76 protein-coding genes, 1 pseudogene and 1 other annotated feature are annotated in these 92,866 nt (G+C 43.7%); of the genes and pseudogenes, 47 read left to right on the top strand and 30 right to left on the bottom strand.

The genetic code is table 11. The features are described from left to right. Positions 1-255: 255 nt before the first annotated feature. The 8 genes from ACI2JM_RS13600 to carA form a co-directional block, all read right to left on the bottom strand. Positions 256-1,605 carry a glycosyltransferase gene (locus ACI2JM_RS13600; RefSeq protein ID WP_404644887.1) on the bottom strand — a complete coding sequence of 450 codons (1,350 nt, stop codon included), beginning with the start codon at positions 1,603-1,605 and terminating at the stop codon, positions 256-258. 149 nt (positions 1,606-1,754) lie between these two features. Beyond that, positions 1,755-2,627, bottom strand: coding sequence for a TIGR03915 family putative DNA repair protein (locus ACI2JM_RS13595; protein ID WP_404644885.1), 873 nt, complete (start codon positions 2,625-2,627; stop codon positions 1,755-1,757). 57 nt (positions 2,628-2,684) lie between these two features. After that, entirely contained in the window at positions 2,685-3,953 is a 1,269-nt protein-coding gene (locus ACI2JM_RS13590) for a putative DNA modification/repair radical SAM protein (protein ID WP_404644883.1), read from the bottom strand. Positions 3,954-4,077: 124 nt separating this feature from the next. Then, complete coding sequence (locus ACI2JM_RS13585) at positions 4,078-4,692, bottom strand: hypothetical protein (RefSeq protein ID WP_404644881.1); 615 nt, start codon at positions 4,690-4,692, stop codon at positions 4,078-4,080. 184 nt (positions 4,693-4,876) lie between these two features. Then, a complete protein-coding gene (locus tag ACI2JM_RS13580) occupies positions 4,877-5,845 on the bottom strand; it encodes a hypothetical protein (RefSeq protein WP_404644879.1) in 969 nt (322 codons plus the stop codon). Positions 5,846-6,344: 499 nt separating this feature from the next. Further along, positions 6,345-6,821 (bottom strand): transcription elongation factor GreA, encoded by a 477-nt coding sequence (gene greA / locus ACI2JM_RS13575; protein WP_045445504.1) that lies wholly within the window; start codon positions 6,819-6,821, stop codon positions 6,345-6,347. A gap of 395 nt (positions 6,822-7,216) precedes the next feature. After that, a complete protein-coding gene (carB, locus tag ACI2JM_RS13570; protein ID WP_404644876.1) occupies positions 7,217-10,471 on the bottom strand; it encodes a carbamoyl-phosphate synthase large subunit in 3,255 nt (1,084 codons plus the stop codon). Positions 10,472-10,677: 206 nt separating this feature from the next. Next, the gene (gene carA / locus ACI2JM_RS13565; protein ID WP_404644874.1) at positions 10,678-11,910 is read right to left on the bottom strand and encodes a glutamine-hydrolyzing carbamoyl-phosphate synthase small subunit; all 1,233 of its coding nucleotides are present in this window, start codon (positions 11,908-11,910) and stop codon (positions 10,678-10,680) included. Between the two features lie 437 nt (positions 11,911-12,347). Between carA and ACI2JM_RS13560 the strand changes: the two genes are divergently transcribed. Further along, positions 12,348-12,884 carry a gamma carbonic anhydrase family protein gene (locus ACI2JM_RS13560; RefSeq protein WP_045451421.1) on the top strand — a complete coding sequence of 179 codons (537 nt, stop codon included), beginning with the start codon at positions 12,348-12,350 and terminating at the stop codon, positions 12,882-12,884. Positions 12,885-12,972: 88 nt separating this feature from the next. Here the strand turns inward: ACI2JM_RS13560 and ACI2JM_RS13555 are convergent, their stop codons facing one another. Continuing rightward, a complete protein-coding gene (locus ACI2JM_RS13555) occupies positions 12,973-13,479 on the bottom strand; it encodes a hypothetical protein (protein WP_404644872.1) in 507 nt (168 codons plus the stop codon). A 212-nt stretch (positions 13,480-13,691) separates the two neighbouring features. Here ACI2JM_RS13555 and ACI2JM_RS13550 point away from each other — a divergent pair, with 212 nt between their 5' ends. From ACI2JM_RS13550 to ACI2JM_RS13540, 3 genes are all read left to right on the top strand, one after another. Continuing rightward, the gene (locus ACI2JM_RS13550; protein ID WP_404644870.1) at positions 13,692-14,393 is read left to right on the top strand and encodes an HAD family hydrolase; all 702 of its coding nucleotides are present in this window, start codon (positions 13,692-13,694) and stop codon (positions 14,391-14,393) included. A 116-nt stretch (positions 14,394-14,509) separates the two neighbouring features. Next, positions 14,510-15,605, top strand: a protein-coding gene (gene prfB, locus ACI2JM_RS13545; protein WP_157292386.1) for a peptide chain release factor 2 whose coding sequence is annotated in 2 segments (ribosomal slippage) — positions 14,510-14,581 and positions 14,583-15,605 — 1,095 coding nt in all. Because the reading frame shifts where the segments join, the coding sequence is not laid out codon by codon here. A 61-nt stretch (positions 15,606-15,666) separates the two neighbouring features. Beyond that, positions 15,667-15,951, top strand: coding sequence for a pyrimidine/purine nucleoside phosphorylase (locus ACI2JM_RS13540; protein WP_397477213.1), 285 nt, complete (start codon positions 15,667-15,669; stop codon positions 15,949-15,951). A gap of 83 nt (positions 15,952-16,034) precedes the next feature. Here the strand turns inward: ACI2JM_RS13540 and ACI2JM_RS13535 are convergent, their stop codons facing one another. Continuing rightward, a complete protein-coding gene (locus ACI2JM_RS13535; RefSeq protein ID WP_404644868.1) occupies positions 16,035-16,487 on the bottom strand; it encodes a GNAT family N-acetyltransferase in 453 nt (150 codons plus the stop codon). Positions 16,488-16,667: 180 nt separating this feature from the next. On the opposite strand from ACI2JM_RS13535, the gene ACI2JM_RS13530 reads away from it, so the two are divergent. The 8 genes from ACI2JM_RS13530 to ACI2JM_RS13495 all read left to right on the top strand — a co-directional run bounded on the left by ACI2JM_RS13530 (position 16,668) and on the right by ACI2JM_RS13495 (position 29,444). Continuing rightward, positions 16,668-17,798, top strand: a complete 1,131-nt coding sequence (locus tag ACI2JM_RS13530) for a DNA topoisomerase IB (protein WP_404644866.1) — start codon at positions 16,668-16,670, stop codon at positions 17,796-17,798. Between the two features lie 308 nt (positions 17,799-18,106). Further along, entirely contained in the window at positions 18,107-19,825 is a 1,719-nt protein-coding gene (locus ACI2JM_RS13525; RefSeq protein WP_404644864.1) for an AMP-binding protein, read from the top strand. A gap of 72 nt (positions 19,826-19,897) precedes the next feature. Continuing rightward, on the top strand, positions 19,898-20,689 hold the full coding sequence (locus ACI2JM_RS13520) for an SDR family NAD(P)-dependent oxidoreductase (protein WP_404644862.1): 792 nt from the start codon (positions 19,898-19,900) through the stop codon (positions 20,687-20,689). Positions 20,690-20,800: 111 nt separating this feature from the next. Then, positions 20,801-21,376 carry a murein L,D-transpeptidase family protein gene (locus tag ACI2JM_RS13515; RefSeq protein WP_404644860.1) on the top strand — a complete coding sequence of 192 codons (576 nt, stop codon included), beginning with the start codon at positions 20,801-20,803 and terminating at the stop codon, positions 21,374-21,376. Positions 21,377-21,685: 309 nt separating this feature from the next. Further along, complete coding sequence (gene clpB / locus ACI2JM_RS13510; protein ID WP_045445524.1) at positions 21,686-24,283, top strand: ATP-dependent chaperone ClpB; 2,598 nt, start codon at positions 21,686-21,688, stop codon at positions 24,281-24,283. Between the two features lie 189 nt (positions 24,284-24,472). Beyond that, positions 24,473-25,726, top strand: coding sequence for a PQQ-dependent sugar dehydrogenase (locus ACI2JM_RS13505; RefSeq protein WP_404644857.1), 1,254 nt, complete (start codon positions 24,473-24,475; stop codon positions 25,724-25,726). A gap of 176 nt (positions 25,727-25,902) precedes the next feature. Continuing rightward, complete coding sequence (locus ACI2JM_RS13500; protein WP_201604600.1) at positions 25,903-27,552, top strand: BCCT family transporter; 1,650 nt, start codon at positions 25,903-25,905, stop codon at positions 27,550-27,552. Between the two features lie 236 nt (positions 27,553-27,788). Then, positions 27,789-29,444: a BCCT family transporter gene (locus tag ACI2JM_RS13495; protein ID WP_060491392.1), complete on the top strand. Its 1,656-nt coding sequence runs from the start codon at positions 27,789-27,791 to the stop codon at positions 29,442-29,444. Between the two features lie 123 nt (positions 29,445-29,567). Here the strand turns inward: ACI2JM_RS13495 and ACI2JM_RS13490 are convergent, their stop codons facing one another. The 9 genes from ACI2JM_RS13490 to dnaQ form a co-directional block, all read right to left on the bottom strand. Continuing rightward, entirely contained in the window at positions 29,568-29,900 is a 333-nt protein-coding gene (locus ACI2JM_RS13490) for a hypothetical protein (protein WP_060491391.1), read from the bottom strand. 319 nt (positions 29,901-30,219) lie between these two features. Next, a complete protein-coding gene (locus ACI2JM_RS13485; protein ID WP_404644854.1) occupies positions 30,220-30,591 on the bottom strand; it encodes a DUF3144 domain-containing protein in 372 nt (123 codons plus the stop codon). A 72-nt stretch (positions 30,592-30,663) separates the two neighbouring features. Beyond that, a complete protein-coding gene (gene metK, locus ACI2JM_RS13480) occupies positions 30,664-31,830 on the bottom strand; it encodes a methionine adenosyltransferase (RefSeq protein WP_045451444.1) in 1,167 nt (388 codons plus the stop codon). Between the two features lie 162 nt (positions 31,831-31,992). After that, entirely contained in the window at positions 31,993-32,589 is a 597-nt protein-coding gene (locus tag ACI2JM_RS13475) for a DJ-1/PfpI family protein (RefSeq protein WP_404644852.1), read from the bottom strand. 168 nt (positions 32,590-32,757) lie between these two features. Further along, positions 32,758-33,453, bottom strand: a complete 696-nt coding sequence (gene nth, locus ACI2JM_RS13470; RefSeq protein WP_404644850.1) for an endonuclease III — start codon at positions 33,451-33,453, stop codon at positions 32,758-32,760. 111 nt (positions 33,454-33,564) lie between these two features. Continuing rightward, a complete protein-coding gene (locus ACI2JM_RS13465) occupies positions 33,565-34,413 on the bottom strand; it encodes an RnfABCDGE type electron transport complex subunit B (RefSeq protein ID WP_404644848.1) in 849 nt (282 codons plus the stop codon). A gap of 109 nt (positions 34,414-34,522) precedes the next feature. Continuing rightward, entirely contained in the window at positions 34,523-35,530 is a 1,008-nt protein-coding gene (gene nudC / locus ACI2JM_RS13460; protein WP_404644846.1) for an NAD(+) diphosphatase, read from the bottom strand. 245 nt (positions 35,531-35,775) lie between these two features. After that, entirely contained in the window at positions 35,776-37,458 is a 1,683-nt protein-coding gene (locus ACI2JM_RS13455) for a hypothetical protein (RefSeq protein WP_404644844.1), read from the bottom strand. A 160-nt stretch (positions 37,459-37,618) separates the two neighbouring features. Then, positions 37,619-39,235, bottom strand: a complete 1,617-nt coding sequence (gene dnaQ / locus ACI2JM_RS13450; RefSeq protein ID WP_404644842.1) for a DNA polymerase III subunit epsilon — start codon at positions 39,233-39,235, stop codon at positions 37,619-37,621. Between the two features lie 324 nt (positions 39,236-39,559). Here dnaQ and ACI2JM_RS13445 point away from each other — a divergent pair, with 324 nt between their 5' ends. Next, positions 39,560-40,114 (top strand): hypothetical protein, encoded by a 555-nt coding sequence (locus ACI2JM_RS13445; RefSeq protein WP_404644840.1) that lies wholly within the window; start codon positions 39,560-39,562, stop codon positions 40,112-40,114. A gap of 92 nt (positions 40,115-40,206) precedes the next feature. After that, positions 40,207-40,512, top strand: coding sequence for a hypothetical protein (locus ACI2JM_RS13440; protein WP_198331294.1), 306 nt, complete (start codon positions 40,207-40,209; stop codon positions 40,510-40,512). 107 nt (positions 40,513-40,619) lie between these two features. Here ACI2JM_RS13440 and ACI2JM_RS13435 read toward each other — a convergent pair whose 3' ends face one another. Continuing rightward, positions 40,620-41,030 carry a YkvA family protein gene (locus ACI2JM_RS13435; protein ID WP_198331295.1) on the bottom strand — a complete coding sequence of 137 codons (411 nt, stop codon included), beginning with the start codon at positions 41,028-41,030 and terminating at the stop codon, positions 40,620-40,622. Between the two features lie 245 nt (positions 41,031-41,275). On the opposite strand from ACI2JM_RS13435, the gene ACI2JM_RS13430 reads away from it, so the two are divergent. Then, positions 41,276-42,553, top strand: coding sequence for an LD-carboxypeptidase (locus ACI2JM_RS13430; protein WP_404644837.1), 1,278 nt, complete (start codon positions 41,276-41,278; stop codon positions 42,551-42,553). Between the two features lie 33 nt (positions 42,554-42,586). Here ACI2JM_RS13430 and ACI2JM_RS13425 read toward each other — a convergent pair whose 3' ends face one another. After that, a complete protein-coding gene (locus ACI2JM_RS13425) occupies positions 42,587-43,609 on the bottom strand; it encodes a GlxA family transcriptional regulator (RefSeq protein WP_404644835.1) in 1,023 nt (340 codons plus the stop codon). A 201-nt stretch (positions 43,610-43,810) separates the two neighbouring features. Between ACI2JM_RS13425 and ACI2JM_RS13420 the strand changes: the two genes are divergently transcribed. The 6 genes from ACI2JM_RS13420 to arfB all read left to right on the top strand — a co-directional run bounded on the left by ACI2JM_RS13420 (position 43,811) and on the right by arfB (position 49,917). Beyond that, complete coding sequence (locus ACI2JM_RS13420; protein ID WP_404644833.1) at positions 43,811-45,616, top strand: acyl-CoA dehydrogenase; 1,806 nt, start codon at positions 43,811-43,813, stop codon at positions 45,614-45,616. A gap of 22 nt (positions 45,617-45,638) precedes the next feature. Beyond that, positions 45,639-46,646, top strand: a complete 1,008-nt coding sequence (locus ACI2JM_RS13415) for an NADP-dependent oxidoreductase (protein WP_404644831.1) — start codon at positions 45,639-45,641, stop codon at positions 46,644-46,646. Positions 46,647-46,649: 3 nt separating this feature from the next. Further along, complete coding sequence (locus ACI2JM_RS13410; RefSeq protein ID WP_404644829.1) at positions 46,650-47,432, top strand: SDR family NAD(P)-dependent oxidoreductase; 783 nt, start codon at positions 46,650-46,652, stop codon at positions 47,430-47,432. Between the two features lie 172 nt (positions 47,433-47,604). Further along, on the top strand, positions 47,605-48,366 hold the full coding sequence (locus ACI2JM_RS13405; RefSeq protein WP_025650849.1) for an SDR family oxidoreductase: 762 nt from the start codon (positions 47,605-47,607) through the stop codon (positions 48,364-48,366). A 222-nt stretch (positions 48,367-48,588) separates the two neighbouring features. Then, on the top strand, positions 48,589-49,428 hold the full coding sequence (locus tag ACI2JM_RS13400; protein ID WP_404644827.1) for an HpcH/HpaI aldolase/citrate lyase family protein: 840 nt from the start codon (positions 48,589-48,591) through the stop codon (positions 49,426-49,428). A gap of 75 nt (positions 49,429-49,503) precedes the next feature. Beyond that, positions 49,504-49,917, top strand: coding sequence for an alternative ribosome rescue aminoacyl-tRNA hydrolase ArfB (gene arfB / locus ACI2JM_RS13395; RefSeq protein WP_238034764.1), 414 nt, complete (start codon positions 49,504-49,506; stop codon positions 49,915-49,917). Between the two features lie 101 nt (positions 49,918-50,018). On the opposite strand, the gene ACI2JM_RS13390 is transcribed toward arfB, so the two are convergent. Beyond that, a complete protein-coding gene (locus ACI2JM_RS13390; RefSeq protein WP_201565330.1) occupies positions 50,019-51,218 on the bottom strand; it encodes a sugar transporter in 1,200 nt (399 codons plus the stop codon). Between the two features lie 428 nt (positions 51,219-51,646). Here ACI2JM_RS13390 and ACI2JM_RS13385 point away from each other — a divergent pair, with 428 nt between their 5' ends. The 7 genes from ACI2JM_RS13385 to ACI2JM_RS13355 all read left to right on the top strand — a co-directional run bounded on the left by ACI2JM_RS13385 (position 51,647) and on the right by ACI2JM_RS13355 (position 61,208). Further along, complete coding sequence (locus tag ACI2JM_RS13385) at positions 51,647-52,594, top strand: LysR substrate-binding domain-containing protein (protein ID WP_404644824.1); 948 nt, start codon at positions 51,647-51,649, stop codon at positions 52,592-52,594. 227 nt (positions 52,595-52,821) lie between these two features. After that, the gene (locus ACI2JM_RS13380; RefSeq protein ID WP_404644822.1) at positions 52,822-54,093 is read left to right on the top strand and encodes an aspartate aminotransferase family protein; all 1,272 of its coding nucleotides are present in this window, start codon (positions 52,822-52,824) and stop codon (positions 54,091-54,093) included. A 179-nt stretch (positions 54,094-54,272) separates the two neighbouring features. Further along, positions 54,273-55,673: a VOC family protein gene (locus ACI2JM_RS13375; RefSeq protein WP_404644891.1), complete on the top strand. Its 1,401-nt coding sequence runs from the start codon at positions 54,273-54,275 to the stop codon at positions 55,671-55,673. A gap of 170 nt (positions 55,674-55,843) precedes the next feature. Beyond that, entirely contained in the window at positions 55,844-57,334 is a 1,491-nt protein-coding gene (locus ACI2JM_RS13370; RefSeq protein ID WP_404644820.1) for an aldehyde dehydrogenase family protein, read from the top strand. A 289-nt stretch (positions 57,335-57,623) separates the two neighbouring features. Further along, positions 57,624-59,084, top strand: coding sequence for a Na+/H+ antiporter NhaC (gene nhaC, locus ACI2JM_RS13365; protein ID WP_404644818.1), 1,461 nt, complete (start codon positions 57,624-57,626; stop codon positions 59,082-59,084). Between the two features lie 17 nt (positions 59,085-59,101). Then, positions 59,102-60,388 (top strand): NAD(P)/FAD-dependent oxidoreductase, encoded by a 1,287-nt coding sequence (locus ACI2JM_RS13360; RefSeq protein ID WP_404644816.1) that lies wholly within the window; start codon positions 59,102-59,104, stop codon positions 60,386-60,388. 373 nt (positions 60,389-60,761) lie between these two features. Beyond that, positions 60,762-61,208: a hypothetical protein gene (locus tag ACI2JM_RS13355; RefSeq protein ID WP_404644814.1), complete on the top strand. Its 447-nt coding sequence runs from the start codon at positions 60,762-60,764 to the stop codon at positions 61,206-61,208. Positions 61,209-61,358: 150 nt separating this feature from the next. Here the strand turns inward: ACI2JM_RS13355 and ACI2JM_RS13350 are convergent, their stop codons facing one another. Continuing rightward, on the bottom strand, positions 61,359-61,970 hold the full coding sequence (locus ACI2JM_RS13350) for a TetR/AcrR family transcriptional regulator (protein WP_227678854.1): 612 nt from the start codon (positions 61,968-61,970) through the stop codon (positions 61,359-61,361). Positions 61,971-62,314: 344 nt separating this feature from the next. Between ACI2JM_RS13350 and ACI2JM_RS13345 the strand changes: the two genes are divergently transcribed. The 10 genes from ACI2JM_RS13345 to ACI2JM_RS13300 all read left to right on the top strand — a co-directional run bounded on the left by ACI2JM_RS13345 (position 62,315) and on the right by ACI2JM_RS13300 (position 76,182). Continuing rightward, entirely contained in the window at positions 62,315-63,466 is a 1,152-nt protein-coding gene (locus tag ACI2JM_RS13345; protein WP_404644812.1) for an acyl-CoA dehydrogenase family protein, read from the top strand. A gap of 110 nt (positions 63,467-63,576) precedes the next feature. Next, positions 63,577-64,785 (top strand): acetyl-CoA C-acetyltransferase, encoded by a 1,209-nt coding sequence (locus tag ACI2JM_RS13340; RefSeq protein WP_404644810.1) that lies wholly within the window; start codon positions 63,577-63,579, stop codon positions 64,783-64,785. An 85-nt stretch (positions 64,786-64,870) separates the two neighbouring features. Beyond that, a complete protein-coding gene (locus ACI2JM_RS13335; RefSeq protein WP_404644808.1) occupies positions 64,871-67,042 on the top strand; it encodes a 3-hydroxyacyl-CoA dehydrogenase NAD-binding domain-containing protein in 2,172 nt (723 codons plus the stop codon). A gap of 52 nt (positions 67,043-67,094) precedes the next feature. After that, entirely contained in the window at positions 67,095-68,162 is a 1,068-nt protein-coding gene (locus ACI2JM_RS13330; RefSeq protein WP_404644889.1) for a CaiB/BaiF CoA transferase family protein, read from the top strand. Between the two features lie 71 nt (positions 68,163-68,233). After that, complete coding sequence (locus ACI2JM_RS13325) at positions 68,234-69,919, top strand: AMP-binding protein (protein ID WP_404644806.1); 1,686 nt, start codon at positions 68,234-68,236, stop codon at positions 69,917-69,919. A gap of 443 nt (positions 69,920-70,362) precedes the next feature. Continuing rightward, positions 70,363-71,286: an ABC transporter ATP-binding protein gene (locus ACI2JM_RS13320; RefSeq protein WP_404644804.1), complete on the top strand. Its 924-nt coding sequence runs from the start codon at positions 70,363-70,365 to the stop codon at positions 71,284-71,286. Positions 71,287-71,350: 64 nt separating this feature from the next. After that, positions 71,351-73,045 carry an iron ABC transporter permease gene (locus tag ACI2JM_RS13315; protein WP_404644802.1) on the top strand — a complete coding sequence of 565 codons (1,695 nt, stop codon included), beginning with the start codon at positions 71,351-71,353 and terminating at the stop codon, positions 73,043-73,045. Positions 73,046-73,147: 102 nt separating this feature from the next. Further along, entirely contained in the window at positions 73,148-74,152 is a 1,005-nt protein-coding gene (locus ACI2JM_RS13310; protein WP_404644800.1) for an ABC transporter substrate-binding protein, read from the top strand. Between the two features lie 141 nt (positions 74,153-74,293). Next, a complete protein-coding gene (locus ACI2JM_RS13305; protein ID WP_296242542.1) occupies positions 74,294-75,436 on the top strand; it encodes a TIGR03364 family FAD-dependent oxidoreductase in 1,143 nt (380 codons plus the stop codon). Further along, positions 75,436-76,182 carry an HAD family hydrolase gene (locus ACI2JM_RS13300; protein ID WP_404644798.1) on the top strand — a complete coding sequence of 249 codons (747 nt, stop codon included), beginning with the start codon at positions 75,436-75,438 and terminating at the stop codon, positions 76,180-76,182. The genes ACI2JM_RS13305 and ACI2JM_RS13300 overlap by 1 nt, the downstream gene beginning before the upstream one ends. A gap of 191 nt (positions 76,183-76,373) precedes the next feature. Here the strand turns inward: ACI2JM_RS13300 and ACI2JM_RS13295 are convergent, their stop codons facing one another. From ACI2JM_RS13295 to ACI2JM_RS13280, 4 genes are all read right to left on the bottom strand, one after another. Further along, positions 76,374-76,934 (bottom strand): heme-binding protein, encoded by a 561-nt coding sequence (locus tag ACI2JM_RS13295; RefSeq protein WP_404644796.1) that lies wholly within the window; start codon positions 76,932-76,934, stop codon positions 76,374-76,376. A gap of 55 nt (positions 76,935-76,989) precedes the next feature. Beyond that, positions 76,990-78,201 (bottom strand): CynX/NimT family MFS transporter, encoded by a 1,212-nt coding sequence (locus tag ACI2JM_RS13290; RefSeq protein ID WP_404644794.1) that lies wholly within the window; start codon positions 78,199-78,201, stop codon positions 76,990-76,992. A 152-nt stretch (positions 78,202-78,353) separates the two neighbouring features. After that, positions 78,354-78,824: a cyanase gene (cynS, locus tag ACI2JM_RS13285; RefSeq protein WP_404644792.1), complete on the bottom strand. Its 471-nt coding sequence runs from the start codon at positions 78,822-78,824 to the stop codon at positions 78,354-78,356. Positions 78,825-78,937: 113 nt separating this feature from the next. Continuing rightward, a complete protein-coding gene (locus tag ACI2JM_RS13280) occupies positions 78,938-79,600 on the bottom strand; it encodes a carbonic anhydrase (RefSeq protein WP_060491358.1) in 663 nt (220 codons plus the stop codon). A 138-nt stretch (positions 79,601-79,738) separates the two neighbouring features. On the opposite strand from ACI2JM_RS13280, the gene cynR reads away from it, so the two are divergent. Together cynR and ACI2JM_RS13270 are read left to right on the top strand one after the other, a co-directional pair. Beyond that, positions 79,739-80,647: a transcriptional regulator CynR gene (gene cynR / locus ACI2JM_RS13275; RefSeq protein WP_404644789.1), complete on the top strand. Its 909-nt coding sequence runs from the start codon at positions 79,739-79,741 to the stop codon at positions 80,645-80,647. Positions 80,648-80,694: 47 nt separating this feature from the next. Continuing rightward, positions 80,695-81,081: a DUF6122 family protein gene (locus tag ACI2JM_RS13270; protein WP_404644787.1), complete on the top strand. Its 387-nt coding sequence runs from the start codon at positions 80,695-80,697 to the stop codon at positions 81,079-81,081. A gap of 211 nt (positions 81,082-81,292) precedes the next feature. On the opposite strand, the gene ACI2JM_RS13265 is transcribed toward ACI2JM_RS13270, so the two are convergent. Continuing rightward, positions 81,293-81,781, bottom strand: coding sequence for an META domain-containing protein (locus ACI2JM_RS13265; RefSeq protein ID WP_404644785.1), 489 nt, complete (start codon positions 81,779-81,781; stop codon positions 81,293-81,295). Positions 81,782-82,085: 304 nt separating this feature from the next. Beyond that, a complete protein-coding gene (locus ACI2JM_RS13260) occupies positions 82,086-82,535 on the bottom strand; it encodes a PACE efflux transporter (protein WP_404644783.1) in 450 nt (149 codons plus the stop codon). A gap of 90 nt (positions 82,536-82,625) precedes the next feature. On the opposite strand from ACI2JM_RS13260, the gene ACI2JM_RS13255 reads away from it, so the two are divergent. The 6 genes from ACI2JM_RS13255 (at position 82,626) to ACI2JM_RS13230 (ending at position 88,192) form a co-directional block, all read left to right on the top strand. Then, the gene (locus ACI2JM_RS13255; protein WP_087816195.1) at positions 82,626-83,504 is read left to right on the top strand and encodes a LysR family transcriptional regulator; all 879 of its coding nucleotides are present in this window, start codon (positions 82,626-82,628) and stop codon (positions 83,502-83,504) included. A 662-nt stretch (positions 83,505-84,166) separates the two neighbouring features. Then, the gene (locus ACI2JM_RS13250; RefSeq protein WP_404644781.1) at positions 84,167-85,054 is read left to right on the top strand and encodes a hypothetical protein; all 888 of its coding nucleotides are present in this window, start codon (positions 84,167-84,169) and stop codon (positions 85,052-85,054) included. Positions 85,055-85,081: 27 nt separating this feature from the next. After that, entirely contained in the window at positions 85,082-85,666 is a 585-nt protein-coding gene (locus ACI2JM_RS13245; RefSeq protein ID WP_404644779.1) for a YqiA/YcfP family alpha/beta fold hydrolase, read from the top strand. Between the two features lie 238 nt (positions 85,667-85,904). After that, complete coding sequence (locus tag ACI2JM_RS13240) at positions 85,905-86,546, top strand: hypothetical protein (RefSeq protein ID WP_404644777.1); 642 nt, start codon at positions 85,905-85,907, stop codon at positions 86,544-86,546. A 74-nt stretch (positions 86,547-86,620) separates the two neighbouring features. Then, positions 86,621-87,334, top strand: coding sequence for a hypothetical protein (locus ACI2JM_RS13235; RefSeq protein WP_404644775.1), 714 nt, complete (start codon positions 86,621-86,623; stop codon positions 87,332-87,334). Positions 87,335-87,478: 144 nt separating this feature from the next. Then, positions 87,479-88,192 carry a DUF6977 family protein gene (locus tag ACI2JM_RS13230; protein ID WP_045445699.1) on the top strand — a complete coding sequence of 238 codons (714 nt, stop codon included), beginning with the start codon at positions 87,479-87,481 and terminating at the stop codon, positions 88,190-88,192. A 280-nt stretch (positions 88,193-88,472) separates the two neighbouring features. Here the strand turns inward: ACI2JM_RS13230 and ACI2JM_RS13225 are convergent. Continuing rightward, positions 88,473-89,623, bottom strand: a pseudogene (locus tag ACI2JM_RS13225) (IS3 family transposase). Continuing rightward, positions 89,301-89,417 (bottom strand) — a sequence feature (AL1L pseudoknot). It overlaps the preceding pseudogene by 117 nt. A gap of 546 nt (positions 89,624-90,169) precedes the next feature. Here ACI2JM_RS13225 and ACI2JM_RS13220 point away from each other — a divergent pair. Next, positions 90,170-92,506: a FepA family TonB-dependent siderophore receptor gene (locus tag ACI2JM_RS13220; RefSeq protein WP_404644773.1), complete on the top strand. Its 2,337-nt coding sequence runs from the start codon at positions 90,170-90,172 to the stop codon at positions 92,504-92,506. Positions 92,507-92,866 lie beyond the last annotated feature (360 nt).

Below are 92,866 nucleotides of genomic sequence, written 5' to 3'. Positions count from 1 at the left end.
AGTGGCGTTTTAACTACAGTGATCCAAAACGTCAATTACACCAGCTAAAACAATGGGTTAAACAGGAACTGAACTAGTTATCTAGGACAGCCCCTAACGTTTTAATAACCACTTAAGTTGATGTTTAAATAATCATAGTGATTTCCCGCGCGGCTTCTAAAAATAGAAGCCGCGTTTTTTTGCATGAAATAATTCATTGTGAAAACACGCCCCAGCAAGCTGTTAGATATTAGCCTAAGTAATAAAGTGATAGGTTTACAGGTCTTTATGATCTTGAAGCGTTTCTGAGTCAGTAGGCGAATTTGAGGGACTCATCGCTTTAGGTTTTTCTTTGATAAGCTTTACTTTAGTTTGTTTATCGGCTGGTGCAAGCGCGATATAAGCAGACTCAGGCTTCTTACTAGTGGGTTTAGAGGATTTTTTTAGCGTCTTGTTAATTCTTTTGACAGCAGCGGCATCGCTTGCAGCTTGTTCCTCTGCGAGTGAGTCGTCGTATAAACCTTGATAGACAGCGAGGGTTTCTTCAATCATCTCACGCATGGTGAATTTATTGGTCATTTCAGGCCGTGTGATGCTTTCTAATTGATTTCTCACGGCTTTACATAGCGCATTGGCATTGTATTTTTTGACCAGCCCTTGAGGATATAGCGGTTGTAAAATTTCACTAAATGCGGCCTGATCCCAACCAATAACGGGTGTGCCTAAATGAATCGCTTGTAAGGCGTTGATGCCGATTGATTCAGGCTCATTCGCAAGCGCCATGACGATATTGGCGGCTGAGAGCCATTCACGCATGTCATTACGTTTGCTGCCTACATAAGTAATGCGATCAGCCAACCCTAATGTATTAGTGCGTTGGCGGAAATCTTCATGCGCGACGTCACCATCTCTATAATCATCATCCATGATAATGACGTGGATGTTAGGGAACTGCTCTTGCAAGTTGCCCAAAATATCAATCAGCCATTCCTGACCATATTCGTTACCAATAATAGTTGGAAATACCAGCCATTTTTTATGCTCAAGCTCAGGATATTCAGCAAAAGTATGCCGTAGCCAATAAACAGACGGATTATGACGATAAGGATAGCGGCGCGTATCGATACCACGGTAGATGCGTTTGATGACTTTGGGGTCGGCATCTTCTCGGCGCAGGCCTTTTTTTAGATAATTGGTCACACTATCGGAGACAGTAATGATGGTATCGACATCGAGTAAGGCTTGAGAGTATTTATTGATCGGATAAAAACCATACATGGTTGACACTAGCTTTGGTATCCGCTTGACACGGGCGCGGCGCAATGCCAAATGCAGTATCCATGCAGGTGTGCGTGAGTGCACATGGATCACGTCAGGATCGTACTCTTCAATTAAACGCCGCAGCGCCGTGACTTGTAGTAACGACAGCCAAGACTTTTTATTCATGTGTATCTGATGATAGTTATTGCCATCACGCTTTAGGCGTTTGACCAGATCATTATCTTCATCGGCGCTAGAGACGATGATAGATGTATGGCCATTTTTGACCAATGCGCGCCCAAGATGAAAAATACCGCGCTCGGATTCATCATGCTTTAAAGACGATAATAAGCGCATAACTTTCATAATGGCATTGGTGACCAGTTCATAATAACAAGTGGCTATTGTCAGTTAAAAGCCGCCAAAACTCAACCATCAAGATAAAAAGATAAGGTTATATGGTCGAGTTTCTAAGAGAGAGACGCATAAAGGCTTGAATCGAAGGATAAAAGTCACTAGCGACGTTTCTGTAAATGCTCAGCATTGGGCAGTACTTGTTTTTCGCTTAAGTATTTCCAATAGCGCTGCGGCAAGTATTGCTTATGCAAACGTGGGTTTTTACGCTCTTTGATGTTGACGTTGGTAAAGTAACCTTGCCAAAATTTTTGATAGCGCTGCTCGTCCTCGCTATGAATACTGGCAGGATTGCGCAGCACGGCATTATCTAAATCAGTGATGGTTTGCAGGGCAGCGGGGCGTTTAGGCGTGCTTTGGTTCTTATCATAATAAATGCCATAGCCACGGGATAAATCATAAATCGCCCAGTGTTGGTCTTGGTAGCGCTGACGAAAATGCTCACCAATTAGCGGTAAGACATTAAAATCAGGCTCTACTCGCGCAAAATAGATATCGTCAGTGGTATGCTCAAAACGTACAAAGGCTTCCATACGATGCTTCTCACGACCAACAGACTTGACCGTTTGCACCAGCTCTAAAACATTAAGATTACCCAAATCCTCCATAATATGGCGGCTAGGGTAGTCAATAGCATATTTGACCACTTGAAATAGAGTCGTACCGATATTGTCTTTTTCGGATAAAAATCCCCAGAGAATATTACGCATGCCTGAACGACCTAAGAGCTTATTCAGCTTTATCAGTACGCGTTCAGCATTGTCTTCATCAGTAGTAACGCTATTCGCCTGTGCGATTAATGAAGGTACATAGCAATCTTGAGCGATTAACTGTAGAGAATCATCGTTTTGCAGTTTATTGGCATAGACATAAAATACCGCACTTAGCCAACCCTCAAAACTTGGCTCATAAAGCACGATGCTGGGTGTTAAGTGACCGACAGTATAGTCGTGGCTTTGCAGCAGTTGTGACATCTATATTCCTATTTAAAATAGTAATTATTGAAACAATGCTAATTACAACAGTGCTATTTAAAACAAAGCCAGTTGCCCATTACGCTGGTCTTTATACTTGGTCTGCGTCTGTGCCAATACATATTGCCGGAAGTTATCACGCGTTAAATGCGCTAAATGTTCGTTCTTGCCAGTCGTTGCGATGAAGTATTTGGCGCGATTGACCGCCGCGCCCATTTTTTTGAGATGATAAAGTGTCAACTGATTAAACTTGCGCGCCTTTACTATTTTTTTAGCCGTTTTGGTGCCGATACCGGGAATGCGCACAATCATCTCATAGCTTGCGGTTTGAATATTAACCGGAAAATGCTCACGATGGCGGATTGCCCAAGCAAGCTTTGGATCACAGTCCAAATCTAAGAACGGCGAGTCAGGTTCAACGATTTCATGCGCACCAAAGCCATAAAAACGCATCAGCCAATCCGCTTGATACAGACGGTTTTCACGTATCATTGGCACAGGCGTTCCAATCGCTGGCAAGCGGCTGTCGGACAACATAGGTACATAGCCAGAATAGTAAACGCGTTTTAAATCATACTGTTTATAGAAATGACTCGATAACTGAATTACTTGCAAGTCAGTCTCGTTACTCGCGCCAACAATCATTTGACTGGTTTGACCTGCTGGCACAAATTTCGGTGCTTTTTTATGGGTTTTACGGCTCTCTTTGATCGTAATAATTTCAGTTTGAACCGTTTCCATCGGTGCTTTTAATTCATCATGTGACTTCTCTGGTGCGAGCAGTGCTAGACCTGATTTGGTCGGAATCTCGATATTAACGCTTAAGCGGTCAGCATACAGACCAGCTTCTAATAGCAACTCTTTTGATGCACCCGGAATGGTTTTTAGGTGGATATAGCCATTAAAACGCTCACGGGTACGTAATATCTTGGCGACCTCGACCAAGCGTTCCATCGTATAATCGCCACTTTTAAAAATACCTGAGCTCAGAAATAACCCTTCGATATAGTTACCGCGATAAAACTGCATGGTTAAATCAACGACTTCCTCGACGCTAAAAGCAGCGCGTGGGGTGTCATTACTTTTGCGTGAGGTGCAATAAGCGCAATCGTATATACAGTGATTGGTTAAGAGGATTTTTAACAAGCTGACGCAGCGACCATCTTCAGTGTAGCTGTGACAAATACCAGTTGCAGAAGCATCGCCCAGACCACCGCCTTGGTTTTTGCGCGTACCAGCGGAGGATGAGCAAGAAACATCATATTTAGCAGCATCCGCTAAAATATTGAGCTTGCCTTGTAGTCGTTCATAATTGATGGTGGCCATAATTGCGATTTACCAATTCATTCATAGGTTGTTATTTTAGCAAATAGGCTTGTAAGTCACTGGAATTATTGAAGAAATATTGATTTCATGCGACAACTATTGTCGTGCTATTTATGAGATTTTTTTAATTATGAGAGCAGGGATTAGGCAACGTTTGAACCACTTTTTCTGAGAAGTATTCTTTGACAATGAGACGTCCTTTTTTATCAAACTCGACGTTGTACTTGGGGTAAGCTGCAAAAGCGTCTGGGTCATAGGTCGAAGGAAAATCGATTTCTTTATCTGAAAAAAATCGGCTAGCCGTCCATAATTGTTTATCATTATTATATCTAACGCTACACCGACTGTTTAGGTCAAAGGTGAAATAACGGTCAAAGTATTGCTCCTTGCCGCCACGACCAAATAGCATGTTAGCACCGCACGGATTGCCACAGCCGATATAGACATGATAAGTATCTTTATCGATTTTTTTAAGCGAAGTATGGTTCCAGCCGTAATGACCTATTCCATCCATAAGCACAGTTTCTATTACTTCGCCATTATTTAACGTTTCGCTTTTAAGGATATAACCATCATCGCAAAATTCATTATCGTTCTTAGTTATATATGCAGTACAAATTTTCGACATATAAAAGCTAGCGTCAAATTTTGGTTCGGCAGCTTCAGCCCAAGATATAGAACTAAAAATACAGCCATAAATAATAAAAACCAATGAATAGAGAGGAGTAAATTTATACATGGAAATAATGACCAGATATTTGTTTTGAGTTAATAGCACTATAGCAAAAGGTTGGTTGTTAAGGAATAAGGTACACTCATCAAAAAGGTCTTGCTGACTAGGAAATTAGCCGGCAAGACCTTTTATTAATTTTAAGATTTATTAAATAACAATATTTTCAAATCTAAACTTTAAAATCTAATTTTCACTGAACTTTCGCACGTATAACAACCGTTTGCGGTGCATTAGCAGGAAGGTCAACCAAGTTCCATTTTAGTCCAGAATAGTTTTCTGTGATGACTACAGTATTGCCAACTTGTTGGATAGTCTGATAACTGTCGCCGCCTGTTGTCGCAAGCGTTGGTAGTGGGCTATTCAATGATACCAATTGCACGCCATTTGGCAGTGACACCATGGCATTGATGTCAGTGACGGGTTGTGCCGTGGTATTGGTATACGTGGTGTGGTATTCGATGATGTCGCCAGGTGCGATATGGTTCGCAGGTACAGCCACTTCGCGACCATCTTTATTTTTTAATATTTTCATCACTTTGGTTTGTGCATTCACCACGTCAGGCGTACTAAAGGTCGGGGTCAGTTGCAGAGCATCTAAAGACGTAGATACTATTTGCGTCGTTGCAGGTTGGTTCGTCACTACGGTTGTCGTTGGTGTATTGATGACTGGCAATTGGGTAGCCGTCGTCACAGGCAATACTTGCGTCACGCTAGTCGTCGGCACAGCTATGACATCAACCTTGCTGGTTTGATTAGTGACTTGGTTGGTCACAGGTACGCTCGTAACCGTGGTGCTGCCTTGGGTGACGACCGTATTGTTCGCACCATTACTGGCGACTTGGCGAACCGTATAGCGTGGAACGTTAGTTACTTGAGTCACCGCATAAGGCATGCCGTCTTGCATAGTGATGCCGTGTGGTGTCGCTGTAATGGTCGCGGTTTTACCGTCAGAATACTGCTCAACGACGGTAGTGCTACTACCAGCAGACGAAGTGATGGCGATTTCAGGCACAGCATGTGCGGTAGATACCGTCAATAAAGCACCTGCTAAAATTGTTGGAATAGCAGTGCTTATCATGCTTTTTTTGACGAGGCTGTGCTGGGTAAATGCCTTCTTATTTATAGTCAGTAACGCTGGCATATCGATGTGTATGGTCATAATAGATTCCTTTAAAATAACAGTAAATAAAGCCGCTAATGTAGTAGCAGAAAGCAAAGCGTAAAAAATAACGCTTAGAAAACAACACCTAGAAAAGAAAAACCCCCGTCAAATGAGCATGTAAACCATGTCAAATAACGAGGGTAAAGATACTAATGATAGCCAACGTTCGCTATCTCCCCATCATTATTTTAGTCAGTTGCTAAGCACCTATGTCTAATGCTTAGAATAAGACACTTGTAATAGGCACAAGGCTCAGCATCTATACTCGAGCAATTATGCGCTAAAACAAACAGACTAAAAAAGCAGCGTTGTGTAACTTCTGCTCTATTCATAATGAGGTTGTGTACTGCTTTCTACGCTCATTTGCTAGGCAAATTGCCAGCTGATTCGCGTTAAAATACTGCTGTCATCAAAAGCTTTTTATTTATCAAAGAATTACCTATCAAAGAATTACTATTAAAGGCTTTCTATCCAGATATTTCTCAAATCAGGAAAATTAATCGTAAATCACTTTCATGATTTCGTATTCGACCACGCCTTTTGGCGTTTCAATACGTGCTTCATCGCCTTCAGACTTACCAATCAAACCACGTGCGATCGGTGAATTGACTGAGATTTTACCCGCTTTAAAGTCTGCTTCATCATCACCAACGATTTTGTATTGTTTTTCTTCTCCGGTGTCCATGTTTTCGATAACGACGCTCACGCCGAATATCACACGACCATCTTTTGGCAATGTTGCAGGATCAATCACTTGCGCGCCGCCAAGTTTGGCTTCGATATCACGGATACGCGCTTCACAAAAACCTTGCTGTTCGCGAGCAGCATGATATTCAGCATTTTCTTTTAAATCGCCGTGTTCACGAGCTTCAGCGATAGAAGCAGTGATGCGTGGACGGTCGATACTTTTTAACTGTTTTAATTCGGCTTCTAGAGCCGCATGTCCTTGCGGAGTCATGGGATAACGTTGCATGTTTTTTCCTTAAACCAATAACACCACACCATCTCCTACTCTTAGTGAATAGTGAGATGGTGTCAGTGTTATTGCAATGAATATGTGAAGATATAAAAAGAATGAGGTTTAGACTGCGTAACAACTAAACACGCGCTTATCTGTGAGCATGGATACACTGACAAACAAGACACTTTAACCTTACGTAATAAAAAGCATAGTCGCAGTTTAGCCACTATGCTTTTTAGGTCTATCTTTTTAAAACTTTATTTTTTTAAAGTACTGCTTTTTTAAGCCGTACGTTTTTTTAAAGCCCTATTGTTATATGAAAATCGATAACAAGTTTTGCATCCGCTGTTAAACAAGCGTTGCCGTTATGCTTAATCTACTGAAATTATGCTGCTAAGTCAATAGAGCTAAGCAATAGTCTTTGCTTGTTCGTGCAAATCTTGTAGCTTATAGACCTCAAACGGTAGGTCAATGGCATAAGATTTACAAACCGCGTCTGCCGCCCCTAAAGTCGTCACATAAAACACTTTACCTTGCAGGGCGCTACGGCGGATAGAGAATGAATCCTCTTGTGCCTGTTTGCCTTCAGTGGTATTGATAATAAGGTCGATTTTACCATTTTTCAAGGCATCGACGATGTGCGGGCGACCTTCGGTAACTTTATTAATTTGCTTGCATTCAATACCAGCATCGGCCAATATTTTTTGAGTACCAGTGGTTGATACAATGTTAAAACCAAATTCGACAAGCTGGCGAGCGATAGGGGCGATTTGTGCTTTGTCACTATCACGTACTGAGATAAAGACAGTTTTGGTTTCGCCTTCGGTCGGTAGACCTGGCAGACGCTCATTACTACCGATAATGGCTTTATAAAATGCTTCGCCAAAGGTTTTACCGACGCCCATTACTTCACCTGTTGATTTCATCTCAGGGCTCAAGATTGGGTCAACGCCAGGGAATTTAGCAAACGGGAATACTGCTTCTTTGACCGCATAAAATGAGGGAACGATTTCAGTGGTAAAACCTTGGTCTTTCAATGAGGTGCCAGCCATACAGCGCGCCGCGATTTGCGCTAAAGAAGTACCGATACATTTAGAGACAAACGGCACGGTACGGGCAGCGCGAGGGTTCACTTCTAAGATATAAATCGTTTCACCTTTTACGGCAAACTGGACGTTCATTAAGCCGACAACACCAAGCTCTTTTGCCATGGCGACCGTTTGCGCGCGCATCACATCGCACAGCTCATCAGATAGCGAGTAAGGCGGCAATGAACAGGCTGAGTCGCCAGAGTGTACGCCTGCTTGTTCGATATGCTGCATGATACCGCCAATCACGACGTCTGTACCGTCGCTAACGCAGTCAACATCGACTTCGATCGCATCATCTAAGAAGCGGTCTAATAATACTGGCGCTTCGTTTGACGCTTGTACTGCAGTACGCAAGTAGTGTCTTAGCTCGTCTTCGTTATAGACAATTTCCATCGCGCGACCACCAAGTACATAAGATGGGCGTACAACTAGAGGATAACCAACGTCTTTTGCCTTGACCAAACCATCTTCTAAGCTCGTCGCTAAAGCATTGGTTGGTTGAATAAGGTTCAATTGCTGAATCATATGTTGGAAGCGTTCGCGGTCTTCTGCGCGGTCAATCGCATCTGGGCTAGTACCAATGATTTTTACGCCAGCAGCTTCAAGAGCACGGGCTAGTTTCAATGGCGTTTGACCACCAAACTGTACAATCACACCATCAGGATTTTCGATACGGACTATTTCTAACACGTCCTCTAACGTGATTGGTTCGAAATACAGACGGTCAGAAGTGTCATAATCGGTTGAAACCGTTTCAGGGTTACAGTTCACCATGATGGTCTCATAGCCGTCTTCGCGCATGGCAAGGGCGGCGTGTACACAGCAATAGTCAAACTCGATACCTTGACCGATACGGTTAGGACCGCCACCGATCACCATGATTTTCTTGTTATTTGTTGGATTGGCTTCACATTCGCTGTCGTAGGTTGAGTACATATAAGCGGTGCTGGTGGCAAATTCTGCCGCGCAGGTATCAACGCGCTTATAGACTGGATAGACGTTTAAGTCCCAACGCTTGGTGCGTAGCTGCTTTTGTGAGACGCCAAGGAGTTTTGCTAAACGCAAATCTGATAAACCTTTACGCTTAAAGTTGCGCAAATTCTTTTCGGTTAAACCGCCAAAGCTCAGTGCTTTAACTTGTGCTTCAGTTTTCACGATATCTTCGATTTGTACCAAGAACCATGGATCGATTTTGGTTAAGTTGAATACTTCATCGACGCTCATACCGATACGGAAAGCATCGGCAATATAATAAATGCGTTCAGGCGTTGGAATGGTTAAGCGATTGGTGATTTCGCTACGTGCCTTTTCAATGCTAACTTTCGATAAGTCAATTTGCTCATCAAAACCATCATTGCCAGTTTCCATACCACGTAATGCTTTTTGCATCGACTCTTGGAAGTTACGACCAATCGCCATCACTTCACCAACCGATTTCATTTGGGTTGATAGAACATTATCGGCTTGTGGGAACTTTTCAAAGTTAAAACGTGGAATTTTTGTGACCACATAATCAAGCGCAGGCTCAAAGCTGGCTGGCGTTTTGCCACCTGTAATGTCATTTTGCAATTCATCTAGCGTGTAACCAATGGCTAATTTCGCCGCGATTTTAGCAATCGGGAAACCAGTGGCTTTTGACGCCAATGCTGATGAGCGTGACACACGTGGGTTCATCTCGATGACGACCATACGACCCGTATCAGGGTTAATACCGAACTGAACGTTTGAGCCGCCTGTTTCAACGCCGATTTCACGCAGTACTGCCAATGAGGCATTACGCATGATTTGGTATTCTTTGTCGGTCAAAGTTTGTGCTGGCGCAACCGTGATTGAGTCGCCCGTATGCACACCCATTGGATCAAAGTTCTCAATCGCACAAATGATAATGCAGTTGTCGTTTTTGTCACGAACCACTTCCATCTCATACTCTTTCCAACCGATTAATGATTCATCGATGAGCAATTGATGATTTGGTGATAAATCAAAGCCACGCTCACAAATCTCGATAAATTCATCGCGGTTATACGCGATACCGCCGCCTGAGCCGCCCATGGTGAACGACGGACGAATGATACACGGATAGCCCATTTTTTCTTGGGTCACAAATGCTTCTTCCATGGTCTCAGCGGTTTCAGCGCGCGGGCATTCAAGGCCGATACGCTTCATGGCTTTATCAAATAAGTTGCGATCTTCTGCCATCTCGATTGAGTCTTTGGTCGCGCCAATCAATTCGCAGTTGTACTTGGTCAATACGCCATGCTTGTCTAATTCTAAGGCACAGTTTAGCGCCGTCTGACCACCCATGGTTGGCAAGATGGCGTCAGGGCGTTCTTTAGCAATGATTTGCTCAACGGTCTGCCAAGTGATTGGCTCAATATAAGTCGCGTCCGCCATGGTAGGGTCAGTCATGATGGTCGCAGGGTTTGAGTTGACCAAGATGACGCGATAGCCTTCTTCTTTTAGCGCTTTACAGGCCTGTGCACCCGAATAATCAAACTCACATGCTTGACCGATGACGATAGGACCTGCGCCTATGATAAGAATGCTTTTTATGTCGATACGTTTTGGCATAGTTAGGGCTACCTTCGTTAGTATGATATTTTAATTGATTTATATTCGGCTAAACTCGTATTTGAACAGTGCTATATTTTAATAAAACACCACTTTAATAAAACGATATTTTGCGTGGCTCAGCTTAAACCATCATGCGTGATCTAAGCTGTATAACGAATACTTACTGCTTGCTAATGACTGATACTTAAAAGCTGATTAACTGCTTAAGCTTTAGCCGCTGCCATCATATCTGCAAACTTATCAAACAGTGGCGCACAATCATGCGGACCTGGGCTGGCTTCTGGATGACCTTGGAAGCTAAAGACAGGCTTATTGGTCAGCTCGATACCTTGGTTGGTACCATCGAATAATGAGCGATGGGTAGATTTAACGTTATCAGGCAGCGTGTCTTCATCAACCGCAAAACCATGGTTCTGACTGGTAATCATAACCGTGCCAGCTGCTAAGTCTTGAACTGGATGGTTGGCGCCGTGATGACCGGTTTTCATTTTAATGGTGTTTGCGCCGCTAGCTAGACCAATCAACTGATGACCTAAGCAGATGCCAAAGGTTGGCACATCAGTTTTTTCAATAATATGACGTACGGCATCGATAGCATAGTCGCAGGCTGCAGGGTCGCCAGGACCGTTTGATAAAAAGATACCATCTGGGTTCATCGCCAGCACATCTGCGATAGGTGTTTGTGCAGGAACGACGGTTACATGACAGCCGCGGTCGACTAGCATACGCAGGATATTGGTTTTGCTACCAAAGTCATAAGCGACGACATTGTATTTTGCTTCGATATGCGTGCCTAGTTGCTTGAAAAATCCGCCTGTACCGCTATCATGACTGCCAATGGCATCACGGTTAAGTAGGGTATCTGATAAATCCCACGTACCTGCTGTCCATTCGAAGCGCTCTTTCGTGCAGCATTCTTTTGCCAAGTCCATGCCTTCGATACCAGCAAACTCTTGTGCCAATTTGATGGCTTGTTGCTCGTCAGCAGCGCTGATGGTCTCGCCGTTGGATGCGGTCATAATACAGCCATTTTGTGCGCCTTTATCACGTAATAGACGGGTCAATTGGCGCGTATCAATTTCAGCGATTGCAATGGTATCGTTACGTGATAAATAGTCGCTTAATGATTCTGAATTACGGAAGTTTGAGGTGACCATCGTTGCATCACGGATGATAAGACCGTCGGCCCATACTTGATGACCATTGCCAGACTCAGTGTCCTCGCTATTGGTACCAGTATTGCCGATGTGCGGATAGGTTAGCGTGACCAGCTGGCGCGCATAACTTGGGTCGGTTAGGATTTCTTGGTACCCTGTCATGGCTGTATTAAACACCACCTCACCGACACGATGACCGAGACTGCCGATACTCACACCGCGAAAAATCGTACCGTCTGCTAATGCCAAAATTGCTTGTATTTCTGCCGATGAATTCAAGGTTTGCCTCCGCTGTTATTAGTGAGTGCCATGATTTTCATGATGAAATTTTGGATTGAACGCGGCTTTTTGTATCGCAAAAATTGCTATTAATGGATACTAAAAAACACCTAAACCCAAAATTTTCCCACAAAAAAGCGAGAAGACATTATTGATGGAAACTACAAAACCCACTAGATAGTGAATAGGTAACTTGCATCATGTCCGCTCGCTTAGGCACAGATTTTGCGCATTATATACAATATGCCCGCAGATAGCCAGCCGATTTTTAGATTGAAAAGTATGCCTTTAATTATTGGCCGTTAATAGCGCTGGATTTTCCCTTTTGGCTTTGCCACAATGGACAGCAAATCGAGATATCTGGTCTTTATGATTCGCTTTCATGACTAATTTTCATGACTGACCTATTTCATTACTATATATAACAAGGAGCCGTTATGATTTATCAATATTTAAACAAGGTGCCCGAATTCGCGGTACCTTTTAATGGTTGGGTCGCAGACTCAGCACGAGTGATAGGTGATGTCTATTTGGGTCATCAAGCTAACGTGTGGTTTGGGGCAGTGATTCGCGGTGATAATGAGCGCATTCATATCGGCGATTATAGTAATGTGCAAGAAAACAGCGTCATTCATACTGATGCAGGTATTGAGGTCAAAATCGGCAACTATGTCACCATTGGTCATTTAGCGATGCTGCACGGCTGCGAAGTCGGTGACAATAGCTTAATTGGTATTGGGGCAGTGGTATTGAATAATGCCAAAATTGGTAAAAATTGCATTATTGGTGCTAAGGCATTGGTCACTGAAGGCAAAGTTATTCCGGACAATTCACTCGTCATGGGTGCCCCTGCAAAGGTGGTCAAAACCTTAACGGACGAGCAAGCAGCGATGTTGAAATTATCAGCGATGCATTATGCGGAGCGTTGTCAAAAATTTAAAACGGGCTTAACAGAAGTGGCCATGCCTGATTAAGCAGAAATTTATAAAGAATCCTTGAATTGTTTGATATTGATCTATTTTTTTATATAAATCAGGCAAACGTTTTTTACATAGAGAAGCTTTATACCATCAGCATCATGACCAGCCAAATGATGGCAAAAATGATAATACCAATAATCAGTCCGCGAAAAATATCGTGGCGTATAGAGTAGTCATTAAGGTAAGCGTTATGATTGGTTGTTTCGTTGATGTTGAGCGCATTGACGCTTTCAGCGCCAGCATTTTTACCAACGATAAAACCCATGATTGCGCCTACGACCAACATAAATGGGGTGAATAACCAAAAAACGTCGCCATTACCTATACCAGCTATTGAGCGAATGACAACAATGGCAAGATCGATCAGTAAACCGCCAACGCCGTACATCACACCATTTAAGAGCGCATACAGTATACGGTCGAAAGGTGATTGATAGCTTTTACCCAACTGACGTTGTCTGATTTCTTTGATCGAACGGGCAGGGCGACGCGTTTTACTTGGCAAAACATTTTTGACATCAGGCGTTTCCATGCGATTCTCTATTTTTATGATGAAGTAAGCAAAACAGATACTAGGGCGTATCACCATTTTTAGCACCATTTAGGCACTTTCGTTCAGATTGAGGACACAGCCTAACCACAAGTTATATAAATAAATTTACCATAATTTTGTTTGGTAAACAGTAGCATTCACTAAAAATTATTGAGAAATTTTTTCATATCATTATCTATCTCCAAAGCGGAAGTTATTAAAAACCAGTTGTATTTCTGTCCTTCAACAAACAATAATAAGGTCTCATTATGCAGGCAACACAAGCACAACTTTCTCCAAAAGAGCTGGCACTTTTTGATTTAGACCATACTTTGCTCGACGTCGATAGCGACTATTTATGGGGCGAGTATATCGTCAAACACGACCTCGTCGATGAAGCGCAATACCGCACGGCCAATCAAAAGTTTTACCAAGACTATATCAAAGGTACGCTTGATGCGACGGAATATAATGAATTTGTGGCGCAGTTTTTAAGTAGCTTGCCGATGGATAGATTGCATGAGCTACGAGAAGACTATATTAAAAGTGAAATTGAGCCGCACATACGCCCAAAAGCGATGGAAGTACTTTGTCAGCATGTTGAAAAAGGTCATGAGGTGGTGATTATTTCTGCCACCAATGATTTTGTGGTATCCGCCATTGCCAAGCGTTTTGGTATCGAAGGTGCCAATGTGCTATCAACGCCGCTTGAGATAAAAAATGAGCGCTATACGGGCAAACTTACTGATAAACCAAACTTTAAAGAGGGTAAGATTTACCATCTGAATAAATGGCTAGAGAAGCAGCAATCAGCAGGCACGACTTTTGATAAAACTTATGCTTATTCAGATTCCAAAAATGACATTCCATTGCTTGAGTGGGCGGATGTGGCTATTTGTGTGTCACCCGACGATGCGCTACATGCTCATGCATTGTCGCATCGCTGGGCAGTAGAGGATTGGTCGATTTAGGCGGTTTAACGTTATTTAATATAAAGCCAGTCATAATTAGCCAACTATTTATCGTCAATCTCATTTAAAATAGCGCCATATCAGTGAGATATTTATTTAAAAAGACAGGAAACTTTATGGAAATCAATCCGTATCAAGAACGAATCAAAGATTTATCAGAGCGTGGGCAGGACTTGCGGAGGTATCTTTGACTTCGATGGTAAGCAAGAACGCTTAGAAGAAGTCAATTTAGAGTTAGAAAACCCCGAGCTATGGAATGATCCAGAGCGTGCGACTAAGATTAATAAAGAAAAAAGCCAGCTTGATGGCGTCATCGATGTTGTGGTGTCGCTTGAGAGTACATTGGAAGATGCGTCTGCCATGCTGGAGCTGGCGGTAGAAGCAGAGGATGAATCCTTGCTGGCGGATGTGCAAGCAGAGCTCGACAATGCGGAGAAACGCGTTGCGGATTTAGAATTCCGTCGCATGTTTAGTGGCGAGATGGATCCTAATAACTGCTACTTAGATATCCAGTCGGGTAGTGGCGGCACCGAAGCGCAAGATTGGGCGGAGATGCTGTTGCGTATGTATACCCGCTGGGCGGAATCGCATGGCTTCAAAGTTGAGGTCATTGAGGTATCTTCTGGTAGCGTGGCTGGTATTAAATCAGCAACGATTGAGATTAAAGGGGATTACGCTTTTGGTTGGTTACGTACCGAAATCGGCGTGCATCGCTTAGTCCGTAAATCGCCATTTGATAGCAATAACGGTCGTCATACCTCGTTTGCTGCCGTTTTTGTGTCGCCTGAAATTGATGATAATATCGAGATTGATATCAATCCAGCAGATTTGCGTATTGATACTTATCGTTCATCTGGCGCAGGTGGTCAGCATGTGAACACGACCGATTCTGCGGTACGTATCACCCACGAGCCAAGTGGCGTGGTGGTCACTTGTCAGAACGAGCGTAGCCAGCATGGGAACAAAGCGACGGCGATGAAGTTGCTGCGTGCTAAGCTTTATGAGCTTGAAATGCAAAAACGGATGGAATCACAGCAAGCGGTTGAAGACGGTAAGTCTGATGTCGGCTGGGGCAGTCAAATTCGCTCGTACGTGCTCGATGACTCACGTATTAAAGACTTGCGTACGGGTGTTGAAACCTTTAACACTGGTGCGGTGCTAGATGGTGACCTCGATCAGTTTATCGAGGCGAGTCTAAAAGCAGGACTGTAAAAGGATGTTTTAAACAAGCAGCCGTTTTAAAATAGTAACCAATATTTAATTAAGGAAAATTATGCCAAGCGTTAATAATTATTTTGATGATAAAGTGACTTCTATTGCCTTTCAAACGGCTACCAAGCCTGCGACTGTCGGTGTCATGGAAATTGGTGAGTATGAGTTTGGCACTAGTGAATTCGAAACCATGAGTGTGGTGAGCGGTGCATTGACTGTTAAGCTGCCAGAGAGTGATGAGTGGCAAACGTTTAACGCTAGCGAGCAATTCACGGTTGAAGCCAATCAAAAGTTCCAAGTAAAAGTAGACGTCGAAACCGCTTATCTATGTGTATATGGTAAATAACGACTTCTAAGTTATGGCAGTATCAAAACGAAAAACGCCAAGTATTTTATGCTTGGCGTTTTTTATTTCTGAACTATAAAAAACTATAAGTTTTTACGGTACTGCACCATGTCCGTTAAGCTTGCGACTTTGTCATACAGTTGGCGTGCATCAGCATTACTTTCTTGAGTTTTCCAATAAACGTGATTACAGCCTTTTTCATCAGCAAAGTTGTATACCGCTTCAATTAATACCCGTCCGATACCCTTTCCACGTACAGACTCATTGACATAGAGATCTTGTAGATAACAACATGCCGTACTACTCCAAGTCGTTAAATGTATTACTACATGAGTAAAACCTACCAAAATATCATCCTTCCACGCCCCAAATCCATAAATAGCTACATTGCTATCTAGCAAGTTGCGCCATGTTGTATCAATCGTGCTCATTGGCAAACTGGTCTCATAAAATGTTAGATAGTCTTGCCACAATATCAACCAAAAGTCATAGTCGGCTTTAGAGAGTGGTGCTATTGTGATAGAAGTGTTTTTCATTGTGCTTTACTCAACTTAAGTTTTGATAGCCATTAAATTATGACCTAAAATTCAATGGTTGAGAACCCTGCCATTCGCTTACTTTTACACAGCATTACACTTTGTCTGTGCCAAATAAACAGCAAAAACTACCGTCATTAATTATGCTAAAACCATGAATTCTCAAAGGTATACAGGTTTATGACAAAGGCAAAATTACAGACTAGCCAGCAGACAATGACCAAAGATGTGCGTCATGATTACGAGCATCTCGCACGCCGCGCTAATTTGCGTTATGTGAGTGACAATGAACCAGGCTACGAGCGTAGACGTTGGGGTCGCGGCTTTACTTATCGTGATGCAACAGGCAACACGGTCAAAGACAAAGCATTGCGTCAGCGTTTTGATGCATTGGTGATACCGCCCATGTGGTCAGAGGTGTGGATATGCCAAGACGAACGAGGCCATCTGCAATCAACAGGGCGAGACGAAAAATCGCGCAAACAGTATCTGTATCATCCGTCATGGAACAACATCCGTGACCAAGCAAAGTTTGATGCGATGATAGGATTTGCAGAGGCGCTGCCCAATCTACGCGCGCAGGTGGAGATAGATTTGGAAGCAGAGTCATTATCGCGCACCAACGTACTCGCTGCCGTCGTTAAATTGCTAGAGACCACTTTGATTCGTATTGGTAATAGCCGCTACGCCAAGCAAAATAAAAGCTATGGTCTGAGTACGCTACGCAGCAAGCATGTTAGTGAAACCGACAATGGACTGGCGTTTGATTTCGTCGGAAAAAGCGCAAAAGAACACCACATTGAGCTGCAAGATGAGCGATTGATTGACATCGTGCAGGCCTGTTCTGAGCTGCCAGGCTATCAGATATTCAAATATCTAGATGATAATGGGCATAAGCAAGTCGTTGATAGTAGTGATATCAATGACTACTTACGGATGCATACGTGCGGCATGGACTGCGAAAGCAAGCTGTACAGTGCAAAGGATTTTCGTACATGGATGGCAAGCGTGCTCGCAGCAAGCTACCTTTATGACGAACTACAAACGACTGCAGGCGCTAACATATTAGCCAGTGCGCCAGAAAGCGCTGAGCGACAGCAATTAGTCACTGATATGGTAAAAAGCGTGGCAGCAGAGCTAGGCAACACACCAACCGTATGCCGTGCCTCTTATATTCATCCCATTATCATTGAGCATTTTTTGGCAGGGCAGTTTTTTGAAACTTACAAACGAGCACGCCGCGGACGAACCAAAAAATACCAAAGCTGTGAAGAAAAAGCATTGTTAGGGTTTTTAAGAGCTGATGTTTAGGTGTGAGGTCTTAGATAATAATATTGAGGTATTAATTCTCTAATAGAAAATTGAAAATATGTGGCAGTACTTTGGCTATTGATTGTAGGTGTCTTCGCGGACTTATAGCGAATTAATGATAATTAGTTATAGATTACCTCTATTTCTATAAAATAAAAATGATACGTTATGTATTGAAATAAACGTAAAAATGCGTTACTAATAGAGCATAATAAATACGAACCTATGAAACGGTCTATAGGATGTGACCGTTTTGCAATCATAAATACCATTTTACCAGTGACCTGCTATTGCTAAAGGATTAGCTTATGAACACCGCCTCTCAAACTCTGACGAATACAGATACAGACACTACCGTCGCACCAAAAAATTATACCGATTACTATAATAATTTTGATATGGATACATTGCTGTCAGAAATCTTTGGCAAGCAGGTGGATGATCGACTAAATGCTTATATGGCTTGCTGTGGTCGCCATGTACGCGATGGCCGCGCTGAAAATGCTGCGTTAGTACATGAAGACACGGCAGGCAATATAACGCGCATGACTTTTGGTGAGCTTGACAAAGCGAGTGCTCAAATCGCTAACTTGCTACAGTCGTATGGTGTAAAAGCGGGCGATAAGGTAGCGACCATGCTACCACGCACGCCTGAGCTGCTAACCGTTGTATTGGCAACATGGCGTATCGGAGCCGTATATCAGCCGCTATTTACCGCTTTTGGCTATGATTCAATCAAGTATCGGATGGATAAAGCCGATACCAAAGTCATTTTTACTAACTTAGAAAATCGCAGCAAGTTTGAAGACTTGGCTGAGCAAACCAAAATGGTGTTGGTCGGCAGTGTGGAAGATGCCCAGATATGGGGTGACGATCATTATAGCCAGTCTATGGCAGCACAGTCGCAAACGATCGAACCCGTGATCCTCGATACGGATGCGCCATTTTTGCAAATGTTTACCTCTGGTACGGTTGGTAAATCAAAAGGCGTCAGCGTTCCATTGGCCGCATTACCTGCTTTTTACCTATATATGCGTTATGCCATCGATCTACGCGAAGATGATCAATATTGGAACATGGCAGATCCAGGCTGGGCATATGGCTTGTACTATGCCATTACAGGGCCTCTGCTACTGGGCATCACCACTTATTTTAATGAAGCAGGATTTGACGCGACTAATACCCGTGAGTTTATGGTGCGTCACAAAATTACCAACTTGGCCTCTTCACCAACTGCATTTCGAATGATGAAATCTAGCGGCGTATTTGATAATAAAGACAACAATGACGTTGACCTTGATACCAATGCCAAGCTGTCTTTACGCTGTGCCAACTCGGCAGGGGAGACGCTAAACACCGAAGTCGTTAATTGGGTTGAGACCTATCTAAACTGCCAAGTAAAAGATCAGTACGGTCAAACAGAAACCGGCATGACTTGCTGTGCGCACCATGCGCTGAAACACGAATCTCCAGTTGGCTCAATGGGTATGGCGCTACCAGGTCATACGCTAGTGGTACTAGATGATGATATGAATGTACTGCCAGATGGTGAACAGGGTCAGCTAGCAGTCGTCGTCAGTCAGTCACCTGCGTTTTATTTCCGTGGTTATAGCTGGAAAGAAAAACAAGCCTTTGTAGATGACTACTATCTGACAGGTGATGTGGTGGAGCGTCATAGTGATGGCAGTTATTGGTTCTCAGGGCGTGATGATGACATTATCATTACGGCAGGTTACCGCGTGGGGCCTACTGATGTCGAAAACACCGTCTTAGAGCATGACGCAGTGGCAGAGTCTGCGGCTGTGGGCGTGCCAGACGAAGTGCGTGGACATACGATCAAATCTTACGTGGTGTTAAAAGAAGGTATCGAAGGTAGCGAGCAAATCGCCAAAGAAATCCAAGAGCTGGTGCGCAAACGTCTATCCACTCATGCCTATCCACGTGAGGTCGAGTTTGTGACCGAATTACCAAAAACACCAAGTGGCAAGATTCAACGCTTTTTGCTACGTAGTTTATCTGCCGCGTAACTACCCAATAGAGCGTTTATAGATAATTCATAGAAAACAGCTAATAAGAAATGAAGATTTAAAGGAATAAACATGCAAATTAAACAGAATAGCTTTTTGGTCACAGGCGGCGCATCAGGTTTGGGCGAGTCAGTGGTTCGGGCGATTGTCGGTCAAGGCGGTAACGTCGTCATTGCTGATCTAAACGAATCAGCAGGGCAAGCACTGGTCGCTGAGCTAGGTGATAGTGCGCGCTTTGTACGCTGTGATATCACTAACGGTCATGAAGTACAATCAGCGGTTGAGATGGCAGAGTCAGCTTTCGGCGGCCTACAAGGTTCAATCAACTGTGCTGGTATCGTAGTGGTACAAAAGTTACTGGATCGTGATAACAATCCGGCAGACCTTGAGTCATTTAGCCGCGGGGTCAATGTCAATCTGGTTGGTTCATTCAATGTCGCCCGTTTGGTCGCTGCTAGCATTGCAAAGCGCATAGCTAGTGATAGCAATGCAGGCGACCATATAGAAAAGAATGTAGATCAAGGTATTATTATTAATACAGCCTCTATTGCAGCCTTTGATGGTCAAGTAGGTCAAGCCAGCTATTCATCGTCCAAGGCAGGCGTAGTTGGTCTAACCTTGCCGCTTGCTCGCGAGCTGGCACGTCATGGTATACGCGTTATGACTATCGCACCAGGGGTTTTTGCTACGCCGATGATGGAGTCTATTCCAGAAAAAGCCCGCGAGCAGCTAGAAGCAGGCGTGCCTTATCCCAAGCGTTTGGGCGCACCCAATGAGTTTGCCAAATTGGTGACTCATATCATTGACAATGCCTATCTAAATGGCGAGGTGATCCGCTTAGATGGTGCGATTCGCATGGTGTAACAGCATAGCGATTGATTCATTACTTTTGCATAAAACGTATCTACAGAATCTGGCATAGTGTTTTGATACATATGATTAATGACGAAAAATTAATTATGAGGATCAAAGCCTATGTCATTTTTTTATAATAAATTTCACCACTCAAATGAGCAGCGCACGTATTGGTTGCTTATGGGCATTAGTTTTGCTGCTATTGTAAGCACCAGTGCTATTGCTTATGCCAAAAACTCCTCAACATCCAAAAACCCCATTCCTGCGTCGGCAGTCATTGATCGAGTCTTCGTCGACAAATCAGATCGTATCTTAACATTGATGAGCGGTGGTAAAGCCGTTAGGTCGTATCGTATTGCGCTAGGGGGTAGTCCATCGGGACATAAGCAACAAGAAGGCGATCAGCGTACGCCCGTTGGAATTTATACCTTAGATTATAAAAATGAGAAATCTATTGCGCATCGTTCTATCCATATTAGCTATCCAAATGATAAAGACAAGGCACGAGCGAATTCATTAGGGGTCAATCCGGGTGGCGATATCATGATTCATGGGCAAATGAATGGCTTTGGACATTTGGGCTGGTTGAATCAAAGGCGAGATTGGACCGATGGTTGTATCGCGGTTACCAATGATGAGATGGATGAGATTATGGCATCGGTGATACTTGGTACTCCTATCGAAATTGTGGAGTAGCATAGTCGGATTATGATTGGGTCTATGCTCAATAAGTGCATTGCTTATTACCGTATTCAACGTAAATTTCTCTTTAATTTACATCAATAAAATGGCGTTTCCTGCCTACTAACTATATTTAACTGGTATTAATAACCCGTTTAAATATTATTAATAATCAATATCATTGCTTTAAGTAAGGTTTTATTTGGTAATTGTCTTGAAATAGGTGTATATATACCTTATATAAGTGACAGATAACAGTGGGCACTAGACTAAGATAATCCTTAGAAGGCTCACTGAAAATACTAATTATAAAAGGATATAAACATGAGATTTGAGAAGTTTACGCAAAAACTGCAATCCGCCATTCAAGAAGCACAGAGCCTAGCGTTAGGTCGCGACCACACGGGCATTGATCCTGTGCATCTGCTTGCAGTATTGCTACAGGATGAGTCTAATTTATCTATCTGCCAACAAGCAGGCGCGTCTATCCCTGCGCTAAAGAATGGTGTGGCAAAGGCGCTCGACAATCAAGCAACGATTAGTGAGCCAACAGGTGATGTGAATTTAAACCCAAATTCGGTTAAAATTTTGAACTTGGCAGACCGCCAAGCACAAAAAGAAGGCGATGATTTTATCGCCACTGAATGGGTGATGTTGGCGCTCGCTGAGCAAGGTGAAACCAAAAAGATATTTGAGAGTGCGGGCGTAACAGCGAGTAAATTAAAAACAGTCATTGAGCAATTGCGAGGTGATGATACGGTGAATAACCAAAACGCTGAAGATCAGCGTGATGCGCTGAATAAATATACGATTAACTTAACTGAGCAGGCGGAACTTGGTAAGCTTGACCCTGTGATTGGTCGCGATGAAGAGATTCGTCGTACCATTCAAGTACTGTCACGTCGTACCAAAAATAACCCAGTACTGATTGGTGAGCCAGGTGTTGGTAAAACGGCTATCATTGAAGGTTTGGCACAAAAAATCATCAATGGTGACGTGCCAGAAGGACTACGCCGCAAAGAGGTGTTGTCGTTAGATTTGGGCTCATTGATTGCGGGTGCAAAATTCCGTGGTGAGTTTGAAGAGCGACTCAAAGCGGTACTCAGCGATTTATCAAAGCAAGAAGGCAATGTCATCTTATTTATCGATGAGTTGCATACTTTAGTAGGTGCTGGTAAAGCCGATGGCGCGATGGATGCCGGTAATATGCTAAAACCTGCGCTTGCGCGTGGTGAGCTACACTGTGTCGGTGCGACAACTCTCGATGAGTATCGCCAGTACATCGAAAAAGATGCGGCGCTTGAGCGTCGTTTTCAAAAGGTACTGGTCGATGAGCCAACGGTCGAAGACACCATTGCGATTTTACGTGGTCTAAAAGAGCGTTATGAGCTGCACCACGGTGTTGATATCCAAGACAGCGCGATTATTGCTGCTGCGCGGATGAGCCATCGTTATATTACCGATCGCAAGCTGCCAGATAAAGCGATTGACTTAATTGATGAAGCGGCAAGTCGTTTACGTATGGAGATGGACAGCAAGCCTGAAGCCTTAGGTAAGCTTGATAGTCGCTTGATTCAGTTGAAAATGCAGCGCGAAGTGCTCAAAAATGAAGAAGACGCTGGTGCGCAAGCAGAGCGTAAAGTGCTTGATGCACAAATTGAAGAGCTAGAAAAAGAGTACGCTGACCTTAATGAGATTTGGCAAGCAGAAAAAGCCTTGGTCAAAGGCAGTCAGCAGCTAAAAGACGAGCTGGATAAAGCGCGTATCGCCTATGACAAAGCCAGTCGTGAAGGGGATTACGAGACCATGAGTAAGCTGCAGTATGAAACGATTCCGCAGCTAGAGCGTCGCATTACTGAGTCTGACTTGGCAGAACAAAAAGAGCAGACAGGCGAAGGTAGTGGTGTAAAACTACTACGTAATAAAGTCACGGATAATGAAATTGCCGAAGTCGTAGCGGCAGCAACAGGTATTCCTGTGAGTAAAATGATGCAAGGCGAGCGTGACAAGATGATAGCGATGGAAGAAAAGCTCCATGAACGCGTCATCGGTCAAGATGAAGCCGTCGAAGCGGTCGCCAATGCGGTACGCCGTAGCCGTGCTGGTTTGTCTGATCCGAATCGCCCTTCAGGTTCGTTCTTATTCTTAGGACCAACGGGTGTCGGTAAGACTGAGTTGACCAAGTCACTAGCGAACTTCTTATTCGATAGTGAGGATGCGATTGTTCGTATCGACATGAGTGAGTATATGGAGAAGCACAGTGTCAGTCGTTTGGTGGGTGCGCCTCCAGGTTATGTGGGCTATGAAGAAGGTGGTGCATTAACCGAAGCGGTACGCCGTAAGCCTTATAGTGTAATTTTGTTTGATGAAGTTGAAAAAGCGCACCCTGATGTGTTCAATATCTTGCTACAAGTATTGGACGATGGTCGCTTAACGGACTCACAGGGTCGTGTGGTGGACTTCAAAAACACGGTCATCATTATGACCAGTAACTTGGGTTCGCACAAAATCCAAGAGATGGTCGGTGAAAGTTACGAAGACATCAAAGCTGAGGTGATGGAATCAGTTGGGCAGCATTTCCGCCCAGAGTTTGTCAACCGTATCGACGAGATTGTGGTATTCCATCCGCTCGGCATGTCGCAGATGTCAGGTATTGCTGCGATTCAGTTGGATCGCTTGCGCCAGCGTTTGCATGAGCGTGAGATGGATATTGAGTTATCAGCTGATGCGATGAACAAACTGGTTGCGATTGGTTATGATCCTGTCTATGGCGCACGCCCACTAAAACGTGCGATCCAGCAGGAAATTGAAAACCCATTGTCATTGAAGCTATTGGCTGGTGATTTTGGCGCAGGAGATATCATCAAAGTCGATGTCGGCGCAGATGATAAGTTGGTGTTTGAGAAACGTAGCATGAATTAATATCTAACCCTAACTGACCGTGGTTTAAAACCAACCTCTTACTTGCCTATTTTTTCTACAGGCAGGTAAGGGGTTTTTTTGTGCGCTATTATTATTTACGGTTTGAGTGCTTTGACTATGTTATAAATAAACTAAGCACTAAAAACTAAGCAATAGGAATAAGACATCAACAGTTACGGAGATGACAAAATGACGATCATCAGTATGCAGCACCTAAGCACGCCATTAATGTTACCGATAATGATCAGCGCACTGCTGTTTAGTGCTCCTGCTTGCTCCAACCAAACTGCCGTCAATACCCATGAAGACCTGACAGACCATAAGGAAGAACAAGCCTCTGCTAGTGAATCGCTAGCAAGTACCGAAAAACCCGCCTTTATCACCAAGAAAATTGCCACGTTTGATGAGCCTTGGGCAATGACAGCATTACCTACCGTTAATAATGAACCCCCTGAATTACTTGTCACTCAAAAGACAGGCGAGTTATTCATTGTTGATACGGCAACAGGTGCCAAGACAACCATCAGTGGTATACCGAAAGTGGCTTATGGTGGGCAAGGTGGTCTTGGCGATATCGTTTTTGCACCAGATTTTGCTACTTCTAATCATGTCTATATGAGCTACGTTGAAGCAGGGAATGACACTGATAATAATAAATTTGGTGCCAAAGTTATCAAAGCGACATTGATAGGATTGGATACAGCCACGCCACGTTTGCAGGATATTACGCCCATTTGGGAGCAAACACCGAAAGTAAAAGGGCAGGGGCATTATAGTCATCGCTTGCTTTTTTTACCTGACGGAAAATATTTATATATCAGTTCAGGCGAGCGCCAAGAAAAAACGCCAGCACAGGATATGAGCGTCAATTTGGGCAAAATTATTAGGTTAAATCTTGATGGCTCAGTGCCAGCAGATAACCCTTTTGTAGATAATAGCAATGACATTGCCGCGCAGTTTTGGACAATCGGTCATCGTAATGTATTGGGTATGGCGTTCGATGAAAAAGGTAGGCTTTGGGCGCATGAGATGGGACCACGGGGCGGTGATGAGTTCAATCTCATTGAAAAAGGTCATAACTACGGCTGGCCAATCGTCTCAAATGGGCGTAACTATACAGGCACGGATATTCCTGACCATGAGACGCGCCCTGAGTTTACGCCGCCTAAAATTAGTTGGACGCCAGTGATATCACCGTCATCGATGAGTATTTATAACGCTAGACAATATAATGATTTCCCAGCGTGGCAAGGTAATGCGCTCATTAGTGGCTTATCATCTAAAGCGCTGATAGTCGTCGATTTTGATGAAAATAGCCACGTGACTGAGCGCTATCGCTATGATATGGGCGAGCGTATTCGTAGTGTGTTAAATGTAGATGGACAAGTTTGGGTATTAGAAGATGGCGATAATAGTGGATTATTACAATTGATTCCACAGTAGCCATAAGTAGCCATTGTTCTTCAACTTTCCAAGTGTTTGCACTATTGTAGGTTAGGCTGCTAAATGGTTTTGCTCTATTTCTGTCAATAAGAAAAACGTAAATAGTTAATTAGATTTGATAGTTGAGAGGTATCTTGTTAAGGTGTTCTTCCTAAAAAACTAAGGCTAACAAACAAATGGATCATGTAAAAGTTGGCAGGTTAGGCCCTTTTCCACGGGTAAGTAAACCTGTGTTTATTACTTCAGCGCTACTTATCGTTGGATTTATTATCTTTGGTGCTTTCTTTACTGAAACCGCTGGTGCACTATTTAGCTTTTTGCAGAATTTTATTACGGATAAGTTCGGCTGGATGTTTGTTATATTAATGAACGTTGCGCTGGTATTCTGTATTTATCTAGCAGCGAGTCGTTATGGTGACATCCGTTTAGGTCAACAAACAGAAAAACCGCAGTACAGTTTGTTTTCTTGGATAGGGATGTTGTTCTCTGCTGGTATCGGTATTGGACTGGTATATTGGGGGACGGCTGAGCCCTTGTACCACTTTATGGCACCACCACTCGGTGAGGCGGAAACAATAGAAGCCGCCAAGCAAGCCATGAGTATCTCATTTTTACATTGGGGACTACATGCTTGGGCGATTTATACCATTGTGGCATTGGCGCTGGCTTACTTTCACTTTCGCCGTGGACTGCCATTGTCGATTCGCTCGACGCTATACCCGTTATTAGGCGAGAAAATATATGGTCGCTGGGGTCATACGGTAGATATTCTAGCCGTGTTCGGCACGATGTTTGGTGTGGTAACGTCGCTAGGTCTAGGGGTGATGCAGATCAATTCGGGTCTTGAAAACTTATTCGGCATACCCAATTCTTTAACCGTACAGTTTATTATTATTGCCTTTGTGACTGCGTTGGCATGTGGCTCATTGATGCTTGGTCTTGATAAAGGTATCAAGCGCTTAAGTGATATCAATATGGGTTTTACGGGTGTGCTCTTGGCCTTTATGGTCATCTTAGGACCAACCTTATTTATTTTTGATAGTTTTATAGAAAACATTGGTAATTATGTTGTTGCCATGATTCCGTTATCAACATGGGGCGAGGCTTATAGTAATACGGATTGGCAGAGTGGTTGGACGATATTCTATTGGGCGTGGTGGGTAAGTTGGGCACCGTTTGTCGGCGTATTTATCGCTCGCATCAGTCGCGGTCGTACCATTCGTGAGTTCGTATTGGGTGTCTTATTGATTCCAATGCTGATTTTGTTTTTCTGGTTCACCACTTTCGGTGGTGTCGCTATTCATATGGAGCTTTTGGCTGCGCTTGATCCTGCTATGGCCAGTCCAGGATTGGTGGAAGCGGTGCAAGCAGATACGGGTAGCGCTATTTTCAAGCTGGTTGAGTATTATCCATTCGCGAAACCAATTACCTTGCTCATCGTTGTTATGATTGTTTTATGGTTCGTGACTTCATCGGATTCAGCAAGTTTCGTCATTGATATGTTGACGGCGGGCGGCGATACCAACCCACCTAAGATTCAACGTTTATTTTGGGCGATTATGGAAGGTTTGATTGCCGCTATATTGTTAGCAGCAGGCGGATTAGGCGCATTGCAAGCCGCCGCTATTGTGGCTGGACTGCCATTTGCTTTAGTGATATTTGTCATGATGTATGCCTTACTTCGTGGCTTAAGCCGAGATCGATTGATACTGTATCGCGCTCAGCAGCACTTTATCACCGAAGAATCTGCAGATCATAATTCAGCCAATGAGTTTGCTGATGAGCACTTGTTGAAAGGACCGCCTAAAATCGTGAAAGGTGATTAGCAGATTATATATATCAGCTTTAATACTGTTTTTATTAAATGAATCAGGCAGTTAGCTTCTTCTTTTTTTACGTAAAAACACAATATAACAATTGTGATTTGAAATCCTAAGATGCATCGTTATCTTAGGATTTTTTTATTTGTTGACCAATAGCAAGGTTATAAAGTGTCTGATTCGATTTGATAGTTGTGCAGTATCTTGTTAAGGTGAGCCCCTTCAAAAATTGAGATGACTAAATGGATCATGTAAAAGTTGGCCGCTTAGGCCCTTTTCCGCGGGTAAGTAAACCTGTGTTTTTAACTTCAGCGTTATTAATTCTTGTGTTCATTATTTTTGGTGCTCTTTTTAATGAGCAAGCAGAACTGTTGTTTGGTCATGCAAAAGCATTCGTGTCTTTGCGTTTTGGCTGGTTCTTTATTGTAGTGGTCAACTTAACGTTGGTGATGAGTATTTACATGATATTTAGTCGTTATGGCGATATCAGGCTTGGTCATCAAAATGAGAAACCAGAATACAATCTAGTATCTTGGATTGGCATGCTATTTTCCGCGGGTATCGGTATTGGCCTGCTCTATTGGGGTACGGCTGAACCCTTGTATCATTTTATGGCGCCGCCGTTAGGAGAAGCTGAAACAGTAGCTGCCGCCAAGCAAGCGATGAATATCTCGTTCTTGCACTATGGTTTGCATGTGTGGGCGCTCTATGGCATGGTCGCGTTGTCATTGGCTTATTTCCATTACCGAGTGGGCTTACCGCTGGCTATTCGGTCGACACTATATCCTATATTGGGCAAAAAAATCTATGGTGGCTGGGGTCATACGGTCGATACACTAGCGGTATTCGGTACGATGTTTGGAGTAGTGACCACTTTAGGTCTTGGGGTATTGCAAATTAACTCAGGTCTTGAGACGTTATTTGGCATACCCAATAATATTACAGTGCAAATTATTTTGATTGCCTTAATCACTATGTTGGCAGGTCTGTCTCTATTTATGGGGCTAGATAAAGGGATTAAGCGCTTAAGTGATACCAATATATTATTTACTGTGATATTGCTCAGTTTTGTGATTATTTTAGGCCCGACCCAGTTTATCTTTAATAGTTTTGTAGAAAATATTGGCAATTATTTACATCAAATTGTGCCGTTAGGTCTTTGGACAGAATCGTATGATGGTCAAGAAAACTGGCAGGCATCATGGACGATTTTCTATTGGGCATGGTGGATAAGCTGGTCGCCTTTCGTTGGTGTGTTCGTGGCTCGTATCTCTCGTGGTCGAACCATTCGTGAGTTTATCTTAGGAGTGTTATTAATTCCTATCACCATCTTGTTCTTATGGTTCACCGCTTTCGGTGGTTCAGCCGTTAATATGGAATTAATGGCAGCCGCTGATCCCAACCTCATTAGTCCTGGCTTAATAGAAGCTGTCCAAGCAGATACTGGCAGTGCCATCTTTAAGCTGATGGAATCTTATCCATTTACGTCAGCTTTGAACTTGCTTATCGTAGTGATGATTGTGCTTTGGTTTGTCACGTCATCGGATTCGGCCAGTTTTGTCATTGATATGTTGACCTCAGGTGGCGATGCCAATCCACCTAAAATACAGCGCCTATTTTGGGCGGGTACAGAGGGTGTCATCGCTGCCGTACTATTAGCAGCAGGTGGCTTGAGTGCACTACAAGCGGCTTCAATTGTGTCAGGTTTCCCTTTTGCGATTGTGATAGTCGTTATGATGTACTCATTATTACGCGGCTTGAGTCGAGATCGTTTGATACTGTATCGCAACCAGCAATGGTTTGTCACTGAAGAGTCAGCAGAGCATAATTCAGCCAATGAGTTTCGTGATGAAGATTTGCTGACAGGTCCACCTGATATTGAAAAACCTGAAGGTTAGATTTTATCGATCTAAAAGATCATAAAAAAGCACCCGCCTATGATTAAGCGGGTGCTTTTTTATATGATTTAATTGTCTTTTTTAGTTTGATATAAAGTATTTACACAAAGTTATGAAGCAAAGTTATGAGCACTGTCCTTTAACATAACCTACTGCTGCCGTTGTGCCACATGCCGAACATGAGTTGCCCGCAGTGCGATAACTAAATCCTGAGCTGGTTTTTACTTTGACACACACAGGATCATATTGCGCGGTACACATCGTTTGCTCAGGGTTGTAAGGTGGGCATTTGATGAAAGGGTTGTCGCTGTTCTGTTGGCTGTGCCCAGTGCTATGAATAGGGGCGGTGTCAGGCGTATCGATGCTTTGGATGTTATTACAGCCAGCTAAGGCAATAGTGACTGATAACCCTAATAATGACAGGCATAATCGCCATGATTTGAATAAGTGGTTCATAATCATATGTCCTTATAAATAGTGTTCGGTAAGTCCCTGTTATCGATAGCTGGTTACAACCATGTGATGAACAAGGTGGTTTTAATTGATAGTAGCCTATTTATCAGCAGTCATCTACCAAATCATGATTAATAAAAAACCCAAGCCTATGATTAAGCTTGGGTTTGAGCACCACTATAGTCATTCCACTATAAAAATATTACTGCGTTAACCTCGCTTGAAGTATTAAATATACATCTACACTCGGTTGCCTTGTACTACTTTTAAATTGGACCGACTATACCAGCCGTTTTATAAATGCCAGCTAAAGGCGATAGAGCTATTTGGCTGCTTTGTCATCTTGATTAAGCTGAACATATTTATCAAAGTTCTGCGCATAATCAGTCAGGTTGTCGCTCAGCATTTGGCGATACTGTTTGACATAAAATTCAACGATATCATCTTTTTCTTTGGCAAAGTCATCGCCTTTGACAAAGCCGATAGAAGCGACAGATGCGCTATAACGTGCGGCTGCATAAAGTAGTGATGCGCCTACTTGTCCTGAATGCGCTTCAGAACCCAACTGACTGTTTGCGATACCAATGATGGCATCAGCACGTTGGTAAAATGCTTGCATTTCAGGGGTAATCTCAATGTTAGCGTCAACATTGCTGTCTTGAATGTTGCTGTCTTGCATATTGTCTTGAGACATAAGCGACTCCTAATAAGTGTCGGTAATTTTAAATTTATAAAGAGGGTTTGTAGGTGGTGCAAAGTTATATTTTTACAAACCAGCGTCTGCTTTTAAGATCTCAGCTTTGTCTGTTTTTTCCCACGTAAATGCAGTTTCAGAGCCAGGACGACCAAAATGACCAAAAGTCGCCGTTTGCTGATACATTGGCTGCAATAAGTTTAGCATACGGGTAATGCCATAAGGGCGCAGGTCAAAATGGGTGCGAATCAGACGGATGATTTCATCATTGCTGATTTTATTCGTACCAAAGGTATTGACAGAGATAGAGGTTGGTTCAGCGACACCAATGGCATAACTAACCTGTATTTCACAGCGCTCAGCAAGTCCTGCCGCAACGATGTTCTTAGCCACATAACGCACGGCGTACGCAGCACTGCGATCTACTTTTGATGGATCTTTACCACTGAATGCACCGCCGCCATGACGCGCCATACCGCCATAAGTATCAACAATAATTTTACGACCTGTCAATCCAGCATCACCAACAGGACCGCCAATCACAAACTTACCCGTTGGGTTGATATGATAGCGCGTGCCAGCATGCAATAATTCAGCAGGCAATACTTGTTTAATGATAGATTCCATTATGGCTTCTTGCAGATCCTTTTGCGAGATACTTGGATCGTGTTGCGTTGATAGCACTACGGCATCAATGGCAACAGGCTTGCTACCATCATATCTTAAGGTCACTTGTGCTTTGGCATCTGGACGTAACCAAGGCAACTCGCCTGCGCGGCGCAGCTCAGATTGGCGTTCCATCAAGCGGTGAGCAAATTCGATAGGGGCTGGCATCAAGACATCAGTTTCATTGCTGGCATAGCCAAACATAAGACCTTGGTCACCTGCGCCTTGCTCTTCAGGGTCGCTACGATCGACACCTTGAGCGATTTCAGGAGATTGTTTGCCGAGCATATTGATGACCGCGCATGTTTCGCCATCAAAGCCTAAGTCTGAGTGGTGGTAACCAATACCGTTTACGGTATCACGCACGATACGCTCAACATCGATATTTGCCGTCGTGGTGACTTCACCCGCTAGTATCACAGCACCTGTCTTAACTAAGGTTTCGCATGCCACGCGTGCATGCAAATCTTCACGTAAGATGGCGTCAAGGATGGCATCTGATATTTGGTCAGCCATTTTATCAGGATGACCTTCGCTCACAGATTCTGAGGTAAATAAGTTGTATTCACGCATAATGGGATCGCTTAATTGCAGGGACTGTATTCTACGAACTCAGTCATTATTAAATGTATATAAAAATAAAAGGCGAAAACGAATAAAAAAATTAGCACATTTTACCGTGTATCGAGATAAAACTCTAGCGATGGATAATACTAAGAAGTGACTAGGCATGGATTAACCATGGTAAAAGTCATCAATCTTGCTATTTTCTTGCCAGCGATATTCAGTATAGTGAGCGATCTGGCGCGCCGTATCGATGTCATGTCTATCGGCGATAAAACCAAGCGCCATGTCCATACCTGCACTGACACCTGAGGACGTATAAAATTTGCCATCAACAACCCAGCGTGCTTGCTCGGCCCAATGGACTTTGTCAGATTGCGCTATTACCCATTGCCATGACAGTTTATTAGACGTTGCGCGCTTGTCATCTAAGACGCCAGCCTTAGCCAACAATGCACTACCCGTACAAACGCTAAGTACCCAATCAGCATGGTCAACCAAGGTTATTAACGTCTGCAAAAATGGTCGGTGATTGATTTGCTGGCGAGTACCCATGCCGCCAACCATCAATAAAATATCAGTCTGATGCGCTAACTTGCTGACAGCGATGGTCTGCATCGCAACGCCATGCTTACTGCAAATAATGCCGCCGTTTAATGAGGCAAATTGTAGATGATAATGCTCAGGTAAGCAGCCAAACATCTCGATAGGTCCAAATAGATCCAAAGTCTCAAAATCATCGAATAATAGCGCGGTCAATGTCTGCATCTGGCTTCCTGAATTTTAAATAATATTTACAAAGGTAAGTGGGCATCTACTGCTTTTTTAACCACGCTATTCATGTTTTATTCATATAAAGTAGATCAATTAAACCTTTTATAACTAGAGCAGTTATCGTTCTAAAAGCGATCGTTCTAAAAGCGATCGTTCTAAAAATTATAGCTCCAAAAACTTGGCTTTGTCTTTAAACATACATTCGTCATAAACAGGACACGCCCCGCATTTGGGTGTACGGGCTTGGCAGGTATAGCGCCCGTGTAAGATAAGATAATGATGCGCATCCACGATGAAGTCATCTGGGATACGCTCGACCAACTTATTTTCAACGATCAAGACATTCTTGCCCGTGGCAAGTCCTGTACGATTACCTACCCGAAAGATATGAGTATCAACCGCCATGGTTGGCTGACCAAAGGCGGTATTTAAGACCACATTGGCGGTTTTGCGTCCAACGCCAGCAAGAGATTCTAAGTCTTTGCGGTTATCAGGGACGGTGCTATTAAATTTCTCAATTAAGTCTCGGCAAGTTTTGATGACGTTTTTGGCTTTGGCATTGTATAGGCCAATATTTTTGATATAAGATTTTAGACCGTCTTCACCTAATGCCAATATTGCTTCAGGTGTATTTGCTACGGGATATAATTGCTTGGTGGCAATATTGACGCTCACATCCGTCGCCTGCGCAGACAAGATGACCGCGATCAGCAGCTCAAAATTACTCTTATAATTCAATTCCGTAACCGGCTCATCAATCGCCGCTGCCAGCTTTTCAAAAAATGGACGCACGTCACGATTGGGCATTCGTCTCGATGGCGGGGTATCGGCAGTTTTATGTTTGACGGTTTTACTCATAGTATTCTTACTATTTTTTGGCTATTGATAGTTAATAACTGATACAAGATATCGGGATAAATTCATTTTAGCGATGTTGGGTAGACTGTCTAACAAATGATAATTACGCTGTTAAAGCTGACTTAACTCCACTTGCAACGCGTCAAGCTCTACTTGTTTGCTCTTATTTGGACGGACACTTAGCTGCTTTTCTAGCTTTTTAATTTTACTACGAAGCTTCGCTGCGGCAATGGTGTTTTTTGCCTGTGCTTCGCTGATATTCAACGATTGACTAGCGGCATTGTTCAGTTTTGCTTCAACCATGCTGACCACAGGTCTACTATTGCTACTATCAGCCAGCTGCTCGGTGACGCGTCTTAAATGAGTATGATAGCGCTGTCTTAAATCTTCTTGCTCTGTGGTACGTTCAGAGCTAGATAGCTCCCGTTCAACAGTGACCAAGTCGATACAGTCGACTGGACAAGGAGCGATGCAAAGCTCGCAGCCGGTGCATAAATCCGTAAAGATAGTATGCATGTGCTTACCAGTACCGACAATAGCATCGACTGGGCAGGCAGGTATACATTTGGTGCAGCCGATACAATCATCTTCACGGATCACCGCACGTACCTCAGTCGGACGTTCAGAGTTCGCATCTATTGACCACTGAGAAGGCGCAGCGCTAAGTATCGCTTCATGACTGTCTATATGAATGATTTGAGCGATGGCATTGGTAACGGGTTGACCACCGGGTACACATTTATTGTATGGCTCATTGTCTAGCACGATAGCGGCGGCATAGGGCAAGCAGCCGTCTGGATGCTCGCAAAGTCCACATTGTGTTTGCGGTAAACAAGCATCAATATATGAGATTTTCGCTTGTATGTCCGCAGGTAAGCGCTCTATATCCAAAGTGTCGAACAAGATTGGCAAATTGGTGAGACGGATATGGGTGCTATTTTTACTAGTGCTGCTTTGCATATGCTTTAAAACCTTAATATCAGTGCTAAGTGCTAAGTGTGCTCTGAGCGCTGACATTAGAATAATAGGATAATAACGATATTGATAAATGATGCATTGATATTATAGATTAAAGCAAAATACCTTGCTCATTGGCAATTTGTGCAATCAGCGCGTAAGCAATGCTACCTTTTGAGGGTATTTTTGGCAAATTTGATAGATCAAAAAAATCGGCGTGCGACAGCTCATCTTCTTGGATAACAATTTCGCCAGCTGCATAAGAAGCGCGAAAGCCTAGCATTAAATTAGACGGAAATGGCCATGGCTGACTGCTGACGTAACGAATATCTGATAAACTGATATTTACCTCTTCTGCCACTTCACGCACCACCGCGTGTTCTAGGCTTTCACCCACTTCTACAAAGCCTGCAATCAAACCGTATAGTAACGGTTGTGGCGACTGTAATAAATGAGGCGCTGTTTTTTGCTGTCCATAACGATGATGATGGGCTAGCAAAATCTGCATTTCACCAGTTTGCGGATTCGGGCGAGTAATAGCCGTGATGACACAGGGTTGTACACGTGGGTATTGGCGCAATCGGCACACTGGACAGACCATCGCACGCTCATCTCGTTTGGCATGAATGGTTGGGGCAGCACAGCGACTACAAAACTGTGTATCTGTTTGCCAGCGCAATAACTGTATCGCTTGGCTAAGCTGATCGGACAAAGCCACGGGCAACTGAGTAATCAGCTGGCGGTAAGGAACAAACGCATTGCCACTGCCCTCAGCGATGATGGGCAATACAATGTGATGTGCAATTGCATAGTCATAAGTAATGGCGCTAGCCGCTTGCGCAGTAAAGGTGTGGGGAGTATCAATCGAACTGTCGGAACTTTCTAGAATATCGGCATACTTCAGAGTATCTACACTCGCGCTAGTAGGATTGACATCAGGCGACCAGTGACGCGGTGCTAGGCTTTCGAGTAGCGTGACATGACCAACTTGATAAGCAAGCTGGGTCTCCTCGTCTGAATGTGTAGCGGATGGGGGTAGTTCAAGCTGCACCGGCCACCATCCATTAGGTCGCTGGTGGCATAAAACAGTATCATCACTAAATACAAAAGCGCTGGTCATAGGTAAAATTCCAAACCGGTTACGGTCAGTACGCATCAGTGTTGATACAGACTTTTTTTTAATTGAATTAAAGTCAATCCTATATCATTCGGATACGGTGTCAGGCTCGCTTAGCACTACTATTTGTAGTGCTAAGCGCATCTTGCTTGTATCCAGATTATATGGGATCGACTATATATAAATGAAGGGCTATGGCAGAAAATCCGCCATTTAAATATCATTTTAGTGCTTAAGCATGATAGAAATTAGGCTGCCAGTAGATGACTCAAGCTCTGCTGTCCCACATCTAATGCTTGTTTGCTGACCGGACGATTATGCTCAAAACCATCTAGATGATGATCGACGGCCATAATGACATCAGCGATACAAGCGAGCGTACTGTCTTCAATACGTTGTCCACCTTCGATACGTTGCTGAAGATAATTGGCCAATTGACTGAGCATGCTGGCAGGTGTTGGTAGCTGTAAGAAGCGCACAGCCCCTGCCACTTGGCGCATCATCTCAGGTATGTTCTGGATATTGAGCATATCGCGCTCTGGCTCAGCCAAATAATCGTTAATGGCTTGTTCTGCACTGGCAATAGCGGAACGACTTTCTTGTATCAAAGTATCATTAGCCGTATTGAGCTGATGTAAAGAGATATGCGGGTTATTCAGTGGCAAATAGATGGCCCCTGGTGTGTGCATTTCTGCCATTGCAATGGTGGCGTTTTCCGCATGCATTAATGCCAACAGCAAGTGATCGAAATCATCAGGCGAGGGCGTTTGCCAATGACTAACAGCTTCTGCTGCTACGCTGAGACTATTGGCTGCATTTGATAAACCAAGCAAGCGTAACGCTGAGCTCAATTCTGTTAGCTCTTCGATAATCTGTGCGGTTTGCATATCGACAGGGTTCAATGAATCACCGCGTGCGTAGCTATCCACATTTTCTTTGATGGTATTAATTTGGGTCTGAATGATAGTGTTCAGCGTATCGGTCAGGGCGCGATTAGGACCGAATAAGAAACGCTTCATTTGCTCAAGTTGAGCGCTCTCTAAGTGGTTGCTGGCGTATTGCTCACGCAGTCGTTGCGCCGCATCACTGTCACGCTGGCAAGCAAAACTGACCAAATCAGCAAAACGTTTGTCCATCACAGGCAAATAGCTTTGGAATTGCTGCTCTAAATAAATCAGTGTATGTTTTTGACTCAGATTTAGCGGTAATATCGTGGCAATGTCAGTGACAGCTGCGGTGGCCGCTTGCCAAAATAGACTGCTGGTGTTTGATGCTATCAAAGCACACGCTGCACTCATGGCGTCAAGTTTCTGCTGATCGTCTGGGCTAACGTTGCCATCTTGATTGAGCAGAGCGACTCCAAGACCACTACGATAAGCATAAGTTAGTAGTTCAGTGTCTAGGTTAAGCTCGTCAAGTGGTTGGAAGTTCTGTTCAGGGTTGGCAATGATGACACTACTGCTACCAAAAGCTGCAAAATCGTCTGCTGTGATAGGGGTTTCTTGCCCGTGAGCGTTGAGTTTATTGATGACAGGCAGTAACAATGTTGGCTCTACAGACTCTGTCAAAAGCACAAACTCGATATAGCGATCCAGTGTCATAATGGCTTCTGATAAGTCCATAATTAAGCTGGTATCGTTATTATCACCATTATCATAGAGGCGCTGTAAACCATTGACAATAGCGGTATTCAAAGCCTCTGCACCAACCAAAGATATCAGCTCAAAGATGCAAGACAGCTGCTTTAGCACAGTGATAGAATCTAATAATAGAGGGGCTTGACTATTATCATCATTAAATTCACTCAGATGAATCTCAGTATCTTTTAAGGTTACGATGATCTCATCATGCAACAAATGTAGCGATGGTAGATTGAAATCAGTAACACTAAGCGTTGGGGCCGTTAACTTCATTTGCGCAGACTGGTTCATAGGTGTTTTTCCATAATGTACTGATGAGAATGGCGATGGTTTAAATGATGATCGAAAAAGCACTTGCTGGTAACGTTTTAACGCTTAATATAACAATAATCAAGCCTATATTATACAAATGTTATTGCTCAAAGATTGATATCATCAGCTTATACGGCGACTACATATTGGCTTTTAGCTCAGGATACGCTTCTGCGAGCGCGGCATACCACTCTTTATTGCTATTTTCATCCATAGATGACTCTAGCAATAAAGACGCTAAATTGGCAAAACTGGCGTGGGCTGTCTGCCCGCCATCTGTTTGCGTGTCTTCTTCGATGGCGAGTGTAACCTGCCCACCTGTCATCGCTAGATAAACTTCTGCTAAAATCTCTGAATCAAGTAAGGCGCCATGAAAAGTACGATCTTGCTTTCCCACATTTAGGCGACGCACTAAAGCATCTAGGGTGTTTTTTTGCCCAGGATATTGCTGCTTTGCCATGACCAGCGAGTCAGTCACTTGTACGCGCTCGGCAAAGTCGTTCATACCAACTTTGGCAAACTCCATGTTTAAGAAGTTCATATCAAAGGTGGCGTTATGAGCGATAATTTCTGCGCCGTCCATAAAATCATAGAGCGACTGAGCAACTTGATCAAAGGTAGGCTTGTCGGTCAAAAATGCCTCAGAAATACCATGGATACGAATGACTTCATCATCCATGCCGCGCTGTGGATTGATATAAACGTGGAGCTTTTCACCCGTAAATTTACGCCCGATCATCTCCACGATACCGACTTCGATAATACGGTCGCCTTTTAACGGATCAAGACCTGTGGTTTCAGTATCCATAATGAGCTGGCGATCAGACTCATGACGATGGATAGGTTTGGGGAGCAGCGGTATGAAATACGGATTGGCACGGCTGGTGTCGCCGTCAAATTTTGGTGTATTAGCTTCTTCTATGCCAGTAACGGTAGCAGGCACATGATCATTTATCGTTGCATCAGTCATAGACGTTTGGGTTTCCGGCATCTCTATTTTACTCATTGGTTTGCTAGCATTATGCTGATAGCGATCGGCTTCTATTACAGCATCTTTACTCATCATATCATCGGCAGGGTTTGTATCGTTATCAGTGTCTATGACATCTTCGTCAAGCTCATCATCTGTCACATCCAGACCCAGTGGGTCGAAACTTAGCCAATCATCGTGAGAAGCATTTTGAGCTGTATTAGGCATTATTTGCCCTTTTTTTTTAGCCGTGTCTTGCGATTCTATGGTCGATAATTCTTCACTGCTGGACGTCACGCCCAAGTTTGCCAGCTCGTCCGCTTTTTCATTGCCTGCATGTCCTGCGTGACCTTTTACCCAATGCCAGTCAACATCGCGCTGCTGGCATAGCTTATCTAATTGCTGCCAAAGGTCTTGATTGGCGACGGGTTTCTTACTTGCCGTTTTCCAGCCTCTTTTTTTCCAACCCTCTATCCATTCGGCAATGCCTTTTTTGACATAGCTTGAGTCTGTCCAAATTTCAAGTTTTTGCTCATGCGGACTATGAGTAAGTGCTTGTATCGCACCCATCAATTCCATGCGATTATTGGTCGTCTCTTTATCACCGCCGTACAAATCTTGTGTACGGCCATCGCTAAAAATGAGATGTGCGCCCCAGCCACCAGCGCCCGGATTGCCTTTACAGGCACCATCTGTATAGGCCACGGTGGTTTCTGATTTGGCGGCCAACGGATTCATCGCGTTATTGGTGGTGAGTTGCTGCGCTGAGGTGCGATTGTCTGACATAAAAAATTATTGACCTGAAAATTGATAAACTTAAGGAGAGTTAGAGAGATTTTGCTAGCATTGTTTTTTACACTGGCTCTCCCTTTATATTTTGAGAATGAGTATAACAAATCTATCGTTGATGTGGGCAATCGTAATGCACAAAGTCGCAAAAGCACAGATCATAATAGTAACCCTGCCATTTTCTGTTAAAATAAGCTAGATTGTGATAAAGCGTCTATTTATATAGCGAAAATCTTTGTTCGCTTACTCAATCATCAGTGCCTATTTGTGAATAATCAACTTGTGAGTATTCAATACGCTCGAATGCAGGATAACCCTATTATGTCCTTACGCTCAAACGTTTTTTATAAAAAATTGACTTCTTTTATGGTTGCTATAACGGCGAGTAGTGCGCTGTTTTTGAGTGCTTGTAATGATAGCAATACTCAAGCCGATACCAACAAGGTTGAGACGGCAGCAGATTTATCAATATTTGAAGGTTGCTATACTGTCAGCCATGATGAGCCTGCCCAAATAAAAGTCAGTCAAAAAGATGGTGCATGGGTCATGCAAATGAAAGAGCCAGCAAGTGCAAAGCGTGTTTGGGATGACCCTGAGCCGCTAGAAGTGATTGAAAATAGCGAGATACCGCAGTTTTTCTCTATTGACCCTGACAATGTTGATGCAGTTATCGGTCGTCCGGATAGAGTATTGGTACTGGCGCATGTTAAGCCTGTCTATGCCAATATCGATCCATTATTAGACAGTGAATATTTATCTTATATTTATCGCGGTGCCAATACCATCTATCGTGTTGAGTGTGATGATGTTAATACCGATATTTTAGCCAATCCACATGCCAATATTGTGATTGATAATGTTAATGAGAGCATCTAAATAAGCATGGGTCATAAATATCATTTATGACCGATAGTATTTTTCTAGACAGTATTTTGCCATAAACAGACATGCCATTAGAGTTAAGCAATATGAATTTTTTTAGTTATGTGGTATTGGGCGGATTTTCTTATGCAGCAGGCTGGGCCGTCAGAACCTATGTACTGGATAAGAAGCCTGAACCGGAGCAGCCTTATAATCTTAAGCATCCCGCCATCTTAGCTTACTTGGGTGGTTTCTTTATTATCATGCTGATTGTCTCGTGGCTGATTGGGCGTTATTTACTCGGACATGCTGCTATCGATTTGCCTTTTATTATCATCAATAGCATCGTTGCAACCTTTGTTTATTCGTTCGGTCTCAATCCAGAAAAAGCGCGTTATGATGTTCCAGATTAACGCACGTAGATAGTTGCTATTAGTGAATAAAAAAGCCACGGCTGATACATTGATTATCAGTCGTGGCTTTTTAGAATGATCATTTCAGTATGATAGCTTGCACAAGATTACGTGTTTTTCTTCAAGTTAGTAGCAGTTTTAGCAGATGCTTGTCTTTTCTTCCAAGTTTGATATTTTTGTAAATCCTTTTCGACCAACTTCAAGCAAAAGGTTAGTACTAGTGCATCGTCAATATGACCGATAAAGGGAATGAAGTCGGGAATGATATCAATCGGGTTGAGAGTATAAAGCAGTCCAACCACGCCCGCTGAAATGGTCTTGTAGGGAATATCGCGATAGTTTCCTTGATAATAATCTTTAATCAAGCTCATGAATAGCATCAAATCTTTGGCAAAACGCTCAAGATGGCTGCTATCTTTTAGCTTTTCTTGCAGTTTTTCTTCTTCGTTGATGAGGTACTCTAAATCGGTGTCCAATATGTCATCTTTTTTCTGTTTATCAGTCGTTTTCTCAGCCATTATTATTATCCTTATTTAACCGAAATCGGTATTCTCATACTACAACAAAGTCGTGGGATGTGCCAATACGGCTAGGTTTTTGCTATGTACCATAGCGAAAAATTAAATATAGGCAAGGGTTGGGCAACTATCATAGCCAAAAAAACGTCTACAATATGCTGCTGTGTGGTTTAAGCAAGTAGACTGCAAAAATAAAGATGATGCAAAAGTATATTAAAATAAAAATGATAAGGTGGCAGAGAGAGATGGTTTTTAAGAGTCAGTTATTAACAGATGATAGAAACAAAAATGAGCATACAGCGATTGAAACAACATCTGGGCTAAACCGTCGGCAGTTTTTGCGTCGAGTGGGTATCAGTGCGGGTACTGCTGCATTGGCGACGCAAGGTGTTTCTCAGGTATTTGCCGCCAGCCCTATCGACCCTAATAATAGTCCGCAGCTCACCAAGGATGATTTGCCGACCGCGTTATTGGGTGAGCGTTCATCCTCACAGCCGTCACTCACGCAAACACGCTGTATTACGCCAACGATTGAGACCAGACTGTTTGCCAGCTCCAACGTTGGTGGTAGTGGTGACCGCACCCAATTGGCATTAGATCGTGTGGCCTGTGCAGGTTTTAAAGTCAATAATCCTACAATTACCAATCGGCAGTATCTGCGTTTTGCTGGTACGGATTCGCAGCGCGCAAGTGACCTGCAAAACATCGCGACGGGTGCTATCGTAGCGCCCAAGTTACTGCTTGGTGTGCGTGGTGGCTATGGCGCCATGCGTTTGTTACCGATGGTTGACTGGTCGACGCTAGGACGGATTATGAAGGAGCGCGGCACGATCCTCGCAGGCTTTAGCGATGTGACAGCTATCCAATGTGCGCTATTGGCAAAAGGGTCAATGAGCTCGCTTGCCGCGCCAATGCTCTATAGTGAGTTTGGTAAAACTGCACCTGATAAAGTTAGCTGTCAGCAGTTTGTTGAAGTGTTAACCAACCCTAATCTAACTATCAGCATACAAGATGCTTCATTAACCAGTCAGCAGCTACCTGCCATACTGACAAAAGGTGAGCCGAAACCGTTAACTGGTACGATTTGGGGTGGCAACCTAAGTGTCGTATCGGCGCTGGCAGGTAGTGAGTATTTACCGCATATCGATGGCGGCATTGTGTTTTTAGAAGATGTCGGCGAGCAGGCGTATCGTATTGAGCGCATGTTATATGACTTATATCTCGCAGGCGTCTTTAAAAATCAGCAAGCGATTGTGTTTGGGGCATTGTCTGGTACGGGCGAGGACAGTTATGATCAACGTTATGATGTCGCCACAGTCATTCGCCAACTACATGAACTAACGGGATTGCCGATATATAGTGGTATGCCTTTTGGTCATATCGGCAAAAAATACAGCTTTCCGCTAGGAGCAACTTGCCAGCTTATACCTAATACAAATGGCGGCTATCAGTTAGCATTTACCGATTACCCAACTATTAAGGTTAATGCTATCCAAGTAGAAGGTTTGTGGCAAAATGCTTAAGTACTAATCTCTAACTGCTATTCACTGCCATGACTAAATTGCTAACCGCGAAAACTTATCCTGATATTCTTTGGGGGTTAGCGCTGTCGCACGTTTGAATAGGCGTGTGAACGAAGAGATATCATCATAGCCAACTTGCTCGGCAAGCGATTTTATGGTCACATCGCCTAATTCTAGCAGGCGTTTTGCCTGTTCAATTCTGACGGCTTGAATATACTCAATCGGACGCATGGCAACAGCAGACTGAAAGCGTCTGTTCAGCGTCCGCGGGGTGATATTGACCATGGCAGCCAATCCGCTCACCTGAATAATCTGATAAAAATTTTCCTCAATAAACTCTTGTACCTGCTTGATCAGTTGGTCTGAATGCGGCTTATGCAAGGTCACATTAGTATAGCTGTTCTGACTGCCTCTTTTGCTATCGATAATTTGGGTTTTGGCTACTTGTGTAGAAATTTCATGTCCACAATAGCGCTCTATCAATAACAGTCCTAAGTCAAAAAATGCACTACCACCCGCCGCACAAAATATATTACCCGACTGGCTATCTGACTTGCTCTTTGAATGAGTGACAAACTGGTTTTCCTGTAAATCAACGAGTGGAAAGTCTGCTTTGAATTTACTGGCGTAACCCCAGTGCGTAGTGGCGATTCTATTATCCAGTAGTCCTGCCTTTGCCAAAAAGAAAGCACCGCTACAATTGCTGGCTATGTCTGATTTGGTGTCTGCCAATCGTGTTAGATGGGGTATCAAATCTGCATTTCGGCTCAGTACCTTATCGATTGAATCACCAATCGTGGGAATCAATAGCAAGTCGCACTCGGCCACGTCCTGAATATCGCAATGCGCTTGCATGATTAAGCGGTTGCTACATCTGATATCTACGCCACCAACGCTTGCTATTTGCACATTGAACCGCGGCTCTACTGGCTCATCTAAAAATCGTTGCCAACTGACACCTGTGAATGAGAATAAATCTAACGCACCTGTCAATGCACTGCCGAGCACACCATCGAATCCAATGATGATGACTTTAAAAGGTTTGAAATAAGGCATAGATATCGATTTTCCTTTCGCGGTGCTGACCAAAATTTAATTTTCTAACCAAAAATATCAATTTTTTATCTGAATTCTCGAAATATAAACGTTATTTTTGTCGTATTTGACCATAATTATGTCATAAATGACAATACGGTAAGGCGCTAAATTAGATTAATATCGATTGATAACCAAATTTAATCAGTTAACGAGAATATTATGGCAGCAGATACGCTAATCAATGACTTTGAGTTACCGTTCCAATTGTATGATGTATTGGGCACTGAAAATTTAACCAAGCATGCTAAGTTTGCAGAGCATAGCCGCGAAACATTTGATGCCGTACTGGATACGGCCAATAAAATTGCGACTCAGCTGTTTTTGCCGCATAACCATGTAGCAGACAAGAACGAGCCACAGTTTGATGGCAAAAAAGTCAGCATGATAAGTGATGTAAAAGTCGCTTTTGATGCATTCCGCGAGTCAGGGTTCATCGCAGGTCGCTATAGTTTTGAAGACGGCGGTATGCAGCTGCCTGAAACAGTGATGACAGCCGTGACAGGTTATTTTATGGCCGCCAACCCATCAACCACTGCTTATCCGTTTTTGACCACTGCTGCAATTAATGTCATCTCGCATTTTGCTAGTGATGAAATTAAAACTGCCTTTATGCCGCGCATGCTGACAGGTGAGTTCACCGGAACCATGGCATTAACAGAGCCACATGCAGGTTCTTCACTTGCAGATATCAAAACCACTGCGGTAAAACAAGACGATGGCTCATACCGTGTCAAAGGCAGCAAAATTTATATCTCAGGCGGCGATCACGAACTGTCTGATAATATCGTCCATTTAGTGTTGGCCAAAGTGCCAGGTGGTCCAGGTGGCGTGAAGGGTATCTCTTTATTTGCTGTCCCCAAGTATCGTTTAAACGATGATGCATCGGTCGGCGAGCGCAACGACGTACATTTAACAGGACTCATTCATAAACTGGGCTATAGAGGCACGACGTCGACGGCATTGAGCTTCGGTGATGATGGCGAGTGTTATGGTTATCTGATCGGTGAAGAGCATTTCGGCCTGCGCTATATGTTCAAAATGATGAACGAGGCACGCATCGCTGTTGGTTTTGGCGCATCGATGGTGGGATATCGTGGTTATCAGTACTCACTTGATTATGCCAAAGATAGAACGCAAGGCAGAATCGCCCCGAACAACAAGCCTGAAGATGCGGCAACTGCCATCATCAATCATGGTGACGTAAAGCGCATGCTACTGGCGCAAAAGGCCTATTCTGAAGGTGGCATTTCATTGTGCCTATACGGTTCAAACCTAATTGACCGTATCAATACTTGCGATGACGAAACGCTAAAGAACGAGCTAACAGAGCTGTTAGATTTGCTGACCCCAGTATTAAAAGCATGGCCGTCTGAGTATGGGCCAAAAGCCAATGATTTGGGTATTCAAGTATTGGGCGGGGCAGGCTATACGCGTGAGTATCAAGCCGAGCAGTTTTGGCGTGACAATCGTCTAAATCCTATTCATGAAGGCACAAATGGTGTGCAGGCGCTAGATTTGTCATTCCGTAAATTATGGCAAAAAGGTGGTCTGGGTATTCAAATCCTAAAACGTGAAATCACACAAGATTTGGAAAGCATCACTACACCTGAGAGCGCTCAATTGGCGGGTAAACTGGTGCCTTATATGGGTCAGCTACATGAAGTATTGGTTCATTTAAGCAAAGTGCTGCAGACAGAAGAGGCGTTAACGCTCACAGGTAATGCGCAGGCACTGATGAATATTTTTGCCTCAATTGTACTGAGCTGGATTTGGATTCGCCAAGCCAGTAAAGCCGAGCAGCTACTGAGTACTACCCAAGATATTGAGCAGCAGAATTTCTACAAAGGCAAGATACAAGCGGCCAAATACTTCATTGATTGGGAACTGCCATTAATCAAACGTGATATCGAATTATTAACCAATACCAACTCGGTTTGCACGGATATGCAAGCGGACTGGTTCTAAAAACAACTCTAAGGAAAGAGACATGACAACGATAAACAAACAATGGCGCCTAAAGGCAAGACCTATTGGCGAACCAAGTGCTGATACTTGGGATTATACTGAGACAGAATTACCGACTATCACCGACGGTCAGTTACTGATTAGAATTGATTATATCTCTATCGATCCTGCCATGCGCGGCTGGCTAAACGACGCCAAATCTTATATCGAACCGGTACAGATTGGTGATGTGATGCGTGGCGGTACGGTCGGTGAAGTGATTGAAAGTAAGCATGAAAAGTTTGCGGTTGGTGACTATGTCGCAGGTCACAATGGCGTACAGTCCTATGCGGTCAGTGATGGTACAGGTCTGCATAAAGTCGATCCAAATCTAGCACCGCTGTCTTATTACTTGGGCGTCTTGGGTATGCCTGGTATGACAGGGTATTTCGGTCTCCTAAAAACAGGTGAGCCAAAAGCAGGCGAGACTGTGGTTGTGTCAGGTGCCGCTGGTGCAGTTGGTAGCTTAGTCGGTCAGATTGCCAAAATTAAAGGCTGCCGCGTCGTTGGTATTGCAGGCGGTCCTGAAAAATGCAAATTCTTAGTCGATGAGCTGGGCTTTGATGCCGCTGTAGATTATAAAAACGAAGATGTCAAAAAAGGCTTAAAGCAAGCTTGTCCAAACGGGGTCGATGTATTCTTTGACAACGTGGGCGGCGATATTTTAAATGACGTGCTGACTCAGATTAATCTGCGGGCTCGTATCGTTATTTGCGGTGCGATCAGTCAATATAACAACACCACAGCAGTCAAAGGCCCATCGAACTATTTATCACTATTGGTCAATCGTGCTCGTATGGAAGGCATCGTGGTGTTCGATAACATCAAAGAATATCCAATCGCCATGAAAGAGATCGCAGGCTGGATTCAATCAGGTGATATGAAAGTAAAAGATCATATCGTTGAGGGTATCGAGACGTTCCCAGATACTTTGATGATGCTCTTTAAAGGTGAAAACTTCGGCAAACTGGTACTTAAGGTAGAGGGATAGATCATGACACTGAATACAAATGGAATTGCATCAGACGTAACGGGCAAACGAATTTTAATCACGGGCGGTGCATCAGGCATCGGCGCAGCAAGTGCGTTATTGCTAGCCAGTCGCGGCGCCAAAGTCGTGATCGGTGATATGGCAGAAGAGATGGGCGCTGCGGTCGCCAAGCAAGCTCAAGATGCTGGTAACAGTGTCGTCTTCAAAAAAGTAGACGTGACCAGTGGTGACGAAGTACGTGCGTTGTTCGACTTTGCAGTAGAAACGCTTGGTGGTCTGGATGTGGTGGTAAACAATGCTGGTATCGACCATAAGCCTTCGCCAATGCATGAGCTAAGCGATGATGATTTTGATCGTAATATTGCAGTAAATTTAAAAGGTGTATGGCACTGTATGCGTGCCGCCATCAATTGTATGCTGCCTAATGGTGGTGGTCATGTGATCAACGTGGCATCTATCGCAGGTCTACGTTCAGCGCCGATGATCTCAGCCTATAGCGCGGCTAAACATGGCGTGATGGGTCTGACCAAGTCTGCTGCTCATGAGTACGCGCGCGCCAATATTCGTTTTAACGCGGTATGTCCAAGTTTTATCGATACCCCTATGGTACGCAATACGATGGCAAAAATGGACGAGCGTACGCAGCAAGCAACCATTAAAGCCAGCCCAATGCGGCGTTTGGGTGAAGTTGATGAAGTGTCAGGCGCGATTGCTTGGCTGGCTAGTGATGAAAGCAGTTTTATGAACGGTCATGCCTTTACCTTAGATGGTGGTATGTTGGCTTAATAGTCAAATAACTGCTAAATCATTACGGTGTTAGCCTCGCTCGATGTACTATGCGTACTATCTACGCTCAGCTGCCTTGTAATGGATTTGCAGTTTTTCGACTATAATTTATTAAGTGGTTACGATAAAAAATTGAAAACTGAATAGCTAATTCAAAATATAAGGGATAACGATGAAAGATTTATTCGATTTAACCGGCAAGATTGCTTTAGTCACTGGTGCTAGCCGCGGTATTGGCGAATCTATTGCTCGTTTATTGGCATCAAGAGGCGCGCACGTTATCGTCTCTAGCCGTAAGATTGATGCCTGCCAAGCAGTCGCGGATAGCATCATCGCAGATGGTCACAAAGCCAGTGCTTTTGCTTGTCACGTGGGCGAGATGGCACAGATTGATGCGATTTTTGAGCATATTAAAAGCGAGTTTGGCCAAATTGATATCTTAGTGAATAATGCCGCAGCCAACCCTTACTATGGTCATATTTTAGATACGGATTTAGCCGCCTTTGATAAAACCGTGGAAGTAAACATTCGCGGTTACTTCTTTATGTCGACGGCAGCTGGCAAAATGATGAAAGAACAAGGTGGCGGCGTCATCTTGAATACTGCATCGGTCAACGGTTTAGTAGCGGGCGATAAGCAAGGTATTTATTCAATCACCAAAGCTGCGGTTATTAGTATGACCAAAGCCTTCGCTAAAGAGTGTGGCCCATTGAATATTCGTGTCAATGCGCTATTGCCAGGCTTGACTGATACCAAGTTTGCCTCAGCCTTGACGACCAATGACAAAGTCTTAAAAATGGCACTACATGCTATTCCACTAGGACGTGTTGCGAATCCTGACGAGATGGCTGGCACAGTGTTGTATCTAGTATCGGACGCTTCGAGCTATACCACAGGCGCGACTATCGTTGTCGATGGTGGTATGTTGGCTTAGTTAGCCGGTCAGAAGACTTAGAATACAAGTTAAAAAACAATTTACTATTAAGAACTGCATGAGATTTATTTCCATGCAGTTTTTTTTGATTTTATATTTGAGCGAGTGTCTAAATACGCTTAGTGTCATTGCATCGATAGATTATTAATTTAAAGTAAAAATAGGCTGTGTAATGGCATAATAAAGGTACTAACAGCTACTTGAATAATATAGGAATCAAGCATGGATTCAGTGACCAATCATAAAATAAATATAATCTCTCAAAATAAAACATGGCTATTCGTGCCAGCGACTCGCATCTATAGAATAGCCAAAGCTTTTGCCAGTGGTGCAGATGCGGTTATTGTTGACTTAGAAGATGCCGTTGCGTCAGAAGATAAAGCAGACGCCCGCAAAGCATTGCAACAATATCACAACAGTACAGGTTATCAGCCGATTTGGGTGCGTATCAATAAGGCAGGTAGCGAAGAATTTTTCAAAGATATAGTGCTCTGTCAAAAAATGCCAAATTTAGCTGGCGTGTTACTAGCTAAAGCTGAGCAAGTCGCCGACATAGAGAGTGTACATCAGCTTATCAATTTACCTGTGATTGCACTGATTGAGAGTGCTGTTGGATTATATCAAGTCGATAATATGGCAAAAGCAGTCGGATTGGCCGCGTTTAGTTATGGTTTTTTAGATCTGTGTAATGATTTGCACGTGCAAGTAGGTACGCCTGCTGCTGATATCGTCGCCAACCAAATTCGTTATCAATTAATCCTGACGTCAAAAGTGCACCAACTGTCGCCACCGATTGATACTGTTTATCCTGACTTTAATGATGAGATAGGGCTAAACGCACGAGTGCAATTATGGTCACAGATGGGTATGTCAGGAATGCTATGTATTCATCCCAAACAAGTAGCTGTCGTCCAGCAGGCATTACGCCCGACAGACGCAGCATTGTCGTTTGCTCAGCGTGTGGTCGAAGAGTATGAGCGCAGTGGACAGGCAGTGTTTGAGATAGATGGTCAAATGGTAGATGCGCCAGTGATTGCGCGCTGTCGCCAGCTATTAGATTAGTTATTGACGAAGTAGCAGGGAAGCAAATAATGGTTTATTATTCATCATACTTATTTATGATTTAAAAAGAGCTCTATGATTTTTATTAGTAATACCATTAGCCTGAATGACAGTGAAGTAGATATTAGCGCCATACGCGCGCAAGGGGCAGGCGGGCAAAACGTCAATAAAGTCTCGTCTGCGATTCATTTGCGTTTTGATATCCATGCCTCAAGCCTGAGTGATGTGCATAAGCAGCGTTTATTAGACAGTAAAGACAGCCGAATCACCAAAGAAGGCGTGTTTGTGCTTAAAGCGCAGCAGTTTCGTACGCAAGAGCGCAATAAGATAGATGCCTTGGAGCGGCTGCAAAGCTTTATTATAAAAGCCACTCATGTCAATCAAACCAGAAAGCCGACTAAACCTAGCAGAAATGCCAAGCGTAAACGCGTGGATCAAAAGACCCAGCGCGGTAAAACCAAAGCCTTGCGCGGTAAAGTGAATTTTTAAATGGGTGGCTTATTTCTTATTTTTAAATGAATGAGAAAGCAAAATGCCAGCCCATTTAAGTGGCTGGCATTTTTTATGCTTATTTATTATCAAGTTTTTAGCTAACCAAGTCTTCTGCTTAATTCAGGAAAGCGCTTTATCATAAATAACATCAAGAGCAGCGACACACTGGCGATAGCGGCGCCGACATAGCCCACACTTGATATGGAAATATGGGTCACTGCATAACCACCAAACAGCGCACCGGCGCCAATTCCTAAATTAATAATCCCTGAGAACATCGACATCAGCATATCTTGCGCTGTGACATCAACCATGATGACTTTGGCTTGCATGGAGATAATCAGCAGCATTAGCGCCGCGCCCCACAGTAACGCAATGAAACTCAGCGCCCAGATAGAAGTCACGGCAAATAAGAGCACCAGCATAGATATCAGCATTAATATGATCGATATCAGCATCAATCTGGTATTAAAACGATCACCCCAACGACTGAATATCACACTGCCGGCAATCCCTGCCACCCCAAATAATAGCAAGACAACCGTCGCGGCGTTTTCACTAATAGCGCCAACCTGCCGCATAAAGGGTTCGATATAAGAATAAGCGGTATAGTGCGCGGTAAAGACCAGTAAAATGAGTAGATACAAACAGACCAATAAGGGGTTTTTGAGCAATTCTGGAATCTTTCTAAACGAGCCTTCAAACATACTGGGTAGCGTTGGCAATAGCCTGGCTTGCAAGATAAAGACGATAAAAGCAATCACGCCAATACCGCCAAAGGTTGCCCGCCAACCAAACCATTGACCGACTAAGCGCCCTAGTGGCACGCCAAGCACCATCGCCAATGAAGTACCGGTCGCAAGTACGCTAAGCGCCAGTGCTTTTTTGCCTTCTGGTGCTACGCGAATCGCAATCGCTGCGGTGATGGACCAAAATATCGCGTGTGATAGCGCAATACCCACGCGGCTAATCAGCAATACATCAAAGCTCCATGCGAATACGGACAATACATGACTGGCAATAAATACCACAAACAAGCCCAACAGTAAGCTTTTACGCTCAAAGCGGCTGGTGAGTAGCATCAATGGCAATGACATGGCCGCGACAATCCACGCATACAGCGTCAACATCCAGCCGGTCTCAGCCGTAGTGATGGAAAAATCTTGGGCGATGTCACTTAATAGGGCAACGGGGACAAATTCGGTAGTATTCATAATAAAGGCGCTGACGCCCATTAAGAATACTTGGAAATACTGAGTTCGGCGAGCATTTGCGCTCACCTCAAGGTTATGTTTCATATGATCCAATACAAATAAAGAAGGCGCTAATAGTGCAAATTAGCTGAAAAATAATTCGTGAGTTTAAGAATAACGGCGGCATAGGTCGTAATGATGAAAAAGAGGAGGGCAAGATAGCAAATCAGTTGCGGTATGTCAGAGCCTATCATCAGACCCTATTATTTTATCAGGAATCGACGGTGTTTTTTGTAGGAGAGTCTTTAAAATTAACGACCGAATAATTGGTTGAATAATTAAGTGGACTGTTAAATTCATGGTTAAGTAAATCCGATGATGACATCAGTGTCAGTTACATAGTGCTTATAGTGAGGTATCGCTATTTACGCTTGAATATAGGTATGATGACGCCATAGGCTAGGAATGCCTGATAACGTGATTTTAAATAATCATTGATATTTTACTAAGATGGAATAAAAGAAAAGCAATCTATGAAAACAGACACCAATAAACCATTAGCCTTTAGACGATACCCTTCAACGACGGCGCTGCAATGTTTTGAGACCGCTGCTCGTCATTTGAGTTTTACCAATGCCGCGCAAGAGATGCACATGACCCAAAGCGCCATCAGTAAGCAAGTGGCACAGTTAGAGGAGATGCTAAACCTGTCTTTGTTTTATCGGACGCCGCACCGGATTTCATTGACCCCTGCTGGCAAGTCATATTATCTTGAAGTGTTAGAGATTTTAAAACATATCGAGGTGGCGACCACCAATTTGATGTCGCATAGCAGTAATACCGAGCTGCTAAAAACCGTCTCACATCCCACATTTTGCGCCCGTTGGTTGCTTCCAGCGCTCAGTGGTTTTAGTCAAGAATATCCGCTCATTAATTTAGATATCAAAGAGCTGGCAGGGCCGTTCTTTTCTGAAGACCAAAATGCCGATATTGCTTTTTTATATGGTGATGGCATGTGGAGCAATATGGAAGCTATAAAATTGTTTGATGAATACTGCGTTGCAGTCTGTCAGCCGCAGTATTTGCGAGATAAAACACTGAGTACTGATTGTTTGGATGACTATGTGTTATTGCAAATAAGCTCGCGTTTAAGTGCGTGGTATGAGTACTTTAAGCAACAAGATATCAGCGTCGATGGCACTTTTGTAGGTCCACGTTTTGAGACTTTTCATGCTTGCATCTCTGCCGCCTTACTTGGCTATGGTATAGCCTTGGTGCCGTTGCGTTTGGTTGAGCCTGAGCTACAGTCAGGCGCTTTAGTCATGGCGTGGGATTATGCGGCAAAGGGTCGCGGCAGCTATTATGTGACGTATACTGTTTCTTCAGGACAATCGCATAAGGTCAAAGCAGTTTTAGAATGGATTACGGCTTATTTAACAATCTCAGATCAGCGTGAAAAGGCGTTAGGGCTGGTTTTATAATTTATATCTTATTATTGTATTCTACAAAGTTATCTGCTGTGAGAATTTAACAAGCTGAACAAAAAAACTGCCTTGATACGCAGTTTTTTTGTTTTTAAAGGATTCGTTTAGGAAGTTGATTCACTGGTAATGACAAAAAGGAATGCCACCACAACTATTATTCGTTTGCTGCCGGAATGATGTTTTGTTGAAATGAGTCTAACTCAAGGAAGAGATAGAGATTCATCATGGACAAGCTGTATAACGTGACCGATGCCTTTACGATGGTGCATCCGCTCACGCTCGTCAAAGGCAAAAACGCCAGAGTTTGGGACAACAATGACCGCAGCTATATCGATTTTGTCGGTGGAATTGGTGTTTTAAACTTTGGTCATTGCCACCCCCACATCGTTAACGCCATCATTCATCAAGCCCAGTCGTTGATTCACTATGCCTACAATGCGGCAGCGCATCAGCCGTATCAAACCTTTATGCCGCGATTGTGTGAGCTTGTGCCTATCAGCGGTGAGCTGGCAGGAATGCTCACTAACTGCGGTGCAGAAGCGACTGAAAACGCCATAAAGATAGCCCGCATGAAAACGGGTCGCACAGGCGTCATTGCATTTGATGGTGGTTTTCATGGGCGTACGCTGGCTGCCGTCAATCTCAATGGTAAGGTCGCGCCGTATAAGCGCGGGCTCGGTGCGTTGGCCAGCGGCGTTTATCATATTCCTTTCCCCAGCCCCGATAACAATATCAGCGACGAGCAAGCGATTGACGCGCTCCAGCGTTTATTTATGGTAGAAACTGATATCGACAATATCGGTGCCATCATCGTCGAACCTGTACAAGGGGAAGGCGGTTTTCAATTGTTGTCGCCCACCTTTGCGCAGTATCTGCGCCAGTTTTGTGATGAGCATGGCATGTTACTTATCATGGACGAAATCCAATCTGGCTACGGCCGTACTGGTACACCGTTTGCTTTTACCCATTTAGAAGTTGAGCCTGATCTTATTTTACTTGGCAAGAGTATCGCGGGCGGCTTGCCATTAGGTGCAGTCATCGGCAAGGCTAGTGTGGTCAATGGTTTGCCTAAAGGCAGTTTGGGCGGTACTTATTCTGGTAACCCAGTTGCTTGCGCCGCTGCCAATGCCACGCTTGATATCATGCAAGCCAATGACGTTTGGCAGTCAGCCAACCATTATGCCCAGACAATTGAGACGACCATCAGGCAATGGCAGCAAGAAGGTGTCTCGCCTTGGTTGTTTGGTCTTACCGGTATCGGTGCGATGCGCGGTATCGAGCTGCGCCATCCTGAGCATGATGTGCATCCAAGTGTCATGGCGCAGGTATTAACCAAAGCGCGTGAGCGTGGTCTACTGCTGATACCAAGTGGGCAACATCGCCATATCATTCGCTTATTACCGCCACTCACCATAGAGCCTGACACCCTAAAAGAAGGGCTAGATATTCTAAAAGAGGTGCTTATCGCGATTCCTGATGGATTGCCTGCCGCTTAATGTTTAGGAGTGCTTAGGATAGGTAGCGCATCGCCATAACCAAAGGCTCGAAATCAAATACTTATTATTAAGCTAAAAATTTATTAACTCTATTACAAGGATGTTTATTTGTGAAAAATAGTAGCGTCAGTCCAGATAAGGATTTTATCTGCAGCGATGATATCCGCCATCATTTTTCTATGGCCATGTCAGCCATGTACCAAAACGAGGTGCCGCTGTACGGCGATTTGGTCGATTTAGTCAGTGATGTCAATGCCGAGGTATTGACATCACACCCTGATGTCAAATCACAGCTGCTACATACGGGCGAGATTGAGCGTCTGAGCATGGAGCGCCACGGGGCGATTCGACTGGGTACCGCATCAGAACTAAACATGATGCGTCGTCTCTTTGCGGTGATGGGTATGCACCCTGTTGGCTACTATGATTTAGCGCCTGCTGGCGTGCCGGTACATTCAACAGCTTTTCGTGCGCTTGACTCGCATTCTTTGCATAAAAGTCCCTTTCGCGTCTTTACCTCGTTATTGCGTTTAGATTTGATTGCCGATGACACCTTACAACAAGAAGCCACGGCCACATTGGCGCAGCGTCAGATTTTTACTGCCGGTGTCATTGAGCTTATCGAGATTTTTGAGGAGCAAGGTGGTTTAACTTCTGAGCAAGCACAGCAGTTTGTCCAAGAAGCGCTAGAGACATTTCGCTGGCATGATAAAACGCCGGTGGCAAAAGCGCTCTATCAGCGCCTATTAAATCAGCATCCGCTCGTCGCTGATGTGGTCGGCTTTAAGGGTCCACATATCAATCATTTAACGCCTAGAACCTTGGATATTGATGCAGTGCAACAAGGCATGCAAGCAAGAGGCATACCCTCAAAAGCCATTATCGAAGGGCCACCGCGTAGAGCGTGTCCAATCTTATTAAGGCAAACCAGTTTTAAAGCGCTACAAGAAGCGGTTGGCTTTAAAGTTGCTAATAACTCAGACGCTAGCCATGAGGAGTATGAGCAAGGTTATCATACCGCGCGCTTTGGCGAGATTGAGCAACGCGGTGTTGCACTAACGCAAAAGGGCCGTGCGCTTTATGATGAACTACTGAGCGAAACTCGTCGCCAGCTTGGTGCTACCCCAAATGAGGATAATGCGGCTCAATACAATCAAATTTTAGCCGAAGTATTTACCGCTTTTCCTGATAATTATCAAACTCTACACGATGAGGGGCTGGCGTACTTTTATTACCAGCTGACGGATAGCACCCTTGATTCTGAGGACGGTCAAGCATTATTGGCCGCGACCTTAACCAATGATGATTTGAATAAAGTGCCTAATGCTAAGCTGAGCGCTCTGATTAATGATGAGGTCCTTCGCATTGAACCTATCGTTTATGAAGACTTTTTGCCTGTCAGTGCCGCCGGTATCTTTCAATCAAATCTGCAAGAGGCGCAGCCAAGCCAATATGACGGTTACTCAAGCCAACAAGAGTTTGAAAGTGATTTGGGCGCAGCCATTTATGATGAGATGGCATTGTATGAAGCGATGCAAGCGCAAAGTCTTGAGCAGTGCCTGTCTAGTGTCAGTGTTTAGTAAAATTTAGCCTAGAAATATCTAGCGTATAGCCGACTTATTAGCACATCATTCCAAAAAGGAATGACTGCAAGAAATTTATTATTTTGCAACTTAGTAGGTAGCAGGGTAATTTTATAAGTCAGTCAAGGACGTAGTAAACCATTATACCAATATGCAAGGGATTGATTATGATTAAGCAATATATGTCTGCAATGGGCGTAGAAGAAGCACACTATCAAAATGGCGACTTTGAAGTCACCACCCCAATTGATGGCTCAGTCATCGGTAAAGTCACGTTAGATACAGTGGCCGACGTCGATACTAAAATCCAAAATGCCAAACAAGCCTTCCAAGAATGGCGTGTCGTTCCTGCCCCTAAACGTGGTGAGCTGATTCGTCTATTGGGTGAAGTCCTGCGTGAGCATAAAGAAGACTTGGGTATCTTAGTATCGCTAGAAGCCGGAAAAATCAAAGAAGAAGGCCTTGGCGAAGTCCAAGAAATGATTGATATCTGTGACTTTGCCGTGGGCGTATCGCGTCAGCTTTATGGTCTAACTATCGCCTCAGAACGCCCAGGTCACCACATGCGTGAGACATGGCATCCACTGGGTATCATCGGCGTCATCTCTGCCTTTAACTTCCCCGTTGCCGTTTGGTCTTGGAACACGGCGCTGGCCATTGTCTGTGGCAACCCTGTCATCTGGAAACCTTCAGAAAAAACACCCCTTGTCGCCTTAGCGTGCCAAGCATTATTTGAAAAAGCCTTGGCAAAATTTGGTGAAGCACCAGCACATTTGTCACAAATCATATTGGGTAAAACCGATATCGGTAATGCGCTGGTTGAAAACAAAGACATCGCCTTGGTCAGTGCAACTGGCAGTACACGTATGGGCCGAGAAGTAGGACCAAAAGTCGCTGAGCGTTTTGGTAAATGCTTGCTAGAGCTTGGTGGTAATAACGCCATGATTTTGGCACCCACTGCCGATTTAGATTTGGCGCTACGTGGCATTCTATTCTCAGCAGTAGGAACGGCAGGGCAGCGCTGCACCACCTTACGCCGTCTGTTCGTTCATGAGTCGGTCAAAGACGATATCTTACCGCGCGTTAAGTCTGCTTATGAGACGGTGAGCATCGGTCATCCGCTCGAAGGCAGTTTGGTCGGTCCACTGATTGATGAAGACAGCTTTAATAACATGCAAGCGGCATTAGAAAAGGCTCGAAATACTGGCGGTAAAGTCACAGGCGGCGACCGAGTTCTGATGGATAAATACCCAGATGCTTATTATGTGACTCCTGCGATTGTTGAGCTTGATGAGCAAAATGACGTGGCACGTAGTGAGACGTTTGCGCCGATTTTATATGTCATGCCTTATAAGGAGTTCGACGATGCGCTAGCGATGCAAAACGATGTGCCACAAGGTCTGTCTTCTTGTATCTTTACCAATGACTTACGTGAAGCTGAAACTTTCCTCAGCGACCGCGGTAGTGATTGCGGTATCGCCAACGTCAACATCGGCACCAGTGGCGCTGAGATTGGCGGCGCATTTGGCGGCGAAAAAGAAACCGGCGGTGGTCGTGAATCAGGTTCAGATGCATGGAAGGCTTATATGCGCCGTCAGACCAATACGGTCAACTATTCAACCGAACTACCACTGGCACAAGGTATCAACTTTGGTTAATAACAATGTGATGTGATGTGACATGATGTTTGTTAAGTAGGCTCAGCGCCTATTTAGCAAGCTAAGTATCAGTTGTTTTGGTCGTCAATTATTAAGTATTTATTGTTTTGGTCTGAAAGCCTACGGAAGTGATGAATAACCATTCATGATTTCAAAACAGGCTTTTTACTCCCTTTGCAGTAACTTTTTCAGCGTTTTTTTTAGCATTATCAGCAGCCATGGATTGGTTGTTTCCACTACTGTTATATCTATGACAGCAGTATCCACTACTAAGGAAGGTAGGTGTCTTATGATGGATGATAAACCTTATGACGAAGCTAAAGATGGCTACGGTCCGTCTTCTAGTTTTTTATTAGATATTGCACCTCTGGTGTTGACTGCCATTATTCTGATGGTGCAGTTTTTCGTATTCAAAGATTTTACCCCTCACATTCCCTTAGCTTGCGGTATTTTAATCACTGGCTTGTTTATGAAGCTGCGTGGCCGTGACTGGGATGGCATGGAACAACGCTTTTTAAAGGTTGTCAAAATTGGTCTACCAGCGATGATTATCTTGATGGGCGTTGGTATGCTCATCGGTGCTTGGATTATCGCTGGTACCGTTCCCACGATTTTATACTATGGTTTTAGCGTTTTTTCTCCTTCATCATTCCTAGTCTCTGTCTGTATCATCTGTGCCATTATTTCTGTAGCAACCGGTACCTCTTGGGGCACGGTTGGGACGGTTGGTCTTGCCATGATGGGTATTGGGCTAGGCTTGGGCATCCCGCCGTCACTAACGGGCGGCGCTATCGTTTCTGGTGCTTTTTTTGGTGACAAAATGTCTCCTTTATCAGACACCACCAACTTAACGCCAGCCGCTGCTGGTGTTGACCTTTGGGATCATATTCGCGGCATGTTGCCAACCACGGTACCTGCCATGGTAACTGCATTGATTATCTATGCGTGGATTGGTATGGGTTACGGCGCAGAAAATGTCGATTTAACCTCAATTAAAGAAATTCAAACTTCGCTAGCGGCCAATTATAACCTCAGTATTATTACGTTATTACCGGCTGTTGTCGTTGTCATCGCAGCGGTGATGAAAATGCCTGCTATTCCAACGGTATTATCAGGTGTGGTGGTTGCAGGATTGGTTGCGTTTTTTATGCAAGGCGTGGGTGTGCATGACATTTTTACGGTCTTACAAAATGGCTTTGTCAGTGAAACCGGCTTTACTGTCGTGGATCAACTGCTGTCTAAAGGCGGCATTATGTCGATGACGTGGGTCGTGACCTTAACCATCTTTGCTTTAGCATTCGTCGGCTCAATTGAGCACTACGGTACGCTAAAAGCTATCATGGCAAAAATTAATAAGATGGTGAAATCGAGATTTGGCTTAGTAATGACCACGTATGCAAGCACGCTTGGTGTCGGTACGCTCATCGGTGACGTCTATACCACACTGGTGTTGCCAGGTCGTTTATTAAAAGACAAATATCAAGAAATGGGCTACAAGCGTACCACGCTTACTCGCTCTATTGAAGATACCGGAACCCTGTTATCTCCGCTTATTCCTTGGAACATGGGCGGTAGTTTCGTCGCGGCAACATTAGGTATTGCGACACTCACTTATGCACCATTTGCCTTTGCCTGTTGGTTATCACCGCTATTTGGTTTGTTATGGGTATTCTTAGACAAATTTATCCCACGTGAAGAACCTATTGTTAATAACGACTCAAGCGCGCTCTCCACTGTAGATAACGTGTAATTTAGAAGGAATATGAGATGTTGCAAGAGCAATGTTTGTGGAATATGACCGCACCTATTATTGATACCTACAGCCAGATGAATAGCGATACTGAAGCGACTATTTGTATCATAGGCGGCGGTTATACAGGGTTATCTGCGGCGATCCATTTGGCCGAAAAAGGCGTCAAGGTTATTTTGCTTGAGAGTCAAACGATTGGTAGTGGCGGCTCAGGAAAAAGCGTAGGGCTCGTCAATGCAGGTACTTGGGCGCGCCCTGATGATTTGAATATTGCGCTAGGCGAAGCGGCAGGTGAGCGTCTGACAGAAGCCCTTGGACAAGCGCCAAGCTTAGTGTTTGATTTGATTAAGCGTTATAATATCGATGCCCAAGCCACCCAATCTGGTAATATCCATATGGCACATAACGCTAAAGGTGAAGTCGATGTTGATATTAGATACGAGCAGCTAAGTCGTCGCGGTGCGAATGTTGAGGTATTAACCGGCAGCAAATGCCATGAGTATTGCGGTACCAAAAGTATCAATAGAGCACTACTGGATCATCGTGCAGGTACTATCAATCCGCTGGCTTATGTCAGAGGACTCGCAAAAGTAGCTACTAGTCTTGGCGTTACTATCTACGAGCATTCCGCCGTAGAAGCACTAGAAAAATTAGACGGTCATTGGTATACAAGAACCGCTAAAGCTCGCGTCAAGTCCGATCGCGTCATCATTGCGACCAACGCTTATACCGAAGGCGAGTGGACAGAAATCACAAAGACGTTTTATTTGGTTTATTACTATCAGATTGCATCTGAGCCGCTCAGCGGAGAGGCGGCAGATCGTATCTTACCGTACAAAACAGGGGCATGGGATACTCGTTTGGCCTTGTCTAGCTTTCGCCGTGATGACGACGATCGCCTATTATTGGGAACGGTAGGTGGTACACAGCTTAAACCAAAATCCTTTTATCAATCATGGGCCAATGCGGTGCAAAAGAGCTATTATCCAGATTTGCCAGCATTTAAATGGCAGTATGAGTGGACGGGTAGCTTTGGTTTTACGCAAGATCATATTTTTCGAGTCATGGAGCCCGACGAGGGCTTGCTGACCGCAACGGCTTATAATGGTCGCGGCATTACTACAGGCACGCTAATGGGTAAGTGCTTTGCAGACTATATAATGACCGGTAATAGAGACAGTATTCCCTTGCCATTTAAGACCTTAGAAGAGGCAAAAGTTTCTTTTGGCGGGATGAAATCTGGCTTTACTGAGTTGGGACTGACTTTATATCATGCAGGTCAATGTCTAAAAATAATTAGGTAGTTTTGTTGAGTCATCGTCTGATTTTTTCTACCGTTTTTAAATATAAAGGTATTCAGACTTTAACGGCGATAGAGAGACCGTAACAATCGTGTGATTACCAAAGCGTATTAATATCAGTATTTATTTTCTATTATCTGATATGCTATCATCTTTAAGTCATTATCGTGGGTTTAACAGTTTTGTCATTGCCAGCCATTATCGTTATAAATGGTGGCGTACAAACCTTGCAACTTCCAGCACGATATAAAATAATTCTGGTAAAGCGCATGAGCCTGTACTCCGACATCCTCATTTGTGCCTGATTTTATTTGCCTATTTGGGCGTATTTCACCCTTTTTCGTCGGAGTTACAGGAGTCTAAGGTGTTCAATATCATGAGCCACATTGCTAACCAATCCAAATATACCCGTCATTATCATCCACGCCATCTTCTTGCCCAGTATGCGATCAATCAGATAGCGACACTTGAGCTGCGTTCGCAAGATATTGTCAAAGCCATGGGTTATCCTATCAAGCATACCATCCCTGCTTGTGAGCGCCTACGTCACGTATTATCGAATAAATACCTTGGGCTTGATGGCAGCTATATGGATAAATATTTTACCGCTGATGAATTTTTAATAGCATTATTTACAGTGCTTGAGATACCTCATGCACCGTTTGCAGAAGACATTGCCCAGATCAAAGATGCTGCTGAGCATGATAATAAAAATTCATCCTATGGTAGTGTGAGCAATGGCTATCAACAGATGAGTGAACAAGACTATGAAATGGTTGATAGAGTAGGAGAATATAAGCTAAAAAAATCTAAGGAATGTTGATTTTTAAGTTTTAAGCACAGTCTCGCTTTTTTAAGCAAAGCCTCACTATAAAGTGAGGCTTTTTTCGTTGTGCTCTTTGATGGTGAAATTGAAAAATTGGCTAGTATGAATATTTTATAATATCGTATAAGTTATTGTATATCGAACTGATTATATGTCAGGCTTTGATATGGCTCGCCATAAAATCACGAATAACGCATCAAACTCTGCATTAATGGGTGTATCTGTCTGGCGAATGATATGCATCAAGCCAAGACGACTGATAAAACCCATAAACACATCAAAAAGTATATAAAGGGGCACGGTGTCATTTAGTACCCCACGGTTTTGACCATCTTCTAATACATTCAAAAATGCGCCAATCAGCTCTTTATTCTCATAAATCGCAATATTACGTATACGTGATGCCGATACCGAAGACAGTACCATCACGGCATCAGGATGCGAGTCTACAAAGTCAAAACAAACCCATAATGTCTTGCGCAGCCGATCTTGTACGCTATCGATGCCTTGCAAATGATCCATGATGCGCGCCGCCAACCTGCCCAATACAATATCCATGATGGTATAAAACAGCGTTTGCTTATCACCAAAATATTTATACAGCGTCTGTAGTGAGACATTGGCAGACTTTGCAATTTGTGCCATGGTCACCTCATTAGAGTCAAAACCTGCAAACACTTTACGAACGGCTTTTTCAATTTTTTCTAAAGTTGCAGGGCGCATATCGGATAAGGGTGCCAAAGCTCGGGCTGTATTCATACTAGATATCTGACTCGTAGATTGCATGCTTGATGATTCCTGTGCGGTGAGAATTTTTAGACTGTGCTACAGCGTCTTATTTATCGGCTTGATAAGCTAGAGTTGAAATAGGTAATATAAATTACTATTATTATTTAATTGGTTGCGCATTGTCTTTTACTGTCCTAGTATAAGTTTTGTATGATATTAAATATAAAGAATGCTTAGATTGTATATAACGGTAATTAAAATTACCATAAGTAATAAGTTTACACTCAATAGTATTTTATATTAGGGCGTGTCCTCGTTTGAATTGAGGACACGCCCTAGCCATTATCAACTTCCCATCGTCAAGGATAGACAATATGAGTATTGAAAAATTCACCCCGAACTGGATGACCGAAGAGCACCAGATGGTGCATGACAGCGCGCTTAAAATGTTTCAATCGTGGGAGCCAAAGGATGAGCAGTGGCGTAAAAACGGCATGATTGACCGCGCTGCGTGGGAAGAGGCGGGCGCGATGGGATTCTTATGCGCTTCGATACCAGAAGAATATGGCGGCGGCGGCGGTGACTTTGGTCATGAAGCGGCGCTTCTTTATGCGCAAGCGGAGGCCAATCAGGCTGGATTCGGTGGCATGGTACATTCAGGTATTGTCGCGCCTTATATCTTGAGTCATGGTACGGAAGCGCAGAAAAAAGAATGGCTACCTAAGATGGCGACGGGAGAGTATGTGGCTGCGATTGCTATGACCGAACCTGGTACTGGCTCAGATTTGCAGAACATCAAAACTTATGCGGTAAAAGATGGCGATGATTATATTATTAATGGCTCAAAAACCTTTATTACCAATGGTCAGCATGCCAACCTGATTTTGCTCGCCTGCAAAACCGATCGTGAAAAAGGTGCGCAAGGTGTTTCGCTTATCGTGGTAGAAACGGACAAAGTAGAAGGGTTTGAGCGTGGTCGTAATCTCGATAAGATTGGTCTGACCTCACAAGATACTTCGGAGTTATTTTTCAGCAATGTACGTGTGCCGCAAACAAATTTGCTTGGTACAGTAGAGGGCATGGGTTTTATTCAAATGATGCAAGAGCTGCCACGTGAGCGTTTAATTATTGCCTTAACGGGCGTTGGTGCGATGAAGCTCGCGATTAATTTGACCCTAGATTATGTCAAAGGTCGTGAAGCCTTTGGTAAGCCTATTTGGAAGTTTCAAAATACGCGATTCAAAATGGCAGAATGCTACGCCGATTATCTCGCTGCTAGCACGATGTGTGATGCCGCTGTCGATGCCATGTTAGAAGGCAAATTGACGGTACCGCAGGCGTCTTTGATTAAATACTGGGTGACCCAAAAGCAGTGCGAAGTGATCGACGAATGCGTCCAGCTGTTTGGCGGTTATGGCTACATGACAGAATACCCGATTGCTCGCCTATATGCTGATGCACGAGTACAAAAAATCTACGGGGGCACCAATGAAATCATGAAAGAGCTGGCGTCACGCTTTATGTAAGTGGCTGATGTAATTGTTTATTTTAATTATTGGTTCTAGTTCTTGATTCTGACATGGCGATTATGATGCCATTATTATTGTTTATTCAAAAAAGATAAAAAGGGATTTTTATGACTGAGACTGCTTACATTTATGATGCTATCCGTACCCCGCGTGGTAAAGGCAAAAAGGATGGCTCTTTGTATCAGGCGTCACCAATTTGGCTTGCCCGTACCTTATTAAAGGAAATGCAACAGCGCCACCATTTGGACACCAGTTTGGTCGATGATGTGGTGCTCGGTTGCGTGACGCCCGTTGGTGAGCAGGGTTCTGATATCGCCCGTATAGCCGTTATTGATGCTGGCTGGGCGCAAAGTGTCGCGGGTGTCACTTTATCTCGGTTTTGTGCCTCAGGTCTGGAGTCTATCAATCTAGCTGCCGCCAAAATCATGTCAGGTATGGAGGACATGGTGGTCGCAGGCGGCGTAGAGTCGATGAGCCGCGTGCCGATGGGCTCTGACGGCGGGGCGTGGTATATGGATCCACGGGTTAATGAAGCGACGCATTTTGTTCCGCAAGGCGTTGGCGCTGATACCATAGCGACGCTGAAAGGCTTTAGTCGTACCGATGTTGATGCGTTTGCTACCGAGTCACATCGCCGCGCCGCGCATGCTTGGGAGCAGGGCTATTATGATAAATCGGTCGTTCCCGTCACGGATATCAATGGCATGACGTTATTGGATAAAGACGAAACCATTCGTCCTAATACCAATATCGAAACCTTAGCTGGTCTCAATCCTTCTTTTATTATGCCGGGCAAGATGGGCTTTGATAGCGTTATCTTGGACAGATATACCACCATTGAAAAAGTGAATCACGTACATCATGCGGGCAATTCATCAGGCATCGTCGATGGTGCCGCAATTTGCTTAGTGGGTAGTGCTGCTGCTGGTCAAAAAGCAGGTCTAAAACCACGCGCCAAAATCACCATGGCCTCAGTCATTGGCTCAGAACCTGCCATTATGCTGACAGGGCCAACGCCTGTCTGCCAAAAAGCGCTCAAAAAAGCGGGCATGCAAGCTTCAGATATAGATCTATGGGAAATCAATGAAGCCTTTGCTGCCGTTCCGTTAAATACTGCCGATGACTTCGGACTCTCTCTTGATATCGTCAATGTCAATGGCGGCGCTATCGCTATGGGTCATCCACTTGGCGCAACGGGCGCGATGCTCATGACGACTGTTCTTGATGAGTTAGAACGTCGCGATCTGAAAACCGCGATGATTACGCTGTGTGTGGGCGGCGGTATGGGCATCGCTACTATCATTGAGCGCGTATAGTGCTGATAGCGCTAATAGATTTTAGTGATTGTCATTAGTTTCTAGTGACTGATATCGACATAGAATAATATAAAAAGGATTTGAAATGAGCACAAACAGCGTAGACGCCATCAATGCATTGAACCACTTTTCTGCCGAATCTGATAATGGCATTATCACCGTCACGATTGACCAAAGCAGTCGCAAAATGAATGTCATCGGCGACGGTTTCACCGATAGTTTTGCAGTGATGACTGACAGCTTTATTAACGACGTATCCGCCAAAGGTTTGATTTTAACCTCTGGCAAAGAGACCTTTGTCGTCGGTGCTGATATTGATCAGTTGGCTAATATTAAAACTGCTGAACAAGCCTTTGATCTGGTCGAAGACCTGAAAGCTAGCTTACGCAAACTAGAGAAATCTGGTAAACCTGTCGTTGCTGCCATGACTGGAACGGCACTTGGCGGTGGTTTGGAGTTGGCATTGGCCTGTCATTATCGTATCGCGATTGATACTCCTAAAACTAAATTGGGTTTACCTGAAGTCAAATTGGGCTTGCTGCCGGGCGGCGGAGGTACTCAGCGTTTACCACGATTGGTTGGTATTCAAGTGGCATTGGAGCTGATGACCCAAGGTAAAGAGCTGCGTCCAACTGCCGCTAAAAACATGAGTTTAATTGATGCTGTTGCCACTGATAAAGCAGATATGTTACAGCAAGCCAAAGACTGGATTACAGCCAATCCTAATGCCCAACAGCCATGGGATAAGAAAGGCTTTAAAATACCCAGCGGTGACAGTAAACATCCCAATATCGTGCCAGTGTTTTCTATCGCGCCTGCCATGGCCAATCAAAAGTCACACGGCAATTATCCAGCCATTACCCATATCATGTCTTGCGTGTTCGAGGGCTGCTTAGTGGATATCGATACGGGACTTGAGCTTGAGTCTCGTTACTTCGCGGCTTGTGTGCTGTCTGTTGAATCTAGAAATATGATTAATACGCTATGGACTCAGCTGAATAGTATTAAAAAAGGTCAATCTCGTCCAAATGATTTTGAGCACTATAAAACCAAAAAAGTTGGTATTTTAGGTGCAGGCATGATGGGCGCGGGCATTGCTTATGTCACTGCAAAGGCGGGGATTGACGTTGTACTCCTTGACACTGACATAGCAGGCGCTGAAAAAGGCAAAGCATATTCTGCCACCATTTTGGATAAAGCCATTAGCCGTAAACGCTCCACTGAGGAGAAAAAGCAGGCGTTACTCAATCGTATCAAGCCGACAGTGTCTTATGACGATTTGGCAGACTGCGACCTGATTATCGAAGCGGTGTTTGAAAATCGTGAGATTAAAGCCAAGTGTACTCAGCAGTCTGAGGCAGTGATTTCTAACACTGCTGTCTATGCGTCCAATACGTCGACACTTCCTATCACTGGATTGGCTAAAGCAAGCACCCGCCCCAATCAATTTATCGGGCTGCATTTCTTCTCGCCAGTCGATAAGATGCCGTTGGTTGAGATTATCATGGGCGAGCAAACGGATGACGCCACTTTAGCAAAAGCCTTTGATTATGTGCTACAAATCGGTAAAACACCTATCGTTGTTAATGACAGTCGGGGTTTTTATACGTCACGAGTATTTGGCACTTATGTGTCAGAAGGGGTGGCGATGTTAGGCGAGGGCGTCCATCCGCGCAGCATCGAAGTTGCTGGCATGAAAACTGGCATGCCCATGCCGCCACTGGCATTGCAAGATGAGGTGTCATTAAGTTTGGCGTTGCATGTGAGCGAACAGCAGCAGCTAGATATGGCAGCAGAAAGTAAACCCATTGCTGTGCGTCCTTCGTACGAGATACTGAAAACGCTGGTCAAAGAACACAATCGCGAGGGCAAAAAGAACGGTAAAGGCTTTTATGAGTATACCGATAAGGACGACAAATACTTGTGGCCTGAGCTGATGAATTTATACCCGGCAAAAGCCGCGCAGCCTTCTCAGCAAGATTTAATCGATCGTTTGATGTTTATCCAAGCCAATGAATCTGCTAAATGTTATCAAGAAAACGTCGTGCGCTCTGTCGCTGATACCAATATCGGCTCCATTTTTGGTTGGGGCTTTGCGCCACATCAAGGCGGTACGCTACAGTTTATTAATGCGATGGGGTTAGAGGCGTTCATCACCCGTAGTCGTGAAATCGCGGCTCAATACGGTGAGCGTTTTGAGCCAGCACAAATTCTGCTAGACATGGCAGATAAAGGTGAGGTGTTTGCTGATGACTGAGCTAATGGTTAATTCTATGCTTGATTCTGCGATTAATACGAGCACTGGTTCAATGATAGATTTAATGGCAGATTGCTTACAAGGGCTGCGCGTCATTGATTTGACTCGTAATTTACCGGGACCATTTGCGACGCGTTTGCTTGCAGATTTGGGCGCAGAAATCATTAAGATTGAACCTAAAAATGGTGATCCTGCCAGAGCCTTTGGCGAATTGTTTAAAGCATTGAATCATGGTAAAACTACTGAAAGTCATGACTTTCGTGATACTCAAGGTATTGCTGCTATCAAAGCGCATCTTAAAGATGCTGATGTGATGTTGGATAGCTTTCGCCCAGGCGTCCTAAAAGGCATGGGACTAGATGCTAAAACGCTGCATGCGATTAATCCAAAGCTAGTCATGGTATCGATTACTGGTTACGGTTTGGCATCTAGCGATTCGAAAATTGATGTTAATCATGACTGGGCTGATAAAGCCGGTCATGATATTAACTTTATGGCGATGAGCGGTGTTTTAGACCAACTAAAAACGGCGGATGGCGAGCAGGCGATGCCTAACGTTCAATTTGCAGATTTGGCAGGCGGCAGTGACACCGCCGTGATTTCATTGCTAGCTGCTGTATTCGCGGCTCAGCGGACGGGCAAAGGTCGTCATGTTACCGTTAGTATGACGCACAGCTTGTACCAGCATATGGTCATGCCAAAGGCAACGGGAGCGCTAGTAAAAAGTTTCTCAGGGCAACAACCAGCACCGCATCATGATTTTTTGGGTGGATTATTGCCTTGCTATCGCCTATACAAAACTTCAGATGCACGCTATATGGCTGTTGGTTCATTAGAGCTGAAATTCTGGCAGGGCTTGTGTGGGGCATTGGATTTGTCTGCGCTCAAGAATAGCCATTGGCAACGTGGCGTTATGCCAAATACCTCTGAAAGCCAAGCGGCGGCTAAGGCGATAAGCGATAAATTTGCCAGTCAAACACTTGTGCATTGGCAGCAAGTTTTTGCGCTCGTTGATGTCTGTGTCACTCCTGTGCTTAGCCTTAGTGAAGCAAAAGCACATCCCTTATTTGCCCATCAAGATGCGTATGATGCAACGTCAGGATGGCAGCAGGTTCAGTAGTTATGTTTTTTATGAGAAATGCTTCAAAGCCATTGAGTTTTTCATAAGTTGATTACCAAGGAAGGTAAATTATGGATCAGTTTTGGACGCAACATTATCCTAAAGGGATAAATGCACAGATAGCGCCGCCACATAATACATTGATTGACATGTTTGATGACAAATTAACAGAATATGCCAGCCATGAATTTATCACCAACATGGGTATTACTTATTCTTATGGGCAAGTGGATAGCATGTCATTGGCTATTGCGGCTTGGATTCAAAGTCTGGGTCTAGCAAAGGGTTCGGTCATAGGCATCATGATGCCCAATGTCAACCAGTACCTGCCTATTGTCATAGGGGTAATTCGCGCTGGTATGGTCACAACGCTCATCAATCCGCTGTATAGTCCTCGTGAATTGAGACATCAATTGGCTGATTCAGACACTGCTGTATTATTTATATTAGAACCATTTTGCAAAACGTTAGAGAAAATCATCAAAGACACGCCTGTCAAAACCGTGGTCATCAGCAAGATTGGCGATATGTTAGGAGTAGTGAAAGGTGCGTTTGTCAATATTGCTGCCAAATATGTCAAAAAAGCCATTCCCCGTTATCAGTTGAAATCCAATTCTCGTTATACCGTGACTCGCTATAAAGCCGTTTTAAAACGCGCCAAAAAATTAAGCTATTCTCGTCCTGCCATTCAAGCGGACGACTTATTAATGCTGCAATATACCGGCGGTACGACAGGCGTTGCCAAAGGTATTTTGATTACCAATCAAAATGTTGTGACCGCCACTTACCAGTTTGTCGAATGGTTCAAGCCAGTCTATGACGCCATGTCTGATAGTACTCAAATAAATACCATTGTCGCTTTACCGTTGTATCATATTTATGCGTTTATCTGCTCAATAGTTGGGTTGAGTGTGGGTCAGCATCTCACACTGGTTACCAATCCACGTGATATTGAAGGGTTTATCAGGATATTGCGCAAGCGTCCTTTTCATCTATTGCCTGGTGTTAATACTTTGTTCCAAGCCCTGCTGATGAATCCCAAATTTAAGGAGCTGGATTTTTCTGCATGCAAGTTAACCCTAGTCGGTGGTATGGCAGCGACCCCTGAAACCGCTAAGCGCTGGCGTGAAGTCACAGGTCTGCCTATCCTCGAAGGCTGGGGTATGTCTGAGACGCTAGGCGTGGGTACTGCCAATCCATTTAATGGCACTGAATATAGTGGCAACGTAGGGTTACCACTGCCTAGTGTCGATATCAATATCCGTGATGAAGATGAAAATATTCTCGCCATAAATGAAGTTGGTGAGATGTGTATCAAAGGTGAAAACGTCATTACTCATTATCATAATATTGACAATACGACGTTTTTTACCGCTGATGATTACTTAAAGACAGGTGATATTGCGTCTATGAACGAGCAGGGTGCTATTAAGATATATGACCGTAAAAAAGATATGATTATCGTCAGTGGCTTCAACGTTTATCCTAACGAAGTAGAAAACATCATTGAGGAACACCCTAAGGTTGCCGAATGTTCAGTGGTTGGTATCGATGATAAGTTACAGGGTCAGTCGATTAAAGCCTACGTTGTAAAATCTGATGACAGCTTAAATGAGGATGATATTAAAGTGCTGTGCCAAGCAAATCTGGCCGCCTATAAATGCCCGCGTCATATCGAATTCATAGACGAGTTACCCAAATCAACTGTCGGAAAAATACTGCGTCACAAGCTGAGAAAATTGGCTCATGAAGCCTAACGACTACTCAACAGACTCTCATCAATAACATCTACGTTTAACGCATTTTGTCTGTCATCTATTGGCAGGCTTTCTGTTTTTAGAAGACCTCACTTAATAAGATTAAATGAGGTCTTCTATTTTGACAAATGCTCACGGGATTTTTTTCGATACTTTATCTAGGGCGTGTCCTCATTTTAAAAATGGTGATAAAAATGAGATAAATTGCCGTCAAACAAGGAAGATAGCGCCGTTAATATCGAGATATTGATAAGCTATTTGACGATGTTTAACAAAATTTAGCCATTTTTAGCCCATTTAGAGAGTAATTGATTGAATTGAGGACACGCCCTAACGTTGTTTGATGTCATCGTATTGTCATGGCTCTTTAACCAAAATGTCACAACTACTGGCTACACTGCTGACCTAGGCAATACAAATAATAAATGATTAGGTTGGTTGATATGTTAGAGCTTAGAGGTGTGACGAAAAAGTATGAGAATAAAGTCATCTTTGAAGATATTTCCCTCAAAATTAATAAGGGCGAGATTGTCTCAATCTTAGGGCCTTCTGGATGTGGTAAAACGACTTTATTGCATATTATCTTGGGTTTGACGGGTATCAATGGCGGTCGTCTTGCTTATAATGGTGAAGACATTACACGAGTGCCGATGAAAAAAAGAGGCTTCAATATTGTCTTTCAAGACTATGCACTGTTCCCCAATCTAAATGTCAAACAAAACATCGAATACGGTTTACGCAATAATCCCCATATTAGCACGCAAGCAGAAGTCGATGAACTGGTCGACTTACTCGATATCAAAGCCCACCTAAATAAACGTATCAACCAGTTGTCAGGCGGTCAAAAGCAACGCGTGGCACTCGCACGCACTTTGGTGATGAAGCCTAAAATCCTGCTATTAGATGAGCCTTTATCTGCGCTAGATGGTGTCATCAAAGAAACCATCAAAGCACGTATTCGCGAGATTTCCGTTCGCTATCAGTTGACGACTTTAATAGTCACTCATGATCCAGAAGAAGCCATGACGTTATCTGATCGTATTTTGCTGCTATCAGATGGCAAAGTGGCACAGTTTGCCAAACCAACGGAAATCATTCGCAACCCAGCCAATGATTTTGTCAAAAACTTCATTCTCAATCAGCTCAATATCAAGCGTCGCAATATCTTAAGTTTATTTGCAGATGATGGCGCAACTATCGACCCTTTAAGCAAATATACCCAGCGCCAACATTATGGTCAGGATGACAGTGTGGTGACTCATCGTTATGACGATATCGATGGTATTGACACTATCGACAATACCGACGATCTTAACGTTATCAAAGCCAGTCGTCAGCAAAAACGAAAAGATGCCACCATCAATTAATATTGATTAAAAATAAAAATGTTGTGAATGAACGTATTTGACTATTTGATCGTCTTGGATATTTATGAAATTGAGCAATTCACCCCTCGTAAAAGCAATTTGGCTATTCGTTGCTGTTTTATTCGTCATGTTTATGTTTGTGCCATTAGTCAAGCTGCTGGCACTGTCTTTAAATGTCGGTGATGCATTAGGGCTAGAAAACTACACCAGTATTTTGAGCAGTGATGGCTTTTTGCAGACCATGCAAAACAGCTTTTTTGTGGCGACGATGAGTGCGCTTAGCGCGACGTTTTTGGGCTTTATTTTGGCTTATACCGTGCATTGGACCAATTTGCCCAAAAGTTTTAAACAATTTATTAAGCTGGCGGCATTATTTCCTATGTTGTTGCCAACCGTCACCTATGGCTTTGCCATTATTTATACCTTTGGCAAACAAGGCTTGCTGACTCAGATTCTTGGCTTTCAGCTGTTTGAGGACATATATGGCTTTTATGGCATGTGGCTTGGTTATACCATTTATACCTTGCCCATTGCTTTTTTATTATTGAACAATACTTTCCAGTATTTGGACAAAAAGTTCGTCGTTGTATCAGAGTTGATGGGAGACTCTCCTTATCGCCAGTTTGATATGACTGTGGTGCGCCCTCTAATCGGCACCTTTGCAGCAGCGATGATTCAATGTTTCTTTTTAGCTTTTACAGACTTTGGTATTCCAGCGTCGATTGGGGGGCAATATAGCGTCATCGCCACTGAGCTTTATACCCAAATCTTAGGCGCGTCACCTTCATTCGAAAAGGGGGCAGTGGTTGCGCTATTTATGCTGGTGCCATCCATCCTAAGCATCGCCATACTATGGTACGTGGCACGCTTCAATGTGCGCTATGATTCAGTTGAAATGATTGATCTGCCCACCTCAAAAATCAAAGACCGTGTTTTGGCGGTGTTATCGAGCGTGATTTTAGCCTCACTATTACTGGTATTCGCCGTGATATTCATCATCCCATGGATTAAATCATGGCCTTATCAGATGGTGTTCACCACCGAGATCGTCAGCGAGGCTTTAGAGTCTGCCAATCTGATGCGGGTCTATAAAAACTCATTACTTGTGGCAGTATTAACGGCGGTGTTTGGCACCTTGATTACGTATTTTTCAGCCCTGTTATACGAGCGCTCAAGCCTGTTTAAACTGGGTAAATTCAGTATTGAAAGCTCAGCATTGGTAACCAATACGGTGCCTGGAATGGTCGTCGGTATTGCCTATTTGATGGTGTTTTCGGGGTCGGCGGTCGCCAATACTATTTTTATCATCGTGATTAGCAACATCATTCATTACTTTGCCACGCCTTATTTGATGAGTAAAAACGCGCTATCTAAAATGAATTTGGGTTGGGAGACGACGGCTGGTTTATTGGGCGATTCATGGTTTACATCGTTACGCCGCATCGTCGTGCCCAATTCGTTTTTTACGCTGATTGAAGTCGCTTCATTCTATTTTATCAGTGCCATGGTGACGATTAGCGCGGTTATCTTTATTTCAGGTGCCAAAACCATGGTACTCACCACCAAGATAGTCGAGCTACAGCACTTTGCGCGCTTCGATGAGATTTTTATCTTGTCGCTGATGATATTGCTGACCAATATTGGCGCACTGATGTTGTTTGCTATTGTCCGTCATATTTATAGCAAACGGCTCTCTGGTAGAGCGGCAATAAAAACCAAGAAAAAACCTAAGTCAATGGTGATATCAACGTCTTCTTAGTCTTACTCATCGGTCAAGCGCATTGATAAGATTTATTTTCGTTTTATATTTTAAGCAACAACTTTTTCATTATTAAAACATCAACAAATAATAGGACAAATAATGTTTTTATTTAAAACGTTAGTGGCAAGTTTCGCGTGTGGAATCGTCTTAGTGGGTTGTAGTTCACCTGAGTCGGAAGGAGGTGCTTCTAGCAACGTCGAAGAAGTGGTCATTTATAGCAATGCCGACGAAGAAGCGGTCGAGGTCATCCAAGAGGTTTTAGACGAAGCAGGCTATGAAGGCAAGTATGTCTTTCAGTCTTTTGGGACAGGGGAGTTGGGTGGGCGTTTGCTGGCAGAAGGCGATAATACAGAGGCTGATATGGTGACGATGAGCTCGTTCTACTTAGAAAGTGCCCAAGCCAAGCATCCTATGTTTAAAGAATTGACCTTTGACGTTGACCCGCAAGTGGCGGTCCCCAATTACTATGCACCAATACTGGGCTTTACGGGCGCTATTATTTTAAACACAAAAGAGATGGCGGCACAAAATCTGCCCAGACCAGCCAGTGCCAAGGATTTGGCAAACCCGATCTACAAAAATAAAATTGCGATGGTGGATCCTAATGGCTCATCGACAGGTTGGCTCTTTATTCAAGACGTCACCGCTACGTATGGAATGGGCGCTGAAGGGCAGAAAATTATGAACGATATCCGCATCAATGCGGGTCCAAACTTGGAGTTGTCAGGCTCAGGTCCGATCAAAAAAGTGATGGCAGGTGAGGTGCCGATTGGTTTTGGCTTGCGTCATCAAGCAATCGCAAACAAAGCACAAGGCTTGCCCATTGATTATGTTGACCCAAGCGAGGGAAATTATACGCTGACGGAATCGGTAGCCGTTATTGATAAAGGTGAGAACACCAATCCAAATGCGATAAAAATGGCTGAAATCATTGTTAAAAATGCGCGTCCAAAATTATTAACGATATACCCAAATGTGATTTATGACGGTGAAACAGTCGCTCCTGACAATCACATAAAAAACAGTAAAACGTACGGCGAGCCACTGACGGCTGAGCTGTTAGATAAGCACAGAGCGTTTTTCCATGGACAAACTGAATCGTAAATGAATCCATAAAAACCGTGATGAGTAGTCATTATTCAAATGCACTATTTCATCGGATAGTGAAATCCTTAAAACATGGATTGAGCCGCTAAAACATAAATTGAGTATCATTTGTAATCAATCATAAAGAAGAAAAAAGCTATGACAGGGACAAGTAAATTATCAGATAAACAGTATGATGTGGTCGTCGTTGGGGGCGGTATCGTTGGTCTTGCCAGCGCTTATGCTGCCGTAAAAAAAGGGCTGAAAGTGGCACTGGTAGAACGAGAAGCACAGAACAAAGATGCCTCGATTCGTAACTTCGGCTTTGTGACGGTTAGTGGTCAGCGTAGCGGTGAGCATTGGCAACGTGCCATGCACTCACGCAATATCTGGGCGGATATCGCGCCAAAAGCCGGTATCAAGGTTGAGCATACTGGTCTGCACATGCTGGTTCAGCGCCCTGAAGCAATGAGCGTTGCCGACGCGTTTTTGAAGACTGAAATGGGCGAGTCCTGTCGCTTATTGAGCCAATCAGAAATACAGGAGCAGACGCCTTATCTTAAAACAGGTTTGGGCGTTTTATATAGCCCGCACGAGCTGAGAGTCGAGTCAAATACCGCGATTGGCAAATTGGCGGACTGGTTAGCACAGGTGCATGGCGTGGATTTTTATAACAAAACCACGGTTCAGGCGGTTGACTTGCCCACTGTTCATACCAGTCGAGGGGCGCTACAGACAGCGCATTGTGTGATCTGTCCTGGGGCAGATTTACATGGCTTATATCCTGATACTTTAGCGCAGTCTGATGCCAAACTCTGTACCCTCAATATGATGCGCGTGATGCCAAGGCAAGCATTCAAACTAAATGCTGCTGTCATGTCAGATCTGAGTTTTGCTCGTTATGATGGGTTTGCCCAGCTACCAGAAGCCCGTGCGCTTATCAGTTTACTTGATACCACCCAAGCTGCTGAGCGCAAGGCTGGCGTACATTTAATCGTTGTTCAATCAGCGGATGGCTCACTTATCATTGGTGACAGTCATGATTACTGTGATAAAGAGCTGCCCTTTAGAGACACTTATTCAGATAACTTAATCATCAACGAGTTCAAAAAAGTCATGGACATCGGTGAGGTAGACATCACTCAGCACTGGTTAGGGGTCTATCCAAGTGCCGACAATGTCGTGTTTAAAGCATCACCAGAATCAGGCGTTGCCATCGGTACCATCACAAGCGGCACAGGCGCATCAACGGGATTTGCCTTTGGTGAAGAGTTAATTAACTTAGTATTGGAGTCAAAATAATGAATACAGATATCCATCGTATCAAAGCGCCATTCGACGCGATCAAACTGTGTGTCTTTGATATGGCAGGCACGACCGTCAATGAAAACAATTTGGTTTATAAGACCGTATGTGATGCGATCAATCACACCCTACAACAGGTTGGTCGAACAGACATTCAGGTCAATCTAGAGGTGTGTTTAGAGTTTGGGGCTGGCAAAGAAAAGCGACAAGCCATTAGCGATATACTCAATGAAGTATGCAAAAATGACAATACCGCGACCGCTGATAGTGAAAAATGGACGGATGCTGCCTTTAATACCTTTAAATCAGCGTTGGCATCAGCCTATACCAAGGACACGGTAGCAACCTTCGATGGTATGCTAGATTTTTTCAATCAGTTAAAGCAGTCAGGTAGAAAAGTCGTGCTAAATACGGGCTACGATATTCAGACTGCCAATAAGATATTGACCATTTTAGGATGGTCAGTGGGTCGTGATATTGATGCTTTGATTACAGCGGATGATGTGCATAATGGTCGTCCTGCGCCAGATATGATTACCCTTGCTATGGAAAAGTTTGGGATTGAGCATTCGCAACAGGTATTGAAAGCAGGGGACAGCGGCATCGATATCGAAGAAGGCAAAAATGCCCATTGTGGTCTATGTGTTGGGGTGCTGACTGGTGCTCAAACCCATGTGCAACTGGAGAAATATTCACCAGATATTGTGCTTGAGCAGCTCACGGATCTAGCGGCATTGATCTAGAGTATGTCCTCAATTTAATTGAGGCATCTGCATGGGGTGCTTTAATGGCGCATTTTAGAAGGATAGAAATCATTACATGGTTTCTATCCTTCTTATTTTATAGAAGTAACGATAAACATGAGAACAGGCAGGCTTATCAATTTTCGAACAGCATAATGTGTGGGATATTTGTCTTAAAATTTTAGTCAGCGCTACTGCTGCTCTAATGCTTTTAGACCCGCTTTGGCAATGTGTACATCTTCGCTGCCATGTGCGCCGCCCACCCCGATACCACCGACTACGATACCATCGATATGAATGGGTACGCCGCCATCTAAGATAAGGATGTTTTCATCCAGATAGCGTAGGTCTTCAGGAATCGTACCGTCTTTGATGCCTTTGGCGATGACTGCCGTTTCTCTTTTTTGTGAGTTTGCGGTATAGGCTTTTTTATAACTGGCACGCACGGTATGCACGCCTGCGCGGTGATCTCTGAGCACTGCTAAGGTTTGTCCAGAGGCGTCAACGACGGTCACAGATACCATCAAATTTTTGTTTTTGGCTTCTAATGCGGCGGCATTCACCATGTTTTGTGCCATCTCGCCAGTCAATAATGGAATGGTTGCCATCTCTGCTCCTTGGGTTATTATGTTTGGTTTGATCGCTGGCACTTGATACTTTGAGTATGAGGTATTGGCACACGCGGAGATGGACAACAGTGAGGTTGCAAGCGCGGCATAGATAACGAGTTTTTTCATAATCAATCCTTTCATAGTTAATCCTTGATGTTGTTTTGAATATCGCATGACGTGACTCAATACGCCTGAATCAAAGCTTAGATAAGTTAATTGCCTGATGATAACTTGCTGGGGCAAACTTGATGGTGACAAACAGCATGCCGATAAGGCTGATCAATAGCATCCACCAAACCGCTTGAAAACTGCCAGTCGACTCGCGTAGCACACCTGCGATATAAGGCGCGATGGCAGTAATAATAAAGCCAATGCCTTGGACAAATGCTGCCAGTGCCCCAGCGAGTTTGGGTTTGGACAAATGATCTAACGCGACGGTCAATGTCAATGAAAAGCAGGCACCAAGACCACAGCCAATCAAGGCAATCCACAAGATGAGTAAAGCTGTCAGCATGGTAATCAAACCCATAAATCCAGCGATTTGTATCCCTACGGCAAAAAAAAACCAAGGTCGGCGGTCGAGACGATGGGCGGATAACATTGGAATAACCAGCGCACCAATGACCTGAAAAATCGTCATGATACCGATCAGCTCGCCACTACTTTGCGCGCTCCAGCCCAAAGTCTGCGCATAGCTTGGCAACCATGCAATCATACAAGCATATCCAGCGTTTGCCAGACCAAAATAACTTGCCAGCAGCCAAGCACGGCGATTGCCAAAAAAGTTGATTTTTACCCCGTCGTCTCGATTTTCCATTTGCTCAGAGGGGCGCCGCCACCACAGCACGAGGGCAAAAACTGGCACTACCAGCCAGATACCCAAACCGGATTGCCAACTGCCGTAATGTTGAGCGACCACCGGACTCAAGATAGCGGCAACCCCGCCACCAGTCATCAGTGCGGCAGAGTAAACGCCCATAGCAAGTGGTACGCGTGCAGGATACCAACGCTTGACCACACCAGGTGCCATTGCTTGCACGATGGCGATACCCGTACCGCCTACTAAGGCACTGGCTATCAGCGTACCTCCAGTATCTAACCACAAGCGCCATAAACCCGCGAAGGCAATTGCAAACAGACCGCCTGTGATCCATACGCTTTCACTAAATCGTCGCCCAATCCAAGGCAACAGTAGCGGAAATATACCCATACACAACATCGGCAGCACTACCAATAAAGAGGCGGCTTGTAAACCCATCGCTGTGCTTAGGCGAATCTCTGTCAGCAACGGACCAGTAGAAGTGATCGTTGGGCGCAGCGTCATCGCCAACCCAGCAATCACCAGCATAGGAAACAACAAGGTCAGTATCGACGAACGCGCCGTGGAGGAGATATGATCAGTACTCATGAATAATATAAAATCCGTATTAAAAAAGGCAGTACCAAAAAATCACCGCCTGAGTCGCCAAAAAAGCCGACGTCACTATATGCCGAACGCCGACTTTTTCAATAAGTGCTACTTTTAAAAACCGCTAATAAAACTGCTATTTAAAGCGTCATTTAAAAAGGTTTGAATGGTAAGAACTTACCATCTAGAGTAATCACTGCGCGGTCACCACCTTCAGGGTCAGCCACTTTTTTGATATCCATTTTGAAATTAATGGCACTGATGATACCATCACCAAATTGCTCATGAACCAAGGCTTTTAGCGTGGTGCCATATACCTGCATCATTTCATAGAAACGGTAGATTGTCGGATCAGTAGGAATCTCACTACCAACGCTGCCTCGTGATGGAATACATTGTAGTAACGCGATGGCGTCATCATCAAGTCCTAAAGTTTCACCAACTTTTTGGGCGGCATCAGCAGGTAGCGGATGCTGACCTAGTAAAGCGGCAGTGACAAAGACATCACTCAAGCCTGTTCCTGAAGCTATTTGCTCGAATGACAGGTTCTTTGCCGCCTTGGCAGCAATGATAGTGTCCGTTAATGTTTGACGTGCGGTGTTGTTTACTTGAGATTGAATCATAATAATACCTTTTGAGGTTGGTGGTGGTTATTGGGTTAATAATGCTTATGCATTATTTGGGTTAATTGATTTTCTGATTATGCATAGTCATTGATCATGACAGTTATGTAACGCTAAACGGCGACTGCCAGTGGCGATATCGGATAAGCGCGAACCTCAGTGTGCGTGGCCAATGAGACAAATTCATTGGTCACGCCATCTAAGGCATCGATATCACCGGACTCGATATCGTAAACCCAGCCATGTAGTGCCAAACGATTTTCTCTTAGCGCCAAACGTATAGACGGATGGGTTTTGATATTTTCGATTTGGGCGATGACATTTTCACGAACCATAGAGGCGACCCGCTCGCTATCACTGTCATGTTCACGGGCTTCATTGACCACCCGTGCTGAGTCAGCGTAGCGTAGCCAGCTGCCTACCGCTGGCATATGATCCATGCAGGTGCAATTAGCAATGGCGGTCATTGCGCCGCAGTCTGAGTGCCCGCAAATCACCACATCCGTGACTTTTAAAGCGGTAACGGCGTACTCAACTGACGCCGATACACCACCAGGCTCAGGACCATAAGAAGGCACAATGTTGCCCGCATTGCGAATCACAAACAGACCACCGGGTTCGTGTTGAGTAACAAGCTCGGGCACTAAGCGGCTGTCTGAACAAGAAATAAACAGCGTGCGCGGGTTTTGTTTGGTCGCCAAATTTTTGAATAAATCGGCGCGCTTAGGATAGGCGTCACTGTGAAATTTTAGAAAACCTTCAATAATATCTTTCATCGCGTTGGTCTCTGTGTAGTTGATGAAAGGAATGATACGCCGCTATCGTTATAAGGTAAAATACTAGTATATTATGATGTCGATAATAATTACTTATGACCAAACTTTGATCAATCCCTAATCCACACGAGATGACCCATGATTCTTCGGCACATTAAGTATTTTTTGGCAGTGGCAGAGCACCAAAGCTTTACCCAAGCAGCAGCGTCTTTGTACGTGTCACAGCCGGCGTTATCACAGCAGATTAAACAGTTGGAAGAAGGTCTAGGCGCGACTTTATTTGATCGCTCTGGTCGCCGTGTCACATTGACCGATGCCGGTGACGTCTATGCGCGCTATGCCCATAGAGCCTTGCAGGATTTGGAGGAAGGACGGCGCGCCATTCACGATGTGCAGGATCTCAGTCGCGGTGCGTTGCGGATTGCGATTACGCCTACCTTTACCACGTATTTGCTTGGACCTTTAATCAAAGCATTTCATACTCGTTATCCGAGCCTTATGCTAAGCGTGCAGGAGATGTCACAGGAGCAGATGGAAAAGCAAATACTCGATGATGAGTTTGATGTGGGTATTGCTTTTGAAGATGTGCAGTCTGCCGATATCGATACACAAACCTTGCTGATAGAGACGCTCGCACTGGTTGTTAGTAAACATAACCCTCTTGCTAAGCAAATGGCGATTGACTTGCCAACGCTAAACGCGCAGTCACTGGTATTGCTGAGCCGCGAATTTGCCACGCGCGAACAGATTGAGCATTATTGTCGCCAACATGACATTGCGCCAAACGTACTGATGGAGGCAAACTCGCTAAGCGCAGTGATCGAAATGGTTCGCCATACCCAACTGACCACCTTATTACCTTCCAACATCGCTCATAATTATGATGAGCTGGTGGCGATTACCTTAGCGCCGTCTTTGCTCCAGCGTACAGCGGTATTACTACAACGAAAAGGCGCGTATCAGAGCGCAGCTACCAAGGCATTTGTTGCGTTGGCACATGAGGTTTGTTTGAACACGGTTGAAGCCAATGCACTGTTTTTCAAATAGAATAAACTTAGAAAACGAACGGTCACGATGAGATAGGCAAAAGGTCAATGACGCAAACCTTAATTCACTACTTTTTTCACTTCGGCATGCCTTTAATCGTGGCTTATGTGTTTTTCCGCAATGATTATAAAAGGGTTTATCTGATACTGCTCGCCGCTATGTTGGTTGATTTGGATCATCTGCTAGCAACGCCTATTTTCTCGCCCAATCGCTGTAGTATTAACTTTCACCCGCTGCACAGTTATTATGCAATGGCAGTATATGTGACTATGTTAGTGCTGCCTAAGCCATATAGAGTCATAGGTTTGGGCTTGCTGTTGCATATGATGACGGATCTGAATGACTGCGTCATGACGTATGTCCAAATCCCCCAAGCGTTGGATGATGCGCCAGCTCGTGAGCTGGTCATGTGGCTAGCAAGTAGGTTTAAGTAGTATTTTTAACTTTTCATCGCATGTTCATTAATCCCGTATTTATTATGGGCACATTATATTTTCTAAAGAATCGGATTATTTACTGAGGATTTAGTTCTGCACTAGGCCTAAATTCAGTATACATACGATAAATATAGACAAAAAAAGCCTCACTATTAATAAGTGAGGCTTTTTTATTGAGTGGCTAGTTTAGCACTCTATATGACAATAATTATTTGGCAACCGCTTTAAAATTCGCTACTTGGTTTGCATTGGTAATGGTCAAGACAGGCACGTTATTGGTATTTTTGCTCATGCTATATTTACCATTTACGGTTGCTAGTGCGGCGCTATCAAAGCTAGCTTGTGGGGCAGGGCAAGCCATTCTTGTGCTTCTTACTGGACCCAATGTTACCTCGCCATTTGCTACCTTATATTCAGCACTCATATTGTTACAAGTATTCATCAAAGTAACGATATTGCTTCCATTCGCGGTCATAAAATTGAGGGTTAATGGTTCGGCTGGATTAAAGAATAATGGAATAATGGTCTCGCCCTTGGTGTTTTTGGCATCCACGAGTTGCCAATGATAGGCTTGCAAGGCATCCGAGGTAATAGGCTGGGTAACGGGTGCACTTGGCGTAGATGTGGTTTGACAACCTGCTGCCAATGTTCCCACTGCTAAAACGCTTACCATCATTACCTTGGTCATATTTTTCATATAAAGTCCTTTATTGCTTCAATTATTATATAGAGACATTTATCTCAAAATTATTATGCTCGCTGCCCCAATAACTGACATGAGACACTAGCAGATGCAGGTATTATTACAAAGCAATGATAGCGATACAAGCGCCAGTAACCATTCAAATACCAAGTTGTTTTTATGTTGATATAGTCGGTTCAATATAATTTGGATACAAGGAAGGCACGCGAAAGTACTACAAATAGTAGACTAAGCGAGCCTGACACCGTATCTGATTTATATAGGATCGACTATAAATCTTTAGCACAGCCTATTGCTATTAGGCGACCACATCATTACGTTGAGATAGCAGATGGTTTGCTGGAATAGGAAACACATTGTCATAAATCCAGTTATAAACAAAAGCATGTACTAAATAGAAAGTAGCCATTGTAATATCCATGATAAAGGCTTGCCAGAGGCTGATGCCTAAATGCCACGCAATTATTGGTAGGAACAATAATAGCAGACCACCTTCAAATAAAAACGCGTGCAACATTCGTAGTGGAACCGTCTTATGTACATTGCCGCGTAGCTTCAGCATGCTGTGGTCAAATAACAGGTTATAAAAATAGTTCCACAACGTTGCGATAATCGAAGCAGCCACGGCGATAAGACCTATCGACTGAATATCAAAGCCAAATAACCAGCTTGCCAACGGTACAAATATAATTAAACCTATTATCTCAAAACCCAAGGTATGACGAATACGATCTTTCACGGTGCGCATGAAGCTTCCTAGTTGAATCAGTTATTTTCGCGCCTATTGTATCTGTTAAACTATTATAACCAAGTTGGAACCTATAGGATTTTTAGATAGATGAGCCTTTCATTAGAGCAACTGCAAGCCTTTGTCGCCACGGTAGAGACCGGTTCTTTCTCAGCCGCCGCCCGTTATCTAGGCAAGGCGCAGTCTGCTATTAGCACGGCGGTATCAAATTTAGAAATTGATTTGGACAACAGCTTATTCGTCCGCAGTGGACGCTATCCAGTCCTGACGCCAGCTGGAGAGCGCTTATTGGTAGAGGCGCGAGTGATATTAGAGCGTTGTGAGCATTTTCGCGGGGTGGCCAAAAGTCTGGGCGAAGGAGTAGAGAGCCGATTGGTACTGGCGGTTGATGAGCTGTATCCCGAAGCAACGTTGGGCGGCTTGATGGAAGAATTTTCACGCCGATTTCCTAGTGTGGAGCTGGAACTATTGTTTCCGCTGATGGAAGATGTCAGCCGCTTGGTGCTAGAAGATCGCGCCGATTTAGGCATTATGTGGCGTCAAGAGATACTACCTTCAGCGCTGAATTTTCATGGGCTTGGTTGGGTGTCGATGAAAATGGTGTGCGCGCCCAACCATGAGCTAGCTCGTCAGCCAGTGGGGTGGGAGGAGTTGAAACGCTATCGGCAATTGATGGTGGCAACACGTAACCATAGCGAAGAAAAAGCACGGTTGCGAATAGCATCTGATGTCTGGTGGGTTGAAAGCCAATGGGTTATCGTTGAGCTGGTACAGCGCAATCTAGGCTGGGCATTCGTGCCTGAACATGTGGTAGCCAGTGCCTTGGATAATGGTTTTTTAGTCGAGCCAATATTGGACTTTAACGATCATGATTGGCCAGTGGCTTTAGAAATCGTATGGCACAAGCAGCGTCCTCTAGGTAAAGCAGCTGCTTGGTTGAAGTCGGCTGCGATTGCGCTAAATAAGTAATATTAAGCGGTCAATAATAGCGAGTTTTAAAGGGTCGTCCATTTATTGCGGGTGTACTATCTATAAAGTTCATAATTTGCCGATAGATTTTAATAGTCTATAAGTTTGAGTAGGTTATAAATTTAAACGGTTTTTAATATATAAGCGCTTTAGTGATCAAGTTATACTCTGCTTCAATCCAAATTATGTTTTTAACTTAAGTATTCGATACCGCTGAGCGACAGCAGTTGTCGCCCGCTTTAATTAGACGCTTTATTTTTCTCGATTTTTATATTATAGTTACTGAGTTAGGATGTTATTTAGTCAGGAAAACAGCAACATAGAGTTAACCTTCGAGGCGCAACGCTTCACCCTATAACTTCGCTATTGCTGTTAACTATCAACACTCTGACTGGCATTAATCATTATTTTTCTAATCAACTAAACCCAAGCTACTCATAAATTATAGCTGTCATATCAATGATGGCACAGATTTCATATTGTTAAAAATAAGTTTAAATAACTTCTAAAATCATCATTGAAATACTCATTTTACTTTTTAACGTTGCTCTAAAAGCAGCGGACACGCTCGGCTGACTTAAATTTGCTCTGAGAATCACCCAAAATTAAAAATACTACAAGCTACTGATATTCAAAATAAATTAAAAAATAAGGACAGTACTATGACAAACACAATTAACACTTTTGAGCAAAAACGTATCGATAATTTAAATTGGTCAAGTGGATCAAAACTGCCTAAATCCATTCAAGATAAGGTACAAACTAAACCAAAGATACCGTTGTTTTATCTGCATAACGAGTCTATCAATAACTATGAAGATGATATCTACTTTGTGAATAATAGCGATGAGACATTGAGCTTTGTTGCGCCTTATGAGCTGATGAAGAGAGATTCAGATTGCTCTGAGGTAGTGGTTGCTGCCGAACCAAGTGAACGTGACATATCCCTCACTTATACCGATGTCTTGCCAAAGCAAGGCGTGAGAATTGATCGTCAACATATCATCTATGATAGTGATTATCTCAATCAGATTATTGTGTATACCATGAGTCGTGCTAGCAAGGAGATGTGGGGAATATGGCGTTTGAATGTGTGCGAAAAAGGTATGTTTTCGTCTTGTCCCTTGCTATGGGAAGGTGGCGCCAAACCCTTATCTGTTGTGAGTGCCGATAAATTGAATGATCCCAAAGATCGTCCTATTTTACCTTGCGTATTGCCCATACGTCAGCAGTTATACCAAGAGTGGATCAATCATTATGATAAGGCGCGTGCAAGCTTGATGAGGTCTATCACCGATATGATCTATCGCTATGACTTTGGTATTGTGGGATGTTATTACAATGATACTTGGGATGAGTACAGCAGTGAGGCAGAGCAAATCGCTAATCGTCTGATTCAAGGTGATGCCGATAGCGTAGATGAGGTTCTCGCGATGATGACAGCTGTCTATGACGTGTCATTTGGTGCTGGATATACGAGGATTCCTATGGATGTCGCTGAGCGCGTTTATGGTCTATGGTTGAAGTATAAAAGTAATGCTAATAAATAAAAGACACAATGATAAAAGGAAAAAGCCATGATGTTTCCTATTGAAAATAACGACACGTTTTTACTATTCTTTCACGGTCTTGATTCAAGCAATGAAACCACTAAATATACCTGTATTAGCCGTGAGCCCAAAACCTGCCAAACCGTCAATTATCGAGATAATTTCAACGAGATTTTCGATATTTATGAGGCGTTAATTTTAGAAAAAATGCGCGAGTATCCGCGAGTCGTCTTGGCAGGGCATTCACTTGGTGGCTGGTTCGCCAATCATTTTGCCCATAAATACAATTTGCGTGCGCTATTAATAGCACCTTGCATTTATCCCAGTGAGGTTTTAGCAGACCGCATACCAGACGTGGCTGATATGAAATTGTCATTTCCTACCTCGAATACTGAGATGATAAGAGTCATGGTTGAGGTTGATGATGAATGCTTAGATGTCGCCGTCGCCAGACGTACGCTCGTCAACTTACCTGATAGCTGGGAAGTGGAGTATTTTGAGCGTGGTCATCACCGTATCGCCCGTAGCGAAGACATTTGGTATCACTTGGTTCATCTGTGCGAAGACCCCATTGTCTGGATGGATGACGCGACATATCATGGGGAAGATTAAATACCATCAGCCTTGCAGTAAGGCATTATTAATTACTATTATAAAGAACTAAAAAACTATCGTGGGTTTAACGGTTTGCCAAGTTTTTCAATAATCACTTAGCAAACATTGCAACTTCCAGCACGATATAAAACCACTCTGGTAAAGCGCATGAGCCTGTACTCCGACAAGGCTATCCATGCCTGATTCGATGAGCCTATTTGGGCTTATTCTTATTGTCGGAGTTCAGGAGTCACTGATGTCTCATATCAATAGCCAAAATCTCAGGCCTTGCAAATATACTCATCGTTATACGCCGCGGCATCCTTTGGCAAAAGAGGCGGTTAGCCAAATAGAGAAATGTGAACGACGTTCGCAAGATATTGTCCAAGCCATGGGTTATCCGCCAAAACACATCATATCCGCCTGTGATCGTCTGCGTCATGTATTGTCTAGCGACATACTAGGACTTAATGCGACAGATATTGATAGCTACTTTACTGCTCATGAATTCTTAAAAACACTATTATCCGTGCTCGATATAAAGTACGACACCTTTGCAGAGGATATTGCGCAAATCCAATATGACTTGGCGCATTATCCTTATCCGCTACCGCAATATCAATTGCGAGCGGTCATCGACTTTACATGGAGTGAGGGCGCTAACTGGATGTCGCGCGGCGTGGCTAGCAGTAAGGCTGTTGCGTATTTACCGCAAAATATTGCCAAAATGAATGCGGCAAAGCGTGAGTTGGTGATTCAACAATGTCTGGCTGCGCATTATGCAGAATATAACGGTCACTTGCCGTATAATGGCGTGATTAACGGTTATCAACTTATCATTGAACAGCGTCATGATATGGTTGATAGCATCGCGTATGATCTGCCGCAGTGTGAGTAGGATGTGATACATCACTCATCAATTGGTAGCATTAACATTTAACACAGCATACCCAAATAAAAAGGCCGTCCCCAATGACCGATACTAATCCTTATAACCCGTATAATTTTTTACCTTTACAGCCGACTGGTAGAAACGAGACCGATACTGCCAACACTTATGCGCCTGAAGACATGATTAAAATATATGAGCAGCAGTTTTTGATACCAGTACCTGAAGAAAAGCTGACTGAGTTTTTACCCGCGCTAAAGAGTTTTTATGATATTGACAATCATACGTTAGACGTCAGTGCCATTATTTTTGACGCAATCGCAGAGTCCGCTATCATTTACAATCATAAGGTCAAAACAGGACTCTATGAAATTCTAGGGGAGTTGGTAAAAGAAGCGATTGAATATGATGAAGACAATAAAAACGACAAAGATGCAGAAGACAAAGAGATTCAAGCTTATACACTAGAATGTAAGCGCACTTTTTTCATTAATGAGGTAGAGATACCTTATCATTTCAACTTGTTTATTTATGGTGACGGTTATTCTACTTTAACCAAAAAAGAAACCGTGCTAGAAAAAATGTACTGGTTCGTTAGAGGACGCTTCGAAGAAAATCTATTAGACGACACTGAAGATAATGACAGTTTAGACTCGATCAATGAGCAGCTAGCCAGTTTGGGTATTCGGGAAATGGATTTGACCACCATAGACGAAGTAATAAGTTATGTAGAAGACAGTATCATAGATGATGCCATGGTAGAGGTGCTTAACAAGTTATTAGATGCTGCTGAGTAGGTAGCTATCCGTAAAATTGATGTCAAAACAATACGTTTTAATGTCAGTTTTTATGAGAGCCGTTGTAAAAGAATATTTATATAAGATTAGCTATAAAAGACTATTGATATAAGGCACATTGCTATGCAACAAACACAGAATTCTGTGGATCAAAGACAAGATGCTGTAGAACACAGACCCGTATTCATGCCGAGAACCAACAGTGACAATCTGGTAAAAACAGACATGGTTAGGTTTGAGCGGCATGTGGGGTTTGCCAGTCGCCAAAAGAAAAAATCAATCAATGATATGCATCAAGTCATTCGCAAAAAGTATGGCTTTAGTCATGTCCTTGAGCTATCGAGCAAGTCTGGTAATAAATTGAGTTTTCCGCTGAGTCCATTGAGCTTAAAACTAACAAATGAACAAGATGGGCAGCAGTACAGTGTCGAAAATGCCTTTCAAAGCAGTATGATTTTTGAGGATGGTGGTCCCTATACTGACTTGTTAAGTGCGCCGCCAAGACAAGCCAGAAAGGACGAGCGCTTAATGACCTCGGGTGAACTGATTGGCTATAATTATTTTGGCATGGAGTGGAGCGTAGAGCCATTGACCACATTTTATGATTGGCTCTATGTGAATGCCCTAAAGCAAAACCCGCATTTGCATGAAGAAGTTATGCAGTATCAAGCCTTTACAGATCGTGAGTTCAATCCTAAAAAGTCTATCCATTGTGCGGCTTATGCACTGGCAATGTTTGTGGCGCTCAATAAACGCGAGTTGCTCGATAATATTGAAGACCCTGCGGTATTTTTTAATTTATATCATGAATTCAAAATAAGTAATACTGAGCAGCTTTTGGAAGCGGGTTGGGTTTGATCGTTAAAGCGGTTAGTTTACGCGGTAAAAATTATCAAGATAAACTTATGATATGCTAATCAAGTGACTTTATGATATATGAGAATAGCCAAGCTTGTCTTGGCTTTTTCATGCCTAAAAACTTTTCATGCCTAAAAATCAAGCACCTTAGTCTGGTTGATTTTAGCGTTATATATTTCAACAGAACGCTTATTACTCTTAATTATGTAGATGTGATATAAACTTACGAATACTAAGTATGTGAACCGCCCCGACTTTATCGGAGAGTGATTTACTTGAGTCAGGCAGCAATGCCCGACAGGGTCAAATTATCATAATACCGCTTTTCAAACTCAAAAGGTGACACATAACCAATCGTACTATGCAGTCGTGTTTTATTGAACCAATCTACCCACTCAAGGGTTGCCAGTTCAACATCGTTCATACCATTTCAGCTCTCTTTCAAATAATGAATCACTTCAGACTTATAAAGCCCGTTAACCGTTTCAGCCAATGCGTTGTCGTATGAATCGCCTGTTGTATCCACAGAGGCGATAACTCCAAAGTCCGTCATCTTATCAGTGTAGCGAATGGATAAGTACTGAACCCCTCGATCACTGTGATGAATGACATCCTTAGGATTGTTCCTATCTGTTATCGATTGATTTAAAGCGGCCATCACCATGTCTGTGTTCATGCGATTGGATACTTTCCAGCCCACAATGACGCGGGCAAACACATCAATGATAAAGGCGGTATAGACCCAGCCGCTTATCGTCTTGATATAAGTAAAGTCTGCCACCCAGAGCTGGTTAGGGCGATGAGCGCTAAAGTTACGATTAACCAAGTCATCAGCATGCTTCTGGTCGTCACGGCTGTTGGTGGTAATATCGCCTTTGCCACGCCAGACACCTTGTAAGCCATGCTGGCTCATTAAACGCTCTATGGTACAACGAGCAATCTTTAACCCATCAGCTTTCATCTGCTGCCAGACTTTACGTGCGCCGTAACGGCATTTGCTGTCCTGCCAGATACGTCTAATTTCACTGATGTAGAAATCGTCATGCTGTCTGCGAAATGATCGTTGTTCAGGGTAGTACTCCAAGTATTTAGCGCGATAATAAGTTGATGGGGCAATCGGTAGTACTCGACAGATTGGCTCGATTCCGTAATTGTTTTTATGGTCATCAATAAAGTTGACCATTATTTGGGTGGACGGTCGAGCTCCGCCTGGGCGAAAAAAGCAGCAGCCTTCCTGATGATTTCATTGGCTTGCTTAAGCTCTTTAATACGTTGCTCTTGGCTTTGAGCTTGCACTGAGGCAGGAATAGTTTGATCGATGTGTTTTTTATGCCATGATCGTAGGGTTTCAGGCGTACAGCCAATCTTAGGAGCAATGGCTTGGATGGCCGCCCATGTGGAGGGGTAGTCGCCCGACGCTTCAATCAGCATACGAACGGCGCGTTCCTTAATCTCGGGAGTGTAGTTTCGTATTCTTTCAGAATGTTAAGTTTCCTTCCACCCGCAGCGAGCCAGTCAATCACTAATGACACTGAAAGAATTGGTGGCTGGGCATCCGATACGCGTTTTAGAAATATAGAAGAGGCGCGACAAGTGACCTATCCCGTTAAATCCGTAGACCTCAATTTGGGAAACTTTAGCTACATGATATGAAGATAGGTGTAGTGGTTAACTGACTTAGTATACATAAAAATAATGCAAATACTAATGATAATAGTTATCATTAGTATTTGCATTATTTTTATAATGTTGCTAAAGTGTGCACTCTTTATTAATAAGCATCGATCAGTTCTTTGCGTGCTCTATTTTCAAGGTCTTATCGATATCAATGCTTCATTTATTCTGTTGTTATAACATTAAAAAATAACCACTTTTGCATGCTCTTCTAGTGCTTACCCATAATGTTATAGCGAATCTGCTCTATCAGAAAATTTGCAAAGTATTGGTAAACACTAAATATTTCTAGGATTTTCATCTATGCCAACATTACCAATTTCTTCTGCTTCTATAAATGCTCTTTACCTACCAAAGCCGTTACGCTTAGCGACTGGCAAAGCTTTGCTTGGCATTGCTATCGCCTCTATTTTGAGTACAACTGCATTCGCTGCTGAGATAGATAGCCGTAACGTACCACAAATAGCAGCGCAAGAAATTGATGAACAGCAGGCAATGCCTTCTGTTGAGCTAGATACCATTGTTGTTAAGGCGGCAAGAGAGGAGCTCGAACAAGCAGCTGGGCTTTCAGTGATTAGTGAAGAGGCTATCAAAAAAGCTTCTGTTTCCAATGATATTGCAGAGATCGTGCGCAAAATGCCTGGGGTTAACCTATCTGGCTCGTCTACTTCTGGTCAGCGCGGTAATCAGCGCCAGATTGACCTACGTGGTATGGGCCCGAATAACACGCTGATTTTAATCGACGGCCGTCCTGTTACTTCTCGTAATGCCGTTCGCCCTGGTAGGGCTAGCGAGCAAGATACCCGTGGAGACTCGCAATGGGTGCCGCCGAGCGCTATTGAACGAATCGAAGTATTGCGTGGTCCAGCCGCGGCTCGCTATGGTTCTGGTAGTATGGGCGGGGTAGTCAACATCATCACTAAAGCGCCTACTAAAAAAGAATTTTCGGTCACTGGTCACTACGAGTCCCCAGAGAGTGACTTGGAAGGTAAAGACTGGCGCACCAATATCAATATGGCTGGTTCTTTAAGCGACAAGCTGTCTTTCCGTACTACGCTTGGTTACCACGACAGTGAAGGCGATGACCCTTATATCAATGCCGAAGACGCCCAAATTGTAGATGGGCGTGACGGACCAGTCGCTTCTATTGCAGCTGGGGTTGAAGGCGTAGAGAATATAGATGTCCGCCAGCTTTTTGAATACGCTATGGATGCGATGAACACGGTAGGTTTTGAAGTCAACTATAGTACCCAGGATAATCGCTGGGCGGGCGACTCACAATTTCAAAATGTCAATAATGATTTGGTCGAAACCTTAGCTGGAGAATCTACCAATAAGATGCGACGCTATGGTGCTGCCATCACGCACCGCGGTGACTATGACAATACCCGTAGCAATAGCTACTTAGAGTTTAGCCGTACTAATAATGAGCGTTTGGCTGAAGGCACGGCTGGTGGAGGTGAAGGTCAAATTAAATCACCAGCCGCAGGCGAGGACTATAAATGGAACGAGGCGACCTATGACACACTAAACGCCAAGTCAGAGTGGGATATATTCTTTGATCGTCATACGTTGACTGCAGGCGCTGAGTTCCGTGGTGAAAAACTCACCAATCCTTTAGTGTCTGACTTAACCTTTGATGATGGTTTTGACTTCGGCGATGTCGAAACTGACCCTGCTAAGCGTGATCCAAAATCAGATGCTTACCTCGTCGGTGCTTATGTAGAAGATAACTACCAAATCACTCCAGATTGGTATGTAACGCCAGGGTTACGTTTTGATTATCACAGTGAAGCAGGGAGTAATTGGTCACCAAGTATCAATACCACGTGGGATTTTAGCCCTAACTGGTCAGTTAAAACCGGCATTAGTCGCGCTTTTAAGGCGCCTGAGCTCTACTTATTAGATCCTAACTACATCTATTACACCAAGGGTAATGGCTGTCCTTCTTGGGTGCCTGAAGATCAACGGGGCTGTCAAGTGCTGGGCAACCCTGATCTTGAGCATGAAACTTCTTGGAACAAAGAGCTGACTTTTACCTATGATGATGGCACAGGGCTGAATGCGGGCTTGACGTATTATCATAATGCCTATGATAACCGTATTAGTGCGGGTGTAGACCGGGTAGCAGTAGATTCGGCGACTAACCGTTCTATCTTCCAGTGGGAGAACCAAGGTGAAGCCATCATTGAAGGTCTTGAAGGCTTTGTCACAGTTCCAGTGACTGACGCACTCTCTTGGTACACCAACGTTACGGGAAATCTGCGTTCAGAACGTAAAGATACGGGTGAGCCGCTATCGCTAATTCCTAAATTTACTGTAAATTCCAATGTTAACTGGGACATTACCACTCGCTGGAATGCCGACTTAGGCGTCAGCTATTATGGCACCATTGATGCACCTGAAATTTCGGTTACTACTGGTGATGAACTGAGTACCTTAAAGTTAGACCGTAAGCCTTATGCTCTGGCAAATATCAGCACTCGCTATAATCTAACCGACAGTGTTACTGTTGGCGCAGGGATTAAAAATCTATTTGATAAGCAAATTAAGCGCGAAGGCACGGGTACCAATGCGGGTGCTCGAACCTTTAATGAGCCAGGCCGTGCTTATGTCTTTGATGTTAGTTTTGATTTCTAATCTTTAGATACAGTATTTTCTTTAAGACGCAAAAAGGTCTGAACTAATTGTTCAGACCTTTTGATTTGTACAACCAATCTTGCTTATGATCTTACAAACAATCATTAAAACAGATAACACATAGCCATCATCTTGTAGTTCTTAATTGAATTCGGTTGAAAAAATAGTTAACAGTCATTTCTATTAAAATATTACCTATATTTTATGAACAGCATTTCTTATATGGACTCATTTTTTTAATTTATTAGACAGCAGGTTATAAGCTATCGACAATCACTGGGCGACCTTGATGACTGAGCACGGTAACATCGACGTTATACAGATCCTTCATGGTTGCTTGGGTGATGACATCTGCAGGTT

This window comes from Psychrobacter sp. NPDC064578 (assembly GCF_044901245.1).
Classification (GTDB): Bacteria; Pseudomonadota; Gammaproteobacteria; order Pseudomonadales; family Moraxellaceae; genus Psychrobacter; species Psychrobacter cibarius_C.
The sequence above is the reverse complement of the archived record's forward strand: the minus strand, read 5'-3'. Positions and strand labels throughout refer to the sequence as shown.

Bases quoted from the DNA above. Each gene is read 5' to 3' on its own strand.
- ACI2JM_RS13600 (WP_404644887.1), bottom strand. From the start codon at position 1,605: ATGAAAGTTATGCGCTTATTATCGTCTTTAAAGCATGATGAATCCGAG.
- ACI2JM_RS13595 (WP_404644885.1), bottom strand. From the start codon at position 2,627: ATGTCACAACTGCTGCAAAGCCACGACTATACTGTCGGTCACTTAACA.
- ACI2JM_RS13590 (WP_404644883.1), bottom strand. From the start codon at position 3,953: ATGGCCACCATCAATTATGAACGACTACAAGGCAAGCTCAATATTTTA.
- ACI2JM_RS13585 (WP_404644881.1), bottom strand. From the start codon at position 4,692: ATGTATAAATTTACTCCTCTCTATTCATTGGTTTTTATTATTTATGGC.
- ACI2JM_RS13580 (WP_404644879.1), bottom strand. From the start codon at position 5,845: ATGACCATACACATCGATATGCCAGCGTTACTGACTATAAATAAGAAG.
- greA (WP_045445504.1), bottom strand. From the start codon at position 6,821: ATGCAACGTTATCCCATGACTCCGCAAGGACATGCGGCTCTAGAAGCC.
- carB (WP_404644876.1), bottom strand. From the start codon at position 10,471: ATGCCAAAACGTATCGACATAAAAAGCATTCTTATCATAGGCGCAGGT.
- ACI2JM_RS13560 (WP_045451421.1), top strand. From the start codon at position 12,348: ATGATTTATCAATATTTAAACAAGGTGCCCGAATTCGCGGTACCTTTT.
- ACI2JM_RS13555 (WP_404644872.1), bottom strand. From the start codon at position 13,479: ATGGTGATACGCCCTAGTATCTGTTTTGCTTACTTCATCATAAAAATA.
- ACI2JM_RS13550 (WP_404644870.1), top strand. From the start codon at position 13,692: ATGCAGGCAACACAAGCACAACTTTCTCCAAAAGAGCTGGCACTTTTT.
- ACI2JM_RS13540 (WP_397477213.1), top strand. From the start codon at position 15,667: ATGCCAAGCGTTAATAATTATTTTGATGATAAAGTGACTTCTATTGCC.
- ACI2JM_RS13535 (WP_404644868.1), bottom strand. From the start codon at position 16,487: ATGAAAAACACTTCTATCACAATAGCACCACTCTCTAAAGCCGACTAT.
- ACI2JM_RS13530 (WP_404644866.1), top strand. From the start codon at position 16,668: ATGACAAAGGCAAAATTACAGACTAGCCAGCAGACAATGACCAAAGAT.
- ACI2JM_RS13525 (WP_404644864.1), top strand. From the start codon at position 18,107: ATGAACACCGCCTCTCAAACTCTGACGAATACAGATACAGACACTACC.
- ACI2JM_RS13520 (WP_404644862.1), top strand. From the start codon at position 19,898: ATGCAAATTAAACAGAATAGCTTTTTGGTCACAGGCGGCGCATCAGGT.
- ACI2JM_RS13515 (WP_404644860.1), top strand. From the start codon at position 20,801: ATGTCATTTTTTTATAATAAATTTCACCACTCAAATGAGCAGCGCACG.
- clpB (WP_045445524.1), top strand. From the start codon at position 21,686: ATGAGATTTGAGAAGTTTACGCAAAAACTGCAATCCGCCATTCAAGAA.
- ACI2JM_RS13505 (WP_404644857.1), top strand. From the start codon at position 24,473: ATGACGATCATCAGTATGCAGCACCTAAGCACGCCATTAATGTTACCG.
- ACI2JM_RS13500 (WP_201604600.1), top strand. From the start codon at position 25,903: ATGGATCATGTAAAAGTTGGCAGGTTAGGCCCTTTTCCACGGGTAAGT.
- ACI2JM_RS13495 (WP_060491392.1), top strand. From the start codon at position 27,789: ATGGATCATGTAAAAGTTGGCCGCTTAGGCCCTTTTCCGCGGGTAAGT.
- ACI2JM_RS13490 (WP_060491391.1), bottom strand. From the start codon at position 29,900: ATGAACCACTTATTCAAATCATGGCGATTATGCCTGTCATTATTAGGG.
- ACI2JM_RS13485 (WP_404644854.1), bottom strand. From the start codon at position 30,591: ATGTCTCAAGACAATATGCAAGACAGCAACATTCAAGACAGCAATGTT.
- metK (WP_045451444.1), bottom strand. From the start codon at position 31,830: ATGCGTGAATACAACTTATTTACCTCAGAATCTGTGAGCGAAGGTCAT.
- ACI2JM_RS13475 (WP_404644852.1), bottom strand. From the start codon at position 32,589: ATGCAGACATTGACCGCGCTATTATTCGATGATTTTGAGACTTTGGAT.
- nth (WP_404644850.1), bottom strand. From the start codon at position 33,453: ATGAGTAAAACCGTCAAACATAAAACTGCCGATACCCCGCCATCGAGA.
- ACI2JM_RS13465 (WP_404644848.1), bottom strand. From the start codon at position 34,413: ATGCAAAGCAGCACTAGTAAAAATAGCACCCATATCCGTCTCACCAAT.
- nudC (WP_404644846.1), bottom strand. From the start codon at position 35,530: ATGACCAGCGCTTTTGTATTTAGTGATGATACTGTTTTATGCCACCAG.
- ACI2JM_RS13455 (WP_404644844.1), bottom strand. From the start codon at position 37,458: ATGAACCAGTCTGCGCAAATGAAGTTAACGGCCCCAACGCTTAGTGTT.
- dnaQ (WP_404644842.1), bottom strand. From the start codon at position 39,235: ATGTCAGACAATCGCACCTCAGCGCAGCAACTCACCACCAATAACGCG.
- ACI2JM_RS13445 (WP_404644840.1), top strand. From the start codon at position 39,560: ATGTCCTTACGCTCAAACGTTTTTTATAAAAAATTGACTTCTTTTATG.
- ACI2JM_RS13440 (WP_198331294.1), top strand. From the start codon at position 40,207: ATGAATTTTTTTAGTTATGTGGTATTGGGCGGATTTTCTTATGCAGCA.
- ACI2JM_RS13435 (WP_198331295.1), bottom strand. From the start codon at position 41,030: ATGGCTGAGAAAACGACTGATAAACAGAAAAAAGATGACATATTGGAC.
- ACI2JM_RS13430 (WP_404644837.1), top strand. From the start codon at position 41,276: ATGGTTTTTAAGAGTCAGTTATTAACAGATGATAGAAACAAAAATGAG.
- ACI2JM_RS13425 (WP_404644835.1), bottom strand. From the start codon at position 43,609: ATGCCTTATTTCAAACCTTTTAAAGTCATCATCATTGGATTCGATGGT.
- ACI2JM_RS13420 (WP_404644833.1), top strand. From the start codon at position 43,811: ATGGCAGCAGATACGCTAATCAATGACTTTGAGTTACCGTTCCAATTG.
- ACI2JM_RS13415 (WP_404644831.1), top strand. From the start codon at position 45,639: ATGACAACGATAAACAAACAATGGCGCCTAAAGGCAAGACCTATTGGC.
- ACI2JM_RS13410 (WP_404644829.1), top strand. From the start codon at position 46,650: ATGACACTGAATACAAATGGAATTGCATCAGACGTAACGGGCAAACGA.
- ACI2JM_RS13405 (WP_025650849.1), top strand. From the start codon at position 47,605: ATGAAAGATTTATTCGATTTAACCGGCAAGATTGCTTTAGTCACTGGT.
- ACI2JM_RS13400 (WP_404644827.1), top strand. From the start codon at position 48,589: ATGGATTCAGTGACCAATCATAAAATAAATATAATCTCTCAAAATAAA.
- arfB (WP_238034764.1), top strand. From the start codon at position 49,504: ATGATTTTTATTAGTAATACCATTAGCCTGAATGACAGTGAAGTAGAT.
- ACI2JM_RS13390 (WP_201565330.1), bottom strand. From the start codon at position 51,218: ATGAAACATAACCTTGAGGTGAGCGCAAATGCTCGCCGAACTCAGTAT.
- ACI2JM_RS13385 (WP_404644824.1), top strand. From the start codon at position 51,647: ATGAAAACAGACACCAATAAACCATTAGCCTTTAGACGATACCCTTCA.
- ACI2JM_RS13380 (WP_404644822.1), top strand. From the start codon at position 52,822: ATGGACAAGCTGTATAACGTGACCGATGCCTTTACGATGGTGCATCCG.
- ACI2JM_RS13375 (WP_404644891.1), top strand. From the start codon at position 54,273: ATGGCCATGTCAGCCATGTACCAAAACGAGGTGCCGCTGTACGGCGAT.
- ACI2JM_RS13370 (WP_404644820.1), top strand. From the start codon at position 55,844: ATGATTAAGCAATATATGTCTGCAATGGGCGTAGAAGAAGCACACTAT.
- nhaC (WP_404644818.1), top strand. From the start codon at position 57,624: ATGATGGATGATAAACCTTATGACGAAGCTAAAGATGGCTACGGTCCG.
- ACI2JM_RS13360 (WP_404644816.1), top strand. From the start codon at position 59,102: ATGTTGCAAGAGCAATGTTTGTGGAATATGACCGCACCTATTATTGAT.
- ACI2JM_RS13355 (WP_404644814.1), top strand. From the start codon at position 60,762: ATGAGCCACATTGCTAACCAATCCAAATATACCCGTCATTATCATCCA.
- ACI2JM_RS13350 (WP_227678854.1), bottom strand. From the start codon at position 61,970: ATGAATACAGCCCGAGCTTTGGCACCCTTATCCGATATGCGCCCTGCA.
- ACI2JM_RS13345 (WP_404644812.1), top strand. From the start codon at position 62,315: ATGAGTATTGAAAAATTCACCCCGAACTGGATGACCGAAGAGCACCAG.
- ACI2JM_RS13340 (WP_404644810.1), top strand. From the start codon at position 63,577: ATGACTGAGACTGCTTACATTTATGATGCTATCCGTACCCCGCGTGGT.
- ACI2JM_RS13335 (WP_404644808.1), top strand. From the start codon at position 64,871: ATGAGCACAAACAGCGTAGACGCCATCAATGCATTGAACCACTTTTCT.
- ACI2JM_RS13330 (WP_404644889.1), top strand. From the start codon at position 67,095: ATGATAGATTTAATGGCAGATTGCTTACAAGGGCTGCGCGTCATTGAT.
- ACI2JM_RS13325 (WP_404644806.1), top strand. From the start codon at position 68,234: ATGGATCAGTTTTGGACGCAACATTATCCTAAAGGGATAAATGCACAG.
- ACI2JM_RS13320 (WP_404644804.1), top strand. From the start codon at position 70,363: ATGTTAGAGCTTAGAGGTGTGACGAAAAAGTATGAGAATAAAGTCATC.
- ACI2JM_RS13315 (WP_404644802.1), top strand. From the start codon at position 71,351: ATGAAATTGAGCAATTCACCCCTCGTAAAAGCAATTTGGCTATTCGTT.
- ACI2JM_RS13310 (WP_404644800.1), top strand. From the start codon at position 73,148: ATGTTTTTATTTAAAACGTTAGTGGCAAGTTTCGCGTGTGGAATCGTC.
- ACI2JM_RS13305 (WP_296242542.1), top strand. From the start codon at position 74,294: ATGACAGGGACAAGTAAATTATCAGATAAACAGTATGATGTGGTCGTC.
- ACI2JM_RS13300 (WP_404644798.1), top strand. From the start codon at position 75,436: ATGAATACAGATATCCATCGTATCAAAGCGCCATTCGACGCGATCAAA.
- ACI2JM_RS13295 (WP_404644796.1), bottom strand. From the start codon at position 76,934: ATGAAAGGATTGATTATGAAAAAACTCGTTATCTATGCCGCGCTTGCA.
- ACI2JM_RS13290 (WP_404644794.1), bottom strand. From the start codon at position 78,201: ATGAGTACTGATCATATCTCCTCCACGGCGCGTTCGTCGATACTGACC.
- cynS (WP_404644792.1), bottom strand. From the start codon at position 78,824: ATGATTCAATCTCAAGTAAACAACACCGCACGTCAAACATTAACGGAC.
- ACI2JM_RS13280 (WP_060491358.1), bottom strand. From the start codon at position 79,600: ATGAAAGATATTATTGAAGGTTTTCTAAAATTTCACAGTGACGCCTAT.
- cynR (WP_404644789.1), top strand. From the start codon at position 79,739: ATGATTCTTCGGCACATTAAGTATTTTTTGGCAGTGGCAGAGCACCAA.
- ACI2JM_RS13270 (WP_404644787.1), top strand. From the start codon at position 80,695: ATGACGCAAACCTTAATTCACTACTTTTTTCACTTCGGCATGCCTTTA.
- ACI2JM_RS13265 (WP_404644785.1), bottom strand. From the start codon at position 81,781: ATGAAAAATATGACCAAGGTAATGATGGTAAGCGTTTTAGCAGTGGGA.
- ACI2JM_RS13260 (WP_404644783.1), bottom strand. From the start codon at position 82,535: ATGCGCACCGTGAAAGATCGTATTCGTCATACCTTGGGTTTTGAGATA.
- ACI2JM_RS13255 (WP_087816195.1), top strand. From the start codon at position 82,626: ATGAGCCTTTCATTAGAGCAACTGCAAGCCTTTGTCGCCACGGTAGAG.
- ACI2JM_RS13250 (WP_404644781.1), top strand. From the start codon at position 84,167: ATGACAAACACAATTAACACTTTTGAGCAAAAACGTATCGATAATTTA.
- ACI2JM_RS13245 (WP_404644779.1), top strand. From the start codon at position 85,082: ATGATGTTTCCTATTGAAAATAACGACACGTTTTTACTATTCTTTCAC.
- ACI2JM_RS13240 (WP_404644777.1), top strand. From the start codon at position 85,905: ATGTCTCATATCAATAGCCAAAATCTCAGGCCTTGCAAATATACTCAT.
- ACI2JM_RS13235 (WP_404644775.1), top strand. From the start codon at position 86,621: ATGACCGATACTAATCCTTATAACCCGTATAATTTTTTACCTTTACAG.
- ACI2JM_RS13220 (WP_404644773.1), top strand. From the start codon at position 90,170: ATGCCAACATTACCAATTTCTTCTGCTTCTATAAATGCTCTTTACCTA.